We start from the raw sequence: 115,343 nt of genomic DNA on the forward strand, positions 1-115,343 counted from the left end.
ATAGTTTTATTATGAAAAATAAAACAGTATTTTACTGAAAATGCTTTTATTGTCAAATTTTTAATATAAAATAAAACATTGTTTGATTAAAATTTTTCTAATAGCTTTATATTTAGTAGTATAGAAATTGATAAATGAGCAATTTTTAATATAACATTGTTTTATTGCACACTTTTTATGCAGTAATTTTTGAATATGTTTAAGTCTAAAACTCTGTTTTATTTGTATAAGTATATGAAAAATAATATTTTCTTTGAAAAGTTTGAAAATTATCTCATTTTTGCTTAAAATGTAAATAATGGAAGAGATTATAACATTTGAAGTAAATGAAGAATACATAGGATTAAGGTTAGACCAGTTTTTAGCGAAAGTCTATCCAGAGTATTCTCGGTCTTACTATCAAGACTTGATAGAAAAAGGCTTTATTTTAAAGGAAGATAAACCAGTTAAAAAACCTTCTTTAAAGGTTAAAGCTGGGGAAATTTATAATGTCGTTATACCACCACCACAACCTTTAGAAATAAACCCAGAGAATATACCGTTAGACGTATACTATGAAGATGAAGATCTTGCGGTTGTTTATAAACCTCCAGGAATGGTAGTTCACCCTTCAGTAGGGCACACAAGTGGAACCCTTGTAAATGCACTTTTGTATCATTTTAAGAATGTATCTATGTATCAGGGAAAAGAAAGGGCAGGAATAGTCCACAGACTTGACAAAGATACAGCAGGTTTAATAGTGGTTGCAAAGTCAGAGTTTGCCCACAAAGAGCTCCAAAAAATGTTTCAAAACAGAGAAATAGATAAAAAATATAAAGCAATCGTGGTAGGCATTGTAAAGAAAGACCACGGTATAATAGATTTACCTATCGGAAGGTCAATATACGACAGACAAAAGATGGGAATAGTAGCAACAAATCTAAGAGATGCCCTTACGGAGTACTGGGTTGAAAAAAGATGGGAGGAACATAACCTTACAATGGTTGACATAAAACTTCATACAGGAAGAACACATCAAATAAGAGTTCATTTTTCAGCTATAGGACATCCACTTTTAAACGATGAAGTTTACGGATTTAAAAAAAGTAAATTAGGTTCAAAGTTAGCGGTAGAGCTGTCAGATATTCTTAACTATCACGCACTTGTCGCCTACAGTCTGGCATTTAAACATCCACGAACTAATAAAGATTTACACATAAAGTTAGAGAAACTCCCACACCCAATTCCATACATCATTGAGAAGTTAGATGGTTAAAAAAATCCTTTTATCAATACTTTTCACAGTATTTTTTTCTTATGCAGATTATGACCAGATTTTAGACCTGTATAAATCAGACTTTGAAAAGATTGACTTAGATAAAGCATACTCAGTTATTAATGATAGCAAAAATTTTGCTCTAAGTAGTTATGTAGCTCTTAAAGTAGCTTCCTTTTTGTATTACAGTGGAAACTTAGAAAAGGCAGAAAAGTTTATAGACCAAGCAGATAAAAAAGCCTTTCTAAAAGAAGACTATCCGTTTTACCTTTACATCTACTCAAAAGTAAAAAAAGATAAGCAAGCTTTAATAAACCTTGCAACTGAATTTACTTACACATATTACGGCTATAAGGCATACTTAGAATTATACCCTCAGCTGTCAGAAGAAGATAAGGAAAAAGCTGTAGAAAGCTGTATAAAAAATAGACATTACGAAAAAGTTAAATATTTAATTTATACATTAGAAGACCAAAACGCTATTAACTACTACCTTTTAAGATTAACGAAAGATGTATCCTACTTTTTAAGTATAAGCCAAGATAGTCCATATTATGAAAAGGCTTTAAAATTGGTTTCAAGCTTTAACAAAGAGTATGAAAACAGTTATATTAACTACCTTATTGAAAAAAATCAGCTGGATAAACTCAAAGAGTTTTTAACTCAAAGGGCAAAGGGAGAGTTTTACAGACAAAATTATGACTTATTTTTAATGTATGTAGAACTTTTAAAAAGCTACTTTCAAACTCTATCCCCAGACTTGACTTGGCTGATGTTTTTATACAATTACACTCAAGGAGAAAAAGACCTTGCAAGTTATTACTTAGACCAGTATAAAAAATACTCAAAAGACCCTTATAAGATACTTTACTGGGAATCTTTGTTAAATGAAAATCAGCTAACTGTCCCTAAAACTCAGTTAAAAGTAGAAGATATTACACCCTATCTTGCACTTATTTACTATAAAAACAAAATCAAACCAGATATTCTTAAAAACAGAAGATGCTCTTTAGACACAGACAGTATAGCTTTAGTAATAGAACAGTTAAGAGAAAATGAGTATAAACTTGCCTACATAGAAGGAAACGATTACATTAAAACAAACCCTTGTGAGAGGCTTTACAGCATAATGCCAGAGATTACTGTAAAGTGTTTTGGTCAAAATTCACTGTGTAGTTATGTAAAACCATTTTTAAAAGTAGAAGATAAAAAGTTGGAAAATATAGCTTACGCTGTTATAAAACAGGAGAGCTTTTTTGACCCTTACGCTATCTCTTGGTCTAACGCTGTAGGACTTACTCAATTTATCCCTAAAACAGCCAAGTGGACAGCTGAAAATCTAAAGGTTGATAACTTTGACATTACCGACCTTTTTAATCCTGATTTAAGTATAAAGTTTTCCCTGTGGTATTTAAACAGGCTTATCAGTATGTTTGATGGAGAACTTATTTACGTATTTGCATCTTACAATTCTGGAGAAAATGCTGTAAAAAAATTTATAGAAAATAAAAAGCCAAGAGATTTAGCAGAGTTTATAGAGATGTACCCTTATGATGAAACAAGGGATTATGTTAAAAAAGTACTAAGAAACTATGTTATATACGAAGCTCTGGAGGAGTAAAATATGTTTACAGGGTTGATTGAAGAAGTAGGAAAGATAAAAAGTATTAAAAAAAACTCTGATGGAATAAGGTTGGTTGTGAGCTGTAGAAAAGTGTTAGATGGAACTGTTTTAGGAGATAGTATAGCGGTAAATGGTGTTTGTTTAACAGTTGTAGAGATGGATAAAGAAAGCGTAAGTTTTGACGTGTCTCAAGAGACTATAAAAAGAAGTAATCTTTCCTTTTTAAAAACTGGAGATTATGTAAACCTTGAAAGGTCTTTGACCCCACAATCTAGACTAGGAGGACACATAGTTCAAGGACATGTTGATACCACAGGAAGTATAGTATCTATAACCCCACTTGGAAGCCACACAAACTTTAAAATATCTTTTCCACCTGAGTATGAAAATCTTGTAATAGAAAAAGGGTCTATCGCAATAGACGGAATAAGCCTAACTATAAATTATCTAAACAAAAATGTTATAGACTTAAACATAATTCCCCATACCCTTGAAAACACAAACCTTAAATATAGAAAAGTGGGAGATGTTGTAAATATAGAGTTTGACATTCTTGGAAAGTATGTTGCCAAGATGATTGGAAGGTGGTATGATAAAGAAGAAAAGTTAAAAAATCTACTTGAAAACTGGTAAAAAAATGAAAAATAAAAAAATTCCACACTATGGAAAAGTAAAACCTATCAATTACAGATACATCTACGAAGAACAATTTTATGATGTTTTGGGAAAACTCAAACTCCCTTTAATGATAGTTATATTTACAACTATGGTTGGTGTCCTCATATTTATGATAGCAAATAATAAATCCGATGGACAAAGTGTTGTAAATTTCTTTTTCCATACGGTGATATCTATTTCAACTATAGGATATACAGAAGGATACAGTGAAAATGTTATAATGAACAGACTCCTCTCTGCAGTCTTTATTATAATTGCTTTTCCTTTAGGATACATGTATGGACTTGTTAAAACAATACAAGTTCTGACTACAAGCAACCTTGATAAAATATACAGATACTGGAGGATGTATAAAGATATGGAAAAGATAAACGACCACTTTATAATTACTCCCTTTAATGAGATAACAAAAGAGATAATGAAAGACTTTAAAAAGAGAAAAATACCATTTATACTGATTGAACCTGATAGAAGTAAAGAACAAGAGATACAGGCGTTTAATCCAAATTATTACGTTTTTGATGAACCACACAAAAGGGCTGTTTTACTCGGATGTTTTATAGAAAGGGCAAAGGGTTTGATAACAGCTTTTGAAGAGAATACTCAGGATTTGGCGGTAATAGTAACAGCAAGGCTAATAAGACCTGATAAAGATAATTTCTACATCTTTGCTACTGCAACTACAGAAGGGTCTGCAGAAAAGATGAAGCTCCTTGGAGCTAATGAGGTTATCGTTCCACAGCAAACAATAGGCAAAAGAATAGTATCGCTAGTATTACATCCACCTTCTCCTATAGTTTCCAACTTTTTAAACAAAATAGCTTTTGGCGAGAGAACAGATATAGATATTGCAGAAGTTTACGTAGATGAAAACTCTTGGATAGTGGGAAAAGCTTTAAAGGACATACATTTAAGGAAAAATACTAATACTACTATTGTCGCTATAGTTAAACCTGACGGAAAAATGGATATCGCTCCAAGTGGTGATACAATTATAAAAGCAGGAGAAACTCTATTACTACTTGGCAAACCTGTTAACGTTGAAAAAGCGAAAATTTACATAAATAAACCACAGGAGGTTGAGTCTTGATAAACTGGGGAAAAGTTTGGTCAGACTTTTTTATATTCTTGGCTTTGACTTCAAATATTGGGTTTATCTTTAGTCATGACCCTTATCAGCTAATTATTGCTATCGGTGTAAATCTTATAGCAACTGTTTTAAAGTTTGGAGCTAAAAAAATTCTATCTGCAGAGCTTTTAGCAACAGCGTTAGTTGCAGACCTTCATTTAATTCCTGCAGCTATACTTTACTTTTCTGAAACTCACGTAGACTTAGCAATAGGACTTGCTGTAGGAGCTGCTGTTGCAAACGCCATATCTATAATCTTACTTTTTATTGAAATGGTCATGGAGTATAGAAAACAAGAAGATAACTATTAAACTAAAACAAAGTCTTCTCCCAAGAAGACTTTTCTTACTTCTTCGTTTTCTACTATTTCTTTAGGAGTTCCTTCAGCTATCACTTTGCCGTGGGCTATTATATAAGCTCTATCTGTTATTTTAAGTGTTTCTCTTACGTTGTGGTCTGTGATTATAACGCCTATCTCCTTTTCTACTAAAGACTTTATAAGAGAGTTTATCTCTTTTACTGATACAGGGTCTACTCCTGCAAACGGTTCATCTAATAGTAAAAAAGAAGGGTTTATTATAAGACTTCTGGCTATTTCTAACCTTCTTCTTTCTCCTCCTGATAAGGTTGATGCTTTCTGGTCTTTTAAGTGTAAAATGTGAAACTCTTCTAAAAGGTCTTTTGCTTTTCTCTCTCTTTCAACTGGAGAGATGTCTTGAAACTCTAAAAACATCATCAGGTTTTCCCAAACTGTTAAATCTCTAAATATAGATGATTCCTGAGGTAAGAAGCTGATACCTTTTTTAGCTCTTTCGTATACAGGCTGATTGGTAATATCTTCACCGTTTAGTATTACATTTCCCCTGTCTGGTTTTAAAAATCCTAAAAGACATTTGAAGGTTGTGGTTTTTCCAGCTCCGTTTGGTCCAAGAAGTCCTACTATCTCTCCTTCTTCTGCGTATAAAGATACTCCTGCAACAACGGTTCTACCTTTAAAACTTTTTTCAATGTTTTGAAGCTGAAGTTTTGCTTTTTCCATCAAAATTATTTTATCAGATTTTTAATAACAAACTCTGTTAACTTTTCTACAGGGTCTTGGAAGAAAACTTTTTGTTGTATTTCTAAAGTGTAAAGACCTTTTATTAATCTTTCAAGGTCTTCATCTTTTAACATTTTCAGTATGTTTAAGATGTTTGCTTTCTGTATAGGAGCTGTTATTCCAACTTTTTTAAATGCTTCTTCTTGGTCTATACCTTTTTCAATTAAAGATTTAAAGTAAAGGGTCTTTTCAAGCTGATATAAAATTAGACTTTGAATCTCAAAAGGATGAGAGCCGTTTTCAATCAGGTTTAATAGTATTTTTAAAGCAGTTTTATCTTTTTTGAAAAACTGAGATAGAAAGATAAATACATTATCTTCAAACTTTGGCGTGATTACTGCGTCTATATCCTCTTTTGTTATAGTATCTTTATCAGCTGTGTATAAAAGTAGTTTTTCAATCTCGTTTTTAGCCAGTGTAAGGTCGTTGTTAAGCAGAGATACAAGGTATTTTAAGTCTTCTTCTGATATTTTTTTACCTTCTCTGCTTAGTTTGTTTTTTATAGATGTGTAAAATCCTGATGGTGTAAGCTTACTTGATACTAAGATATCTGATAAAGATACTATCGTTTTGTAAGGTTCAGAGGAAGGTATTTTATCAAAAGAGCAAGCCATTATAAATCTTGTAGGCAGGCTTACTTTTTTTAGTGTTTCTAAAAATAGCTTTATTTCATCTTTTTTTAAATTGTTGACAAACTCATCAAAATTTCTGACTATTATTGTTCTTTCTGTTTGAAATAATGACTTTGTCCCAAGCTCGTTTAGAAGTGTTTTAAAGTCGAGACTGTCTCCCCAAAAAACTGTTGAAGGAGTTGAAGATTTTACTTTTTCTAAAAACAGTCCTTTTGTTAACTCTTCGTTGCCGTATATGAGTATTAACGGCTTTAAGTTTGATAAGTTAAACTCTTTTAAAAGTTGTTGTATTTTTATCTCGTTCATAGCTCTGACAGTATTGAAAGTACCCTTATTTTAATTAATTTTCCAAGTTCTTCAAATGCGTATCTTTTTTCAAAGTCAGACCTTAAACCTGTTCCTACGTAATGGGTTTTTTCTCTAAAAGTTTTATCTGTCAAAATGTTGCCTTTTAAGTCTTCTAACTTTATATTTAAATTTACTTCAACTGCATAAACGTTGGCTCTTTGAGAAGGTGAATAACCTATACTGTAAAAGTTTATACTGTTTAACGCTACATAAAGATTATAATTTGTCTTTTCTCCACATTCAAGTTTGTTTCCTGACTGTAGAACTCCGTCGCTTATGTTTCTGTAAAGAATGTCTTTTAAAGTAGGCTCTGGAGAGTTTATAACTAAATCTTTAAAGCATACTACTTTTTTTTCTTCTGGTTTATATACGTGGTAATCTTTAACTGTGCAACCAGTTAAAATAAAGGCTAATAAAATAGTTAAGACTTTTCCCATAGTGCTTTTACCTTTTCTTCTAACATGCTTTTTACAAATGGGGTAACCATACTGCTTACATCACCCCCGTGTATTGCTACATCTTTTACTATGGTAGAGCTTATATGGATAAGTTCCTGCTGTGGCATCATAAAAAATGTCTCTACTTTATCTAACTTGTAATTTGTCATAGCTATCTGAAGTTCATACTCAAAATCTGTAAACAGTCTAACACCTCTTATTATAATCTTTGTATCATACTTTTTCATAAAATCAACAAGTAAACCTGAAAAACCTTCTACTATAACTCTTCCTTTATACTTACTTACAGCGTCTTGAAACATTTTTATTCTTTCTTCAAGGGAAAAAAATGGTTTTTTCTTTGGGTTTTCTGCTATTGCCACAACAACCGTTTCAAATATGTTAAGTGCTCTCTCTACTATGTCAAGATGACCAAAATGCACAGGATCAAAGGTTCCAGGATACACACATACCTTCGTTGTCATTCCTTTCTCCAGAAAGATATTACCGTGTCTCCGTACTTTCTACTTTCTAAAAAGTCATCTGGTAGTATATTACTTAAATCGTTGTTTGACCTATGTTCTACTATCAAAATGCCGCCTTCCTTCAAAGTATCAAAAGACAACTTTATAAGTTTATCATAAAATTTATAATCGTAAGGAGGGTCTGCAAAGATTACGTCAAAGGGTTGGGCTGTTTTCAGAAACTTTAAGGCATCAGAGACTATAAAGTTAGTATTTGCATAATTTTTTGCTTTTTTCTTTATATCTTCAATCCTTTTTTTCTCTATATCAACAAATACTACAGACTTTGCCCCTTTTTCCAGAGCTTTTATTCCTACCTGTCCTGTTCCAGCAAAAAGGTCTAAAAAATCTTTACCTTTAACAGAGTAAAGGATATTAAAAATTGCCTGTAATACTAAGTTAGAAGTAGGTCTTAAATCTCTCATAGAAGATATAATAACATAAAAAGAGGGGCATACAAACCCCTTTAAATGGAGGTGTGGTTCAAAAGAGAAAACACAACTACCAAGTGGCAGCGTAAAATAAAATAAGGTTATAACCTATATGGAAAGTTTCACAAAGGATATAAATAAACAGTAAAAATCTAAAGAAAATCCTTAAATCTCCTTCATATTCTATTGATAATCTAAAAAGAATGTAACCAATAAAAACCTGTAAAATACCTGAGAAAATAAGGGGCAAAAAGCCCCAATACTTTTCTGTCATTTTAGTTCTGTTATCCACTTGGCAATTTTTTCAGCTTCGTCTTTTGGAACGTTGGTCATGGGAGTCATTGGAGGGTATCCTGGCCAGTTGGAAGGTTGTGGTTGGTATATGAGCTGAACTATTTTGTCAGGTGTGTATCCTCTCTTTGCAACTTCTTTAAATGCTGGACCTACAATCTTTTGGTCTACGGAGTGGCAGGCAGTACAGCCATTTTTGGCTATTAACTTTTCACCTTCAGACAAATGTGAAGCTTCTGCAACGGATATTCCAGTAGGCTTACTTTTTGCTTCTTTGTAATCTTTTTCTACTTGGGCTAAATATTCTTGAGTGTTTTTCTGCATTTGAGCTATAGCTAGTTCTAAAAGAGATATTCTCATACCGTGCCTTGTAAGTCCCATAAATACAAGAGTGATTGCTAAAAATCCAGCTGCGGCATAAACAGCTTTTGTAGGTATGTTATCGTTAAGAAAGTGTTTTAGCATTATAGCAAGAGCTACAAGTATTGATATTACTGCTATGATTATAAATAATTCAAAACCTTTTGAATAGAAGCTTTCAATTCCGTAGTTAGGAAATTGGAAGAATGCAAGTGTTCCTACAAACAAGTTAATTACAGTTGGAACTACAAACCATGCCTTTCCTTGTCTAATAAGTATGTTTGCTGCTTCTAAATCTTGACCTTTATTCCTTTTATAAATACCATAAAGTAGCATAAACATACCGTTTACTGCAAAAGCTCCAAGGTAAAAATGTGCTAATCTGAAAATAACATCTGGTCTTGTAACAACATCCCAAAAGTGAGTATTAGGAGTCCATGTAGAAGGGGTAAGGTACAGCTGAACGGTAGACATAAACACAGGTGGAAGTGATAAAAAGAGTATAGCAGCAATAGCTCCTATTGTTATATGAAGAGCTTTGTGGTTTTCAAGTTTATGCCAGCTAAACTTATACAAGTAGGATATTAAGAATGCCACTACGTTTCCCCAGATTATGTGAAGCCATTGTGGAGAGTTCATAACAGATGCAGAGTAGAAAAAGGCTGTGTACATAACAGATACAATTAGAAGTGGTGCCACACCCCAAAGAGCTCCCATATTCTCACTTATTGTGACAGGTGTAGTTAGTAAATAGGCCACTCTGTCGTAATTTTTATCTCCTCTTAAATGCCCAATCCAGTTATTTATTACAGAAAGTACTGAAGATCCTAAAAGTACGTTAATAAATACAATGTGTACTAAAAACGATACTACCAAAAGAATATGGAATACAGGAACTAATATTACATCCATACCACCTGTAGGTAGTGGTAATGGAATGTCGTGGGGTAGATAGTTAAATACTGGATTATTTGGATTATTCATTGTTAAGCCCTCCTGTATTGTTTTTTGCTGTTATAGTTTCTTTTTGATTAACTAAAGTTGAAAGGTAAGCTGCTAAAGCTTTTCTTTCTTCGTCCGTTCCTACAAACGGTGGCATAAAAGGTGTAGCTGGTGAGTTTAAAGTTCCTATTCTGTAATAGATAGCAGTTTCACCAAGACCTTTAACTTTTTTAGTTATTGCGTTTACACCGTTAACAGAATGACAAACTCTACACTCAAGTTTAAATAAATACTCTCCTACTTTTACTTTGTTTTCTTCAGTTATAGTCCTGTACTGAGGAGGAACAAAAGATGCATACTTTAACACTCCAACTTGGTTTAAATGTGCAACATCAAAGTTTCTTATTCCATGAGCGTACATATAACCATATATTATGTAAGGTTTTCTAACAAACTCTCTTATCCTTTCAAACTCTGCAACTAAAAAAACGTAAGATACCATCATTAAAGAAGCTAAAGCAAATGGGACTGCTTTTGGCTTTATATAAAATGCAAATACTGCAACTAATATTAAAACAAAGGCACCAAGCAATGCTATTATGAGCATCTCTTTATGTCCTATGTACTTTGTTGTAAGACCTGCTACAAACATTAGAGATTTAGCTTCTGGAGGAATTTGAGCATAGTACCAAAGACCAAATACTGCTGTTATTGGTATTGTTGCCAGTACAATTCTACCAAACCATCTTTCCGCTTTCTCTCTCAAATCTAAATCATTCCTTGTAAACCACCAAGTCCAATACATCGATATTGCAGCAGCAAATCCTATTGCAAAGAAAGTCCTAAACATCAAAGATGGTATCCAGCTTGGATTAAACAGTGATGCTAAATAATCTGGTTGTGCAGGGAAATCTGATTTTAACCAGTTTCCAGGAGTAAGCATAAATCCAAGTATTGCTGTAATTATTACCATTGTTAGCCATGATGCTACCGCGTAAACTACTCCAAACTTTAAGTTTGCGTGCCTTTTTTCCCATCCGTAGCTTTTCCAAGTTAAGAACCATAAAAGTAGAAAAATTAACTCAACGTTAAACACAATCCACTCTGTAAACCACTTCCAGAAGAAAACTCTAAGAAGCGATCCTATAGCCGGAGGGTCTATTATGTTTGCATGAATCCATATACCAATACCTGTCAAAGCACCTATAGCTGTAGCTGCTACAAAAAGTACAAACAAAATTTTGTAAGTAAGGTCGTAGAGCTTTTGATCGTTGGTTTTAATAGCGTACCATTGGGTTAAAGCTAGTACTATACTACCTCCTACCGCTGCACCGTGGGAAATTAAAACGTGCAAAATAGCATCAATAGCAAAGATGAGCCTATGCCCTAAAACGGGCATCTCAAAAATCGGGTAATCAAACATGGCGCACCTCCTATAATTTAAAGTTAAATTTTATGGTAATTTAACTATAAAATAAAATATGATTTTTGTCAAGTTTTTTGATAAAGGAAATTCTCCAATTTGTGTTATCATATGAGTTATGAAAAAGTTTGTTGTCTGTATAACTGGAGCAAGTGGTTTTGTATACGGTAAAAGGTTAGTTGAGGAGCTCTCTAAAAATCACTTTGTCCATCTTGTTGTATCAAACGCAGCTTACGTTGTAATGGAAAAAGAAGAAGGTATAAACAAAACAGGTTTTTTAAAAAGTTTAAACAAAAATGTAGAGGTTATATCAAACCAAAATATAGGAGCTTCCATATCAAGCGGTTCATACTTGACAAAAACAGAAGGTGTGATAGTAGCTCCCTGTTCTATGGATACACTATCAGCTGTAGCAAATGGAATAAGTTCTAACCTTATCCAGAGAGTCTGTGATGTTGCGCTAAAAGAAAGGAAAAAACTTCTACTTCTTGTAAGAGAGATGCCTTTTTCCCTTGTCCATGTTGAAAATATGAGAAAAGTGATGCTTGCAGGTGGTATAGTAGCGTCTGCATCTCCTGCCTTTTACCACAAACCAAAAACAGTAGATGATATGATAAACTTTGTTATAGGAAAAGTTTTAGACATTTTCGAAGTAGAACACAATCTCTATAAAAGGTGGGAAGGTTAGAGGTGAAGTTTTCTGAATGCTGTGAACTTTTTCTGTCTTACATAGCGGATAAATCTCCAAACACAATAAAAAATTACAGTGTAGATTTAAAACAATTTATAAAAATAGTTGGAGATAAAGAAGTAGAACTTGTTTCAAAGTCTGACGTTGCAAAATTTCGTATGGTTTTACAATCTCAAAGGAAAAAATCTTCTACAATAGCAAGAAAACTTGCTACTTTAAACTCATTTTACCAGTACCTTATAGATTTAGAGTTAGTAAAAGTATCACCTATCACAAAATCCCACAGACCTAAAATATCTCAAAGAATACCTTCTTCTCTTTCAAACGAAGAAATAAAAACACTTTTAAAAAATATAGACAACCTTCAAGACAAAGCTATTGTAGTACTTCTTCTAACAACAGGACTTAGGTCTTCAGAGCTCCTAAACATAAAAAAATCAAATATTTTAATAGAAAGACAAGGACAGACATTCTCTGTTGACAAAGCAGTAGAAGAAGGATTAAAAGAAGATGACATAGCCTACATAAGAGTTGTAGGCAAAGGAGACAAAGAAAGAGAAGTCCCAATTACAGGCAGACCTTTACAGATACTTTTAGAATACCTAAAAGAAGTAACCCCTTACATTGACAGTAAAACACCAATATTTCCTATTTCTTATCACACACTTTGGAGAAAGATAAAAGACATTGGTAAAAAAATTGCCATTTCTTTACACCCTCACAAGTTAAGACACACAGCTGCGACAGTAGCCTTGGCATCGGGAGCAGAGCTAAGAGTAATTCAAGAACTTTTAGGACACGCTTCTCCTATTACAACGGCAAGGTACGCAAAAGTAGGTCAAAAACAACTTTTAAAAGCAACAAAAGCACTATCAGAAAATATTGATTTATGAGGTAAAAAAATGGATGTTTTAAACATTATTTTAAAAGTTGAAGAAAAAAATCCGTTAGACATCTCAAACCTAAAACAGTGCGACCCATACTCTTCATTTGGTGTTTTTTGTAATGCAGACTCTTTTATTGAAGGTATCGTTATTATAGTAGGAGTAGCCTTGATGTTTGGAGCAAGTATGTGGTTTGTAAAGAAAAATCAAGAAAGTGTCCAGAGAGAAAAAGAAGATAAACAAAACGATGCATAATAAAAGTGTAGAAGAAGTTTTAAAAGAACTAAAGTCTTCAATAAATGGGTTATCTACTGAAGAAGCAGAAAAGAGATTAAAGATTTACGGTAAAAACAGAATAGAGTTAGAAGAAGAAAGTTTATTAAAAATTTTTATTAGGCAGTTTACAAATCCTTTAATTCTCATACTAATAGTGGCATCGTTTATAGCCCTTTATATGGGAGATTTGAAAGATTTTTACTTTATTGTTGGTATCGTTTTTATCAATGGGATGATAGGTTTTTATCAAGAGTATAAAGCAAAATCAAAGATAAAAGACCTTTTACAACTGTCAGTTCCAAAAGTAGAAGTTTTAAGAGATGGAAAGACTGTTGAACTATCTTCTGAAGACATAACTGTAGGTGATATTGTTATTCTTAGAGAAGGTGATGTTATTCCTGCAGATGTTAGATTTATAGAAACAAATAACATTTTAGTAGATGAATCTCTACTGACAGGAGAATCTATACCTGTAGAAAAACATGCGGAGAAAATCTTACCTTTAGATACACCAATATACGAAAGAGAAAATATAGGATTTGGTGGAACATACGTCGTCAAAGGTATTGGTAAAGCTGTTGTTTTTGCTGTTGGACTAAACACAGAGATGGGCAGAATATACAGTAAGTTAAAGGTTAAAGAAAGAGAAACACCTTTAACAAGGGCTATAGGGAATTTTTCTAAGAAGTTAATAATCACACTTATAATTATTCTATCCTTTATTCTTGTTATAGGACTACTTCAAGGAAAAGATTTAAAAAATCTTATTATGCTTGTAATAGCACAACTTGTTTCTTCAGTCCCTGAAGGTCTTCCTATAGTAATTACGATAGCTTTAGTAATCGGTGCAATAACACTGTATAAAAAGAAAGTTCTTATAAGACAGCTTCCAGCTGTTGAATCTTTAGGTAGTGCAACCTTTATCTGTACAGACAAAACAGGAACTATAACAGAAAATAAGTTAAAGGTTGAAGAAATATACTCTCTTGATAAGGATATAGTGCCGTTAATCTTTACTCTGTGTAATGATTCAGAGATAGAAAGAGGAGACCCAATAGAAATAGCTATGTTAAGATGGCTTGAGGATAATGGTTATGATTACATAGATATAAGAGAAAAACACCCAAGGATATGGCTTTATCCCTTTGATACAAAACTCAAGCTTATGGCCTCTATCCATAAAGTAGAGAATAAAAACATCCTTTTTATAAAAGGTGCTTTTGAGTCTTTAGAAAAGTTAGCAATAAATAAAGAAGATGTAGAAAAGTTAAAATCAAAATACGACCAAATGGCAGAAAGTGGATTAAGAGTTTTAGCTTTTGGTTATCAAATTTTAGATCATTCTATAGATGATATTAATAAAGCAAGAATTAATTTGATAGGTTTAATAGGATTTTTAGACCCACCAAAACAAACTGCAGTAGATGCTGTAAAAGCAGCTAAACAGGCAGGAATAAAAGTTATTATGATAACAGGGGACAGTTTAAAGACAGCCATATCTGTTGCTAAAATGGTGGGCATACACGAAGAAGGAAAATTAACATTAGAAGGTAAAGATTTAGAAAAGTACACAGATGAAGAATTAAAGAATTTGCTTTACAACATTTCAGTAGTTGCAAGATCTACACCTGAGGATAAGTACAGAATCGTTAGAATACTACAATCATCTGGTGAACAGGTTGTAATGATGGGAGATGGGGTTAACGATATGCCTGCAGTAAAAGCTGCTGATTTAGGAGTAGCTATGAATGAAGGTTCACAAGCAACAAAATCCGTGGCAAAAATGATTCTTTTAGAAAGAGATTTATCGGTTACAGTAGATGCTATAAAAATTGGTAGAAGAATATCTCATAACCTTAGAAAAACAATCCATTATCTGCTTTCGACAAATATAGGTGAAATACTTATACTATTTTTTGCGTTTATTTTAGCACTTCCACAACCTCTGTATGCGACCCAGATTCTTTGGATAAACTTGGTAACAGATGGAATTCAAGATAAACCATTAGTTTTAACAAAAGAAGAGGTTTGGATATTTAAACTAAATCCTAAAACTTTTTCTATATGGTTTATTGATAAAATTCAAATCTTTAGAGTTTTGTATTTTTCTACGCTAATGGGGTTAATAATAATAGGAATATTTTATTATCTTCTAAAAACTACCTTTTTAGATGTGGCTATAACATTAACATTTCTAAATTCAATATTTTTTCAATGGGCAAACGGTTTACAGTCTGTAAGAGAATTACCTTTTTTCTACAATGTTTTAGAAAATTTTAAGGCGAACCCTTACATATTTATAGTAACAACTTTCATAGGGCTACCTATTCAGGTTGCCATAATATACTTCTTCCCAGATTTTCTTCATTGTGTCCCAATATCTTTTAAAGATTGGATGTATCCATTTTTGGTATTTGTTATAGCGTTCTTTCTTATAGAAATTAGGAAGTGGTTTGAGTTTTTACTCTTTAAAAAAGTGTATAATATTTAAAAAACTTTTAAGGAGGTTAATTTTGGTTAAAGTTGCGTGGAGTACTACCCATCAAGAGTTTATAATATCAGACCATTACTACTTTTCAAAACTTCAAAGATATGCAAAAGAAAATGATATATTGGTAGATGAAGTTGATGAGTTTGAAAAGTTTGCTAACTACGACGTTATTATCTTTAACTATCCAGAAATTCCTTTTAAAAAAGAAGAAGTTGACTTTATAGAAGACCTTGTTAAAAAAGGAAAAAAAGTAGGTATATTTGCATACTACAAAAACGAAGATAGAATAGCAGACACTTGCAACACAATGGCAGAAAGGTTTGGAATAAAGTTTAACGGGGACATCATTACTGACGATGTTAATAACTACGATAACGACAATCTACTTATAACTACTACAAAAACAAGCCAAAAGATGAAAGAAAAAGGTATAAATAAAGTTGTACTTGCTTGTACAGATAGCCTCTCAATTATAGGCAACAATGTTATGCCTATTATTTACGCAGAAGACACTGCAAAATCTCTACTTGGTAAAGATAAAATACTATTTGCAAGATACCAAGACTCTTCTGGAGGATGTTTTATAGCAGGAGGAACTTGTGTATTTTGGGATAACTACTCAATAGACCTATACAACAACAAAGAGTTATCAATACAGCTTCTATCTCATAAGAAATGATAAAAGAAGGCGATACAGTCCATCTAAAAGGTAAAAAAGACTCATTTTTTGTTATAGTAGAAAAAGATAAAGAATTTTCTACCCATAAAGGAACTATAAAATTTAACGATATTATAGGAAAAAATTTCGGAGATACAGTCCTAACCCACAAAGGTGAGGAGTTTCTCATTTTAAGACCCACCCTTTATGAACTTATAATGTACGGCATAAAAAGGTACACTCAAATTATATATCCAAAAGACTCTGCTTATATCACCTTAAAACTTGGGCTTACATCTGGAATGAAGGTTTTAGAATCTGGAATAGGAAGCGGAGCTCTTACAATGGTGATGGCTAACGCACTAAATCCAGATGGAAAAATATACGTTTATGAAAAAGAAGAAAAATTTTTAAAAAATGCACTAAATAACCTAAAACTTGCAAAGTTAGACCATATTGTTATTCCTCATCTTCAAGACCTATCTCAGCCGATACAAGAGAAAGATTTTGATGCTGCATTTATAGACGTTAAAGAGCCTTGGCTGTATATTGAAAATGTTAAATCTGTATTAAAAGAAGGAGCTGTAATAGGTTTTTTAGTCCCAACTACCAACCAAGTTGTTGAAATTTTAAAAGAGTTAAAAAGGTTAGACTTTTTAGATTTAGAGGTAGAAGAGATTTTACTTAGAAGTTATAAACCAGTTCCAGACAGACTTCGTCCAGATGACAGAATGGTAGCCCATACAGGATATCTTATCTTTGCAAAAAATGGATAAACCTATGGAAAAAAGTAAATTAATAGAAAAAGCAAAAAGGATAGTTATTAAGATAGGTTCTCAAATACTTGAGAAAGATAATGATATAGATACAGACTTTATAAAAGACCTTGCAAACCAGATAAAAAACTATCCAGATAAAGAGTTTATTATCGTTTCTTCAGGAGCTGTCTTAGCTGGTGTAAAAAAGTTAAAACTGCCATCTAAACCCAAAACAATTACAGAAAAACAAGCAGTAGCAAGTGTTGGACAAGCATACCTTATGCAAATTTACGACAAAATTTTTTCAGAAAAAGATTTAATAATAGGTCAGATGCTACTTACTATAGAAGGACTACAAGAGAGAAAGAGATATTTATACGCAAAAGAAACGTTAAATAAACTACTTGAATATAAAGTTATTCCTATAATCAACGAAAACGACGCAATAGCTGTAGAAGAAATAGTTTTTGGAGATAATGACTACCTTTCTTCCCACGTTTCTGTTTTGGCAGATGCAGATTTACTTATAATAATTTCAACTGCAGGGGGACTTTACACAGACGACCCATCAAGTCCTAACGCACAGCTTATAAAAGAAGTCTTTGACGTAGACTATGCACTAAACTATGCAAAATCATCAAAATCAACATTTGGAACGGGCGGAATGAGAAGTAAGTTAGAAGCTGCAAAGATAGCAACATCACACTCTATTCCAGTGATGATTGTACCGAAAAAAAGCGGTATTATAGACATGGTTTTAAATGGTCAGGAAGTAGGGACTTTTATATATCCTTCCAAGAAAAAGAAAATGTCAGGAAAAAAAAGCTGGCTTGCCCTTCTATCCCATCCTAAAGGTAGAATAGTTGTAGATAAAGGAGCTGAAAAAGCACTTAAAGAAGGAAAAAGTTTACTTCCCAGCGGTGTTAAAGAAGTAGAAGGAATTTTTAATCCAAAAGACACTGTAGCTATCGTAAACGAAGAAAATATAGTTATAGGAAAAGGAATAATTAACTTAAGTTATAAAGATTTAAAAAAGATAAAAGGTTTAAAAACAAAAGAAGCTTCCCAAATACTTGGAAAGGACGTTGAAGAAGTTATACACAGAGATAATTTAGTTATTTATTGATAGTGGAGGAAGTTATGTTAAAGAAATTTTTAATAGGTTTAGTAGGAGTATTTATTGCCTTTTATATCATATCCTCTATAAGAGAAGCATCTAAACCAAAGGTTGCTCTTATTAGAGTTAACGATACTATTATGGATCATATGGAAACAGTTTCTAACATATCCCAAGCAGAAAAAGAAGATTCTATAAAAGCTGTAGTTATTGCAGTTGACAGTCCGGGTGGAGCTGTAGGGGCTTCTCAAGAAATCTACAGAGCTATAGAAAAATTAAGAGAGAAAAAACCAGTAGTCGTTTCTATGGGAAATGTTGCAGCTTCTGGAGGATACTACATATCTGCACCAGCTAACGTAATATATGCAAACCCAGGGACGATAACCGGAAGTATAGGCGTTATCATCCAACAAGTAGATTTAAGCGAGATTCTAAACAAGATAGGTGTAAAGGTAAATACAGTTAAAAGTGGAGAAAACAAAGACATACTATACCCTACAAAACCACTTACACCAGAACAAAGACAGATTTTAGAAAAAACTGTTATGGATGTGTATGACCAATTTTTAGACGCAATAGTAAAGTATAGACCAATAAAGAAAGAAGTTTTAAAAACTTACGCAGATGGCAGAGTATTTAGTGGAAGAGAAGCTCAAAAAATTGGCTTGGTTGATAAACTTGGAAACATTCAAGATGCTGTAAGAGAGGCAAGAAAATTAGGAAAACTTCCAGAAGATGCTCCAGTTGTTGAAATAAAACCACCAAAACCACTTTTAGAAGAACTTCTAAAATCAAAATTTGGAATTTTCATAGAAAAACCTAAAACGGGAATATACTATTTAATGAGTTTCTGACAGATATCATAACTAAATAAAATTAGATAGGATAACTTATTAGAAAATTTATTTAGGAGGTTGTTGTGATGCAAACACAAACAGTGAACTTTATCGTTACAGAAACGGCTGCTAAAGAAATCAAAAGAATAGCAGACGAGAACCAAATAGAAAACCCTATTTTAAGGGTTAGAGTTGTTCCTGGTGGATGTTCTGGTTTCCAATACGCTATGGGATTTGACGATGAAATCTCTGAAAACGACAAAGTCGTTGAAGCAGAACACGGAGTAAAAATAGCTATAGATGAATTTAGCGCACCTTACATAAATGGTGCTGTTTTAGACTACGTAATGGACTTTATGGGCGGTGGATTTACTATTAAGAATCCTAACGCTGCAGGTTCTTGTGGTTGTGGAAACTCTTTCTCTTGTGGTTAATATAGAAAATGGGGCTTCAAAGCCCCTGTAAAATTTAAATTCTATATTTTTTGATTATTTTTCTTCAACTTTAAACTTATCAAAATCAAAAACTCCAGCGGTGATTATAACACCACTGAAGTTTTCAATCAAAGATAATAATTAAAACTTAACAGCCTTATTAAATCTTTCGTTTACAACATCCCAGTTTAAGTTTTTGAAAAACGCATCTATGTAGGGTGGTCTTTTGTTTTTCTGGTCTACGTAGTATGCATGCTCGTAAACATCAAGCACTACAAGTGGAACAGAGTAAACAAATCCATATTGATTGTGGGCATCAAAACCGTTTACAACCAAAATTTTGTTGTACAGGTCATAGGATAAAGTAGCCCAACCTCTGCAGGCTATTCCTGTTGCTTTTATCTCATTGATACAGTTGTCAACAGAACCAAAATACTCTTCTATCATTTTCTTAAGCTCGGGAGAAGGCTCGCCTTTTCCACCTGCTATAAGGTTTTCAAAATAAAGCTCGTGAAGAACGACTCCCATATAGTTAAAACTTTCCTCTACCTTTAAAGCTCTGTACTCTGAATAGTTTTGATTTGCTTTAGACCTGTCTGCAAAATTTGAAGCAAGCTTTTCCTGTATCTCATTATACTTAGCAACATACCCTTTGTAATGAGCTTCAAAATGAACTTCAATCTGATCGTCTGATATTCCTACCAGACCTTTTGGTTTTAAATGATCCTTTGGCTGAAGTTTTACTGCTTTCATCTTTTTACCTCCTGATTTAGATTTAATTGATTTTTTTTCTTCTCTTTCTAAAATCTCCATAGCAAACAAGTTATCTGTTAAAATTAAAGAAGCTGACAAGCCTGATAATTTAAGGAAATTTCTTCTATCCATACTCTACCTCCGATTTTTAGTAAGTTTAAGTTGCTAAAATGCCTTTATCTATGATAACGGTCATTATATGCAAGTGATTAACGTCATTATTCAAAGTATAAAGTGTAAGATAAAATATATTATGATAAAAAATCAAATTAAACAGGAGGTATAAAAATGCCAAAAGTTAATAGTTACGTAGACATTTCACAAATCGACAAAGAAGCGAAGAGAGACTTCATTGACAGACACTCACCATTTGTTTATGTAGAAGGAGAAGCTGTAAAAGGTCAAAAGTTAAAAGTTAAAGTAAGAGTTGGAAATGAGTATGTACACCCAGACGACTTTGATCACTACATAGCTTACGTTCAGCTTTGGGATGGAGATACCTTACTTGGACAAGCAACTTTTACACCAGGTTCTCTTGGAAACAAACCAAACCAAGCAGAAGTAGACTTTTACATTGTTCCAACTAAAGACAAATTAAGATTAAATGCTATGAGCTACTGTACAAAACACGGTTTATGGCAAAGCGAAACTGTTGAAGTAGAAGTTTTAGAAGGACAACCAGCTACTGCATAACATCTAATCCCCCTTAAAGGGGGATTTATTTTTTTTCTTTAAATTCATTGAAAATCTTTTTAAAAATCTTTATAATATCTCAAAAATTCATCTTAGAGGTGTAATCTATGAAAATAGATGTAGTTTCAAAGAAGTTAGAGTCTGTAAAAACAGATGCATTAGTATTTCCTTTATTTGAAGAAGAAAAAAAGTTTTCTGGCAATCTTGAAAAAATTGATAACATTTTAGAGGGAGCTGTATCACATTTATTTAAATCTCAAAAGTTTAAAGCTGGAGAAAATAACTTTTTAGTAGTCCCTACTTTGGGAAAGATAAAAGCGGACTATGTTGTTTTGGCAGGACTTGGTTCTAAAAAGAAATTTGAGTTAGATGCTTTAAGAAAACTTTCTGCTAATACTGTTAGAAAGTTAAAATCAATAAAAGCATCTGACTGTGTTATTGATTTAGATTTAAACTTAGAAGATGTAGATTTGAAAGAAGCTGTTCAGTCTATTACAGAAGGTGCTATTTTAGGAAATTACAGTTTTGATAAATATTTTACAAAGAAAGAAGACTTCAAAGTAAACTCAATTCAAATAAACGTTTCTAAAAAAGCTGATAAAGATGTATTAAAAAAATATGTAGAAATAGGAAAAGTTTTAGCAGAAGCCCAAAACTTTACAAGAGACCTTGTAAATGAACCAGCCAACGTTATAAATACAGTTCAATTTGCAGAAATCGCGGAAAACTTAGCAAAGCAGTATGGTTTTGAAATAAAAATTTACGATGAAGAAGAAATAGAAAAGATGGGAATGGGAGCTTACCTTGCAGTTGCAAAAGGTAGTGAAAATCCACCAAGATTTATACATCTAACTTACAAACCTAAAAAATCAGAAGGTGAAATTGCGATAGTTGGAAAAGGATTGATGTTTGATAGTGGTGGTCTTAACATAAAAACTGGAGACTTTATGAGATGGATGAAAACAGATAAATCTGGAGCTTGTGCAGTCCTTGGAATATTTAAGGCTATTGGTGAGTTAAAACCAAATATAACAGTCCACGGTATAGTTGCGGCTGCTGAGAATATGCCAAGTGGAAAATCTTACAGACCAGATGATATATTAAGGGCAAAAAACGGAGTAACGATAGAAGTTGGAAACACTGATGCAGAGGGAAGATTAACTCTTGCAGACGCTTTATCTTATGCATCAGAGTTAAAACCAGATGCAATTATTGATATGGCTACTTTAACTGGTGCGTGTGTAGTAGCTCTTGGAGAGTTTACAGCTGGAGTTATGGGCAACAATCAAAAATTTATAAACGAAGTTTTAAAGATTTCAGAAAAAACTGGAGAATGGATGTGGCAGCTTCCTTTTAACGATAAACTTAGAGAGCAGATAAAAGCACCTCATGCAGATGTATACAACGTAGGAACCACAAGATATGGAGGAGCAATAACAGCTGGACTATTTTTAGAAAAGTTTGTAGACCCTAAAATACCTTGGGTACACATAGATATAGCAGGACCTTCCCACCATACTTCAGGTTGGTATTATCATCCAAAAGGAGCTACAGGAATTCCAGTAAGAACAATAACAACACTGTTGTTGAAAAGGGCAAAATACATATAATAAAAGCTGTTGCTGAAGACGTTAATATGGGTATAACTTTGGAAGAGAGACTTGAGCAAGAAATGAAAAAATACGAAATAAAGACTTTTGCTGATATAGTTAAAGCATTAATAGACCATCCTGACTGGCTTGAAGAAAAGAATAATTTCTATAAAGGAAGGCAGATGCCTTCCTGATTTATATTACTTAGCATCTGGTACATCGTGAACAACAACGTTTTTGCCAGCCCATAATGCCTGTATATTGCACGCCACTTGAACACCACTTCCAGCTGCACAAGCGTACATAGTACTAACACCTGCTATCAACCCTGCTGCGTAGAGACCTTCTCTAATTTTGTTATCTTCATCAACTTTTAGCTGGATTTTACCCGGTCTTGGAGACCTTTTGTTTTCTATAACTTCTACACCTTCACACTCTATGTTAAACTCGTGGAATCCTGTTGCAAACACAACTATATCAGCTAAATACTCTTTACCATCTTCTGTAATTACTTTAAAGTTTTTGTACTCACCTTCTACTTTAACTACTCTTCCATTAACAATGTCAACATTTCCGTAGCTTTGAGCTTGTTTTTTTAAGTTTTCCAGACTTTCTTTTCCAAGTATTCCTTGTGGAAGTCCGGGTACGTTATAAAGCTGAGCTTTTAGCAAGTCAGATGAATCATTATCAATCACTAAGTATTTTCTGTTTTCTCCCCATTCAAAGTGTCCCTTTGCAGATGCAAGGGTTAAAGCACAGGAAAGTCCTGCAGGTCCTCCGCCAACTATTACTACGTCATATTTTCCCATTTTTCACCTCCTATCAGGTTTGTTTTTAAAACTTAGATACAGATTGTAAGCTGAAACGTAAACTATTACAGCTCCAGCTATTACTGGAAACAAAGAAATTAAGATTCTTCCAAATGCTAAAGTAGGGTCAGAAAAATCTACTTTAAAGATATAGGGCAAGTTATTGAAAATAGCATACAAACCTATAATTATGCCCAGAAAGTAAAGAGCTTTAACTATCATTTTCTACTACTTCAAATTTTGGTAGTTTTATAACTTTCATTATACTGTCAGCTTCAAAGTTAAATTTATTTTCTCCAGCAGATGTTCTTTTTCCTATTGGTATTATAGATGGGTCTATTTTAATTTTTAGTAATTTTCCGTGTTTTGTTTGAATTAAAACCTCTTCACCTATATCTATTGGAATCATAGAGACTACATAGTCATCTTTATTATCAAGTTTTATAGCCATTAAACCTTTTTGTCCTCTTTTCTTTATAGGGAACTCAGACTTTTCAACTAATTTCATATAACCTTTTGAAGTTGCAACTAAAATGTAGTTATGCCCATCTATCAAAAATGATCCTGCAACTTCATCAGAAGGGTCTAAATCTATTCCTTCTACACCTTTTGCTTTATCTCCCGTTACTCTAACTTCATTTCTTTCAAAAAGTAATAAGTCAGCATTTTTTGTGTATATTCCTATATAAGAAGGATTTTGGTCTGCTATAGCAACTGCTAACTCATCTCCTTCATTTAAAGGCATTACAGTATGGTTATGGGATTTGTAGAAAATATCTTCATCAAACATTCTTTTTATAATACCTTTTTTAGTTATTAAGAATACTCTGTTTTCTTCTCCTTCTCCTTGATAAATTGTTCCTACAATCTCTGAATCAACTTTTAACTTACCTTCTCCTTTTGGAAGGTCTATAACAAGGCTCCAATCTGCTTTTCCTTCTTTTGTAAAGAATGCAACAGGTTTAGAACTTTCTACTTCTTGGATAGAAATTATCTTTTCCCCTTCTACAGAATTTAAGGAAATGCTATTTACTATCTTTTGTAAGATTTCATTTTTATCGATATTTTCATCTACTTTCTGATTGTAGACTTTTCCTGAGGACATTACAGCAAACATAAAGTACTCTTTAAAGGTTAGCTCTTTTTCCACGGATATGGTAGTTTTTCTTTCATCAGAGTATTTGGAAAGCATTTCATCCATCTCTTTAATAAAGACTTTTATCTTTTCTTCTTCGCTTGAAAGGATTTTTTTATAGTTTTCTATTTGACTTTCAAGATCTTTTTTCTCTTCTTTTAACTTACTAGTTTCTAAAGCTGTAAACCTTGCAAGTCTCATATCAAGAATTGCGTTTGCTTGAGTTTCTGTAAGGTTATATCTTGTTGTTAAAAGTTCCCTTGCCTGTGATGTATCTTTTGAAGACCTCACTATATCTATTACTTTATCAGCATTTTCTAAGGCTACAATTAAACCTTCTACTATGTGGAGTCTGTTTTCTGCTTTTTCAAGGTCAAACAGCGTTCTTCTTGTTATAACTTCAAGTCTGTGTTTTATAAACTCTTGGAGTATCTCTTTTAGGCTTAAAACTTTTGGTTGTTTATCTACTAAGACTGTAAGGTTAACAGGGAAGTTTTTTTCAAGAGGAGTACTTTTGTATAGTTTTTTTAATACTTTTTCTGGGTTTGCATCTCTTTTAAGTTCTATAACTATTCTTATACCCGTTCTATCTGATTCATCTCTTAAATCTGATATACCTTTTTCTTTTCCTGTTCTAACAAGTTCTGCTATCTTTTTTATAAGTTCTACTTTGTTAACTTGATAAGGTATCTCGTAAATGACTATTCTTTGTCTGTTTCCGGGCAGTTTTTCAATCCTTGCTTTACCTTTTATTGTTATGGAACCTCTTGCTGTTTTGTATATATCTATTATTTCTTCGTGAGAGTTTGTTATTATTCCACCAGTTGGAAAATCTGGACCTTTTATGAACTGACAGAGCTCCTCAACTGTTGCGTCTGGAAATTGAGCAAGGTATTTTAGAGCTTCTGCAACTTCTGTAAAGTTGTGAGGAGGAATACTTGTAGCAAGTCCAACTGCAATTCCAGATGTTCCGTTGCATATAAGGTTTGGAAACTTTGAAGGTAAAACAGTCGGTTCTTCTAACGATGAGTCGAAGTTTGGTATCATATCAACGGTATTTTTATCTATGTCCTCAAGCATTTCAACGGCAAGTTTTGTAAGTCTTGCTTCTGTATAACGCATTGCAGCTTGAGGGTCTCCATCTATTGAACCGAAGTTTCCTTGACCATCTATAAGTGGGTATCTCATAGTAAAGTCTTGAGCCATTCTAACAAGTGCATCGTAAACGGAAGTATCTCCGTGAGGATGGAATTTACCTAAAGTCTCACCTACTACTCTCGCAGATTTTTTATAAGGTTTGTTTGGTAGTAGTCCAAGTTCGTACATTGCATACAAAATTCTTCTTTGGACGGGTTTAAGACCGTCTCTAACGTCTGGAATAGCCCTTCCAGCTATAACAGACATTGCATAGTCTATGTATGCACTTTTTATTTCTTCCTCTATAGGAATTTTTTTAATGTCTTCCATAAATACCCCTTATTAAAGTTTAATAATTAACTATTATAACATTTTCAATAGGTATCAGATGATTTCAAATTGAAATAGGCTTATTTAATTTTTAAATAGTTTAATTTTTTTAAATTATCAGAGAGTTAGTGTTTATTAACTCTTTAAGTTTATAAAAAATTAATAATATTAAGATTCTTTAATAATTGGCATTAAAATTGCATATCTCCTTTTTTAAAGGAATAAGTTTTATAACTACGTTTTAATTTAGGTTAGTGTTTGACAACTTGAAAATATTAGGTCATATTAATATTCAAATCTTTTAATAGGAGGTTTTAGAATGAAGAAAGTTTTCACACTCGCAGCAGCAGGACTCTTAACAGTAGCAGCAACTTCAAAAGCTGCAGATTTACTCATCTCTGTAGACCAAGCAAAAGACTTGGTTGGAAAAGCAGTATTTGTGTGTGGTGATGACCCAAAAACTTTCCAAGCAGGACATATTCCAGGAGCTCAAAATGCTTACGCTCACGACATTCACTTCCTCTCTGACATTAAAAAGTGTGGCGGACTTCCTATGTGTGAATCTACTGCACAAAAGTTCATATCTGAGCTTGGAATTAGCAACAACTCTCACGTAATAGCTTATGACGATGGTAAAGGACCTAACGCATCTGGTGTATGGTTCTTCCTTTACTTATACGGAGTTGACAACGTTCAAATGTTAGACGGTGGTTTTGCTACTTGGAAAGCAAAAGGATTACCTGTAGAAACAGGACCTGCTAAAAAACCAGCTCCTGGTAAGTTTACTGTAAAAGTAAGAAAAGATATATTAGCTACAAAAGATGAAGTATTAAAGGTTTCAAAAGAACCTAACTATGTGATACTTGATGCAAGAAGATTTGAAGAATACACAGGTAAAACTCTATTGGAAGCATTGGAAGCTCCTGGAAAACACAAGCAAGTTGAAAGAGGTGGACACATTCCTGGGGCTAAATTCTTTGAATGGAAAAAACTTGCAGCTAACCCTAACGGTGAACCTGACAAACCTATATTTAAACCTGTAGATCAAATCAAAAAACAACTTGAAAGAGCTGGAATTACTCCTGATAAAACAGTTATCTCTTACTGTCACGTAGGACTTGGAAGAGGTTCTTTCGTATTTGCGGCTTTAAAACTAGCAGGATATCCTAAAGCAAAAGTTTATGTTGGTTCTTGGGACGAATGGGGTAATGATAAATCTTTACCTTTAGAACAGTAATCAATCAAGGCTGGCTTTTGCCAGCCTTCTTATTTAATTTCAGGAGGTTAGTATCATGGAACATACAAATCATCTTATAATGGGTCTCATAACAGGTGCTTTATTTGGTTTCGTCCTCTTTAAAGTTGGAGCTGTAAGGTATTCTCGCGTTGAAGGTATGCTTCTTTTAAGGGACTTAAAAATTATGAAGTTTGCATTTACTGGCATAGCTACAGCTTCAATAATCTATGGACTTGCTGATATTCTTGGATTTGCTGAGTCTACAAACCTTATTCCAAGGATAATGCCGTATATGGGTGTGGCACACCTTATAGGTGGTGTGATGTTTGGAATTGCTATGGCTTCTGCCGGTTTTTGTCCAGGAACTTGTGTTGCAAGGGTAGGAGCTGGTAAATTTATATCAGCTGCAGGGGTTGTTGGTTTAGTTTTAGGTGTTATTATTTACAACGCTATTCAACCTTCTCTAATAGAAGCAGGTATTTTAGGTAATAGACAAGATTTAACACTTTATGGTGTTTTAGGAGTTCCTTACGGTCCATTAGCTGTTGCATGGGGTATTTTATTCTTAATTTTTGCTTTAATCGCAGACTGGTTAGACCCAGCTAAAAAACTTTATCAAGAGAAAACAAGTTTTAATCTTATAAAAAATGAATGGCACTGGGCTATAGGTGGTGTGGCTGCGGGTTCAATAATTGCATGGGCTACAGCTCAAGGAGAGTATTTAGGTTTTTCAGGAGCATTACTTGCTTTAATAGGTTGGATTTCCCATTTAATAGGACATCCTATATCAAATGTTGTTCCTCAGGTTAATGAAGGGATAATATGGCATTCAGGATTAATATTAGGTGTTTTACCGGGAGCATTCTTAGCTGCCATAATATCAGGTAGATTTAAGTTTGACCCTGTTCCTCCTGCTTTTGCAAAGGTTACTCCAATTCCATACGTAAGGATGATTCTGGTTTTCTTTGCGGGATTGTTCTTAGCATTAGGAGCTTTAATAGGTGGTGGTTGTACAACAGGAGCGTTTTTAGCTGCATATCCTACACTTTCTATTGGTAGTATGGCAATGTCTGCTACTTACTTTGTAGTAGGGGTCTTAACTGCAAACCTAATCTACTTTGGTAGGTGGTCAAGATTTGTAGAAGCTAAAAAAGAATCTGAAGAAGTTTATGACTAACGAGGTGAGTAAGATGAGTATGACAGAAAGATTACTTTTTTGGATTGCTATAGTGGTTTTGCTTGTTTCAGTGTTTGGTGTTAAAAAGCATGTATCCGAGCTTGACGCTAAAGTGTCTCAAGTTCAAACTCAAACTGGAGGTCAACAATGAGTCCAAAAATTGAAAGAGGTATTTATGTAGCAATAATATTGGTTCTTGCGATTGTTTTAATATCCTTTGGTAAGAAAGAAGTTGAACTTAAAAAACAGATACCTATAACAGCAGAAGAATTATACAAAAAATTATCTAATCCTAAGATAAAAGTACAAATTATAGATGTTAGAGAGTTAACTTTAAGTGATGAAGTAGGTGGGTATGAGGACTCAAGGATACCCGGAGCTCTACCTTATCCTAACTGTGATGATTCAAAGATGAACCAAGGATATTTAGTAGAAGCTAAGAAAAGGATAAATCCTTACATGTATACAGTTATTATCTCAGCAGATGGAAATCCAGAGATTTTTAAAAAGTGTGCTGAAAAGTTTACAAACGCTCAAAACTTGGCTGGTGGAATGAAAGCATGGCAAGAAGCCGGATTACCTGATGAGTCTGGAGAGTACACTCCACCTAAAGCAGGTGGTGGTGGTGGATGTTTATAAAAAAATAATACCGGAGGTAAAGTAATGGCTTTATCAAGAAGGGACTTTTTAAAAAGTATGTCAGTAGCAAGTACAGCTTTAGGACTTGGTTCAACTGAGGCTTTTGCGAAATCAAAGGCTATGATTATAGAGGATCCAAGGGCTTCATATCCTAACTCATCTTTTGTAGAAAATATGTACAGAAAAGAGTTTGCATACACTTATGGAAAGAAAGAAGAACACGGAACAGCTTACCACTGTGTAAACTGTCAAGGTAACTGTGCGTGGGACGTATGGGTACAAAACGGTATAGTAACAAGGGAAAACCAAGCAGCTAATTATCCTCTTTTAAATCCTAAAATACCAGATGCAAATCCAAGAGGATGTAATAAAGGTGTTCAACACTCTCAAGTTATGTATGAAAAAGACAGAATCCTCTATCCTATGAAAAGAGTTGGAGAGAGAGGAGAAGGTAAGTGGAAGAGAATATCTTGGGATGAAGCTATCACAGAAGTTGCTACGAAAATATACGAAACTATGTTAACTGTTGGTCCTCAAGGAAACTACATACACGTTGGTGCAGGTATGCTTACAGAAGCAAGAGCAGCATCAGGTAAAAGACTTGGAACTCTGCTTGGAGCTGTAAGACCTTACATAGCTTCTTACGTTGGTGATATGTTCCCGGGAGTGTCTTTAGTATATGGTGAAGGTAATATTGGGTTCTCTTACGATTTTGTTTATACTGCAAACGTTCAAATTTGGTGGGGGCAAGACCCTAACAAAACAAGAATTCCAGATGCTCACTGGGTTTGGGAAGGTAAATACAACGGTGGAAAGGTTATAGTTATTACTCCAGATTACAACGCAACAGCAAAGGGAGCTGACCTATGGGTACCTGTAAGAGCAGGATATGATGGATTTTTAGCGATGTCAATAATAAACGAAATAATCCAGCAAAAACTTTATAAACCTAACTTTATAAAAGTATTTACAGATTTACCTTTCTTAGTAAGACTTGATAACAAAAAACTCTTAAGACTATCAGACATAGATAAAAATGACCCTATGTTTGATAAAGAGATATTCCACAATATGGAAGAAAAAGCTCATGGAAAAGAATTTGAAGAGCATGAAGTGTTCTTATCTTACAACCTTAAAAACGGTAAGTTTACGATAATGCCCGGTTCTGAAGGAAACCCAATTAAGACATTAAGATTAAAAGACCTTGGATGGGATATAGACCCTGCTTTAGAAGGTGTTTACGAGGTAAAACTAAAAGATGGTTCAAAAGTTAAAGTTACACCTGCTTTTGAATTATTAAAAGCAGAAGCTGCAAAATTCCCAGCTGAAAAAACATTTAAGCTAACAAACGTTCATCCAAAAATAGTTCAGCAACTTGCAAGAGATATAGCACTTCCAAAAGTTGCGTTTATATCTATGGGATTTACAATTGGTAAATACTTTAACGGTATGCTAGCTCAAAGAGCTATAGCGTCTATTACACCACTTTGTGGAAGACTTGGACCTTACGGTGGATTTAACTCTGAGAATGAGTGGTCAATATCTGGATTGGCAAAAATATCTGGATTTGCTGGTAAATATAAGGAAAGATTTGCCTCAGGATTCGTAAGTGAGTTTGTCCTTGGTAATATGATGCAAGACTTTGACAAACTCTACGAAGAAGATACGTTTAAACAAGCAATGGGAATGTCAAAAGATGAGTATAAGAAGAAAGTTGAAGAGATGCTTTCAAAATCCGAAGGTGATAAAGGAATAGGACACGGAAAGTCTTACTGGAACGATGTTCAGACATTCTTACTATTTGCAGACGCAAGATTTAGAAGAAATAAGGGTTCTTCTTATAAAAAAGCATTTTTAGAAAAAGCTAAATTTATAGCTTATGTAGATTTTAGAATGTCAGATTTTGCAAACTATGCAGATATCCTTTTACCAGCGAAATCTCACTACGAAGTTTGGGATTTAAGGACAAACCCAGGATACCATAGATTTGCAAACTTAGCACATCCACCTGCAAATCTAAAACCTGTTGGAGAGGCTAAATCTGAGTGGGAAATCTGCACTATGATTGTTGAAAAAATCCAAGAAATTGCGATGAAGAAATACAAAGAAACAGGAGATCAAAAATACATCAAAATACCAGACCCAAAACTTTCAAAAACTGGATACAGAGACCTTGATACATTAGTTGACGAGTATACGATAAATGGGCAACTTAGAGACGATAGAGATGCTGTAGAGCTTGCTCTTGAAAACACAGACCAGTTTAAACCTAACACAATAGAATCTATGTTCAAAAGAGGTGGTTATTTAGTGTTAAACGAAAAAGCTGGAAAATCCTCACCTCTATATCCAGATAAACCATATAACGTATTTGAAAACAACCTCTACCTTTATGAAAGATTTGAAACTCTATCTGGAAGAATAACTTACTACGTAGATGATGACTTATGGATACAGGAAGGTGCAAATGTCCCAACAGCAAAAGAACCTATTAGACCAAGAAAGTTTCCATTTGTACTTATGACACCACACGCAAGATGGTCAATCCACTCTACATATAAGACATCAACTATTCTCCTTAGACTTCAAAGAGGAAAACCTTACGTAATGATAAACCCTGAAATCGCAAAGAAAAAAGGCATTAAAGACGGTGATGAAATAAGAATTTACAACTCTATAGGTGAATTTTACGCAATGGCTAAGGTATACCCTTCTTGTCCGAAAGATGCAATAATTCTTGAACACGGTTGGGAACCATTCTTCTACAAAGGAAGAAAAGGACACAACGAAGTTGTAGCATCACCTTTAAACCTGTTAGAGCTTTCAGATGGTTGGGGACATCTTAAGTTTGGTGGAAACTGGGATGGTAACCAGCATGCTTACGAAACTTCCGTTGATATAGAAAAAGTTTAAGGAGGTATTTAGATGTCAAAAAGACAACTTGCAATGGTAATGGATTTAAATAAATGTATAGGTTGCCAAACTTGTACAGTTGCATGTAAAACACAATGGACTAACAGAAACGGAAGAGAATATATGTATTGGAATAACGTTGAAACACATCCTGGAGCTGGATATCCAAGAAACTGGATGGAAGCTGGTGGTGGTTTTGACCAAGACGGTAATTTAAGAGATGGTATTATTCCAGATATGGTATTAGACTATGGAGTACCGTGGGATTATAACCACGATGAACTTTTCAACGGTTCACTTTTACAAACTAAATCCAATTTAGAATGGGGACCAAACTGGGATGAAGATGTAGGAGGAGGAGAGTATCCAAACTCTTACTTCTTCTACATCCCAAGAATATGCAACCACTGTTCTAACCCTGGTTGTCTTGCTGCATGTCCAAGGGAAGCTATATTTAAAAGAGAACAAGACGGTATAGTTTTAGTTGACCTTGAAAGATGTCAAGGTTATAGATACTGTATAGCAGGATGCCCTTACAAGAAAATATACTTTAACCCTAAAATATCTAAATCTGAAAAATGTATATTCTGTTTCCCAAGGGTAGAAAAAGGTTTACCTCCAGCTTGTGCTCACCAGTGTGTAGGTAGAATAAGATTTGTAGGATTTTTAGATGACGAAGAAGGACAAGTTTATAAATTAGTTCATAAATACAAAGTTGCCTTACCACTTAGACCAGACTTTGGAACTCAACCAAACGTTTACTATGTTCCACCATTATTTGAACCACCAAAATTTGATGATAATATGGCTCCTATAGAAGATTCAAAAAGAATTCCTATGGAGTATTTAGAGCTCTTATTTGGAAAAGAAGTTCACCAAGCACTTGAAACTTTAAGAAAAGAAATGGAAAAAAGATCAAGAGGAGAAGAGTCTGAGCTAATGGATATTCTTATCGCATACTCCCACAGAGACATGTTCAGACTTGACAATAACTATTATCAACAAGAAGCTGCTAAAAAAGGTCTTAAAGGTTCAGAGTTTTTCAAAGTAATAGACCAAAGATACTTACAAGGGTCAAACACTCAAAGAGTAGAGATCAAAGACTACACATTCCATGAAAAGATTTTACCGCTTCCACAAAAAGAAAAACATGAAGGTCATTAAAAACTCAGGGCAGGAAAATCCTGCCCGTTATTTTAACTAATCAAAACAAGGAGGTAAATAATGAAAAAAGCTTTATCTTTACTCGCTTTATCAACTTTAATAATATCTTCTAACGCTGGTACAGATAAGTTTGAAGATGATGTTATAGAAGCTAAACAAATTGCAAATATAACAGAAGAAAGCCTCTTATCATCTCCTACAAAAAAAATAACTTTATACCAACAATATTCAGTCGCTTTAAATGATGCAAACGCTAAAAAAATAATAGAAGAACAAAAACCAATAGAAGCAGAAGTTTCCATAGGTTATAACCAAAAGGAAATAGGTATATTAATAAAGTGGAAAGATGAAACAAAGTCAGTCCAGCCTGCTATGGCTACAAATAAGTATGGAGATGGTGTATCTGTCCAGTTTCCGATAAAGTATGGTAAAGGAACAACCTTTGCTTACATAGGAATGGGAGATACAAAGCATCCTGTTATGACTTACTTAAAGAAAGCTGTAGAAGGAAGAGATTATCAAAAAGCATTTATAGCTGAAGGTTTTGGAAGTTTAACAGAAATTCAAGAAAAAGGTTATACCTTTACAATGAAGTACGACGATGCAAACAAACAATGGATAGCATATATTAAAAAACTTATAAAAACAGCTGATTTAAACCTTGCTTCTGGAATGGTTCCAGTATCTTTTGCAATATGGGACGGTGATTCTTTAAACAGAGATGGAAATAAAGTTATATCTAACTGGAAGTTTATAAAAATGGGTAATGCAAAAGTAGACCCTAACTACTTAAAATACATTTCTTGGGGATACGGTGAGATAGGTAATCCAGAAAGAGGAAAAGAGCTTATGATTCAAAACGGATGTAATGGTTGTCATAGATTTGCAGACCAAACTACAGCTCCCGAAGGTTTAGCTCCTAACCTTTCAAAAATAGGAGGATACTCCAACCCTGCATACTTAAGAGAATCTATAGTAAATCCAAACGATGTTGTAATTAGAAACCTTAACATAAACAGACACTATAACAAATCCGCTGAGAAAGATAAAAACGGAGCTTATCCAAATAATGATATGTACACTTGGTATATAAAAGATGAGAAGGGCAATCTAACTTCTAAGATGCCACCTTACGCTCACTTATCTGAACAGGATTTAAAAGATATTGTAGCGTACTTGAAAACTTTAAAATAACTTGGTTAGTGTTTGACAACTTAATATTAAAAACTTAGTATGGTTACTAAAATTGAATGTTAACTTAATAAGGAGGTTAGTATCGTGAAAAAGTTATTTTTAGCTATAGGACTAACTCTTAGTTTATCAGTGCTCTCCTTTGCTGAAGATGTAGGAGAAGATGTTGAACTATCAAGTGCTGTTATAACAGCAAAGTCCTGTGCAGAAAAAGCAAAAGAAACAGGAAGCTTTGAACTTTTGTCAAGCTGTCCGCCTGTTGAAGCAGAAAAAAGTGGTTATGTAATATATGACGTTACAGAAAACACTTTTTATGCAATAGAGCCTAAAAATGTATATTACTTTGAGCTTGATGAAGGATTTGGCGGAAGTATAGACGCAAAAGGAAAAATTGTCAAAAAAGAAGGTGATTTACCTGTATTAGAAGTTCAAGAATACAAAATATCTCCAAAACCAAAAGCAGGATTTTTCAAAGGGTGTTTATAAAAAATTTAAATAGGTGTATTGAAAAATTTAATTTGCCTATTAATTGGGAATATGTTAATAATTAAGTTTATAATACCTTGAGTGAGAAATTCATTTTTTCAATTTTATTTCTAATAAAAAGCCAAAAGTAGCTCGGGTTATAATATACCCAAACTACTTTTGGGAGGTCAAAAATGCAACTGGAAAAGTTTTATAACATACTTCTCAAAAATTTTCAATCATTTAAAGTTTCTTTTTATAAAAATACAGCTAAATCTAATGCTGGTAGAAAACCAAAAATTACCGATGAAGAAATAGCAGCAGCTTTCATCTTATCATACATGACTGGAATGCCTGTTTTGAAAATAGCAAGACAATTTATTGATGACTCTATAAAGTCTTATCACATATTTAGAAAGTCAAGAATTAAAAGAATATACGAACTGCTTAGAATATATCTACAAATGAGAATACTGTCTGTAATTATAGAAGTTTTGGTATCTAATAAAAAACCAAGACTTATAGTAGATGGTACAATACTTCCAGTAGCTAATTTAAACAGAGCAAGAACCCAGAGAATAAAGAGATTTAATGGAAAGATGTTTTGGGTAAGAAGAAAAAGAAATCTATACAGTCAACACTACAAAAAAAGAGTAAAATTTGAAGAGATATACTATGGAGTGCTTGTTATGGTAATTTGTGATACAAAGGGAAGAGTTTATGATATTTGGTTTCATCCAGCAAGTTATCATGAAGTTAAATCTTTTAGATTAAGAGCAAAAACCAGTATTTGGTTTAAAAGACTTATAAGCTTTTTTGAAGTAATAGGGGACAAAGGGTATAGAGGATGTGAGAATGTTATCGTATGTGAGACAAAAGAGGATAAAGCTCAGAGGCAGATTATTGAAAGCATATTTTCAAGGTTAAAACAATTTAACGCTCTTAGTAGATGGAGAAAAGGTATAACGCTTCTTTCCTATTTGTATGCTTATGCAATAGGTTATAGCTTTTTCAGGTACTGTGAGGTTTAATTATGGCATTAATTTCTCACTCAACGTATATGTTAATAATTAAGTTTATAATTATAGAACGGAGGGTTAAATAATGAAACTTGGATTCTTGGTGGATTTAAGTAGATGTATGGGGTGTATGGCTTGTGCTGTATCATGTAAAGCCGAAAATGATGTTCCTTTACATAGTTGGAGATTAAGAGTTAAATATATAGACCAAGGAGAATTTCCAGAGGTAAAAAGACATTTTGTTCCTCTTAGATGTAATCACTGTGAAAATGCTCCTTGTGAAAGAATTTGTCCTGTAAGTGCATTACATTACCTTCCTAACGGTATTGTAAACGTAGACCATAACAGATGTATTGGGTGTGCATCTTGTATGATGGCTTGTCCCTACAATGCAATTTACATAGACCCAATAACAAACTCTGCGGATAAGTGTACTTATTGTGCTCATAGAATAGAAGTTGGAATGATGCCAGCTTGTGTAGTTGCATGTCCAACTCATGCAAACATATTTGGCGATTTAGATGACCCTGAAAGTGAAATTTCTAAATATTTAAAAGAACATAAAGATATAATGGTTAGAAAACCAGAGTTAAACACAAAGCCAAAACACTTCTACGTAAGAGGTTCTACAGTTGATCTTGACCCACTATCTTCAGAAAGACCAGAAGGTTATACACTCTTTACAGAAGTTAAGTTTTTAGACCATATAGGAGGGCATTAATCATGTTGGGATCTGAAGTAACTTTTGACGTTGCATTACCAAAGGTTGTTTGGGGATGGCTTGTTTCAACAAATATGTGGGCTAAAAGTATCGCAACAGGAAGCTTTCTTCTTGGTTTGTACTTTATAAAGAAGTATCCAGAAAAAGATGCATTTTTTAGAAAATGGGTTCCAATACTTGGATTAATTTTTATAGGTATTACACTTTTAGTAACGGTTTTAGATCTTCACCATATGTTTAGATTTTGGAAGATATTTGTATTTGCACATTTTACCTCTGCAGTTACACTTGGAGCTTGGGTTGTTTCTGGTTTTGTTGTTGTACTCTTAATATCTTTCTGGTCGTGGATAACTGGTAATAAAAAACTTTTTGATAAAGTTATGATTCCTGGATTTTTATTGGCATTCTTTTCAACTATTTATACAGCAGGTATAATGGGTGAAGCAACAGCAAGAGAGTTGTGGGTTTTTCCTGCTGAAATGATTCAAATGCTTCTATCTGCTACCCTAGCAGGTTCTGCGGTTTACCTTTTAATAATGACTATTTATAAAGTTGAGATGGAAGAAGTAAAAAGAGAACTTGGCTATATACTTATAGGTTCTGCGTTTTTATCAGGAATGATGTACCTTGGAGAGATTTTATTTGCAAGAATGCACTCAGAATTTTCCCATAGAGCTGTGGAAATTTTAACATTTGGCAGCCTTGCACCTATGTTCTGGCTTGGAGTATTCTTAACTTTTATTATTCCAACAATCTTGGTAGGAATAGCAAATGAAAAGAAAAAGTATGAGTATGCTTTACTTGGCTCAATATCTGCTTTAATTGGTCTTTGGTTTGTAAAACATTCATGGCTTTTAGCTCCTCAAATGTTACCACTTAGTTAATAAGGAGGGTTGATATGATAAAGACAACAAGAAGAAACTTTTTAAAGGGAGCTGCAGCTTCTATTGGAGCGGTTGCATTAGCAAAAGGAGTTTTTGAAAAAGTAGAAGCCGATAATAAAGTTGCAAACAATCAAGAGTTAACATTTGAGCCTAAACATTTGGACTACTATCCACCGTTTGAAAAGTGGAACGACTGGAAAGAGCCTGCAGGAAACTACTGGAAAATACACGGTGGAGCTCTAAGGGATGGTGTAAAACTTATTAACTATATGATTGTTCCAACTGTTTGTAATAACTGTGAAGCTGCATGTGGTTTAACAGCTTGGATAGATAAAGATACTTTAACTGTTAAAAAGTTTATGGGTAATCCTTTCCACTCTGGGTCAAGAGGAAGAAACTGTGCAAAAGGCTACGCAACACTTGCTCAAATGTACGACCCTGACAGAATACCATTTCCTCTAAAGAGAGCTCCTGGAAGCAAAAGAGGAGAAAATAAATGGGTTAGAACTACTTGGGAAGAAGCTTTAGAAACAATCGGAAAAAGAATGAGAGAAGTTCTCCTTAAAGGAGATGAAATATCAAGAAAACAGATTATTTATCAAGTTGGAAGACCTAACGAAAATGGTTTTCACGTAAAAAGAGTTGTTTGGTCTTGGGGTGTAGATGGTAGAAATTCACACACTAATATATGCTCTTCAAATGGAAGATTTGGAAATATAGTCACTGTAGGAGATGACAGAACTTCTCCAGACTTTGCAAACAGCAGGTTAATACTCCTTGTATCTTCTCACGCTGCAGATGCTGGACACTACTACCAACAACACGCAGGATATATAGCAGATGCAAGGGCAAAAGGTGCAAAACTTGTAGTTATAGACCCAAGAATGTCAAATTCTGCTGGAATGGCAGACCTTTGGATTCCTGCATGGCCTGGAACAGAAGCTGCAATAAACCTTGCAATGATAAGCAGGCTTGTAAAAGAAGAAAAATTCAATAAAGATTTTGTAAAGAGATGGTTTAACTGGAAACAGTTTATAGAAGACAAAGAATACTTAAACTTCTTAAAAGAAAAAGGATTTTTAACAGAAGTACCTTCTGGAAATTCTTTTGAAGATTTTGTAGCAGTTTTAAAGGATATTTATAAAGACTATACGTTTGAATGGGCTGCTCAAGAAGCAAAAATTCCAGTATCTATGTTAGAAAAACTCTATGAGATGATACTTTGGGCTGGAGATAGAATAACTCAGTACCACTGGAGAGCTGTTGCTGCTGGAAACAGAGGTGGATGGATGGGTGCAGGTAGGACAGGAACAATACTTATGGCATTTATGGGTGCTATAGGAAATGTAGGAGGTGTAGGCTGGTACAAATGGCACACCATATCTATAGGAGATAGAGGTGGTAGCGCATGTATGGCTGATACGCCTGAATCAGTTAAAGCTTGGAATGAACTTGAGTGGCCTCCAGAGTGGCCTATGTCTGCTTATGAGCTTAGCTATCTCTTACCTCACTTATTGATGGATGATGAGTGGAGAAATAAATGGAAAGAAAAAGGTCTTAAAATACCTGATAAAGTAGAAGTTTGGTTTTCTAGAATATATAACCCAGTTTGGATTAACCCTGACGGTTTTAGATGGGTTGAAGCGTTAAAAGATGAGAACAAGTTTGGTTTAACCATTTACATGTCTCCTATATGGGCTGAAACTGCCTTTTATTGTGATTACATCTTACCTATGGGACTTGCAGGAGAAAGACATGATCAACACTCAGAACCTACTAAACCAGAAAAATGGACAGGATTTAGACAACCTGTTTTAAGAGTTGCATTACAAAAGATGGGCTGGAAACCAAACGACCCTGCAAAAGCTACATTAGAAGCTCACAAAAAAGTAGGTTTTGGTGAAATATGGGAAGAAGGCGAGTTTTTCGTTAACCTTGCATTTTCAATTGACCCAGATGGATCGTTAGGTATTAGAAAATACTGGGAATCAAAACAAAACCCAGGTAAACCTGTTACAATGGAAGAATATTACAACGCTGTATTTTCAACCCTACCAAAACTCAGTGAAGTGTGTAAACAACTTGGTATTACTCCTTACGAGTATATGAGAGACAGAGGAGCTTGGACAGAAGCGACAGATGTTTACAACGTACACGAAAAACCATTACCATACGACCCTGATAAAAAAGCTTATCAATACGATGGAAAGTGGATACCAGAGAGTGAGATAAAGATAGAAAACGATATAGCTTACCATGTAGAAGAAGGCGGTAAAAAACATAAAATAGGTATAGTTAAAGATGGAAAAATAATAAATGGATTTAAAACCCCTTCTGGACAGATAGAATTCTACTCTCTAACTTTAAAAGAGTGGAAATGGCCAGAGTATGCAATACCAATATATCCAAGAAACGCTGAAGAAAGAAAGCAGATGATTCACATCGTATCCCAAGTTCATCATGATTATATGAAAGAAGAAAACGCATTTGTATTAAACCCAATCTTCAGACTACCGTATCTAATCCATACAAGGTCAGTAAATGCAAAATGGCTTATGGAAATAGGACAAAACCACAATCCTGTATGGATATACGAAAAAGATGCTAAAAGATTAGGTATCAAAAGAGGAGACGCTATAAAAGTAAGAGTAGTAGATACACTTACAGGTATAGAGACAGGATACTTTGTTGCAATGGCTATGCCTACACAAGCAACAAGACCTGGCGTGGTAGCTTGCTCTCACCATAACGGTAGATGGAGGCTTGTAAACGAGGTAAAAATAGATGGATTTAAACACGAGCTTGGTGTAATGAGATTAGGTTCTGTATTGGTTGATATTCAGCAAAAAGGCAGCCAGATTTTCATGAGAACTAAAGAAGGAGTAAAACCGTTTAAATCATGGCAGTTCCCTGAATTTAACAAAGATACAGAGCAAATATGGTGGAAAGGAACAACTGGCGTCTTCCAAAACGCAGTATTCCCAGCAAACCCAGACCCATTATCAGGTATGCAATGCTGGCACAAGAAGGTTTTAATTGAGAAAGCAGGTCCTGAAGACAAGATAGGAGACGTGTTTGTAGATATAAACAAAACTTGGGAAGTTTACAAAGCTTGGAGAGACCAACTTACAAGACCTAACTACCAACCAGGTGGTTTGAGAAGACCTAAGTGGATGCCAAGACCTTGGTTCCCAATTGACGACGAGTACTGGAAATTCCCATCAGCATAAATCTATTAAGCGGGTTGAAAAAAACCCGCTTTCTTTTTATATTAAAAATATCTCTTTTACTTTAGGAGAAACAAATGGATGAAAAAATAGCAGAAAACCAAGCAAGGATAAACATGTACGCTTTTTTATCAAGACTTTTAGTTGAAGAAATAGATGAGGAGCTTCTAGATAAAATAAAATACACTCCAGAGTTGCTAGAACTTTTTCCAAACACAAAAGAGTGGGAAACCTTTAAAACAAAAACAACTAAACAGCTTATAGACGAAGACCTAAATGTAGACTATACTACTGTTTTTATACTTAATGCATACCCTTATCAATCTGTTTTTATGAACGATGAAGGGCATATAAACCCTACTCCTACAAATCCTACCTTACAGTTTTATTTAGAAAACGGTTATGAGATAGACCTAAATAAAACAAGAGTCTTATCTCCAGACCACATAGCCATAGAACTTGAATTTATGATAACACTTATAAAAGAGCAACTTACCGCCTATTCAATTAATAACCCAGAAGAAGAAAAAAAATATTTACAACTTCAAAAAAGATTTATGGAAGAACATCTATTACAGTGGGCTCCTATATACTTACTGGCGGCAAGGGATATGGCAGAAACGCCTTTTTACTACGACGTTTGCCAGACAACCTTAGAGTTTATAATGTCAGACTATGAATACATACTACAGCAGTTAGAGGAATTTGAAAATGTCAGTTAGATTATCCTTTGATATATACTCCTGCGTAAGAGTTTACTACAGGTATGCAGACTGTAGAAAGTGTGTTGACGTATGTCCTGTAGAAAACACTATAACTTTAGAAAACGACAAAATAAAAGTAAACTATGAAAACTGTATAAACTGTGGTGCCTGTGTAGGAAACTGTCCTACAGAAAGCTATAAAATTCAAGGTTTTGATTTACCAGAATTTTACTCTAAATTTATCCAAGAAGAAAACAACTTAATAAGCTGTAAGTTAAACGTTCCTTGTCTTTCCGCCTTAGATGAAAATTATCTAACAACTTTTTGTATAGAAAAAGAGAGGGATATTGTCTTAGATATAAAATACTGTCAAACCTGTAGTATAGGAAAACAGTTAGACTTAATTAATAAAAATGTAGAAAAAGCAAATTATATACTTGAAGCTGTAGGCGTAGACTATAAGGTCAAAACAGAAGAAGTAGGCTACCAAAAGCCTGAAAGTAAAGAAAACAAAAGAAGGTCTTTTTTAAAGATGTTTGTAAAACAGACAGCTTCTTTAGCCTTTTGGGCAGTTGCTGAAAAACTTCCACCTATTGATGAGTCTCAAACAGGAGACAGAGAGTTTAAAAACATAGTAAGTGAAAAAGTTTATCCTATTAAAAGAGAGATTTTAATCAATGCCTTATCAAAGTTAGATACAGAAGGTAAGTACTTTGAAGTAGATAAAATCGAGTTTTCTTCTGATAAATGGATAGACAACAACTGTACCAACTGCTCTATTTGTTATAATGTCTGTCCTACAGGAGCTCTAACATCAAGTGATAGTAAATTAAAAGTTCTATTTAGCCCTTCTTTATGTATTAAATGTAGAATATGCCACGACGTTTGCCCAGAAAAATGTATCCACTTGGAAGAAAAACTTTATGTGTCAGACTTTGTTTCTAAAAAGTATAAAGTTTTAGCTGAGCATGTTATGATACCTTGTAGCGAGTGTTTAGTGCCATTTTCTTACAAAGGAGATACGACGGTCTGTCCAAGATGTAGACAGCTTGAAGATGAACTAAGAGAGCTTCTTAAGATTGGAGATTGACTGCTTTTATAAAAACTACATTAAAGTTTAACAATAAAGGTTTTTTATACTCTGAAAACTTTTTGTAAATCTTCCTTTTTTCTCCTATTGTACTTCCTGCTTTTCCTACTGAAGAACCTGTAAAATGAAGATGTAAAAGTAAATCTAATCCAGATTTAAACTCTAAGTTGTATTCTTTTGTTTCTAAATGCTGTATATTATAGTTTTTTGATAAAAGTTTAGTTAAATTTTCTACAGAGATAAAGTCAAAGTTTTTTTCTCCTAAAATCTTTTCAACCACTTTAAAGCTGTTTTCTACTGGCATACAGAATAAAAATTTTCCATCTTTCTTTAAAACTCTGCTAATTTCATTAAAACTTTTTTCTAAATTAGTCCAATGTAAAGCAAAGTTAGACACAGCATAATCAAAAGTGTTTGATTTAAAAGGTAGATTTTCTATATCTCCAACAATAATTTTTGGATTTTTATCTTTATAACTTTTTGCCATACTAAAAGATATGTCTAAACCTATAATATTTTTATTTAAAAAACTGGTTAATATTCCCGTTCCACAGCCTAAATCTATACCTAATCCATATAAATCTTTTGAAAGGTTTGCCAGTTTAATGGCAGTCTGTTTCTGAACGTAAATTTGAGTTTCATAACTTTTAATAGCTTTCGTGAAAGATATCTTTATTCTACTTTTACTGACAGACAACTTCCAACAAGTCCCTTTCTAAAAATGGTGCATGATGAGAGTCAAACAGATAAAGTTGACTGTTTTTTATTTTTTGACTGGTAAAAAATGCAGCTTCTTTGTTTACTATTGTGTCTTTTATACCGTGTATTATGTGAGTTTCACATTCTATGCTTGGTAAAATATCTCTAAGGTCTAAGTTTATAAAGTCGTTAAGCAGTGCAATACTGCCATCTTTTTCTGGAACAAGGCATCCAGGGTCTTTTTCTACAGCTGATATTCTAAAATTTTTAACTGTTTTTTCAAAATCTTTTTTAAGGTTTATCATAAACGCTTTTATACTTGCCTTTGGACTTCCAAGTTTTTCATCTTCAAATTTAGGACTAAAACCTATAAGTACTAATTTTTTAATATTTTTATTTTTTAAAGCAGTTAAAACGCTTACGGAAGCTCCTAAAGACCATCCTATTAAAGTTGTAGGCTGGTTAATACTATTTGATATGTAATTTGAAAAAGATTCTATAGATATAAATGTATAATCTTTATTTCCACCGTGAAAAGGAAGGTCTAAAAACTCTGCATTATCTAAGTAAAAGTAATCACTCCATACATTCTTAGAAAAACCCCATCCGTGAATGAAAATTCTTCTCACTGTAAATCCCCTAAATTTTTTATCAAAAATGCTTTTTTTTCTAAGTATTCATAAAGATCTTCTATATTTACTGTATCCTTTACAAAGTATATTCTACCACCTTTTTCGTTTGATTTTTGTTTTAATGGGTTTATTCTGTAGTAGGTTGTTTTGGTTGCAACATATCCAATTGTATAATCTGGGTCATCTGATATACAGTATTCTGCTACTATACTTACATGGTTTAGATTTTTTGTAGCCAAGGCTATTGCATCTACTGTTCTTTCTGTGTATCCTTTTTCTTTTAAAAGTTGTGTAATACTCTCTCTGTCTTCAAAATCTACGTTAACTGTTCTTACGCCTCTTATTTTATCCTTTTCTAATCTTTCTCCTGATAGACTTACTATCATTGCACCTCTCATATTTTCTCCATCTGCAGCTCCCTGATGAATCAGATCTATATACTTTTCTGCTACTTTTTTATCTACTCCTTGGTTTTGCAAAATTTCAACCGCTACTTTATTGCCTTCTATCCAATCTTTAACATTAAATGTTTTTATGTTTAGGCTTTTTTCTATGTAGTGTAAATCATTTATCTTTTCGACCTTTATGTTTAAAAAGTCAAAATCTTTAGGTCTTTGGGAGAGCTGGCTTATAACAATAGGTAAGTCCTCTTTTAAAACTATTCTCTCAGCTCCTGAAATGTGTTTTCCTTGTAAGCTTGCTCTCATTTTTACAGAGAAGTACTCTTTCATTCCAGTACGTGTTTATCTAAAACGTAGCATTTAAACAATCCTTCAAAAAACTGCTGATTAGAATCTTCTATGTGTCCTACTACTTTAACTGTAATTTTCTTTCCTTCTTGAGATATTACTTCACTTTGAAAAATTGCATTTTGACCTAACTTCAGTGGTTTTAAAAACTTTACTTCTGCACCGCCTAAAACTACATTAGGGTGGTTCACTGTTAACATAGCACAGTAGTCTGCAGCTGAGAAGATGAATCCTCCGTGTATAAGTCCTTTTTCGTCTGCTACCATTCTCTCGTCTGTAATTAGTTTCACTGTGGCGGTTTTGCATTCTTCTATGGATACAGGGTATCCACTTAGAGAGTTGTCTATCTTATGGTGAGTTTTTATCTGCATTTTACAACCTCTTACTTCCTTCTCTGATTACTTTTATTTTACCGTTTTCTACTTTTACTATGGTTGATGGAACATTTTTTTCAACCTTTCCACTGTCAACATAAAGGTCTATACTGTCTTTAAAGTATTCTATCGCTTTTTCTATGTCTTCAGCGGGTGTTAAGTCTGATGGGTTTGCACTTGGAGCTACAACTGGTCTTCCTAACTCTTTTAAAAAAGATAGAAAAACAGAGTCATCTGGAATCCTAAAGCCTAATGAGTTTTTGCCTCTATGTAGATACTGAAACTCTCCTTTATGGTCTTCTACATCAAATATTACGGTAATACCTTTTTTATTTAAAATCTTTTCTCCTTGAGGATTAGGTTTTATGTTAAATTTTTTTAAATCTTCCGAAGATGGTATTAGTATGATAAAAGGTTTGTCTTCTGGTCTTCCTTTGAGTTTGTATATTTTTTCAACGGCTTGTTTGTTTAATGCGTCTGCAAGTATGCCGTAAATTGTGTCTGTTTTTGCAATAACTAATTTTCCTTGTTTTATGTAAGGGATTGCATCAAAAAGGTTATTTGATACTTTAATATGAGTATTCATCTGTTGGAAATTTTCCATCTTTTACCTCTTGATTGTAGGAAGATAGAGCCTGTTTTATTAGTTTGCCTGCTTCAAGGTATCTTTTTACAAACTTAGGTGTTTTTTCAAATATTCCTATCAGGTCGTGGAAAACAAGTACTTGTCCATCTGTATCTTTTCCAGCTCCTATGCCTATGGTAGGTATTTTTAAGCTATCTGTTATTGTTTTTGCTAAATCTGACGGGACAGCTTCTAACACTATAGAAAAAGCTCCAGATTCTTCTAATGCTTGTGCATCTTCTAATATTCTTTTTCTACTGTCTATGGTTTTACCTTGGACTTTGTAGCCTCCAAAGAGGTTTATAAATTGCGGCGTTAATCCTAAATGTCCCATTACTGGTATTCCTATGGATACTAATTTTTTTGTGATTTCTAAAACTATTCCAGCTCCTTCTAACTTAACTGCGTTTGATCCTGATTCTTTTATTACTCTACCTGCATTTTTAACAGCTTCTTCTACTGAGGTGTGATAACTCATAAATGGCATATCTACAACTATAAAAGTGTTTGGAGCTCCTTTTCTAACAGCTTTAGCGTGATAAATCATTTCATCTAATGATACTGGCAGAGTTGAGTTGTTGCCTTGAATTACCATCCCAAGAGAATCTCCAACAAGAATGGCATCTATTCCAGATTCTTCACAGAGTTTTGCAGACCAGTAGTCATAGGTAGATATCATAGTTATTTTTTGCCCTAACTCTTTTGCTTTAAAAAACTGTGTAATGTCTTTCAAAATGTTTTTACTCCGAAAGTTAGCTTTGAAAATATTATATATGCTAATAGTGAGTTTTTCCAGAATGTAAGTCAGAAAAAAAGAAAGGTGGAGGATGTTTAGAAGAATGAGCTAAAATTCCTTCATAGTCGGGAGAAAACCGAGATTTTTGAAGGCGGAGGATTTAGCGTTGTTGACTTCAATTCCCTCATAGTCGGGAAAATCTAAAAAAATTTTAATTTCTATAAATATACTCAATAATCTTCTCTGTTGCAGAGAGGATAGAGTGTTTCTTTATTTCTTGGTGTAGTTTTAACAAATCGTTGTTTAAAGACTGCTTTATCTTTTCCTTTAATGTGTCCTGCGTTAAATCTTTCTCCTCAATTATCTCACACAAACCTAAATCATAAAGCCATTTAACGTTATAAAACTGATGGTTAGAAGCTGCGTAAGGATAAGGTATAAATATAGCGTACTTTCCAAAGGCTAAAATCTCGTTTACAGTTCCAGACCCGCTTCGTGATACGATTAAGTCCGCCTTTTTATACAGCTCCTGCATGTTTTCGTAGTAATCGTAAACAGTTAGATTATTAAGTTTTGGCAACTCAACTTCCCACTTGCCTTTTATCAAGATAAATTCAATTTCTGGTAGAGTTTTTGCAAGGTTTACAGTTATTTCAGATAGCTTTTTAGACCCTTGACTTCCTCCTACAACTAAAACAGTTTTTTTATCTGTAGGTGTGTAGATATAATTTTTAGCTTCTTCTATTATGGCTTTTCTAAGGGGCATTCCTGTTAAAAATGTTTTTTTAGGATTAAAAAATTTCTTTGTGTAATGGAAAGTTATAAATATTTTTTTCGCAAAGAAAGACAGTAAACGATTTGTGTAAGATGGGATAGAGTTTTGCTCGTGAATGTATAAAGGAGTTTTCGTTAAAAAAGATGCAAATCCAAGAGGAAAAGAAGTATATCCTCCAAAACATATTGAAAAATCAGGTTTTTCTTTTTTTATTAACTTTTTTACTTTAAAGGTTGTTTTTAAAAGAGAGTAAATCCCTTTAACTTTTCCAAAAAGTCCTCTTCCTCTTACAGCTTCCATTCTAAGTAGTATAACTTCGTCTGCGTAGGCAAAACCTTTTTTAGCTTCTATCCCTTTGTCTGTCCCTACGTATATTACTTTATAACCTTTTTCTTTTAAAGCCTGTGCGACAGATAAGGCAGGATAGTAATGTCCTCCTGTTCCACCACCAGATATAAAAACAGTTTTCATCATTTCCTCTTTACAAAACTTACTTTTACAGGTTCTTTAGATATTCTTAAAAGTATGCCAATATAAACAAAAGACATTAAAAGAGAAGACCCTCCATAACTTATAAAAGGCAGTGTAAACCCAGTAGAAGGAAAAAGGTTAAGATTTACAAACATGTGAAACACTGCATTTAAAGTGATAATGTAAGTTATTCCTAAACCTAAAACCTGTGTAAAAAGGTCTTCTTTTTCTAAAGAGATTTTAACACCTCTGTATAAGATAATAAAAAATAGAAATATAACCAAAGAAGTTCCTATCAATCCTGTTTCTTCTCCTAAAAGGGAAAATATGTAGTCTGTATGAATCTCTGGAAGGTAGTTTAACTTTTGAGTTCCCATTCCTATTCCTTCTCCAAAAGGTCCTCCTTTTGCAAAGGATAACATAGCCTGATATGGCTGATATCCTTCTTTTGAAGATGGGTCAGGGTTAAGCCAGCCTTTTAGTCTGTTGAAAGCATAATTACTTTTTAATATAAAAAACATCACAAAAACAGGAATAATAAAAAATACAGGTGTTAAAACGTATCTAACCTTTAAAGGAGATGAAAAAAGAATCAAACCTGTAAGAATAAATAGAAAAAGCGCAGCTCCCTTGTGTGGCTCAACTGCCACAAGTAGCCCTATCAATCCAACAATAAAGTATATAACAACAACAGGTTCAAAACTGTCTAACTTATCTTCTTTCCGTGATAAATACTTGGCTATAAACAAGACAGTGGCAAACTTTACAAACTCTGAAGGTTGAAACTTAAACAAGCCTAAGTTTATCCATCTTTTTGTTCCTGTTCCGTCAGATGGTAAAATCAAAACAACTATCAAAAGGATAATAGAAATTATAAATATAAGGTAAGCATTTTTTTTCCAAAAATCTATAGGAATAGAAAAAGCAACGATTAAACCAATTGTTGCAATTATCAAAGAGAGAATGTGTCTTTTAAGATAGTAAAACGGGTCAGAAGTAGCGGTATAAGTAGCACTGTAGATGGCAACTAAACCTATTATAACAAGTAAAGCAAAAGATATAAATAAAGCCCAATCTATATAAAAACTTCTAACCATTTTTACTTTCCAAACTTTTTACGATACTTATATACTGATTTCCTCTGTCAGCATAACTTTTAAACATATCAAAACTTGCACACCCTGGAGATAGTATTACAGTATCTCCTTTTTCGGCATTATTGTAGCTTTTTATTACAGCATCTTCTAAACTGTCTGCAAGTTCTACCTGAGTGTAATTTTCTATCATACTTTTTATCTGTTCTTTGTCTCTTCCTATGATTATGGCTTTTTTTACTTTTTGTTTTAACTTGTCTGATAAAGCAGAAAAGTCTCCTCCTTTGTTTATACCGCCTAAAATCAGTATTACGTTTTTATCAAAGCTGTCTATTGCCTTTTCAACTGCTTGGACTGTGGTAGCTTTTGAGTCGTTATAAAAAGAAATACCGTTTATACTACTTACAAACTCTATCCTGTGGGGAAGAGGTTTAAACTCTTGAATAACTTTTAATACACTATCTAAATCCAGTCCATACAGATAAGATACAAGTAAAGATGCCATTACGTTTTGAAGGTTGTGAAGTCCTACCAGTAAAGTTTTAACTTTAAACTCTATTTTTTCTTTTTCTTGAAGTACAAGTCTGTATTCTCTTGACCCTTCAATACCTTTTAGGTAAATCCCTTTTTTGTCCTCTGGAAGCTGATTTAATGAAAAGTAGTAAATCTGACTTTTTGCTTTTACTTGTCTTAGACAGTTGTCATCGTAGTTTAAAACAAGATAATCTTCCTCTTGTTGATTTTTAAAAATTTTAAACTTTGAAAGAATGTAATGTTTCATCTTTTTATGCCAATCAAGGTGGTCTTTTGATATGTTTAGTATAACCGCTATTTTAGGTTTAAATCTTTTGGTAGAGTAAAGTTGAAAAGAAGACAGTTCCAATACTGCAATTTCGGTTTTATTATCCGCTTCTATAAAAGGTACTCCGTAATTTCCCCCTACAAAAACACTTTTTCCAGATAGATTTTTAAAAATCTCATACACTAGCGACGTAGTGGTAGTTTTACCATCTGTTCCTGTTATTCCGATAATGTCTCCTTTAAAGAAGCTACAAGCATACTCTACATCTGAGATTATCGGGATTTTATTTTTTCTTGCAAATTTATAAATCCTGTGATAAAAGGGAATGCCAGGAGAAACTATTATAAGCTGTGGATTTAAGTTTGTTAGACTATCTTGGTCATCTATTATTACATTTTCTATCTTTTTTTCGTCTAAAAACTTTTTTACCGCTAAGCCAGTTTTCCCTTTTCCGTAAATTAGTATCATTTATAGTTAAACTCCTATAAGTTTCGCAAATTCAAATTATAATTATATATCATAGCAAGCATAAAAAGGCTGTAAAAAGAACTTTTTAAATTTATTCATCTATTTTTAATAAACTTGACAATAACACACTAAACCTTATATTATAGTTATATAACAAAGTTTTAACAAGAGGTACTGATAAGTATGGCAGAGAAAAAAGATTATTATGAAATTTTAGGCGTTAGCAGGAATGCAACTCAAGATGAGATAAAAAAAGCGTACAGAAAACTTGCAAGACAGTACCATCCAGACTTAAACCCTAACAACAAAAAAGAAGCTGAAGAGAAGTTTAAAGAAATAACAGAAGCTTATCAAGTTTTATCTGACCCTGAAAAAAGGAAAATTTACGACCAGTTTGGCCATGCAGGATTAAGTGGTAGCTATCAAGACTTTTCAAAACAGTATCGTTATCAAGATATAGGTGGAATAAATATTGAAGATTTATTTGAAGATTTAGACGATATATTTGGTTTTGGATTTGGAAAAAGAAAAAGCTCAAGACAACAAAGAAGACAGACTTACTATCAACCAGAAAACGGTGCGGATATATACCAAACTGTTACAATATCCCTTGAAGATGCATACAACGGTACAACCTTAGAGTTAGAAGTTCCAAGATACGTAATATGTGAAGCCTGCGGTGGAACTGGAGAAAAAGCAGGGTCAGAAGCAAAAGTTTGCCCAACTTGTGGTGGAACAGGAGAAGTATATCAAAATTTAGGTGGATTTTTAAGACTGTCTCAAACCTGTCCAACCTGTGGAGGAAAAGGTGTAATCCAAGAGCCTTGTGAAGTTTGCAACGGTAGAGGCCTTGTTATAAAGAAAGAAATAGTAAAAGTCAGAGTTCCACCAGGAGTTGACAATGGCTCTAAATTAAGAGTTCCCGGTAAAGGACACAGTGGAAGATTTGGCGGTGTACCAGGAGATTTATGGATTGTAATAAATGTTAAACCTCACTATCTCTTTGAAAGAAAAGGAGATAACATTTACTTAAAGGTAAATCTTTCTGTAGCAGAAGCGATAGAAGGCACAAGTTTAGAAGTACCTCTAATAAATGGAAAAACAGAAAAAGTTGAAATAAAACCCGGAACACAACCCGGCGATAAGATAAGACTTTACGGTAAAGGTATGCCAAGACTAAAACAGTCTGGATACGGAGATTTAGTTGTAGAAGTAAACGTTGTAATTCTTTCAATAAAAGAACTATCAAAAGATGCTAAAAAATGTGTAAACAAACTTAAAGAAGAACAAAAAATAACAAATAGATTTTATAAATCCAAGTTAGAGGTTTAGGGCTATGAAGGACAGAAGAAAAGAACCTTTATATATGATAGGAACAGTTGCAAAGATGTACAACATCCATCCTCAAACCCTAAGACTTTACGAAAAAGAAGGGCTCATCGTTCCTTCACGGACAAAAGGTAAAACAAGAATGTACTCAGAAGAAGACTTAGATAGACTTGAGTTTATACTGTTTTTAACAAGAGAGATGGGTGTTAACCTTGCCGGAGTAGATGCAATTCTTAGAATGAAACAACAGATAGAAGAACTTCAAAACCAGATACAGCTTCTTTTAACAAAAATTCAAGAAGAGATTAGAGAAAAGTACATAAACGACCAAACCCAGCAACAAAACGCTTTAGTTCAGCTTCCAAAAGTAGAAATAATGAAGATAGAAGAGTATATTTATAAAAAGTATAAAAAGAAAAAGGGTGATAAATGAAAAAGTATATATGTGAGATAGCTTCGGAATTATTTGAAATATTCTTAGTAGAACTAAATGGATACGGTGTTGAAATTTTAAACAAAGATGAAAATTTAACACTTTTTGCAATTTATGATTATGATAAAGAAACTATACTCAATATTTTTGAAGATTTAGGCAGTGGAAAAATAGTTTTAGAAGAAGAGATAAAAGAAGAAGACTGGGAAGAAAAGTGGAAAGAAAACTTTAAAACTATAGAAATTCCACCTTTTATAGTAATTCCTGAGTGGGAAGTCTATCAAGGAAATGATTTAATTCCTATAAAATTAAAAATAGCTATGGCTTTTGGAACAGGACTACACCCTTCTACTCAGATTATGCTATCTTTAATCCCAAAGTATGTGTCCCAAGGAGATAAAGTTATTGATGTTGGATGTGGAACAGGAATTTTGTCTATAGCTTCAGCAAAACTTGGAGCAGAAGTAGATGCAATAGATATAGAGAAGGAAGCTGTAGAAGAGTGTAAGATAAACAGCTGGGAGAATGAGGTAAAAGTAAACTGCTGGCAAGCAAGTATAGAAGATATTAAAAACAGCTATGATATTGTATTGTCAAATCTTCAAATGGAGATTTTTGATAAGTACTTTGATAGACTAAAAAATCTGTTTAAAAAATACTGGTTAATCTCTGGAATATTTAAGGACGAAAAAGATAAAATATTAAAGATGGCTGAAGATAATGGGTTAGAGGTTGTTGAGATAAAATCAAAACCAGAAGAAGGAAAGCCCGATGACCTATGGCACGGATTTGTTATCAAACATAAATAAGTACATAGACCATTCAGTATTAAAACCATACATAACCTATCAAGAAGTTGAAGATCACTGTATCAAAGCTTTGGAATACCAATTTGCATCAATTTGTATAAACCCTTTTCATGTTAAAATCTGTAGTCAAATACTAAAAAACTCTACAGTATCTGTCTGTAGTGTTGTAGGGTTTCCTCTGGGGCTAAACACAATAGATATAAAAATTAAAGAAGCTCTACAGTCTATAGAAGACGGCTCAAGAGAGCTTGATATAGTCTGGAACATATCAGCCTTTAAAAGCAAAGATTATAAATATGTAGAACAAGAGTTAAAAGAAATAATAAAAAATACGCCAAACATTATCCATAAAGTGATTGTTGAAACAGCTTACTTGAGCCAAGAAGAAAAGAAAATAGCTTTAGATATAGTAATAAATGCCGGAGCTGAATACATTAAAACAAGTACAGGTTTTGCTGATAAAGGAGCTGATTTGCAAGATGTTTTAATGTGGAAAGAGTTAGCTGGCAAAAAGATAAAAATAAAAGCATCAGGTGGAATAAAAGATTTAAAAACAGCTTTAGAGTTTATAAAAGCAGGATGTGATAGAATAGGAACAAGTAGTGGTATAGAGATAGTTAAGGAGGTCAGGGATGTACTCAGAGGAGACTCAGAAAAAACTTATTGAGAAAACAAGAGAGTTTTTAAGCCTTGATATAAAATCAATAGATAGAAAAAAAGCAGAAAGTATTGTAGAAGATTTAAGAGAAGTTATAAGGTTTCATGACTGGAGGTATTACGTTTTAGCACAGCCTGTAATATCTGATTATGAGTATGATAAACTTTTTAAACTTTTAAAGGACATAGAAAGTAAGTATTCTGATTTAATAACTCCAGACTCTCCTACGCAAAGAGTTCCATCTGAAATAACAAAAGTATTCCCACAGGTAAGACACCTTACACCAATGTTATCTTTAGATAACTCATACAATGAAGCTGACTTAAGAGATTTTGACAGGAGAGTAAGGGAGCTTACAGGACTTGAAAAAGTTGAGTACGCAGTTGAACCAAAGTTTGATGGAGCTGGAATATCTCTTATCTACGAAAAAGACCTTTTTAAAAGGGGAGCTACACGAGGAGACGGAGAAGTAGGAGAAGACATAACAAACAACCTAAAAGTAATTAAATCTATTCCTTTATCGGCAAAGTTTTCAACCTACGGTATAGATAAAGTTGAAATAAGAGGAGAAGTTTTAATAAGAAAAGACATCTTTAAGAAGATAAATGAAGAAAGACTCGAAGAAGGTTTACCCCTTTTTGCCAATCCCAGAAACGCAGCTGCTGGTTCAATTAGATTACAAGACCCTAAAGAAGTAGCAACAAGAGGACTTGAAGCTTTTGTTTATCAAATAACCTATGCTGAAAAAGACGGTAAAAACTTACTTGGAAGTGTTTTAAAAAAACATTCTGAAAATATAAAGATGCTACATTTATTTGGATTTAAAACACCTTACGAGGTTTTAAAAGTATGCGCTGGTATTGATGAAGTAATAGACTACTGTAAAGAGTGGGAAAGAAAAAGGGATACCTACCCTTATGAAATTGATGGAATGGTTATTAAAGTAAATGATATTAGCCTTTATGAAAAATTAGGATTTACTTCACACCATCCAAGATGGGCTATAGCTTTTAAATTTAAAGCAAGACAAGCCACAACAAAAATATTAGACGTAGTGTTTCAAGTAGGAAGAACAGGAGCTATAACACCAGTTGCAAAATTACAACCAGTAGAGATAGGTGGCGTAATCGTTTCATCTGTATCACTTTTTAACGAAGATTTTATAAGAGAAAAAGATATAAGAATAGGAGATACAGTTTTAGTAGAAAGGGCTGGAGATGTAATACCTTATATAGTTATGGTTATAAAAGAAGCAAGAACAGGAAATGAAAAACCTATAGAGTTTCCAAAAAACTGTCCTTCCTGCAGTTCACCACTTGTTAAACCAATAGGAGAGGCTGTTTGGAGATGTGTTAATATAAATTGTCCTACACAAGTAATTGAAAGAATCATTCATTTTACTTCAAAAGATGCAATGGATATAAAAGGACTTTCAGAAGCTACAGTTAAAAAGTTTTATAAAATTAAACTTTTAAAAAGTATTCCAGATATTTACAGGCTTGATTTTAAAATTATAAAAAATCTTCAAGGATTTGGAGAAAAGTCAGCAAACAATTTAAAACAGGCAATAGAAGAATCAAAAAATAGACCTTTATACAGACTTATATACGGCCTTGGTATAAGGTATGTAGGAGAAGTTACTGCAAAAACCTTAGCATCTGCTGTAAACTGTTTAGAAGACCTTAAAAATTTCACAATAACAGATTTAATGAAGCTTCCTGATATTGGTGATAAAATCGCAGCTGAAATTTATAACTTTTTCCATAACCAGCAAAACTTAAAAATGATACAAGAGCTAAAAGAGTTAGGCGTTAACGTATGTAATCCTAAAGAAGAAAAGAAAGGTAAGTTGGCAAGTTTAAACTTTGTGTTTACAGGGACATTAAAATGTTGTAGTAGAGAAAAGGCAAAAGAAATTGTAGAAAGTTTAGGAGGAAATGTCCTTGACACAGTATCTAAGAAAGTCCATTACTTGGTAGTAGGAGAAGACCCAGGAAGTAAGCTACAAAAAGCACAAAAAATAGGAACTATAAAGATTATTAACGAAGAAGAGTTTTTAAAAATGATTGGTCAACAATGAGAATATTTAAAGATAGAGAAGAAGCAGGAAAGCTTTTGGGAGAGTTTTTAAAAAGTATCAACTTTGATAAAGAAAACACTATAATTTTAGCTATTCCAAGAGGTGGAGTCCCAGTTGCCTACCAAGTAGCAAAAACTTTAAACATACCATTTTTATTGGTAATAGTAAAGAAGTTAGCACCTTTATCTGACCCTGAGGCTGCATTTGGAGCTATAGCACCCGATGGTACAGTTTATGTAGATGAATATCTAATGAGATATATGGGAGTAAAAGAAGAAGAGTTAGAAATTGTTAAGGAAAAAGCACTCTCAGAAATAAATAGGAGAATTAAAGATTATTTAAAAAACAAAGAACCTGATGTAAAAGGTAAAGATGTCATCATTATAGATGACGGGATAGCAACTGGCTATACAGCAATGGTCGCTGGAATGTACGCAAAGAAAAAGGGGGCAAAAAGAGTATATTTAGCAGTTCCTGTTTGTCCTACAGACGCTATAAACAGGGTTAGAAACGTTTTTGACGATGTATTTTGTTTACACCAAGTAGAAGCTATATTTTTTGCAGTAGGGTCTTATTACCAAGATTTTCATCAATTAACAGATGAAGAGATGTTAAGATATATACAAGCTTAAAAATTTTTAAAAGTTTTTCGATACTGTAATGAAAGGGGAAAGATATGTTAGAATTTACAGGAGAAAGATATATTCCAGATTTGAAAGAAGCACAGATAAGCTATGAGCACTGGCACAGATACCTTTATGCATCTTACTTTGCCAAAGACAAAGTCGTATTAGATATAGCTTGTGGTGAAGGTTATGGTTCTGATTTTCTATCTAACTATGCAAATAAAGTTATAGGTGTTGATATTGATAAAAATAGTATAAATCATGCAAAGAGTAAGTATAAAAAAGAAAATTTAGAGTTTATGACTGGTAGTGTATCAAATATTCCAATAGAAGGAAGTAAAATATTTGATGTTATAGTCTCTTTTGAAACAATAGAGCATGTAGATGAAGAAACCCAAAGTATGTTTATACAGGAAGTTAAAAGATTGTTAAAAGAAGACGGTATTTTTATTGTTTCTACGCCTAATAAAGAAGTCTATACAGATAAAACTGGTTTTAAAAATCCTTTCCATATAAAAGAATTTTATATAGATGAGTTCAAAGAATTTTTAAAAACATACTTTAAAAATGTTAAACTTTTGGGTCAAAAAGTATATCCAGTATCTTATATATGGGATATGGAAGAAAAAAACAACACTTTAAAAGAATACAAAATAGAATTAAACGAAAATGGCTTTCGCCCTACTAATAAACCTAAGGAAGTTTTACTTGTAATTGCTATTTGTTCTGACCAAGAAATCTTAGAAAATCACAACTCTATTTTAGTAGATTTAAACGAAACTTTAACAACCAAACTAATTAAAGAGTATCTTGATTTGTTACACAGATTAGATTTAGAAAGAAAAGTCATAAATAAACTAAACGAAAAAATAGCTTTCTTGGAAAATAAAATAAACAGACTTGCAGAAAAAATAAGGCAAAAAAAGAAAGATGATAGAGAGTAAAATCTGAGTTATAAATATGGAGCTTCCAAGATGAAAAACATACCTAAAGTATCCGTGTTAATACCTACCTATAATAGACCTTACTTCTTAGAGCAAGCTTTAGAGAGTGTTATAAATCAGACTTTAAAACCTTATGAGTGTATCGTTGCAGATGATAGCTCAAATCCTACAGAAAGTCAAAAGAATTATGAAGTTGTTAAAAAGTTTTCAGAAAAGTATCCTTTCGTAATTTATCACAAAAATGAGAAAAATTTGGGACCTGCAGGAAATTACAAAAACCTTTTTAACCTTGCGTCAGGAGATTTTATCCACTTTCTTGGAGATGATGATATTTTAAGTCCTATTACTTTAGAGCTTTTAGTCAAACCTTTAATAGAAGACCCAGAGGTTAAAGTATCAGCAGGAAAAACTTTATTTGTAGATGAAGATTTAAATATTGTTAATTCAAATATGTTTATAAATCATTATAAAATGCAGCGAAAATACTTTAAGAATAAAAAAGTAAATGGTAAAGAGTTTATAGAGGACAGTTTGAAACATTTAATCAACTCGTTAGGGTCTTTTTCTGGTTTTATGTTTAGAAAGAAAGACGTAAGTTTTGAGCTTTTTAAACATGAAGATTTTGAGTTTGTAGCAAATGCAGATTGGTTTCTATGGATGAGTTTGGCAAAAGATGGATACCTATATTTGTATAACTTTTTTACAAACATGTTTAGAGTTCATCCAAGTCAAGATAATTTACAAATAAGTACTCAAGAAAAAGGACGAAGGGAAATCTTATATTTTTTATCTTTAAAGTTTTTAGATTACCTGAAAGTAGATAAAGATAAAGTAAATAGAAAAGCTAACGTAGAAGAAGTTATATTTGGAACTTATTTTTATTATAAACCTATTCTTGAAAGAGTCTTAGACTTTTACAAACAAAACTTTCTTAAAGATGTACAAGATTTAAGTTTAACAAGAGCTGGATTTAGTATAATCATTATAACCTACAACTCAAGTCAGACTATACTAAACTGTTTAGAATCTATAAAAAGTAGCCTTTTAACTGCTCAAGACGAGATAATAATTTTTGATAATAACTCAAAAGATAACACTGTAGAATTAGTAGAAAACTTTAAAGAAGCAAATAAACAGATTAATATTAAACTGATTAAAAACCCAGAAAATATAGGATACTCAAGAGCTATAAACAGAGCTGTAGATTTATCTCAAAATCAATACCTTGTTTTTCTAAACCCTGACACAGAAGTTATATCTAAAGACTGGTTAAATCAGTTTTACAAAGTTTTAAAAAATAAAAATGTTGGTATGGTAGGAGCTGTATCTGACGTTGCATTTTACAAAAATAAAGTATCTACATACACAAACCTTTTAGGAATATTAGATGACCAAACACTTGAAAAACATTTAAAGCTGTTTTATTCTGGTAAAAAAATAAAAACTGATTCACTATCAGGATTTTGTATAGGAATAAGAAAAGATACTTTTTATAATCTTGGAAAGTTTGATGAAGACCTAATTTTAGGTTTTGATGATTTTGATTTTTCTTTAAAAATGCAAAATTCTGATTTAAAACAGATAGTTTTACCCTCTGTTTATATAAAGCATTACGATCATAAATCCTTTGAAACAGATAAAGAAAATGCAGAGAATTTAAATAAAATCAGTTTATACAACTTTATAAAAAAACTCATAAAAACGTATGGATACGGCAACGTTCCAACACCTTTTGATTTATTTTTAAAAAAAGATAAGGTAAAAAATGCACCTTTTTACCCATTTCCTTTATCAGAAGGAAGATACAGGTTTGTTTTTGACTTCTTTAATGAAGGTAAAGATAAAAACTTTTTTAAAGAAAAAGCAAAAATAATCAAAAGAAAACCTTACATAACAATCATAACGGTAAATTACTTCTCTTCTGATTATTTAGAAAAGCTCTCAAAATCTATAGTAGAAAATCCTTATCCAAATATAAATTTTGTAGTGGTTGACAACTCAGAAAATGAGGAAGAGTATGAAAAGTTAAAGCTAATTCTTGAAACTACTTTTAAATTTAAAGATGAAAATACTAAAAAGTATTTCCTAATAAAAAACAAAAATACAGGTTATGCAGGTGGTAATAACCTTGGAGTAGATTTTGTAAAACAAAATCTTCCTGAAACAGAGTATATTTGGATATTAAACCCTGATACTATTTTATCCCAAAATGCACCTTTAGAGCTTTTAAGGACTGTCGAATACACAAATGCTGACGTTGCTACTTGTAAGATTTTAATGTATGAGAATGACAATGTCCAATATGACGGAGTAAGAGTTTACATTAATGGTCTTGAAAATCATAAAGATTATGGTCTTTTTAGACCTTTTGCTTTAAGCGGTTCAAATATTTTTATAAAAAATCAGGCATTAGAAAAACTTCCAAGACCTTTATTTAATGAAGAATACTTTTTATACTTTGAAGATAATGAGTTGTTTATAGAAATGCAGAAAAGAGCTGTAAAAGTTATATACACCCCATTTACATTCATAAGACATAAAGTAGGAGCTTCTACACAAGGGTATTACTATAATCCTGTAAGCTACTATTATATATGCAGAAATCAGTTATACATTTACGATAAGTATGAAAAAGATAAAATTGTCAATTATCGGAGAGTAATGGACTATCTTATTGAAACAGCTAAAAATTCAATAGTTTTAGAGGATAATTACTCACTTAGCTTTTTAAAGGCTGTTTATGACTACTATAAAAGTATAAAAGGTAAGCAAGTAACTATTTTTTTAGACAAAAATGCTGTAAAAGAAAAATTAAAACAATTAGAAGAGTCTTCTTTGAAAGAAATAAATTTAGATGCTAAAATAGAATACCTATTTTTAAAAGCATATTTAAAACCTAAAAATCTCAAAGCTATGTTAAAATTTGTAGAGGAAGTTTTAAAAAAGAAATATCTAAAGTTTATATAAAGGGGGCTTTAATATGAAAATTACGCTTGGAATTTTAAACACTATCAAAGGAGAAAATCCTGTTAGGGAAGAAGTTTTAGAAAGTATTCAGGACAATTTAGATTATTTTGACCAAATTATTTTCACAGGTAATGAGAGTTTCTTTGAAGACTCAGAAATAGAAGCTGAGTGTCTAAACTTAGACACTGACAATAAAGCAGTAATGAGAAACGCTATTTTAGAAAATGCAAAAAATGAGTATATCTTCTGGATGTCTGATACAACTGTTTTAGAGTTTGATATGATTCCAGAGATGATGGAAAATTTTGAAAACTATGAAGATGTAGACATAGTATATCCCAATATGTCTATAGTGGATAATAGTGGATTAGAAACTCCTGTTATACTTCAAGACCTTTATAACAAAGAAACTGACTTGCTTATGAGTTTAAAGATTGAAAAATACTTTCCTGAGTATGGAATAATCACAAAAAAAGATTTATTCAACAAAACTGGAAAATTTGATGAAGAGTTTGAAGATTATGAATTTTATAACTTTTTGTATCAGAATATAGACAACATCAGGTTAAAACTTGCAGAGTTTAACTACGTGGTTATTCATCATTCTGAATCTTTTATAGATACTTCTTTTAGAAGCTATGGGCTAAGAAAGGCTATAAAAAAATATCCTTTATCAAAATTTTTCCCTAAATTAAACTGGGAAAACGAAAATTTAGCGTTAGCTACAGCTTATACATCTATAGGAGATGTTTTATCTGATTACTTAGACTACTATAACGCATCTCAACATTACAGACAAGCAGCTTTAAGCTTTCATAACAAAGTATCTCTGTTTAAGCTTGTAAATACATACTACAAGATGGGACTGTTTGATGAAGCTAAAAAGCTTTCTACTCAAGACCAAGGTTTTTCTGAAGATGAAATAAAAAATTTGATTTATCAGATAGATAAAACACAAGAGTTAATAACAGCCATAGAAAAAGCGATAGAAGAAGGAAAACTTCAAGAGGTAATAGCCTCAATTAACGATGTAGCATCATTCTATTCAGGAGCTCCAATATACAACATCTTAGGAATTATAGAGTTTTACAGTGGTAATAAAGAAAATGCTTACAAATACTTTTACAAAGCTGCAACTATGAACCCTTTAGACGAAAACATTATCCATAACCTTACAGATATGGCTAACATGTTAGGTAAACAAGAAAAAGTTAAAGGACTGTTTAAAAGATTACTTGGAGAAGTTTAAATCTTAATATGGATATAAAAGTTTCTGCTTGTATAATAGCTAAAAACGAAGAAAAAAACCTACCAAGACTGTTAGAAAGTATAAAAGGAAAGTTTGACGAGATAGTGCTTGTAGATACAGGCTCAACTGATAAAACAGTAGAAGTAGCAAAGTCTTATGGTGCTAAGGTTTACCATAGAGAGTGGAATGGATTTGCAGATGCAAGACAGTATGCTGTTGATGTGGCTACTGGTGATTGGATATGGTTTTTTGATGCTGATACAGAGTTAGAAGAAGAAGAATATGAAAGATTTAAAAGAATACTGCTATTTATAAAAGACCATCAAGAATACGAAGGGATAGGGACTGTTTACAAAAACTTAGGATTAGATGGAAATGTAAAAAGTCTTTCTTCTACAGTTCACATTCATAAAAAACATCCCGACTTAGTCTGGGAAGGAAAAATTCACGAGAGGGTAGTAAATAAAAAAGCAGGTACTATTTTAATACCGCCTATGAAGGTTCACGTTTTACATTATGGATATGCTGAATTTAACACTCAGATAGAAAAGGCAAAAAGAAACCTAAGACTACTGTTTGATGAGTTAAAAAAGTATAAAGACACAAAAAAAGAGTACTACGTTAACATTTTTTACATTATCCAATCTTATAGTGTACTGGCTTCTACTATAGACTTGAAAAAATACTCAAAAAAAAGTATAAGGTACATAAAAAAATTTTTAAACTATAAAGATAATATTCCAAATATCAGCACTTTTAAAAAACATTTTTACGTCTATGCAATTAGAGTTTACATCTCTTTAGAAGATTATCAAGAAGCTAAAAAACTTTTAGATGAAGCTTTAAAGATAGATGAGTTTTATCCTGATTACCATTATCTATTTTACACAGTTTACGAAGCTCAAAAAGATACTAAAAAAGCGGTAGAAAGTCTTATTAACTTTATTTTAAGTATAGACAAATCCTCAAAGATGTACGGCATTATTTCTGATTATATAACTTACAAGGAGAAAGTAATTTCTGATTTAGAAAGTAAAATACTTTCCAGTGAAGATAAAGATTATTTCAAAAACATTTTAAAAGACCATTGGAATAAAACAAAAGGTGAAAACATAGGAAGAGTTTTTTTTAGAATTATTAAAGAAGAAAATCCGAAGGAAGCTCTGAAAGTTATTAAAAAAGTGGCAACTATCCATCAAAGTAGTGAAGCTTACTCAGACCTTGGAGAGTATTATTACAAAAATAAAGAAATGGAAGATTCCCTTAAGAACTTTTTAAAAGCTTATGAGTTAAATCTATTTAACATAAAAGCTAACAAGTATCTATCTTATTTATACCTTTCTTATAAAGATTACGAAAAAGCATTTTATCACGGCTTAAAGTATCTAAACCTAAGCCGTGATTTTGATTTTATCAACAATTTAGAAATTATAGCTAAACTATCTCAAAATCCTAATTTAAAGGAAAGTTTCGAAAATTTAAAACAAAAAATTTCACAGGTAGTCTCTTAAAACTTTTGGTATTTCAAAGGTGCCATCAGGTTTTTGGTAGTTTTCCATAATTGCAAGTAGGGTTCTACCTACTGCCAGTCCTGAACCGTTTAGCGTATGTACAAAGTGATTTTTACCTTCTTTGTCTTTGTATCTAATCATCGCCCTTCTTGCTTGAAAGTCTTCTGTGTTAGAGCAGGAAGATATCTCTCTGTATCTGTTTTGGGAAGGTATCCAAACTTCTATGTCGTATGTTTTTGCTGCAGAAAATCCCATATCACCACTGCACAGTAAAACAACCCTGTAAGGAAGCTCCAAGAGTTGAAGGATTTTTTCTGCTTCGTTTACTAACTTTTCAAGTTCATTGTAGGACTCTTCAGGTTTGACTATTTTCACAAGCTCTACTTTGTCAAACTGATGCTGTCTTAAAATACCTCTTACATCTTTTCCGTGGGAGCCTGCCTCTTTTCTGAAACAAGGCGTGTAAGCTGTATAGTATTTAGGGAGCTGGTCTTCTGGAATAATCTCGTCTGCATACAGGTTTGTTAGCGTCACTTCTGCAGTTGGTATTAAGTATAAATCTTCATCTTCTATTTTGTATAAATCTTCTTTGAATTTAGGAAGTTGTCCTGTTCCTTGTAATGTTTTAGATTTCACAAGTAAAGGTGTCCAAACTTCTGTATATCCGTGCTGTTTTGTGTGTACGTCAAGCATAAAGTTTATTAAGGCTCTTTCTAACCTTGCAGCTTCTTTAAACATTACGGTAAATCTTGAACCAGAGAGTTTAGTCCCCCTTTCAAAATCAAGGATACCAAGTCTCTCTCCTATCTCAAAGTGTGGCAAAGGTTCAAAGTCAAACTTTCTTGGCTCTCCCCATCTTCTGACTTCTACGTTGTCATTTTCATCCTTTCCAATAGGAACGTCTAACGCTGGAAGATTTGGAATGTAAAGCATTAGATTGTTAAACTTTTCTTCTATAGTGGTTAACCTTTCTTCTAAGTACTTAATTCTTTCTCCTATTTCTTTTACTCTTTCTTGTATCTGGGTTGTGTCTTTACCTTCTTTTTTGTATATAGGGAAAAGTTTAGATTTTTCGTTTCTTTCAGCTCTTAAATCATCTATCTCTTTTTTTATCTTTCTTCTTTCTTCATCTATTTCAAGGAGTTTATCAATCATTTGAGCATAAGAAGTGTCTCTTGTAGATAGTCTTTCTTTTACAAAATCTGGTTTTTCTCTAATTAGCTTTATGTCCAGCATTTTCTCTCCCTACTTTGTGTATATATCCGTAATAAATTTTAACACTTTATCTTTTAAAGGTAAAACTTTCATAAATTTTTTCTTAAGTTTTTCAAACTGTTCTTTGTACTCTTGATACTCTGGTTCTTTTACTAAAAGTTCAAGCTGGTCTATTATGTCGTTTGCTTCTTTAAAGTTTTTCTTTTCAATAAGTTCTTCTACAGCTTCTATAAGTACAGGTACGTATTTAGGTTCTATTTTTAGGTTGTAATCTATCTGAAGTCCTTTTATAAAGTTTTCAGCTGCTTGAACTTTTTTACCTTCGTTTAACTGTTTTTTTGCAAGTTCAAAGTAGTACTTTGCTATATCTATAAAATACTGTATTTCTTCTGGAACAAGTATTACTGCTTTTTTAAGGTTTTCTATTGCATCTTCGTAAAGTCCAAGATGGGCTAAAGAGTGGGCTTTATAAACGTAAGCATCTACAAAGTACTTATTTTTTTCTATAACTTTGTTAAACTGTTCTATGGCTTGTTGATACTTTCTTGCGTTATATAGTATTTTTCCCAGTGAGTAGTAGTATCTGTCATCTCCTTCTTGACCTGATACTTTATTAAGGTATTCCATAGCTTTTTGGTCGTTTCCATGCATAAGCTCTATTTGAGCTAAAAGTGAGTATGCTTCTTTTATTTTGGGGTCTATTTTTATTGCTTCTTCAAGGTCTTTTTTTGCTTCTTCAAACTCTCCTTTTTGTATGTAAACTTTTCCTCTTTCAAAGTAAGCCTCTGCATAGTTAGGTTTTAATCTGATTGCCTCTGAAAGATGAACTATTGCCACTTCAAGACTTTCTTGGTTAAGGTCGTGGGTCGCAACTTTTCCCCTCCAAAAATGTACTTCTGGAATATCTGGATTTAGAAGGAGAGCTTCATCTAAAAGTGTGATAGCCATCTCAAAGTTTTCGTTTTCATAGTGGTAGATGGCTTTGTTAAGAAGATGGTAAGCTTCACCTGCTGATGTCATGGTTAGTGCCTCCTTACTTTGTGTTTTATATAAGATAACACATTTTTATGTTAAAATTTTATTTAAATGAAAAAATTCTTAAAGAAAAAAGTTTTAGAAAATAAAGCTATTAAGTTTATACTTAAAATATTAACAGAAGCTTTTTTTATAGTTTTTCTAATTATTTTACTCTTTTTAGCTGTTTTTTACGTTATTTCAAGTTATCAAGAGATATTGAAAAAATTTGGTGTTTACGTTGAAGATGATTGTAATTTAAAAAATAGTAAACTAATCTGTAGTTTTATACATATCACAGATAAAAAAGAGTACGATGTAAAACTTGAAAAAGTTGAAGGAGAGTTTAACTTTTACAACCTTTTAAAGTTTAAGACTTTTGCAAATCTAAAAGTAAATAAACTTAGTGGAAAATACATAAACGACTTAACAGCTCCCCCTTCTGAAAGTTTTAAGTTTATATTTCCTACATATCTTTTCACATCTTACGTAAATATTGATTTAAAAGATGGAAGCTTTTTTGTAGAAAATGTAGAAAAAGGTATAAACTTAGATATAAAAAACATCTCTGCCTATAACAACCAAAATTTTGTTTACCTTAAATCTCAGCCGATTTTGACGTTTATTAAAGATAAGAACAGCTACGACCTGACTCTTACACCAACAGGAAGTTATCAAGTAAAACTCTTTCCTAAAAAAATGATAGTTGAAAATATAAAACTCTTTTACAACTCTGTATATGCAAATATAAAAAATATTTCTCTTTTTGAAAATAAGACTATTGACCTATCAGCAAGTTTAAACGCTCTAAGTTATTCTTACAAAGATATTAACCTGTCAGGATTAAAAGCGGATTTAAACCTTAAAGTCAAAAAAGATACAGACTTAAAATTTGATGGATTTTTAACTCAGCTGAGTTATCAAAACACAAGACTTTTAAACAGTAAATTCAAAGGAGAAGTTAACTTTAAAGAAGGAAAGTTAGACGGTAAAACAGAACTTAACATTAGCTCTTTACTGTCAGAAGGCATACAACTTAAAGACTTGTTTTTATACTCTGATATAAAAGATAAAGATGGTCTTGTTGTAAAAGGAAAGTATGACTTAAAGTTAGCTACTGGAGATTTTGAATACATTGATAAACTTAAAAAATTAAAGTTAGAAGCTGACATACCTTCAGTTAAAAAAGTTTTATCTGCTTTACCGATAAAAAGAAATCAAATTTTAGATTCATTAGATGGTAAACTAAAGTTATCAGCTGATTACTTTGTAGATAAAGAATTTTCAGATATAACGGTTAACTCTAAAGACTTTACAATTTTAGGACTAAATTACGATTCTTTATCTGGAAAAATAAATCTATCATTAAAAGAGAAATTTATTAACGCAGATTTAAAAGGCTTAAGTAAAAATCAAACTTTAAGTTTAAAAGGACTTTTAAAAAACTTTCACGACTTAAAAAATCTATCTTACGATTTTGACATTAATGCTACAAACTTTATTCTTGAAAATCTTTCATATTTAAAAAATATCCCAATAAAAGCTAACTTAAACGCAAATGGGAAAATTTATGGAGATGTAAACAATTTCCACATAAAACTTAGTGGTAATGCTCCAACTTTCTCTTACGAAGATATAAACCTTAAAAACTTGATTTATGATTTCTCTTTTGAAAACGACTTAATTAAAGTTAACGCAAACAGTGGAGAAGCTTTAAAATCTAACCTTACATACGACTTAAAAAATGAAAAATTAAACCTAACTTTAAACGTAAACAGGCAGTTTGACCTTACGCCAATACATCCGTTTTTATTAAAACACTCTAAGGAAGTTTTTGAAAAAGTATTGCCAAAAACAGCAGAAGGAAGTATTTACATAACGTCAGTCAAAAAAGATTGGAATGTAGATTTAAATCTAAACTACTACCAAGTATACTTAAAAGATATTGAAAATACAATTGAAGGTAGTCTATCAGGAAAGTTAAATCAAAATGATATAAATTTAGCCTTAAGCTTTAACAAAGATAACTTAACTTTTAAAAACTACACATTGAAAAAGATTTTAGGAAATGTAAGCCTTTTAAATAAAAATCTAAAATTCTCTGTAAAAGCAGAAGGATTAGAAAGATACAAAAACTTTGGTCTTTCAGCTTCTGGAAGCTACAACTTAGATAAAGAGATTTTTAATCTATCTGTATCGTCAAACTTAGAAAATGAAAATTTACAGCTTAAAGCAGATTTAAGTGCAGAAGGAACTCTTAACGATTACAAAGGCAAACTATCTACAACTATCAAAAATCAAAAGCAGGTAAATCTAATATTTGATTTTAAAGGAAATAAAGATAGACTGCTGGCTTATGGTAAAGATGCTAAAATCTCACATAAAGACTTAAGTTTTAACTTAGGAGAATCTGTAATTACAGTAAATTTTAACAGACAAGACCTTCAAAAAAGCTATGGGGTAGCTATTTTTAAAAACGTTGTCGTAAAAGAAAAAGATATAACTTTAGTTAGTTTTTCAGATTTAAAGATAAATTACACAGATAAGAAAATTTTTGCAGATAGACAGCTGTTTACAGGAACATTTAAAGGAATGGCAGAAAGGTTTTTATATGATTTAGAAAATAACCTGTTAGACGTTGCAGTAAGTGGAGATATGGATAAAAATTATGTAGCTCAAATCATTCAGTATGTGAACTTAGATGGAAAAGTAAAGTTTGCAATGGCTTATAAAGGTAAGCCTGAAGATGTACTTGAAAAAGCATCTTTTAAACTTTATGGAGATAACATCCGTATTAGAACGCCTTACACTTTAAACGTTATATCCTTTGACAAGTTTGATATAACATTAAAAGACAATCTTTTGATAGATATAAAAGGTAGAACAAGGTCATCTTACGGAGACAGTAGTATAGCTATAACAGGTAAATATAACTTAAGGAAAAGAGAAGGCAGTGTATCTGTAATATCTGAACTTCTTCCTATAAAGTATGAAAATATTTATAACGGTGTTGTTTCTACAAATACAGATATAAAGCTTATCCAAGACAAAATTTATATAAACTCTAACACACTTACAACAGGAAAAGCAAGAGTAGAGCCTGAATACTTTAGTAAAGAATCTGGAAGTAAACCTGAAATTTTAAAAAACGTTTATCTTAATATAAAAGTCTCTACCCTCTCACCTATCTTTATAGAGGGAAGCTGGGGAAGAGCTTACGGAGAAGGAAAGTTTGATGTTAAAGGGACAGCTGAAAAACCTATAGTCAACGGTAATTTTAGAATATCTTACGGTAAGATAGACTTTCTAAAAAATAGGTACAACATTGACTTTATAGATGTAAAGCTAACAGACAGTAAAACTTACGTAAACGGAAAACTATCAACAAACGTATCTGGAACTTACATATACGTTAACGTATCTGGAGAAGCTGATAATCTAAAGTACGACTTTTTCTCTACTCCGCCTAAGTCAAAAGATGAGATATTAACATTACTGCTTATCAAAAAAACGCCAGAACAACTTGCATCATCAGGGCTATTTTCGGTAGTTGGAAGTGTGGTAAAGCTACTTGTGCCGTTTAAAAGTACGGGAGAAGAAGAGGAAGGACTTTTTGGAACAGGATTTAATGTAAATGTTTTGCCTACTTATAACCCTGTACAGGGCATTACTTTTAGTGTTTATGTACAAAAGTATTTAACAAGAAAGATATATTTAGGATTTTCAAAGCCTGTTTCTACTACAACTATTATAAACCAGTATGGATTTTATGAAGCAGGATACAGACTTACAGAAAGAAGCTCATTTGTCTTAAGGCTTTATGATAATAAAGCAAAATCTGCTGACTTAACATTTACCCTTCCTTTTGATTTTTAAAACCTGTTTTTTAACATAGTTTTTTAGATTAACAAAATTGTAAAATCTTTTAAAACCTGTTAAGGAGTTTAGATTGAAACTTGTAGAAACTGATTTAGTGTTTTACTTTGAATACGAAAATAAAAAGTCTAAAGATTTTGGATATGTTTTTAATGTAGGACTGCCAAAAGGAGAGTCTGAATACTTTTTGGCAACCGAAGAGATAATAAAAAATAAGCCAGATTATTTAAAACATCTAAAAAATGTAAAATGGGCTATTTATGATAAAAACTTTGAAAGAAAGACAGATTATCACTGTTGGATACATACAGCTGGACTGATAAAAGGGCAATCTATCTACTATAAGGTTGAAGAAAATGGTAAAGAAGCTCTTTTTACCTTAAATGGTCAAAAAACAGAATTTTTTGAAAAGATAAGAGATAGAGGAGCTCTAACTGGAGAAAGTAATTACTTTTGGGGAAAGAAAAACGGAAAGTTTGCCATTTACGATGTAAACACGGGAGAAAAACTTACAGAAGACTTCAAGTCATCTGTTTTAGCAGGAGTTATTTTAGGGAAAGGGACATTTTTTGTAGGGAGCTACGGAGAAGAGATTTTTTACATATTTGATTTAAAAACAGGGGAAAGATTGACAAAAGCCTTTGATGAGCATAAACTTATTGAGATTTTAAAACACGGAGATTTAGAAAGAGCGGTAGATGAGATTGGAAGGTAAAAAGTTGAAGGTGGCTTTTGCAACCCTTGGCTGTCGTATGAACCAGTTTGAGACGTCAGCATTAGAAGACCAGTTTAGTTTAAAAGGTTATGACATTACAGACTTTGAGTCTGTAGCGGACATTTATATAGTAAACACTTGCACCGTTACAAATGACGCGGACAGAACTTCAAGAAAAACATTAAGACAGGCAAAAAGGAGAAATCCTAACGCTATCGTCGTTGCAACAGGTTGCTATGCCCAAGTATCTCCACAAGAGCTTGCAAAAATACCAGAGATAGATTTAGTAATAGGAAACTCTCACAAAACAGCAGTTTTAGAGATAGTAGAAAACTACATAAACGAAAAGTTTGAAAACAAAGTTTTTATAGATAACATCTTTAGGGAAAACGATTTTAAAACATTTTTTATATCAACCTTCTACGAAGGGTCAAGACCAATACTTAAAGTCCAAGAAGGTTGCAACAGTTTTTGCTCTTTTTGTATAATTCCTTTTGCAAGAGGAAAAGTAAGAAGTGCAAAGATACAAGATGTTGTAAACCAAGTAAAATTCCTTGTGGATATAGGTTATAAAGAGATAGTTTTAACAGGAACTCAACTATCCCAGTTTGGATATGACCATAAAGAAGGCTACCTTTTAGACCTTTTAAAACAGCTGATAAAGATAGAAGGACTTTACAGAGTAAGACTTTCATCTATGGGAATAAACGAGCTTGACGACAATTTAATAGACTTTTTAACAACTCAAGAGAAGATAGCCCCACACTTCCACCTGTCTATCCAGTCAGCTGACGATAAGGTTTTAAAAGATATGAAAAGAAACTATACTGTAAAAGAGTACATAGAAAAAGTTGAAAAAATATTGAAAAAAAGACCTGATACCGCTATTGGAACAGATATAATAACAGGATTTCCAACAGAAGATGAAACAGCTTTTAAAAACACTGTAAGGAATGTAGAAGAAATACCTTTTGCATACATTCATGTATTTACCTACTCTATGAGAGACAACACTTCTGCAGTAAAGTTAGGAGACAAAGTCCCGCCACAAGTTAAAAAAGAAAGAACAAAATTGCTTAGAGAGATAGGAGGAAGGAAAAGTATAGAGTTTAGAAAAAGATTTTTAGACAAGGAACTTGAATTTTTAATAATATCAGAAAAAGAAGACTACAAAGTAGGTTTAACAGGAAATTATATCCACGCAAAGATAAGAACAGAAGAACCTTTAAACTCAGTTATAAAAGCTAAACTTACAAAAGTAGGCTATGAAAGGGAAGACAATTTAGCTATTATAGGAGATAGCTATGCCGATACTAACTAAAGATGAAGAAATTAAAGAAGTTTTACAAAACAGCAGAACTGTGGCGGTTATAGGGATATCAAACGACCCTTCAAAACCTAGCTACTTTGTTAGTGAGGTAGTTAAATCTTACGGTTTTAAGATGTACTTTGTAAATCCAAAGTACGAAGGGCAAGAAATATTAGGAGAAAAAGTTTACAAATCAATACTAGACATTCCAGATGAGATAGACATTGTAGATGTTTTTAGAAGACCTGCAGATGTTGTATTTACAGCTGAAGAAGCTTTAAAAAAAGGTTTTAAAACTTTTTGGTTTCAGCCTGGAACTTACAATCCAGAGGTTGCAGAAAAGTTATCAAATCTGGGTTATAACGTTATCTACGACAGATGTATGAAGGTAGAATGTCAAAGATTACTTAAAAAGTAGGAGAGTAAAGATGGCTATTGATAAAAACAAGATTGAGCAAGCAATTAGGTTATTTTTAGAAGGAATAGGAGAAGACCCAAATAGAGAAGGTCTTAGAGATACACCAAAAAGAGTTGCAAAGATGTGGGAAGAGTTTGAAAACCACAGAGAGTTTAACATGACTATCTTTGAAGATGTTGGAAGTTATGATGAGATGGTCGTTATTAGAGATATACAGTTTTTCTCTTTATGTGAACACCACTTACTACCATTTTTTGGTAAAGCCCACGTTGCCTACATACCTGATAAAAAAGTGTGTGGATTGTCTAAAATTGTTAGAGTTGTAAATAAATTCTCATACAGACCACAAGTTCAAGAAAGATTAACTGCAGAAATTGCAGAATTTTTAGAAAAAGAGCTTCAACCTAAAGGTGTTGCGGTAGTAATGGAAGCAGTTCATCTTTGCTATTCTTCAGATACAGAAATACTGACTGATAAAGGGTGGAAATATTTTAAAGATTTAGATATAGAGGATATGGTAGCTCAAGTCAATCCTAATACATTAGAAATTTCATTTGTAAAACCAGTATACTACATTAAATATCCATTTAAAGGCATGATGATTAATTTTAGGAGTAAGTCTGTAGATTTATTAGTATCTCCAGACCATAAAATGCTTTATTCTACAGAATGGATATTTTACAAATCTAAAAATAAAAGATGGATTTCTAAGAAAGCCTATGAAATCAAAGACATCCCTAAAATTATAATCCCTCAAGCAGGAAGAATGCAAGGAAAAGAATTAGAATACATAGAAATTGAAGAAGACTATGATAAGGTTTATTTTGGAAATATAGCAACGAAAACTAGAAAGAAAGTAAAAATAAAAGCTGATACTTTTATTAAGTTTTTAGGTATTTATCTTTCTGAAGGCTCATATCACATAAAGAGTAAAAAAGAATATAAAGTAAGAATAGTTCAAAAGATGAACACCTCTTCCGCTAACGAAATAGAAAAAGTTTTAAAGGAATTACCTTTTAATTACAAAGTCTATCAAAGAAAGAATGGAACAGTAGAATATGTAATAAATTCAAAAGCTTTAACTAAATATGTGGAAAAATTTGGAAAATCTGCGGACAAGTACATACCAGAATTTATTTACTCACTATCAGAAAGACAGAAAAAATTGTTCTTAGATTATTTTATATTGGGAGATGGACATCTAAAGTCTGATGGAAAAACTTTTCATTTTGTAAGCAAATCAAAAAAACTCATTGATGGTATTCAAGCAATTTATGCAACATTAGGAGTAGCAACAACTGTTTACGAACATAGATATAAAAATGGAAAAGTTTACTACAGGTTAGAAACAAGGAAAGATAAAAGAGGAAGGGACAAGTACTACTCTATGGTTAGAGAAGTAGAAGATGTTCCTTATAACGACTATATATATTCTGTAACTGTTCCAGAAGGTTATATATTAGTTAGAAGAAATGGCAAAATAGCAATATCTGGAAATTGTATGGCTATGAGGGGAGTTAGAAATCCAGATTCAGTTACGGTAACGAGTAAGTTAACAGGAAGATTCCTTGAATGTCAAAAAACAAGGGAAGAGTTTTTAAACTTGATAAACTCCCATAAAAAGTTATAATAGTTTAATTAAAAAACTAAAGAGGTTATTAAAATGCTAAATGATAAAGATTTGATGAAAAATCCTTTTATGACAAACGAAAAATTTGCCCAGCAGTTTGACTTTTTAAAGGAAGAAGGAGAGTTTGATAGAATATTAAAAATACTCACAGTCCCAGCAAGAAGTGGTATATACCTATCAAGGTTTGATATTAAGGATATAGGTTTAGCTTTGGGAATTAGCGTCCCAGTTAGAGAAAGAAAAGAGATGTTAAAAGACCTTTTTTACTACTCAAAACAGATAGATAAAATGAAAGAGTTTTTAGATTTACTTATTCAGTACACAAATGCAAAAATTAGCCAGTATAGAGAGCTCCAAGAAGCTTTTCCAAAAACAAGTCAAATAATACAAGGATGGATTGACAAAGCGGAAAAGTTAATCTCATTCATAGAAAACCTTAAAAAAGAAATTGATATATACAAGGCAGTTTAATGCTTGGTATAGATAGACTTCTACAAAAGATTTTCAACAAAAAGAAAGATGAAGAGTTAGACTTACAGATTAAAGAAAACTACATACACGGCCTTATATTTTATAACTCTTACTTTGATATTTTAGTAAAAGCCCTTCCACGAGGTTCGTTTTGCTTTATAGTTGGAGGATGGGTAAGAGACAGACTTATCAACAGACCACTGGGAAAAAATATAGATATAGACTTTATCGTTACAGCTCCTCCCATGGAAGTGGCAAAAAATTTAAAAAAATACATAAACGGCTCTATCTTTCAGTTTGAAAAAGAAAAAACAGTTGCAACATTTATCTTTCAAGAAAACGAATACAACTACAGATTTGATTTTTCATATCTTGATATATCAGATATTTTAACATCTGATTTAAGTTATGAAGAAAAAGAAGAAAAAATATTAGATAGACTTATACAAGACTTACTTAGTAGAGACTTTACTATAAATGCAATAGCTGTTAACTTTGATGATACTTCTGGACTTAGTGCTTCCCACACTACACTTATAGACCCTTCAAACGGTTTTAAAGATATTCAGGAAGGTATTGTAAAACCTATATCCTTTGAAAATATAATCAAAGACCCAGTTAGAATACTTAGAGGATACAGACTTGCATTAGAGTTAGAGTTTAAGTTAGATAAAGAGTTTGAAAAATTTGTAAAAAACAATACAGACCTTTTAGAAAAAAGCCCTAAAGAGCGTATCAGAGATGAGTTATTAAAAATATTGTCAAATGAAAACTCCTACTCTACATTAGAAAAACTTAAAGAAAATAAAGTTTTATCAAAAGTAATTTCTCAAGGCTTAGAAGAACTATCAACTTATAAAAACACAGAAGAAATATTAAAAAAAAATTTGATTTTATAGATGAAAGACTTAAAGAAGATTTTGGAAAGATTTACTTTTATCAAAGTTTTACAGATATAACTTTTTTAAAGTTGACAGCCCTCTTATTTAACCTTGATGAGACTGAGTTTGAAAAAGTGTGTAAAGAAAAACTTCTCTTACCTGAAAAAGTGTATAGATTTATGAAGCAGACAAGGAAGGCATCTGTAGAGATTTTAAAAGGTCAGTATAGAGACTTTTTTCAAATGAACCTCTTTTGGTATAATTATAAAGATGTAGCAATTTACAGTTTTATAATAGTTTTAAGTGTTAAAGCTCAGATAAAGGACTTTATAATCAATATTCAAAAACATTACTTTCAAAACTACTTAGGTAAAATAGTAGACAAACCACTTTTATCTGGAAGTGAAATAATGAGAATTTTAAATTTAAAGCCTTCTAAAGAAGTGGGAATTATAAAAGAAAAGTTAATTTTAGCTCAGCTTAAAGGAGAAGTAAAAACGAAGGAAGAAGCAATAAAATATTTACTAAACTTGGAGGTAGAATCGTGAAGAAATTTTCAGCTGTTTTATTAGCAGGATTGTTGTTTAGCTGTGGAGAGGTGCAAAAAGTAGAAATTCCGAAAGACAAGGAAGAAAAGATTGTGCAGGTAGGAGACAGTGCGTCAATGAAACTTCTAAAAAGTTTAAAAAGTGAGCTTATGAGTGCTATGCAAAAAGGTGGTTTAGACGAAGCTGTAACTGTTTGCAACAAAAAAGCTATGGAAATTACATCTCAGATAGAAAAAGAAACAGGGTACTCAATGAAAAGAACTACTTTTAAGTATAGAAATCCAGCTAATGCACCTGATAAGTATGAGGCAGAAGCTCTAAAATACTTTGAAGAAAACATAAAACAGGGTAAAATGCCTTCTTACTACATTCAAGCATTAAATGATAACGGAAAAGTTGTGTATAGATATTACAAACCTTTAAAAGTTGAAGGAGTTTGTTTAACTTGCCACGGAGACCCTAATCTTATGGATAAAAAGTTAGTTGAAAGAATCAAAACTCTTTATCCTAATGACAAAGCTGTAGGATACAAAGAAGGTGATTTTAGAGGATTAGTTAGAGTATCTATTCCTGCTGATAAGATATAATCTATTATATAGGGGGCATTAAAGCCCCCCTTTTTATTTAAAGAATTTACTCTTCTACTACTTCAGTAACTAAAGCACCAGATGGGCACTCTTCAGTTACTTCAAGAACTCTTTGTGCTAACTCTCCTTCTATGATAGCGCCATCTCCACCTACTTCTGCTTTAACTTGAGCTGTACCATCTCCAGAGTCTTCGTATACTTCTGGAACTTCATCGTAGCAAAGAGCGCATGCTGTGCAGAGATCTTTGTCAACTTGAACTTTTACCTTCATAACAAACCTCCTGTAATAAAATTTATTAGGCTCAAATAGTATAACCCAATATATGTCAATTTTCAATTATAACAATGTTTGAATATTTGAATAGTATCTGTCTAAAAACTCTTTCTTAAATATTGAAAAACTACTATTCTTTATAGCTTGTCTTACATCTTCCATTAATTTTAAGTAAAATCTTAAATTGTGTATAGTTCCTAAGATGTAAGCGGTTATTTCTTCAGCATTATACAGATGTCTTAAGTATCCTTTTGAAAAGTTTTTACAGGTATAACAATCACACAAAGGGTCTACAGGAGTGTCGTCAAGTTTGTACTTTGCCGATTTTATATTTATCTTTCCAAAGTGGGTAAAGAGGGTTCCATTTCTACCGTTTCTGGTTGGTATTACACAGTCAAACATATCAATGCCTCTGTCTATAGCTTCAAGAAGGTCCTCTGGCGTTCCAACTCCCATTAAATATCTGGGTTTATTCTCAGGAAGTAAAGATGCTACAACCTCTGTCATAGAGTACATAAACTCTTTGGGCTCTCCTACGGATAAGCCTCCTATAGAGTATCCATCCATATCAAGGTCTATAGTTTTTAGCGTGCTTTCTTTTCTTAAATCTTCATATACTGAACCTTGAATTATTCCAAACAGAGCTTGGTTAGGATTTTTCTTGGCTTGTTTAGACCTTTTTAGCCACCTAACTGTCCTTTCTAAACTTTCTTTTGCATACTGATGGCTACAAGGGTAAGGAGGGCATTCGTCAAGAGGCATCATTATATCACTGCCTATAATCTCTTGAATTTCTACTACAAACTCAGGGGTAAAAAAGTGCCAAGACCCATCTAAATGAGACTTAAACTTAACTCCTTCCTCTGTTATTATAACTTGCGCTTTTTGCTTTCCTTCCTTTTCTTTTCCTGCAGATAGAGAAAATACTTGATATCCACCACTGTCAGTTAAGATAGGTTTTTTCCAAGAAGAAAAGTTGTGAAGTCCATTAAACTTTTTTAAAACTTCTAATCCTGGTCTTAAGTAAAGGTGGTAAGTGTTTCCTAATATAATCTGGGCTTTAATATCTTCTTCAAGATGTTTAATTGTAGTAGCTTTTACAGTTCCTTGAGTTCCTACTGGCATAAAAATAGGTGTTTCTATCTCGCCGTGAGGTGTGTATATTTTACCAAGTCTTGCATTACCGTCTTTTTTTATAAGCTGAAATTTAAACATTCTTTATATTCTGTCCTTTAGAGCTTCTACAACATCTTCAGGAGTGTAAAATATCTCTTGGTTTCCTGTTTTCATCTCTTTAAGCTCGTACTTGTCTGATACAAAAACTACAAAATCAGATTTTAATTTATCTGCAGTTTTAAGCATAGATTTTAAACTTCCTTCTTTTAAGAGTGTTTCTGTCTTTAACCCGTTATTTCTTAGAGATTCTGCAAAAGAGAGAGCTTGGATGTTGTAATCTGGTGTGATAGGTAGGACAGTTATTAGTGGTTTTTCGGCAGGTAAGTCTTTCACAAGTAAAATAAGTCTCTCTATTCCAGCTGCAAAGCCTAAGGCAGGTGTAGGAGGTCCTCCAAGTTGCTCTACAAGGTTGTCGTATCTACCTCCAGCTGCTACTGTCCCTTGGGCTCCTATCTGGTCTGTTATAAACTCAAAAACAGTATCTGTGTAATAGTCAAGACCTCTTACTAATCTTGGATTTTCTGTAAATTCCACATTTAACGCTTTTAGGTACTCTTTTAATTGTGTAAATCTTTTTTCTGATTCTTCTGTTAGAAAGTCTGTTATTTTTGGTGCATCTTTTGTTATTTGTTTACAGCTTTCTACTTTACAGTCTAAAACTCTTAATGGGTTTGTGTTTATTCTGTTTTTACACGTTTCACATAGATTGTTTTCATACTGTTTTAAGTAATTTACAAGCTCTTGGGTGTAATTCTTCCTTGATTGAAAATCTCCAAGAGAGTTTATCTCAAGTCTAAAATCTATTTTTAATTTTTTTAATATTTTATAAACCATACTTATTAATTCTGCGTCTGCTGTAGCAGAAGATGTTCCAAAGATTTCAGCTCCTATCTGGTGAAACTGTCTATATCTTCCTGCTTGAGGTCTTTCGTATCTAAACATAGCTCCTTCGTAAAAGAGTTTGTGGTATCCTCCTTCCGCGTACATCTTTTCTTCTATGTAAGCCCTTACACAGCTTGCAGTTCCTTCAGGACGTAGTGCAACTTCTCTACCACCCTTGTCTAAAAATACGTACATCTCTTTTTGGACTATATCTGTAGCTTCTCCTACTGACCTTTTAAAAAGTGATATATCTTCTACAAAAGGAAGTATTATCTCTTTAAAGTTGTATTTTTCAAAAGTTTCTCTAAATGTGTTAACTATGTATCTGTACTTTTTTGCGTTTTCTCCGTAGATATCTTGAAATCCTCTGACTTTCTGTATCTTATTCAAATTAACCTCCACCTACAAAATGAACTATCTCTACTTTATCTCCTTCTTTTAGTTTGTAGGTATCAAACTGGTCTTTTGGTATTACATCAAAACCTACTGCTACAGCGATGGCAGAAGATTTTATTCCTAAAATTTTTATCAGCTGTGATATAGTTAACTCATCTTTATCAAACTCTTTTTCTACACCATTTACTATCAGCTTCATTTTAAACCCTCACATTCCTATAATGTTATAACCTGCATCTACGTATAATATTTCTCCTGTTATTCCTGATGCAAGGTCTGAACATAGAAATAGTGCGGCGTTTCCTACCTCTTCTATACTTACAGCTTTTCTTAAAGGAGACCTTTCTATAGCCACTTTTTGTATATCTCCAAAGTCAGATATTCCCATTGCAGCTAACGTTTTAATAGGACCTGCAGATATACAGTTTACTCTAACTTTTTTTAACACCCCTAAATCTCTTGCCAAGTACTTGACAGAAGCTTCTAAGGCTGCTTTTGCAACCCCCATAACGTTATAGTTGTAAATTACTTTTTCAGCTCCGTAGTAGGATAAAGTAAGGAAGCTTCCACCTTCATTTATAATAGGAAGAAATTCCCTTGCTATTGCTGTAAAAGAGTAAACACTTATATCCATTGCCTGTAAAAACGATTCTCTATCTACTTTGTAGTAGTAATCTTTTAAATACTCTTTATTGGCGTAAGCAATAGAGTGAACGATTATGTCAATGCTTCCCCACTTTTCTTTAACAGTGTTTACTAAGTTTGTAATTTCTTCATCTTTTGACACATCACACTTTACAACTAAATCTGCGTTAAACTCTTGGGCTATAGGTCTTACTCTTTTTTCTATTCTTTCATCTAAGTAGTTAAATCCTAAAGTAGCTCCATTTTCGTAAAATACTTTTGCTATACCGTAGGCTATACTTTTGTCGTTAGCTACTCCAAGGATTAATGCTTTTTTGTTCTCTAAAATCTTCAACTTTATCCTCCTGTAAACCAAAATCTATAATTGACGAAGCTATGAGATACATAAGTCCTATTGCTACGGCGGTTGATAAACTTGTTCCACCTGACCTGGCTATTTCTACTGTTTTTTGTCTTTCGTCTTGAATACTTTCCTTTATATGTTTTATCTTAGATTTTGCATACTGGTAATAAAGATAATTTCCAAACATTCCTATAAACACAGATATTAGAATATTGGTTATTCCTATAACCAAAGGGTGTGTCTTCATGACTACCTGTACATATTGAAGTATTAGGCTAAATACGATGAAACCAAAAGCATGGGGATACATTTTTCTGTATCCAAACCATAAAAGTCCAAAGAAAAATGCCGACCAGTTCCAGCTTATCTTATTTTCTTCTCCAAGCTCTTCCCATTTTGCTATGTAGTAATCTGCGTTTTTACCTACAAACAGCCGTAGCTCTTCCCTTTCCTCTATCGTCATTTAACTTCCCATAGTTGCTTTTTCGTTTTCGTTGTATATTGCTTCCCAGCCTACAGGTGTTTTGAAAACTCTTATACATTTTATTTTTCTATTTTCATCAAGTTCAAACCAATGTCTTGCTCCTGCTGGTACAACTATTAACTCTCCAGCTTCTACATGGATATCTACTATATCATCTTCTATTTTTACAGGGAATATTCCACTGCCATCAACTACAAACCTTACTTCATCATCTATATGGTGATGCTCTCTTTTAAACTTTTCCATAAGTGCATCTAAATTAGGTGTTTTGTCTGATAAAACTACTATATCCTCTGTGATGTATCCCATCTTTTGTTTTAACTCATCTAACTCTGGTTTGTACGCTTCAATTATTATCCTTTGATTTTCTTCATCTATGTCGTAATTTTTTCTAACTTCTTCATCAAGTCTGTCTATTCCCCATCTATCGTAGATAACACCGTACTTTTCTAAAAAAGACTTTATTTCTTCTGGATTTTCTATAACTCTACCACTTTTTCTAAAAACTAACTTTGCCATGTTTATGTCCTCCTTACCATATGTCTTTAGTGGATTTAAATAATATAAGATTTTTCATAAGCTCGAATATAAACTCAAATGCTTCAACGTGCCTTTTTGCCTCAAACTCGTTTCTTCCCCAGCAGTATATACCGTGGGTTTTTATTAAAACCGCTGGAACTTTTGGATTTATAACCTTTCCTGTTTCTTGGGCTAACTTATTTAAATCAAAGTAGTTTTCCACTATTGGAACTTCTATCTCTGCGTTTTCTTCCCATATGTCTAATGCTTTTATCATTTCTAAGTCTTTTATTTTTACTTTTGAATCTTGTGCATAGATGTAGGATATAAAGTTGTTGTTTGGGGTGTGTATGTGGATAACACACCCTGCATCTGTTTTTTGATAGATGTAAGAGTGTATCATAGTTTCTGCAGATGGTTTCATTCTTGTTTTTTCTATGGGCTTTCCATCTTTATCAACAAACATTACATCTTCATGGCTAACGGTACCTTTATCTTTTCCTGAGGTCGTAACTGCAAAGATAAGAGGATCATCGTGGAGTTTGTAAGAGAGATTTCCACTTGTTGCAGGAAACCAGCCTTTGTTGTAAAGTTTAATTTTTAAATCATTTAAAACGTTAACAGCTCTCTGCTTTTCTTCCTGATAAAGTCTCTCTGGCATAAAAGACCTCTAAGTGCGTTTGTAAAAATATATTTTATCATAATTCCTTAAATATAGAATAATAAGAAATTATTTGTTTAATAAAGATGTTAATGAGTTAACAAACTAAAGTTATTTACAATCTTTTTATATTTTGCTAAATCTGACACAATATCAGGAATATAGTTTCTTTTACCTAAGTCAAATGTTTCTTTTGTTAAAACAGAAATAATATCTGAAAGGTCTTCTCTTTTGTTCCAGTCAAATATTTCTAAGGCTATGATATTGTCATTTTCATCATAATCTATAACAAACCCTTCATTTTCAAAATGTTCACTATCTACTGGATTTTTGCCTAAAACTCTTATGGTAGCTATATCGGTTTCAGGATCGTAATGGAATTCTAACTGCATAGTCCTCTCCTTTTTAAACCTCTATCAAAAAATACTGTCATAACTATTAATATATTATCTTTTTTCTCAACAACAACCTTTAAACATCTCCCGTTTATCTTCTTTATTCTATTTTCCCTGTTGGCTATCTTGTCCTGAAAAATAAAGTCAGGATTTTGTATGGCATCCATTACAGTATCCAAAGTAATATCTAAAGGAGCTTCGGATTTTCTAATGTTAAATTGTTTCCAAAAGTGCTCTGTAAAAACTATTTCGTATTTTTCCATAAAGCTACCATTATATAAATTCCATATATTGCAAATGTTTATATTGGAAAAATTAGTATTTTATCATAATCTTGATTTGTAGCGGAAAAGGGTCTATTATAAAGTGCATAAATACATATTTTAACAACTTTTATCTACCATAAAGATTCATCAGGTCAAAAATCCTGAGGTTATACTGGTAAAGTATAGAGGTGTAAGATAGTTGAGTGTTTAGGTAGTTTGATTGGGACTCTAAGACTTCTAACGTGTTTGCGATGTTTGCTTTAAATCTCTCAGTAGATAGTCTCATAGACTCTTTTGCAACTTTTAAGTTTTCTTCTTCTGCTTTTAGTTGATTTTCGAGAGCTTGAAGGTCTATCTTTGCCTTTTTTATCTCTGTTTCTACTTGTTTTATTTTATCTTGGAGCTGTATTTCATACTTTGACTTGTCTGTTTTTGCCTGTAAAACTCTGCTGTCTTTTGCCATACCATCAAAGATGTTCCAGTTTAAAGAAAGGCCCAAGTTATAACCTTTTTTCCATACTTCTGTAGTTGAAGGGAATTTAACCTGATTGTTAGTCTGGTAATTTGCAAATAATGATAAGTTAGGATAGTTAGCTGATTTTTGGTACTCTACCTGTTTTTCAGCCGTTTGTATTTGAGATAGTAAAACTTTTATTTCTGTATTGTTTTTAATGTCTTGGTTTTCCTGCGGAATTTCTAACTTTTGAAGACTACCTTCTGGTGGCGTAATATCGTCTAACATTAGAAATCTTTTTAGGTCTTCTATAGATTTTTCATAGTTTGCTTTTGCAAGTTGGTAGTCTGATACTGCAGTTTGGAGCTGAGAAGAAGCTCTCATGTAGTCATACTTTGCAAGTAATCCTGCTTTATACTTTCCTTCAACATATTTAAAGTTTTCTTCCCAGTATTTTAAGTTTTCCTGTTTTATCTCCATAACTTGTTTGTAATAAAGACTTGTTAAAAATAATCTTCTTGCTGTGTCTTTTACTTTTTGAATTACGTCTTGTTTTATTGTTTTTTGAAGTTCTAAACTTTGTTTTGAAAGTTGTAAAAGATTTAACACTTGGTAATCAAATATTTTTTGTGTTAATCCTATCTTTGCCGAGTATTGATTTTTAGGTGTAAAACCAGAAATGTAGTTAGGATCCCATCTTGTGTAAGTTCCAGTTAAGGCTACTTGTGGATATATATTACTGTAAGCTTCTTTTATTTGATACTTTACTTTTTCTATGTCTTTGTCTGAAAGTTTTATGTTTGTGGCGTTTTTTTCTGCAATAGATAAAACTTCATCGTAAGTAATAGCAAAGGAACTGGAAAAGGATATTAAAAATGTAAATAGTATTCTTTTCATTTTACTCCCTCTGGTTGTTGTACTACTTTAACTGGCATTCCATCTCTTACATTCATAAGATTAGACACTATAACTTTATCGTAAGGTTTTAAATCTCCAGACAGATAGACATAACCATATTCCTGTCTTAAAACGTTAACTAAAACTTTTTGAGCTTTTGAATCTACAACTTTGTAAACAAAATTTTCATTACCTGCAAGTTGGACTGAATCTTCTGGTAGTTTATAACCTTCTACTTTGTCAACTAAGATTTTAGCCTTTCCATACATGTTTTCTTTCAGTAAGCCATCTTTATTGTCAAGTAAAACTTTCACAACAACTAAATTATTTTCATCTAATGAAGATGATATATAGTCTACTTTACCTTTCACAGTGCCTATTCCGTCTACATCTATCTCAACCTCTTTGCCTAAAGAAAGATTTTTTACATACTGTTGAGGAAGTTCAAAAACTGCCCATATAGGATTTAGCTTTAGTGTGTAAAACATTTCCTTTTGACTGTCAACGTAATCTCCTATACTAACATACCTTTTATCTAAGTATCCATCAAATGGAGCTCTTATAATAGTTTCATTTTTCTGTCTTTTATACTCTTTTAAGGTTGCTTTTGCAGAGTTTAATTGATTTAAAGCTACTTCCATATCTGTTTTTGCATTGTCTAACTCTTCTTTTGCTATCAGCTCTTTTTCATAAAGCTGTTTTCTTCTTTCGTATATTGCTTTTTTGTTTAGGTAATTTGCTTCAAGCTGGTTTATAACTGCAAGTTGAGATTCTACTTGATAATCTTCTTTTTCAGGTTGGACAACTGCTAATGGCTGTCCTGCCTTTACAAAGCTTCCTTCTTCTACAAATATCTTTTCAACTCTTCCACTTACTTGCGGTTTTAGTTTTGCAGAGGTTTTTGCTTGTAAAATTGCATTTGCAGTGTAGTATATAGGCACTTCTTGTTTTTCTGGAGTGATAACTTTGACAACAGGAGCTGGTTTTTGAGGTTTTTGATCTGTTTGACTTTTTGATTTTTTCTCTATAGATTTAATTATAAGTAAAGCTACTGCAATGATAGCTACAACCGAGATAGCAGTAATAATAACTTTTTTGTTCATAACTTCCTCTCTTGACTGATTTGTCAGTCATATTATAAAATAAAGAGACAAAACAGTCAAGGAGTTTATAGATGTATAGATTTTTTATCAGAAGACCGATAACAACTTGGATGTTCATCTTGTCCTTTATAATAGCTGGGCTTTATGCTTTAAAGTATATACCAGTAGATAGAAACCCAGACGTTGACTTCCCAGTAGTATCAATAAGCACAACCTACGCAGGAGCAAACCCATACGTAATAGATACTAACATAACAAGGAAGATAGAAGATGAACTTGCAACTATAAGTGGTATAGAAGCTATAAATTCTTCAAGCTATACAGGAGTATCAAGGATAACTGTAACATTTGACCTTGATAAAGATATAGACATTGCAGCCCAAGAAGTTAGGGATGCAGTTAACAGGGCTCAAAGACAGTTTCCTCCTAACACAGACCCTCCAGTGGTAAGAAAGGTAGATACATCTTTAGCTCCTATTATGGCTATTCTCCTTCATGGATATGCAGATTACGGTACTTTATCTTACCTTTCAGATAAAGTTTTAAAAAGAGAGTTTGAAAGGGTTCAAGGTGTTGGTGAAGTTGATTTAGGAGGATTTAGAGACTATGTAATGTGGGTTAGAATAGACCCTTTAAAGCTGGCAGGGTTTAAACTGACTCCTAAAGACGTGATAAATGCATTAACATCTAACAACGTGGAGATTCCGTCAGGAAGAATTGATAGTAAAGACAGAGAGTACGTTTTAAGAGTTTACGGTAAGGGAAGGTCTCCTCAAGAGATAGAAAACATAATAATAAAAAATAATGTAAGGATAAAAGATGTAGGCAGAGCAGAGTTTACGTTCGATGAAAAAAGAGGATTGGTAAGGTTTAAGGCGTTAGATTCAAAAGAGGCAGAACCTGGTATAGCTATAATCATATACAAACAGTCAAAAGAAAACACTGTGGCGGTAGCCAAAAGAGTTATAGAAAAGATGAACGAGCTTAACAAACAGCTCCCACAAGGTTTAAGACTTGATATAAACTATGACGCTTCTACCTTTATAGAAAGAAGTGTAAACGATGCTCTTCACGAAATTGTACTTGGATCTATACTTACTGCCTTTATGGTCTTTTTATTCTTAGGAAGCTTTAAGATGACATTTATACCTTCTATGGCTATTCCTGTATCAATCTTAGGAGCAATAACAGCCTTATTTTTCCTTGGACAGTCTTTAAATACTTTTACACTACTTGGCTTAGCTGTTGCGGTTGGACTTGTTATTGACGATGCTATAGTCGTAATGGAAAGTATATACAGAAGAAATGAAGAAGGTTTAAAATCAGTAGAAGCTGCAGAAAAAGGAACAAGGGTTGTTATATTTGCTTTACTTGCATCTACAGCTTCTCTAATTGCTATTTTTGTGCCAGTATTATTTTTAAAGAGTGTTATAGGAAAGTTTTTCTTTGGTTTTGCTTTAACATTGATAGTTGCAATTGCTATATCTTACATAGTTTCTTTAAGCTTTACTCCTATGATTTCAGCAAGACTGGTTGAAGTAGGAGAAAAGAATATCTTCCAGAGAGCTTACGATAAGTTTGAAAACTGGTTTGATAAAGCCTTAAGATGGTCTTTAAATAACAAAGTTATAGTTTTAGCAATCTCTTTGGCAACGGTAATAATCGGTTTTAAGCTGGTATCTATCACTCCAAAAGAGTTTACGCCTACTGTTGACGAAGGAAGGTTTTTAGTAAGGTTTGAAACACCTACTGGGTCTTCTTTTGATTTTGTTGATAAAAAGGCCAGAGAGCTTGAAAAAATAGTATCAAGCAATCCCTATGTACTGCGTTATGGAGTTGCTTTTGGTGAAGGTATTGCAGGAAGACCTACGGTTAACGGTGGAATATTCTTCATAACCCTTAAAGATAGGTCAACAGGCAGACCACATCAAAAAGTTATTATGGATCAATTTAGAAAAGCCTTTGCAAAAGTAAGTGATGTTAGAGCTATAATAGATATCCCTTCTGCAGTAGGACCAAGAAGTGGTAGGTCAGCTGATATTATGTACGTAATAAAAGGAACAGATTTAAATGAGCTTGCAAAAGTATCTTCTCAACTTGAAAGTAAACTCAGACAAACTCCTGGTTATACAGACATAGACACCGACTTAAGAATAAATCAGCCTGAAGTAAGAATTGAAATAGATAGAGATAAAGCTTTAAATTTAGGAGTGTCAGTAGAAGATATAGCAAACACTCTTAACTTTTTATTTGGTAAATACAAGATAGGAACTTATGAAAAAGGGTCTGAAAGTTATAACTTCTATATGAAAGCTGATGAATCCTTTTTAACAAGCTTTGATAATCTATCTAAGATTTATGTAAGGGCAAAAGATGGGTCTTTAGTACCATTGTCATCTCTTATTACTTACCAGCTTGCACCTGGGTATAACGTTATAAACAGGTATAACAGACAGTATGCAGTTACACTTTATGCAAACGTGACTGGTGGTAAATCTGTAGGAGAGGGTGTTGTAGAAGTTGAAAATATGATAAAACAAGTCCTACCAGCAGGCTATACTTATGAAATAGGTGGTCAAACGAAAGAGTTTAAAAGGACGTTTGACTATTTAGGGATAGCTTTATTAGTGGCTATAATAGCTGTTTATATGGTCTTAGCTTCTTTATTTGAAAGTCTTATTCATCCTTTTACTGTTTTATTAACACTTCCTTTTGCTGTATCAGGTGTTTTTGGTTTAATCCTACTTACAGGACAGACCTTAAACGTAACTTCTTACATAGGAATAATACTTTTAATAGGACTTGTAACGAGAGATAGTGTTTTATTTATAGAAAGAATAATTCAGCTGAAAAAAGAAGGCTTAGACACTTTAAGTGCAATCCTACAAGCAAGGAAAGAAAGACTAAGACCAATCCTTATGACAACCTTAACCATATTTGCATCTTTGATACCTGTATCCTTAGGGCTAACAGAAGGGTCAGAGATGAGACAACCACTTGCAATAGCGGTTATAGGTGGACTGATAACAGCATTACCACTTAGTCTTTTCGTAATACCTATAATGTACATAATCATTGACAAAATTAGATTTTTAGTAAAAAAGGTGGATAAAAACAGTTGACAAAAACAATAAAATCATATAAAAAACTATACAAAACTATAAAGAGCTAAAGATGATAACCCTACACTGCAAACTAACTTTCGAAAATGATAAAGACAGACAAACATTAGAAGACCTAATGAGAAAATTTTCATCTTGCTATAGATACGCATTTAATAGACTACTTGAAGGACACACAAGAAAAGACCTTAAAAAACATCTACAAAAACTATTTAACCTAAACTCAAGATACTGCGACGATGCAATATTCAAAGCACAAAGCCTCATAAACCTATGTAAAGAAACAGGACAAAACCCACAAAAAGTTATATTCGGCGGTAAAAGACTATTTCAGCTCCTTAAAAACAAACACCTAAACGGAAAAGACAGAGAAAAAATAAAACAAAAATGGCAAGAAAGAAGAAAAGCATGTCTACACTCAAGAGGAGACAAAACAAAAAAAGGCAATCTCAACACAAGAATAGAGTTTGAAAAAGACAGTCTAATACTTAGGATAAATGTAGGAGAAAAAAACTGGATAAAAGCAAAAATAAAAAGGACAGTAAACAGACCAAGCGATAAATGGACAAACTTTATAGCAGATTTACTACAAGCAGAAAAAACAAAAGAATACTTCCCATACTCAGTAGAGATAAGAAAGATAAACGATAACTTCTATGCATTCATAAGCTACGAAGAAGAATTACAAAAAGAACCGATTATAACAAAAGAAAACGGAGTAATAGGAATAGACGTAAATGCAAGCCCATTTCACATAGCAATAGCAACAGTGAAAACAGATGGCAACCTACAAGCAGTAGAAAGAATATCACTACATAAGTTAATAAACAAGACAAAAAATCAAAGAGAATACCTATCTTGGCAGATAGCACATCAGATTGTAGAGTTAGCCATAATACAAGACAAAGCAATAGCGATAGAGAGATTAAAAGAGATAAAAAAAGGAAACAAAGGAGATGGAAATAAAAAGCTGAGAAAAAGATTACAACAATGGATATACAAAGGGATACTTGAGAAGATAAAAGCACTTGCTAAAAGAAAACAAATAGAGGTAATAGAAGTAAACCCAGCATATACATCAGTAATAGGGTCATTAAAGTATGCACCGCAGTATAACTTAGACAAAGACACAGCAGGATCATTTGTAATAGGAAGAAAAGCATTAGGATATAAAGAAAGTTTGCCAAAGAATTACGAAAAACTAATAACAGACAAAGAATATTTAAACTTTGCGATAGAGAGACTACAAGAAGAAAAACAAAAAACACAAGAAAGATTAAAAGAAGAGAAAAACCAATACAAGAAAAAACCACTCAAAAGCAAGATAGATGAATTGAATAAGCAATTAAAAATAATACAAAGCCTTTACAGTGAGCCACAGACCCAAGAATTTGTCAACCTGAGGAAGGAACAGATGAGGGGCTTGTATTGGGCAAGCTACAAACTGTGGCAAGTTGTAAAGGTAGCCCTTGCTATCCCTATTCTTGGTAAGTCTCTTAACAGAGATTTATCACCCTTAAAGCCAATACTGGTAAATGGGGAGTGGGATAGGGTAGCGAGTAAATCGTGTTTCAAAACCAATTTAGCATAAGACGATTTGAAACACGATTTAGGGTTAGCTCCTGTTTCTTGGGACAGGGGCTATGGTGGGAGCAAAATACCGCCAGCTGGGGAGAGCTCCCATCTGAAGAAGGCGGAATACAAATACCCCAGCCCAGAGTGTTAGTTTTATACACTTTGGATAACCAGGTATAAACCATGCACGATTTTGAATTTCACAACCCAACTAAGATAATATTTGGAAGAGGAAAAGAAAACCTTATAGGTAAAGTGTTAAAGGAAGATGGTATTAAAAAAGTATTGTTTGTTTACGGACAGTCTTCCATAAAAAAAACTGGCTTATACGATAGAGTTGTAAACAGTCTTAAGGAGAACGCAGTAGATTTTGTAGAACACGGTGGAGTAAAACCTAACCCTGTTTTATCCCACACAGGGGAAGGAATAGAGAAGGCAAAGAGGGAAAAAGTAGATGCAATTCTATCTGTAGGTGGCGGGTCGGTTTTAGACGAGGGTAAAGCTATAGCAGTAGGAGCTGTAGCAGATAAAGATGTATGGGCGTTTTTTAAAGGAGAGCCTATAACAAACGCTTTACCAAACTATACTATCCTTACGTTAGCAGCAACTGGAAGTGAGATGAACGGTTATGCAGTTATAACAAACGAAGAAACACAGGAAAAGTTGTCTATATCTTCAATTTTGATATATCCAAAAGTATCAATTCTTAATCCAGAATTAACCTTTACAGTATCTCCACAGTATCAAGCTTATGCAGCTGTAGATGCGATAGCACACACTATAGAGTGGTACTTTACCTGCACTGTTTGTCCTAACTTACAAAATAGACTTGTTGAAAGTATAGTTAAAACTGTGATGGAAACTACAGAAAAAATACTTGAAAACCCACAAGACTACAATGCCAGAGCTGAGTTTATGTGGGCTGCCACTCTTGCACTTAACGGCACAACGAGGACAGGTTATGCAGGAGGTGTTTACGTAAACCACATGATTGCTCACTCTCTTGGAGCTCTTTACGACTTACCTCACGGGGCTTGTTTATCTATTGTAATTCCTGCTTGGATGTGGTGGTACAAAGATAAAAATCCAAGTCAGTTTGAAAGATTTGCAAAAGAAATCTTTGGATTAAACAACAAAGAAGAAGGAATTAAAGCATTAAAAAGATGGTTTAAAAAGATAGGATCTCCAGTAGCTCTTCAAGATGCAAACATACCTTCATCTGATATAGATAAGATAGCAAACCACGTTTACCACACAACAGCAGTTCTTTGGGGATTAGATAAAGTCTACACAGTAGATAAGATAAAAGAGATTTTATACCTTGCATTAAGGAGTAATGTAGAGTGAAAGTAGAAACAAGAGAAAAACTCTTAGAGTCAGCAAAAGAACTTTTTTCAAAAAAAGGCTACTACGAGACAAAAATATCAGACATAGTAGAAAAGTCAGGCGTAGCTCAAGGGACTTTTTACATCTACTTTAAAAGTAAAGAGGAGATATTTTTAGAGCTTGTAAAATCACTTCACGAAGACCTTATAAAAAAACTTGAAAAATATATAACCTTAGAAAAAGAATGTGAAGTTTTAATAAAAGATTTTGTAAAAGAGTTTTTAACAGAAGTTTACACAAACAAAGAAATAGCAGATATATTCTTTTCTCAGCTCCTTGGACTAAACCAAGAGTTTAAAAAACTTTACATAAAAAAGATATCAGACATACAAAACCTTATTTTTAAAGTATTAAACAGATTTTTCCCAGAAGAAGAAAGTCAGATTTTATCAACGCTAATACTTGGGTTTATCAGGCAGATATTTTTTAACTGCTTAACAAACAAAAATTTAAGTTTAGACAAGATGCTATCAAAAGCAGAAAAAGGAATTGATATAATTTTTCAAGGAGTATACTCGGAGGGACGAAAAAGTTGAAAAAGTTAATATTTTCTTTAATATTTATCTCATCTGCAAACGCCATAACACTGCAGGAAGCTGTAAATAAAGCATTAGATAACAATAAAGAGCTTCTTTCTTACAAACAGCAGATACAAACTGCAAAATTACAGCTAAAAGTAGATGAAACCCTTTACCTTCCTACCATTTACACCCAAGTATCCCAGAGCTTCTACAACCAAACACCTATGACAAAAATACCAAACTTCCCAGTATCATTTAAACAGTCAAACAGAGAGTTTTTAAAGTTTGATGTAGGTTTTTCCCAGTATCTTTATACTGGAGGCTTGACCCAGTCTAAAATCCGAGCTTCAAAATATAACTTAAAAGCTACAGAAGCTCTCTACAAGGAGAAAGAAAACCAGTTAAAAGCAGAGGTTATAAAAGCCTACATAGATGTTTTTATATCAAAATCTTTGATAGATATTTATAAAAAAGAGCTTGAAGCTGTAGAATCTATATACAAACAACAGGAAGGTTTTTTTCAGCAAGGAATTATAACAAAAGTAGACCTGCTTCAATCTAAAGTAAGACTATCAGAGGTAAAAAGAGACCTTCAACAAGCAGAAGGTAATTATAAAATAGCCTTATCAAGACTTTCCCAGCTTATAGGGGAAGATGTAAAAGATGAAAACTTTGAGCCTGTAAATATAGAGGTAAAGGATATTCCAAATTTAGACACACTAACAGAAACAGCTTATCAGAAAAGAAAAATACTTGATTTTTACAAAGAAAACATCAATCAAGCAGAAAAATTGATAGACATAGAAAAGTCAGCATTTTTACCAAAAATATTTTTACAAGGAGATTACATATACACAAACCAAAGCCCTTACTTAGACCCAAAAGGAAACTTCCTTTTAACTATAGGAGCTTCTATAGAATTTCAGACAACACAACCTTACTACAAAATGCTCCAAGCAAAATCCAACGCCAAAAAGTTAAGGTTTGACCTTCAAGACACAAAAGAGAAAATTAAGTTAGAGTTAAAAACAGCCTACGAAAACTACATCACAGCTAAAGAAAACTACAAGGTTGCATTAGAAAGTCTTGAATATGCAAAAGAGTACTTTGAACTTGTAAAAGAGCAGTACGCTAACCAGCTTGCAACAAACACAGACCTTTTAAACGCAGAGAGCTCCCTAACAAGAGCCTTAGAAAGTAAAGAAATAAACTACTACAACCTTCTAAAATCTTACATAGACATTAAAAAAGCTGTAGGGGAAGATTTATAATGAATGGAAAAGGAAAGAAGATAGGACTTATTATAGTAGTAGTTTTAATACTGGTTTTTCTTATTTACGCAGTTAGATGGATAAACCACAGAATGAAGTATGCAATATCCGACGCTGTTTTTGTAGAGTCTGAATATCTTTCAAACATTGGCTTTTACAGAGTTTCAGGAAAGATAATTCAGCTTTACAAAAAAGAGTCTGACCAAGTAAAAGCAGGAGAAGTGATAGCAAAGATAGACGATACAGACTACAAGCTACAAGTTCAAGCGTTAGAAAAAGAGATAGAATCTTTAACGTATCAGAAAAAACAACTTGAAAACCAGCTTGAAAGAGTGGCAAAAGAAACAGATATAAACGAAAGTATAACAGCTTTAACAGTTCAAGAGCTAAATAAGAAATTAGAAAGTTTAAAAGCTCAAAAAGACCAGATAGAAGCCCAGCTTAAATTAGCTCAAAAAGACGAAGAAAGGTACAGAAACCTTTTAGAAAAAGGACTTGTTTCTAAAAGAAAGTATGAAGAAGTAAAAACAAATCTTGAAGTTTTAGAAAAACAAAAGTTAGCAGTAGAAAAAAATATAGCTGAGCTTAAAATTTCCATAGAAAAATCTAAAAAAGCTGTAGAGTATGCCCAAACACAGAAAAGTATAACCCAAGAGATACAAGACCAAATAAACTCAGCAAATAGTCAGATAGAATCTTTAATTAAAAAGAAACAAGACCTTGAAAATCAGTTAAAGTACACAGAGTTAACAGCTCCATTTAATGGTGTTGTTGCTAAAAAGTTTGTTTCTATAGGTGATGTAGTTAAAGCAGGACAACCTGTTTACGCTATATTAAAATCAGACAGTTTCTACGTAAAAGTACTACTTGAAGAGACTAAATTAGAAGGTGTAAAAGTTGGTAATAAAGCTTACATAAAGTTAGACGCTTACCCTGACAAAACCTTTGAAGGTGTTGTTGAAAGTATAGACGTTGCTTCAGCTGCAAAGTTTGCATTAGTTCCAAGGGATATATCAGCAGGAGAGTTTACAAAGTTAGCTCAAAGAATACCTGTAAAAATAAAGATAATCAAAGGAGATATGTCTTTACTTAGAGTTGGATTAGGTGGTAAAGTAGAGATAGAAAAAATCAGGTGAACAAATGGAAGATACAAGACCGATTTATGAAAGGATAACAAACTTAGAGAGAGCTTTAATAACTTTTATAGTTATGAGTGGAGCCTTTATGGCTATCCTAGATACTACAATAGTTGACGTTGTCGTTCCTAAGATGATGGGACCTCTTCAAACAGACCTTTACGGTATTCAATGGGTTATAACCGCTTATATGATTGCTTCAGCTGTAATGCTAATACTTTCAGAGTGGCTTGATAAGGTAATTGGTCTTAGAAAGGTCTTTATAGCTGGGATAGTTCTTTTTACAGTTTCTTCTTTTATGTGTGGTCAAGCTCAAAACTTAGACTGGATGATTACTTCAAGGGTTTTTCAAGGTATAGGAGAAGCTCTGATAATGGCTACAGCTCAAACAATACTTTTTTCTGTATACCCACTGGAAAAGAAAGGTATGGCTATGGGAATATTTGGACTTGGTGTAAGCTTTGCTCCTGCTTTAGGACCTACATTAGGAGGATACATTACAGAGTATTTAGATTGGAGATGGGTATTTTTTATAAACATTCCATTTGGTATTTTAACAACTATCTTAGCTATATTTTACCTGCCTGAAACGAGTATGATAAGAGAAAAGGCAAAACTAAACTTTGTATCTTACTTTTTCTTATCTGTTTTTACAATATCACTTTTGATTTTTCTATCTAAAGGACAACAGCTTGGCTGGTTTATGTCAGATACAATTGTTTACCTTTTTATAGTATCTATACTGTCTTTACTTTTATACATTTTATCTGAAATCCTCTCAAAAGAGCCATTGATAGATTTTAGAATATTTCTTATAAAAGAGTACTTTGTAGGATTTTCTGTTTTCTTTTTACTACTTGGATTTTCAATGTATCAGGTTTTTTACTTGCTACCTCTTTACTACGAGAACCTGAAAGGACTATCAACCTTTGACGCTGGATTACATATACTTGCTTTTGCAATGTTTATAGCTATTTTTTCACCTGTTGCAGGAATACTTTCAGACAAATGGAACGAAAGGTATGTTTTATACATAGCAACTGTTATATATCTTGTTTCTTCTATTTTTATCCTTCCAAATCTTGACTATTACACCCCTAAAATTAGAGCTGCAGTTATGACCATACCCCTTGGAATATCAATGGGAATGTTTTTTGCTCCTGTGACTACGTTAGCACTTAGGAAGCTTGGAGAGAAAACATCTTTAGGAACTGGACTTATGCACTATGGAAGGTTCGTAGGAGGGTCTTTTGGAACTGCAATAGCTACAAACGACCTATACAGACACCAGTGGGAACATTTTGAAGGTATTAACGCAATGCAAAACAATACCTATGTTCAAAGTTTTATAGATAAAGTAAAAGAGAGTTTAGTATCTTTACCAGACCAGATAGCAGAAGCAAAGGCAAAAGCACTACTTTACAGTGTTGAATATCTACAAAGTTTAAACTTTTCATTTCAAGATACTTTTTTCATAGCTGGACTGTTTGGTTTGTTTGGCTCACTACCTGTTATATATATGTTTATAACGGATATGATTCATAAAAATTCAAACTCTAATAAATTTATGAATGTAGAACAACGAGAGAAAAGCTACAAAAGTACCTAATAAAAATGGAGCATTACTTGAAAAATAATCCCATAAATATCCACTTACAAATGAAGATATGAAGCTACTTACACCAATAACAAAGTGATAAACTCCAAAAACAAATCCTTTTCTAAATTTAACCCTTTTACCAACGGTAGCCCATACACCTATTTCTAAAAAAGCCTCTCCAACAGCAAGAGTTATAAGCCCTAGGGGAGGAAAGATAATTAAAAGAAGATTAGAAAGTATAAATATTACGACTGTAATGTAAAGAAAATTTTTCAAATTTAAACTATCATATACTCTACCTGCAAAATATGTAGAAACCAGCAATACAAAACCAAATATTAAATACATTCCTAAGGCAAAAGATTCACTCTTAAGAAAATCGTAAACTTTCAAAATAAAAAAAGAATATCCAAAGTTTACAAAAGAAAACAGAAAGAAAAAAATTAATATTGAAGGTTCAAATATTTTCCAAGATATTTTTTTCTTCTCTACCTTTTTATCCAACTTTATAGATGTAAAGAAAACTAAAAAGAAAGTAAAAACAACAAATGTTCCCAGTATCAAGAAATACACGTACCTGTATCCAAACTTATTCAATAAAATCAAAGAAATCAAAAAGGCTAAAAATATACCGATTAACTCTCCTAAGTTTTCAAAGATTTTATTTAAACTAAAAATCTTTCCCATTTCTTTTTTATACACAGTAGACAGAATTTTATCTTTAACAGGAATAAAAATTCCTTCTCCAATACTTTTAAACAACACTGATATTAGAGCATCAGCCCATTTTGTAGAAAAAGCCATATAAACGTACGAAAACAGTAAGGACGATAAACCAAAAGAAAGAAGCTTTTTCTTATCTTTTATATCTGATAAGTATCCACCAAAAATTTTTATGAGATTGGAAAATGCTTCACCTAATCCATCTATAAGTCCAACAATAACCATCGATGCGGAAAAATACTTAACCAAAATAAAAGGTAGTAAAGTTTCGTAAACTTCTGTTGAAACTGTTATAAAAAATGTAGCTAAGTTTATGTATATGATAGTTTTTTTACTTAACTTCACCTTCTTCCCCTGTGCTATAATGAAAGAATAATTATACTACTTCACAAAGAGGCTAAAAATATGGAAAAAATAGGCATCTGTGTAGGAACTACAAGCCCAAACAGAGTAATGTTTATATCTCAAAACCCCATAAAGTTAGGTCAGTTTGTAAATTTAAGATACACAGAAAACGGTAAAGAAAATAAATTACTTGGAATGGTTATAAACGTTCAAAGGAAAAACACATACATTCCAGAAGACCTACCAAGTATAAACAACTACGAAAGACTGTTTCAAGAAAGTGCAAAAGATACAAAAGTAATAGGAGAAATTCAAATATTGGGAGAAATTATAGAGACCCAAGACCAAGTCTTTTTACAGCTCCAGAGAGTCCCACCACTTCCAGCGTCAGAAGTTTTAAAACCTGACCTTAAAGTGTTAGAAAAACTCTTTGGTGCAAAAAGTAAAAGCCACATAAGAATAGGAAAACTACTGGCAGAAGATGAAGAAATCCCTGTTTACATAGACGTAAATCAGATAGTTTTAAGACATCTGGCTATTTTAGCAATTACAGGAGCTGGAAAGTCAAACACAGTATCAGTTTTACTTGAAAACATAGTTAACTTAAAAGGAACAGTTGTAGTATTTGACTTTCACGGAGAATATACAAAATCAGAATTTAAAAGAGATGGTAAAAATGTTGTAAATGTAATAAAACCAGTAGTTGACCCAACTACCCTTGATATAAGAGATTTTGCAAAACTTATAGGAATAAAGTACAATGCAACAGTTCAATTTAGATACTTTAAAATTGCCGTTGATAGAGTAATACAGAGAATCCAAGATGAAAAAGGAAACGACTGGAAAAGATGGATAAATACAGATGAGTTTTTCTACAGATTAGAACAAGAGCTTGAAAGCTGGTTAGATGACGATAACGATGACGTACCTATTAAAGGAAAAATAAGAGAAGACTCATTATACGAGGTTATAAACAAATTAAACGACACTCAAAATGAGCTTAGCCACATAATAAAAATAGGTGCAAAAGATTTAATAGAAAACATTCAGGCAGGAAAGATAAACGTATTTGACCTGTCAGAAGTAGATGAAGATGTAGCAGATGCAATAGTGTCAAACATACTAAAACACGCTTTAGAAGAAAGGAAAAAAGCGGTAAGAGGAAAAGATTCTAAACTTGAAAAGCCTATACTTGTAGTAGTAGAAGAAGCTCACATTCTTGCAGGAGATAAAATAGATACAGACTCAAAATACTATATGATGAGAATAGCAAGGGAAGGAAGAAAGTTTGGACTGGGACTGTGTATAGTAACCCAAAGACCAAAAGGATTAGACAAAGAGATACTGTCTCAGATGAATAATATGATTATCTTAAAGTTAGTTGAACCAGAAGACCAAAAACACGTCCAAAGTGCAAGTGAAGCTCTATCTTCGGAGTTGATGAGCTACCTTCCATCTTTAAACCCTGGAGAAGCCATAATAATAGGAAATATGACAAAACTACCTTTACTGGTAAAAATTGACAAAGCAAAAGGAAAACTACAAGGAAACGATATTCCAGTTGTAGACCTATGGACTATTACAGAAGAAAAAAGAGGAGACCTTCAAGCTTTAGATGAGTTTTAAAATCATTGATTTAGGTATTGTAGATTACTTAGAAGGCTATGAAGAGATGAAAACTATTCATTCTAAGGCTGTAGAATCAGGAGAAAACTATCTTATACTCTGTCAACATTATGATGTTTACACAGTAGGAGAGAATGAAAAGGAAGAGAACTTCCCCGTTCCTGTAATAAAAACAGACAGAGGAGGCTCTATAACTTTCCATGGAATTGGACAGCCTATTTTTTACTTTGTTTTTAGGGTAAACAGTCCAAAGGTATTTTACAGAAAAGTAATAAAATCTTTTGATGAAGTCTTTAAAGCTTTGTCGGACAAAATCTATCACGATTTTAAAAATCCTGGTTTTTACATAGAAAATAGGAAGTTAGCTTCGCTAGGGTTTAGATACTCAAAAGGCTATTCTCTTCACGGTGTTGCAGTAAATCACAGTGTAGACCTTGAAAAATTCAATATTATAAAACCTTGCAATTTAGAAGGCTACAGTGCTACTTCATTAATAGCAGAAGGAATAAACATAGATATAGATACTTTAAAAAGTGAAGTAGTTAAGAAGCTGTATCAAAATTTTCGGTAATTTTATCTTTAGGTTCACTTATGTAATAACCCTGAGAGTAGTCTATACCTAACTCTTTTACTTTTTCAAAAACTTCTTTACAGTGGACAAATTCTGCAATTGTTTTTATACCTAATTTTTTTGCAAGGTTTACTATGTTTTCTACTATTATTTGAGAGTTTTTATCTTGGTGTATGTTTTTTATTAATGACGCATCTATCTTTATATAATCTACGTCAAGCTTTAATATGTAAGCAAAGTTTGAATATCCAGAACCAAAATCATCTATAGCCACTTTAGCTCCAAATTTTTTTACATTTTTTATAAATCCAGATACATTTTCGTAGTTTTCAATACCTTCTGACTCTAATATCTCAAAGGTTATTTTTAAATCTTTTTCCCTTAAAGTTTTTATAATTTCAGTTGATATTTCCTCGTTTAGTATGTCTAAAACAGATAAGTTTATAGAAATCTCATAATCTGTTGCATACTTTACAGCTTCTTTGAACACTTTTTTTGTTATAGCAGTATAAAGTTTAGATTTTTTAGCAATATCTAAAAAGTAATAAGGACTATAAATCATATCATCTATTTTTACTCTTATAAGGCTTTCATATTTTCCTAACTTATTTGTTTGATTGTTTAAGATAGGCTGATAATAAACTAAAAATCCATCTTCATCTATAGCTTTTTTTAGATTTCTTACCCATGATATGTTGTTTTGATAAACCTCTTGAATTTTTAAAGTTTCATCGTAACAAACAAAATTTTTCTTATTTTGTTTTGCATACTTTAAGGCCATATCAGCTTTTTCTAAAGCTTTTGTTTCGTCTTTACTTCCTTCTGCAGCTCCTATAGTAATGTCTAAGTTTATAGATAATCCTTCAACTTCGAAAGGTTTTGATTGAACTTGGTGAAGAATCTCATTTACTAAAGATTCAAGGAAAGTTTTTGGATAAAATCTGTCTATTAGTATTAAAAATTCATCACCAGATAATTTATAAACGTTGAAGTTATGTTTTTCTGCAATCTCTTTTAATCTTTTTCCTAAAGCATTTAAGAGTTTATCACCTATATCCACTCCATAAACATCATTTATCTCTTTAAATGAATCTATGTTTATAACAAGGATTCTATAATCTGTTAGATTTTTTAAATCTTCCATAAGCTTAATCCTGTTTGGAAGATTAGTTAATTTGTCTAAATAAATCAACTGTTTTTCTAAAGATTTATCTTTTTTTATTCCAATAATATTTGATATTTCACCATTTTCGTCATATAGAGCAAATGCAAAAAGCTCTACATCTTTATATTCACCAGATTTTGTTTTGATTCTAATTTCTCCTAAATAAGAACCTTTGGATTTAACTTCTTGAAATATTTTTTCTAAGTCTTCTTTTTTTAAATGAATAGAAGGAGTTTTTCCAATAAGTTCTTCGATAGAGTACCCTATTAAATTTTCATGGGCTTTGTTTTGTTCCAGATAATAACCATTTTTATCTAAAATAGCAACTGCATCACTAATATTCAAGAAAATACTGTATATAAGTTCATACCTTTTTTCTAAATATGTTTTGAGTCTCTGAAGTTGCTTGTTTATATTATCTAAATGAGTTAAGTCTCTTGCATTTACTATAAGATACTCTATATCTCCCTTTTCATTGTAAAGGGCATTTACGTTTTTAACTACATGAACCAGTGTTCCGTCTTTCCTTCTAAAAACAGTCTCTTGGTCTAAACATTTTCCAGTTGATTTCACAGATATCATACAAGCGTTATAAATACTTTCTTCTGTTGCAATTTCTCGTATATGTCTTCCTATAACCTCTTCTTTACTGTAGCCTAAAATTTCTGTAAAAGATTCATTTACATAAAGGATTTTACCGTTTAAATCTATCGTAAAAATAATATCTGGAGAGTTATCTATTATTTTACATAAAAGCTCAAAGTTTTGTGCTGTATCTTTTAAAAACATATAACCTCACAATTTAAAATTCATTCATTATATTATCGTCGTTTTTTTGAAAAAATTTAATCTTAAATTTGTCGATAAAGGTTCTTTAGAAAAATTTTTCAGATTTAGTGTAAATTTTTCCCTTTTAATTAATTGTATTACCATTTTTTGTTATAATTTTATAAAATCCTTACAAGAGGTGAAAATGCTGAGTAAATTTTATATAACAACACCTATCTACTACGTCAACGACGTACCACATTTAGGACATGCCTATACAACTATTGCCTGTGATGTTATGGCAAGGTATTACAGACAAAAAGGAATAGATACATTCTTTCTAACAGGGACTGATGAACACGGGCAAAAAATCCAAAAAGTAGCTGAAGAAAAAGGTATCCATCCAAAAGATTTAGCTGACAAGACCCATCTATCTTTTAAAAATCTTTGGGAAAAGTTAAATATATCTTACGATAGATTTATAAGGACAACAGACCCAGACCACATAAAGGCAGTTCAACATATTTTCCAAAAATGTTATGAAAATGGAGATATATACTTAGCAGAGTATGAAAGCTACTACTGTGTAGGTTGTGAAGAGTTTAAAACAGAGACAGAGATAAAAGATTACGACTATAAATGTCCTATCCATTTAAAACCATGTGAAAAAGTTAAAGAGGAAAGTTATTTCTTTAGATTGTCTAAGTATACTGATAAATTACTTGAGTTTTATGAAAAAAATCCAGATTTTATCCAGCCAGAGTTTAGAAAAAACGAAGTTGTATCATTTGTAAAGCAAGGATTAAAAGATTTATCTGTTTCAAGGAAAAGAGAGAGAGTTTGGTGGGGCATCCCAGTTCCTTTTGATGAAAGCCACACGATATACGTCTGGTTTGATGCTTTAACAAACTACCTTACAGCTGTAGGTTATCCTGATAACTTAAACAAGTTCTGGCCAGCTGACGTTCACGTAGTTGGTAAAGATATACTAAGATTCCACGCAGTTTACTGGCCTGCGTTTTTAATGAGTGCAGGCATTGAAATACCTAAAAAAGTTTTTGCTCACGGCTGGTGGACTGTAGAAGGACATAAGATGTCTAAGTCGTTAGGAAATGTAGTAGACCCATTTAAAGCTGCAGATGATTACGGAGTTGACCAACTGAGATATTTTTTACTAAGAGAAGTGCCTTTTGGACTTGATGGAGATTTTTCAAATCAAGCAGTTGTAAACAGGATAAACTCTGACCTTGCCAACGACCTTGGAAACTTAATATCAAGAAGCTTAACGATGGTTCAAAAATTTCAAGAAGGAAATGTCCTACCTTACACACAATTAACAGGTTTAGAAAGCGAGTATAAAAATATTTACGAAAAAACATTAAAAAACTTTGATAGCTATCTATCAAATTTAGAGTTTAGTAGAGCCTTAGAAGAAGTATGGCAATTTATAGATTGGCTAAACAAGTACATAGTAAAAGTAGAACCTTGGAAGTTAAACAAAGAAAATAAAGAATATTTAAAAACTGTTTTATACGTTTTGGCTGATGGAATATACGCTATTTTATGGATGTTAAAACCGTTTATGCCTACAAAGACTCAAGAAGCTCTAAATATGCTTGGATACACTGAAATTAAAAACAGTGTACAACCTTTTTCACTGCAAGCTAACATAAAAATTCAAGAAGTAAAACCACTATTTCCAAGAATAGAAATTAAGCAAGAGGAGAAGAAAATGGAAGAAAAACAAGAAGTAAAACAAGAAGAATACATAACCATTGATGATTTTGCAAAGATAAAGATGAAAGTAGGAAAAGTTTTAGAAGCTGAGAAAGTTGAAAAATCAGACAAACTACTAAAATTAAAAGTAAGTCTTGGAGACGAAGAAAGAACTATAGTATCTGGTATAGCACAGTACTACAAACCGCAGGAGCTGATTGGTAAGTACGTAATAGTCCTTGCTAACTTAAAACCAAGGAAGATTTTTGGAATAGAGTCCCACGGAATGCTACTTGCAGCAAAAGACGGAGAAAGATTAACTATTTTAACAGTAGATAAAGAGGTTGATGTAGGTAGTCCAGTATCATAGATTTATAAGTATCATCTTTAAGAGGTAAACTCTATGGCTACTGTAGAAGAGAGAGTAGATAGACTTGAACATCTTGTAGAAGATTTAGCAAAAGTTTTAGAAGCAAACTTTGAAAGAGTTTACGACATACTGCTTAAAAATGAGCTTCTAACCAAAGAAAGATTTAGAGAATGGGAAAAACGTTTTGAAAGAGAACGATTAGAGTGGAACGAAAGATTTGAAAGAGAAAGAAAACAACGGGAAGAGGAAAGAAAGAAAGACAGAGAAGAATGGCTGAAAAAACTTGAAGAGGAAAGAAAACAAAGAGAAGAAGAAAGAAGAAAAGACAGGGAAGAATGGCTGAAAAAACTGGAAGAAGAAAGAAAACAAGGAGAAGAAGAAAGAAAGAAAGACAGGGAAGAGTGGCTGAAAAAACTGGAAGAAGAAAGAAAACAAAGAGAAGAAGAGAGGAAAAAAGACTGGGAAGAATGGAACAGGAAGCTGGAAGAGGACTTTAAAAAGTGGAATGAAAAACTGGAAAAAGAGAGACAAGAATGGCTGAAAAAATTAGAAGAAGAAAAAAGAGCGTGGGAAGAAAAATTTGAAAAAGAAAAAGAGATTGCAAACAAGAGATGGGCTGAGATTAGTGATAGACTTGGAACTTTAGTAGAAGATATAGTAGCACCAAACATAAGAACTATCGCTCAGAAATATTTTAGCTGTGTTGATGTTGAGTTTGAAGGTATAAGAGTCAAAAAGCAAAATACTATAGATAAAAGTAAAAGAAGAGAGTTTGACTTTATAGTAGTCTGTGAAGAAGTTGTAGTGTTAAATGAGACAAAATCAAAACCAAGAGCTGAAGATGTAATAAAATTTGCAGAATTTATCAGTAGTAAAAAATTTTTTGAATACTTCCCAGAGTATAAAAATAAAAAACTTATCCCAGTATTTTCTTCAATATACTTAAGTGAAGATATAGTAAACCTTTTGACAAAAAATGGTATATACGCCCTTGCTTTTAAAGGGTCTGAAATGGATTTACTAAACTACAGTGAGGTAAAAAAAGGCTTTGAGAAAAATTAGAGTAGCACTTGGACAGATAAACCCAATTGTTGGTGATTTTGACTATAACCTGCAGAAAATTTTAGACTACATAAAAAAAGCTAAAGATTTACAGGTAGATATTATAGCATTCCCAGAACTTGCTTTAACAGGATATCCACCAGAAGACCTTATTTTAAAGCCTTCCTTTATTGAGAAAAATCTACATTACATAAAAAAAATAGCAGAAAATGTTGAAGATATAATAGCTATAGTTGGCTTTATTGATAAAAAAGAAGACATATACAATGCAGCTGCAATTATACATAATAAAAATATAATCGCCACATACCACAAACAGTTTTTACCTAACTATGGAGTTTTTGACGAAAACAGATACTTCCAAAAAGGAAATGGGTTAACAGTATTTGAGATAGAAGGTTATAAGTTTGGAGTATCTATATGTGAAGATATTTGGTATCCAGAAAATCCTATAAATACTTATGCAGTGGAAGGTTGTGAAGTTGTTTTCAACATTAACGCATCACCTTACAGTGAGGGAAAAGTTAAGAAAAGAGAAGAGCTTTTAAAAGTTAGGTCAAGGGATAACCTTGTATCAATTGCTTACGTAAATCTTGTCGGTGGACAGGATGAGCTTGTTTTTGATGGAAACAGCTTTTTTGTAAATCCAAACGGAGAAATCCTTGCTAAAGGAAAGTCTTTTGAAGAAGACTTAATAGTTGCAGATATAGATTTAGATGAGATATTTAGATATCAGTTAAGAGATAACAGACTAAAAAATTTAAGGTCTGAATATAAAAGGTCAGAAAATGTAAAATTTATAAAACTTGATTATCAGATAAAAGAAAAAATAGTCAACATAGAACAAAAAATAATCCTTGATACATCGGAAGTAGAAAACACGTATAACGCCCTTGTTTTAGGACTTAGGGACTATATAACAAAAAACGGATTTAAAAAAGTCGTAATAGGTCTTAGTGGAGGAGTAGACAGCTCCTTAGTTGCAACTATTGCAGTAGATGCCCTTGGTAGTGAAAACGTAAAAGGTGTGCTTATGCCTTCTCCTTATACATCAAAAGAGTCTATTGAAGATGCCCTTGAGCTTGCTAAAAATTTAAATATAGAAACTTTTACCATTCCTATAACAAACATTTTTCAGACTTACTTAAACGAATTTAAAGAGATTTTTAAAGGATTAAATCCAGATACAACAGAAGAAAACCTTCAGGCAAGAATAAGAGGAAATATCCTTATGGCTCTTTCTAACAAGTTTGGCTGGATAGTCCTTGCAACAGGAAACAAAAGTGAGATGAGTGTAGGATATTCAACACTTTACGGTGATATGGTAGGAGGCTTTGCGGTTATAAAAGACGTTTTAAAAACAAAAGTTTATCAGCTTTGTGAATATAGAAACAGCATATCAAAGGTTATTCCTGACAGAGTTTTAACAAAACCACCTTCAGCAGAGCTTAGACCTAACCAAACAGACGAAGCAGAGCTTGCACCTTACCATATCTTAGATGAGATAATAAAAATGTACGTAGAACAAGATTACTCTGTAGAAGAGATTATAAAAGCTGGATTTGACGAAAAAACAGTTAAAAAGATTGTAAAACTGATAGATGCAAACGAGTATAAAAGAAGACAGTCTCCAATAGGTATAAAAATAACAGAGAGAGCTTTTGGAAAAGATAGAAGAATGCCAATAACTAACAGATTTAGAGAAATATAATGGATTTACATTATCTGTTTTTATCATTAGCAGTAATAATATTTGTAGGAAGGGTTTTAGGAGATTTATTTAATAAGTTTGGTATTCCGTCAGTTTTAGGTGAGATTTTAGCAGGAATCATACTTGGAACAAGTGTTTTAGGTATTATTCAAATAAACGATGCAATAAAAGTCTTAGCAGAGATAGGTATAATCCTTCTTTTGTTTAAAGTAGGTCTTGAAGCTGATATTCACCAACTTAAAAAAGTCGGAATTTCTGCATTTGTAGTTGCAACGGTAGGAGCTACTCTTCCAATGGTATTTGGAAGTCTGATAAGTTATTACCTTTTTAACCTTCCCCTTGCAACATCACTGTTTATAGGAGGAACGTTAACTGCAACAAGTATAGGTATCACAGTAAAAGTCTTAACAGACCTTGGTAAGATGAATCAAAGATTTGCTCAGATAGTTTTAGCCGCAGCTGTGTTAGACGATATTTTTGGAGTGATAGTTTTAGCAGTACTTTACGAGTTTGCAAAAAAAGGAACTGTTGATTTAGCAGGAATTTTTACAATGGTTTTTTACATTGCCACATTCTTCATACTTGCACCTATAATAGCTAAAATTCTTGCTAAGTTAATTAATATCTTTGCCATAAAGTTAAAAAGTGAAGAGTTTATTCCAGTTGCTGTAATGTCTTTAATTTTCTTTTTTGCGTTTTTATCTCACGAAGTTGGATCACCTGAGATATTAGGGGCATTTACAGTAGGCCTTGCCCTTTCGCGAAGATTTGTAATACCTTTTGCAATGTTTTTAAAAATAGAAGAAAAAGAAAAGATGGCACAAAAAGTAGAACATTCAATAGACCCTCTTGTAGCAATACTTACACCTATATTTTTTGTTTCAATAGGACTTAGTTTAAACTTAAAAGCAATTGACTTTACATCTTTAGAATTTTGGAAGCTCTCTACTGTTTTACTTGTGGTTGCAATACTTGGAAAGGTTTTATCAGGATTTTTTGTAAGAGGAAGTAAAAAAGAAAGACTACTTATAGGTTTTTCAATGCTTCCACGGGGAGAAGTAGGTTTAATATTTGCAGAGCTTGGAAAACAATCAAAACTGTTCGATGACCTACTTTACGCTGTTATAATATTTGTAGTAGCTTTTACAACTTTAATAGCACCTATAATACTAAAACAGATTGCTAAGGATTAAAAAATGGAAAACTACTATTTACTCAAAACAGAGCCTACAGAGTATTCATATGACGATTTAGAAAGAGAAGGTAAAACAGTCTGGAACGGTGTCAAAAACCCGCTTGCCCAAAAGTTTATAAAAAGTATGAAAAAATCAGACAAGGTTTTTATATACCATACAGGAAACGAAAAAGCTATTGTAGGACTTGGAGAAGTTATGTCAGATCCTTACTTAGATGAAAATAATCTTTATGTTGTAGATATCAAACCTTTAAAAAGATTAAAACCTTTAACTTTAAAAGAGATAAAATCTATGCCAGAATTTAAAGATTTTTACTTAGTAAAAATGCCAAGGTTAAGTGTAATGCCTGTGCCAGAGAATCTGGTAAAATTAATATTAGAAAAAACAACCTGAGGTTAAGGTATGTCATTTTTAGTTGAGTTTTCAATGTTTCCTACAGATAAAGGAGAAAGTGTAAGCCAGTATGTAAGCAGAATAATAAATATGATAGACAGCTCAGGCGTACCTTACAAACTAACACCTATGGGAACAGTTTTTGAGACAAACACAATGGAAGAAGCTCTCAACATAATAAACCAAGCGTATAAACAACTTGAACCAGACTGCAACAGAGTTTATACAGTTATAAAGATGGACATAAGAAAAAATACAGAAAACAGAATAGAAGGAAAAGTAAAATCAGTAGAAGAAAAGTTAGGTAAAGAAGTGAGAAAATGATACTTACAAGACTTACTTTAAAAAACTTTTTAGCTCACGAAAACACACAGATAGAGTTTTCCCAATCTGGTATTACGGCTATAATAGGAGAAAATGGCTCTGGTAAAACATCTATTTTGGAAGGAATTATGTTTGCCCTTTTTGGAAGGTCATCTAAAGGAAATCAAGCAGATTTAATCAAATGGGGAAGAAGTAAAGCAGTAGTAGAACTTGAATTTATAAAAAACGGCATTACCTACAAAATAGTTAGAGAGTTAGATAAAAAAGGTAAAAATGTATCCTCAACCTCACTACTTTACAAAGTAGAAAATGGTAGAACAATATTGGAAAGACAAAAAAACCTAAAACAAGAGCTTCCTAAAATAACTGGTATATCAGAAAAAACATTTTTAAACTCAGTCTTAATAAGACAAGGAGAGATAGAAGGCTTTATAAAACAAAAACCATCAGACAGAGAAAAAACAATTGAAGAAATCTTAGACCTTCACCTTTACGCTAAACTATTAGAAAAGTACGCAGATAAAAGAAAAAATTATGAAAAACAGTTAGATATACTAAAATCAGAAAAAATAGACAAACAAGCAATAACAGACCAGATACAAGTAATAACAGACCAGATAAACCAGTTAGAGACTATCTTAAACCAACTAAACCATCAAAAACAAAATTTAGACCAAGAGTTAAAACAGATAGAAGATAAAATAATCCTATATAACCAGTTAGAAAATGAAAAAAAACTAATACAAGCAAACCTTAACAATATAAACCAAAAAATACAAGAGATAAACAAAAAACTTGTAGAAATACAGAACATAAAACAACAGCTTCCAGAATTACAGAAAAAAGTTATACAACTCCAAGACCTTGAAGAACTTTATAATAAGCTACAAAAATTAGAAAATCTTTACATTAGATTATCCCAGATAGAGAAAGATTTAGAAGAAATTCAGCAAAAGATAGACTTTAAACAAAAATTCCAGCCTATTTATCAGCAGATTATAGAAAAACAACAAAACCTTATACAACTATCCCAAGAAATTATCAAGTTGGAAAACATTAAGGGAGAGATTGGACAGATTGAGAAACTTATAACAGAAAAACAAAAAGACCTTCAAATAAAAAAACAAAAGTACGATCAAATTGTAAAACAGTTATTACAGTATTATTCAAAATTTCAGCAACTGTTCTTAAATCCACACATGGTAAACGAGCATATAAACCAAAACAAATTCAAGATAGAATACCTTACAAATGAGCTTGATATAATTAAGCAAGAGAAAACAAGTATAGAAGCCGAAGGCAAACAGCTGAAAGAAAGATTATCAAATCTGTCCTCAATTCAAGGCGATTGTCCAACCTGTGGAAGACCCCTAGAAGAACATCAAAAACAAGAACTTATAAACGAAATAAACAAAGTATTAGAAGAAAAAAGAGTTAAACATAAACAGCTCTCCCAGAAACAAAAAGAGATAGAAGAAGAGTTAAAAAAACAAAAAGAGATAGAACAGCTCCTTAACCAGCTAAAACCCATATACGACAGTATTAAAGAAGTAGAAAACGAAATATCAACTTACACAGCAAAACTAAAAGCAAAACAACACCAAATAAAGGACTTAGACCAGTTAAAACTCCAAAAGGATGAGATAGAAAAGTTTATATCAGCTCACACACAAGACTTTGGATACTACCAAAAAATACTACAAGAAAACCTTAAAGAAATTAAAACAAATCTAATAGAAGAAAAAAACACAATCTTAAAAGATATAGAAAACATAGGTTTAAAAGTTGAACCAGTACAGATAAAGCAAGAAATTTCTCAAATTAGCCAACAAATTCAGCAGTTAAAACCTTACAAAGATAGATATAATCAGCTTCTGCCTAAAATAAACGAAGAAGACATTTTAAAAAATCAACTACAAGAGAGCGAGAATACTAAAAACCAATTAGAAAAACAGCTACAGGAAACAAAAAATAAATTACAAAATTTAGACATTAAAACCATTCAAGAGGAAAGAGAAAAGATAAAAACTCAAATAGAAGAAAAAAATAAAGAAATATCAGAAAAAAATCAGCAATTTGGACACCTGCAAGGTCAAAAAAGTATATTAGAAGACACATTAAAAAAAGCTCAAGAACAAGAAGAAAAAATAACCCAGATATCAGAAAAAGTTAAAAAGTACTACAAAGTAGAAAATGCTATTGATCAGATACAAAAACTCTTAAAAGAAAACGCTATATACAACCTTCCCAAAATTACAGAAGAGATATTCAACAGATTTGGATTTAATCAGTTTATTAACCTTAAGTTTTCAGAAAAGTACGATATTGTTTTAACAGCAAACGCAGTCTCATCTTCTAACGTAGAAGTAAACATAGATGCTTTAAGTGGTGGACAGAGAGTGGCACTTTCAATTGCTTTAAGACTTGCCATAGCAAAACTACTCAATGAAAAAGCAGACTTTTTAATATTAGATGAACCTACAATATTTTTAGATGATGAAAGGAAGAAAGAGCTTGTTGACCTCTTTGGAGAGCTAAAAGAAAATAACTTTATAAAACAACTTATAATAACAACCCACGACGAAGAGTTAGAAGGCTGGGCTAACGTAATATATAAAGTAAAAGACGGCTCTGTAGAGCTAATAAGCTAAATTACTTAAAAAAGTCCAATAAAGATAGTTGTCTGTTTTGGTTGAATACAGATATAAGTGCTTGGTATGCAACCTGTGCCTTTTGTAAGTTAGTAATAGCCTCTGCTGATTCTGTATCTTCAAGTTTTGAGATAAGGTCGTTGTTAAACACTTTATTTTGGTCATTTATTGTTTTTAAATCTTGTATAGTTTTTATTTGAGTTCCTATTACAGACCTATACTGCATAACTGTATTTAAGCCAATATCAAAAGCCTCTAAAAGTTTTACATTTTGACCATTTACACTAATGGTAGCAGTGTTTAAATCTCCAAGACTTCCAACCCCGCTTATAGCGTTGTCTATTATATTGACTATCTTGTCTATGGTTTCTGTTAATATCATTTTGTTAGTATCGTTGTTTACTCCTAAGTAAACCTTTCCGTTAAATGTAGTGTTGAGCTCTACACCTGGAGCTACAGGTACTTTTGTTTCTGTAGTTTCACCTTGGTAAGTTCCATCTGGTGCAAATGGGTCAGTTTGAGTTTTAACACCTCCAAATATAGCTGTGTCTCCTATTTTAAAGTTTGCCTGTTTTATAATGTAATCTTTCATATTTACAAAGTAATCTCTTAACACTTTTGCGTCTTCTTTATCTAATACACCTGTGTTTAGCAGTCTTACAATCTCTACTCTTAACTCTTGTCCTGCTTCTACTATGGAGTTAAGCTGTGTTTCTGCAGAATCTAATACATTAAGGACAAAATCCATATTTCTGCCGTATCTTTCTATATCCTGATTTATAGTTTTTAAACGAAGTGCGCTAACAGTTGCTACAGTGTCATCGGAAGGAGAAAGTAGTTTTTTACCTGTAGATATTTGTTTACTATACTTTTCTATCTCATTTTGTCTTATTTGGTCGTTTTTTATGTAGTTGTCATATTTTAATAAATCAGTAATTCTCATATCATACCTCTTTTAAAAGGTTTATTCTTTATTTTATTATCGTGTAAATTTTAAAAATTTTTAACTATTTTACAAGGTTTAATACAGTTTGCATAAGCTCATCTGTAACTGTTATTACTCTTGCAGAAGCCTGATAAGACCTTTGGAGTTTTGTTAAGTTAATAAGCTCTTCATCCATGTTTACGCCAGTTATACTTTTCATCTTTTCTGTAATTGCATCGTATAGATACTTGTTATTTTGTTGCTGTTGTTTTACATAGGAAGATGTTGAAGATAAGTCTGCAACCAACTTCGTGTTGTAAAACTCTGCCAATGTATGGTCTCTTATATAGGTATAATTGTTAGAATCGTTAAGAGAAGACTGTAAAGCAGATTCTTCCGCAGGTGTTAAAACTGGCTGAGATGGGTTTGTATACAATACTCTTATGTTATTTTTTAAACCCAACAGGTCTTTACCGTTTGTGTTATCTGAGTTGAGATATGTATTATCTTGTGCAAGTGCTATCTGTTTTGGGTCTGTAATGTTTAAGTATATGTTTGAAGCATCTATTTTAGTGGAAGATTTTGATGGGTCTATTGTAAAAAAGTCTAAACCTGTACTTCCATCAAGTCCATAGCCTTTTCTGTGGACTTTGTTAAAAACTGTTGCAAAAACTGTTGTAAAGTCATTGAGTTTATTTAATTGGTCGTTTATTGACCTAATTCCTTTTAGATTTCCTCCTAATTGACCGTTTTGAATCTCGTTTGTTATATCAGCTACACCATTCCATTTTACTATTGGATTACCATTTGTATCTGTTTCAAAAGATAAAGGTGTGTTTTGTATGCCTACTACAAGTCCGTATCCTTTTGCTGTAAATACGTTTACAGTGTTATCTTCGTTAAACACAACTTTAGTATCTATTAAATCACTTAGCTGTTTTATAAGTTTGTCCCTTTCGTTTAAATACTCGTTATTTGCTTCAATATCTAACGTTTTTGTTTTTATTGTCTGGTTTAGTTTTGCAAGTTGGTCTGTTATTTGATTTATCTGTGTTATCTGGTCTCTTACTTTTAAAGTAATATCTTGTTTTTGATTGTCTAAGCTATCGTTTATACTTCTTATTTTTCCTATTAAAGTCTGTGCGTTTGCCAAAAACTGAGACCTTGCTGCTATATCGTCAGGTTTTATAAGCATGTCGTTTATTGAATTGAAAAAGTTATTTAAATCTGTTGAAAAACCACTTTCTAAAGCATCGTTAAACAGATTTTCTACTGTAGATAAAATTTCAGAGTAAGAGTTATTAGAGTTTAGTTGTTGGTTTAGCTCAATAGACCTATTAAAAAGAGACTGGTCAAAAACTCGGATTATCTTATTCATAAAAACGCCACTTCTTGGAAGGTCTTGGAAAACAGGAATCTCTCTGTTATAACCTTCTGTTGTAACGTTAGATATATTTTTATTTGTTGAGTTTATACCTCTTTGAAATGTTAGTAAGCTCTGTCCTGCTGTTGATAAAATTCCGAGTAAAGACATAATCTTGCCTCCTGATAGTCTTATAATATTATTATCGCATTTTTTTGAAATATTTTTAAAAGGATTGAAAAATGGAGAGATTTTTAGGTATAGACATTGGTGGGACATTTTTAAAGGTTGCTTTTAAAGAAAATGGTGAAATCAAAACAGAAAAGATAGCAGTTAAGGAAATTCAAAAAAAAGAGTCTTTTTTAGAAAATTTAAGAGAAGTTGTTAAAAAGTATAATCCTAATAAGATTGGAATTGCTATAGCAGGGCTTGTTGATAAAAAAACTGGTCTTTTAACAAACTCTCCAAATCTTAAATTTTTAGAAGGGTTAAATCTTAAAGAGTTTATAGAAAAAGAGTTTAACATTGAAGTTTTTATAGAAAATGATGCAAACGTTGCAGCTTTTGGAGAGTACGTTTACGGTAATGGTAAAGGTAGTAAAGTCTTGGTTTGTCTAACATTGGGAACTGGTCTTGGTGGTGGATTGGTAATAGACGGAAAGATATTTTCTGGCGTGTCAGGAAGTGCTATGGAGATAGGTCATATAACTGTTGAAAAAGATGGATTTTTGTGCCACTGTGGAAGAAAAGGCTGTTTAGAGAGTTATGTATCTTCTTATGGGCTTGAAAGACTCTACTGTCTAATCTCTGAAGAGAAAAGGAGCTCCTTTGAGATTATAAACCTTGCAAAACAAAACGATGATAAGGCTATCCAAACTTTTGAAATTTTCACAGATTACCTTGCAATAGGTATAATGAACATCGCTCACATTTTTAATCCAGATACAGTTTTACTTTCTGGTGGAATTATTGAAAACTATTCAGACGTTTTAACTCTTACTAAAAGTAAAGTTGAGAAACTGGTATTCCCTCTTCCACTTAGAGATTTACATATTAACTCTGCTAAACTTGGAAGCTGGAGTGGTGCTTACGGAGCTCTTGCACTGGCTGAAGTTTACTCTTCGTAGTACTCAGCTCCTCCTTCTTCTGTTTCCCACACTACAACTTTAACAAGTGTTGGATACTTTTTCTTAACTTGGTCGTAAATGTACTTTGCTACATTTTCAGCACTCGGAGAAAAGTCATATATATCGTTCATACATTTGTAATCAGGAAGTATTTCCTTAAGTAAATCTTGTATTTCTAAAAAGTCGTAGCCCATTCCTCCGTTGTCTAATGTATCTGCTTTTATGTAAAGTTCTACCATCCAAGTATGACCGTGCAATGGTTCAGGTTTTCCGTGATAGTTGGTTAGAAAGTGAGCTGCGTTAAATTTCTGTCTTACTCTTACAATGTATGGCATAATTTTTTACCTCTTTATTTTGTATTTATGACTTTTTACATATAAATTAACTTGAAACATTTATAACATAGTTATATATTTATTTGCAACAAGTACCGCGGGGGTGGTTATCCGTTTTATGGATAGCCTGAGAGTATACCCCTTGAACCTGACGCAGGTAATCCTGCCGTAGGGAAGCGGGCGTGGAAAAACCTCCAAGCCACCTTCCTTAAAGCAGGCATTTAAAAACTACACTTGGAGGTTTTATTATGAGGTTATATGTATCAAAACGTATAGGTCAAAAAAACGTCACACAAATGCACTATGCACGTCAGGGTATAATCACAGAAGAAATGGAATACGTTGCAAAGAGAGAAGACCTTCCAGTTGAGCTTGTTAGAGAAGAAGTGGCAACGGGAAGAATGGTTATACCTGCTAACATCAACCATATAAACCTTGAACCTATGGCAATAGGTATCGCTGCAAAGTGTAAAGTGAATGCAAACATCGGAAATTCTGCCATCACTTCTGATATAGAAACAGAGCTTGAAAAGTTAAGAGTAGCTCTAAAGTATGGTGCGGACACAGTTATGGATTTATCAACAGGTGGTAATCTAAACGAGATAAGAAAGGCTATAATAGAAAACTCTCCTGTACCTGTTGGAACAGTTCCTATATACCAAGCACTTCAAGAAGTAAGAAGTATAGAAAAACTAACAGAACAAGACATCCTTGATATTATAGAGCTTCAAGCTCAACAAGGTGTTGATTACATGACTATTCACGCTGGACTGTTAAGAGAGTTTTTACCACTTGTAAACCACAGACTTATGGGTATCGTATCAAGAGGTGGATCTATCATAGCCCAGTGGATGACAATACACGGAAAACAAAATCCTCTATACACAAACTTTGACAAAATCTGTGAAATATTTAAAAAGTATGACGTTACATTCTCCCTTGGAGATGGATTAAGACCAGGTTGTATTAATGACGCATCAGATGAAGCTCAGTTTGCAGAGTTAAAAGTTTTAGGAGAACTAACTAAGAAAGCTTGGGAACATGACGTTCAAGTTATGGTAGAAGGACCAGGACACGTACCTATGGATCAAATAGAGATGAACATCAAAAAACAGATGGAGTTATGTCATGAAGCTCCTTTCTACGTACTTGGACCGTTAGTAACAGATATAGCTCCTGGTTATGACCATATAGCTTCAGCTATTGGAGCAGCAATGGCAGGATGGTACGGAGCTGCTATGCTTTGCTACGTAACACCAAAAGAGCATTTAGGATTACCAAATCCTGAAGATGTAAAACAAGGATTGATTGCATACAAAATAGCAGCTCACGCAGCTGACCTTGCAAGACACAGAAAAGGTTCTAAAGAATGGGATGATGAAATGTCAAGAGCAAGGTATAACTTTGACTGGGAAAGACAGTTTGAGCTTGCAATAGACCCAGAAACGGCAAGAAAATACCACGACGAAACATTGCCTCAAGAAGGATTTAAATCTGCTAAGTTCTGTTCTATGTGCGGACCTTCTTTCTGTGCTTACAAAATCTCTCAAAATGTTCAAGAAGCTGTAAAAGAAAACGAAGTAGAATTTCTTCCAATAATAAAATAATCTATATCCCCCTTTATGGGGGGTTAAATAATTTACACTTTCATAATTCTGTAAAACTTCAACTTTACAAACTCAACAACCACTATGTAAACAAAAACAATAAGTAGAATCAACGCTATAATATTTAAAGGCAGTGACTTTATTTCTAAAATCTCTCCAAGTGGTGTGTAAGGAATAATAAACGTAAAAGAAATTATAGCAATTATAGAAAAAGTTAAGTATTTACTTGACTTGGATTTGTAAAATCTACTTTTTGTCCTTAAAATTATCATAACTAAAAGTTGAGTAAGCATTGCTTCAACAAACCATCCACTTCTAAAATACTCAGGAGAAAGATGAAATATAAAAAGTAAGACTCCAAAAGTTATATAATCAAAAATTGAGCTAATTAAACCAAATATAACCATAAAACTTTTTATAAAGTTAAAATCCCACTTTTTTGGAGTGTTTATCCAGTCTTCATCTACATTATCGTTTGGTATTGTTATAATGGCAAAGTCTGTCAAAAAGTTAGACGCTAAAACCTGCTTTGGTAAAAGTGGTAAGAATGGTATAATAAAGGAAGCTCCAGCCATACTGAAAATATTTCCAAAGTTTGAACTCGTTTGCATAAATATGTATTTTAAAGTGTTTATAAACGCTTTTCTTCCTTCTAACACACCATCTAAAAGAACTTTTAAACTTTTTTCCAGCAAGACTATGTCGGCTGACTCTTTTGCTATGTCAACTGCGTTGTCTACAGAGATTGACACGTCAGCTGATTTCATAGGTGGAACGTCGTTAACACCATCTCCGATATAACCTACAACGTTTCCTCCTTTTCTTAAAGCTTGTATTATATCCTCTTTCTGAGAAGGAGTAAGCTCTGCAAATATATCATACTTTTCTACAACCTTAACCAGAGCATCTGGATGAATGTTATGTAAATCTTCTGAAGTTAAAACGTTATTTAAGTTTAACCTCTCTCCTATGTGTTTTGCAACAAATCTGTTATCACCTGTTAAAATTTTCAGCTTTATACCTTTCTCTTTCAGCATATTTATAGTATATAAAACATCTTCTTTAAGTGGGTCTTCAAATATTAAAAATCCTAAAAATATCATTTTTGACTCATCTGAAAAATCTATTAAATCTTTATCAATAAACTTATAAGCTACTGCTAAAACTCTATAACCTTCTTTAGAAAAATCTTCTAAACTGTTTAAAATTTTTTCTTTATATTCATCTGTTAATGGGCTTACTTTGTCATTTATTTCAACAAACTCACAAACCTGTAGAATGTTTTTAACAGCTCCCTTTGTTATTAAAAGGTTTTTACTATCAGGAGTCTTTACAAATATTGAAAGTCTTTTCCTGTTAAAGTCGT

The 115,343-nt window shown here is 32.6% G+C and carries 108 protein-coding genes, 1 pseudogene and 1 riboswitch (1 of these 110 running past the window's edge); of the genes and pseudogenes, 69 read left to right on the forward strand and 40 right to left on the reverse strand.

Going from position 1 to position 115,343, the window contains the following annotated elements:
* The first annotated feature begins 298 nt into the window (after positions 1–298).
* The 5 genes from Q385_RS0104395 to Q385_RS0104415 are packed head-to-tail and all read left to right on the forward strand — an operon-like array spanning position 299 to position 4,997.
* The gene (locus Q385_RS0104395) at positions 299–1,255 is read left to right on the forward strand and encodes an RluA family pseudouridine synthase (RefSeq protein WP_028950502.1); all 957 of its coding nucleotides are present in this window, start codon (positions 299–301) and stop codon (positions 1,253–1,255) included.
* Positions 1,248–2,876, forward strand: coding sequence for a lytic transglycosylase domain-containing protein (locus Q385_RS08870; RefSeq protein ID WP_037919627.1), 1,629 nt, complete (start codon positions 1,248–1,250; stop codon positions 2,874–2,876). The genes Q385_RS0104395 and Q385_RS08870 overlap by 8 nt, the downstream gene beginning before the upstream one ends.
* 3 nt (positions 2,877–2,879) lie before the next feature.
* Positions 2,880–3,512, forward strand: coding sequence for a riboflavin synthase (locus Q385_RS0104405; RefSeq protein WP_028950503.1), 633 nt, complete (start codon positions 2,880–2,882; stop codon positions 3,510–3,512).
* Between the two features lie 4 nt (positions 3,513–3,516).
* A complete protein-coding gene (locus Q385_RS0104410) occupies positions 3,517–4,647 on the forward strand; it encodes a potassium channel family protein (RefSeq protein ID WP_037919653.1) in 1,131 nt (376 codons plus the stop codon).
* A complete protein-coding gene (locus Q385_RS0104415) occupies positions 4,644–4,997 on the forward strand; it encodes a DUF6394 family protein (RefSeq protein WP_028950505.1) in 354 nt (117 codons plus the stop codon). The genes Q385_RS0104410 and Q385_RS0104415 overlap by 4 nt, the downstream gene beginning before the upstream one ends.
* Here Q385_RS0104415 and lptB read toward each other — a convergent pair.
* From lptB to Q385_RS0104455, 7 genes are all read right to left on the reverse strand, one after another.
* The gene (lptB, locus tag Q385_RS0104420) at positions 4,994–5,725 is read right to left on the reverse strand and encodes an LPS export ABC transporter ATP-binding protein (protein WP_028950506.1); all 732 of its coding nucleotides are present in this window, start codon (positions 5,723–5,725) and stop codon (positions 4,994–4,996) included. The genes Q385_RS0104415 and lptB overlap by 4 nt on opposite strands.
* Positions 5,726–5,730: 5 nt before the next feature.
* Positions 5,731–6,723, reverse strand: a complete 993-nt coding sequence (holA, locus tag Q385_RS0104425; RefSeq protein WP_028950507.1) for a DNA polymerase III subunit delta — start codon at positions 6,721–6,723, stop codon at positions 5,731–5,733.
* Positions 6,720–7,202, reverse strand: coding sequence for a hypothetical protein (locus tag Q385_RS0104430; protein WP_028950508.1), 483 nt, complete (start codon positions 7,200–7,202; stop codon positions 6,720–6,722). The genes holA and Q385_RS0104430 overlap by 4 nt, the downstream gene beginning before the upstream one ends.
* Complete coding sequence (coaD, locus tag Q385_RS0104435; protein ID WP_028950509.1) at positions 7,187–7,687, reverse strand: pantetheine-phosphate adenylyltransferase; 501 nt, start codon at positions 7,685–7,687, stop codon at positions 7,187–7,189. The genes Q385_RS0104430 and coaD overlap by 16 nt, the downstream gene beginning before the upstream one ends.
* Complete coding sequence (locus Q385_RS0104440) at positions 7,684–8,151, reverse strand: RsmD family RNA methyltransferase (protein ID WP_028950510.1); 468 nt, start codon at positions 8,149–8,151, stop codon at positions 7,684–7,686. Before Q385_RS0104440 ends, coaD begins: the two co-directional genes overlap by 4 nt.
* Before the next feature lie 276 nt (positions 8,152–8,427).
* Complete coding sequence (locus Q385_RS0104450) at positions 8,428–9,792, reverse strand: c-type cytochrome (protein ID WP_028950512.1); 1,365 nt, start codon at positions 9,790–9,792, stop codon at positions 8,428–8,430.
* Positions 9,785–11,173, reverse strand: coding sequence for a c-type cytochrome (locus Q385_RS0104455; RefSeq protein WP_028950513.1), 1,389 nt, complete (start codon positions 11,171–11,173; stop codon positions 9,785–9,787). Before Q385_RS0104455 ends, Q385_RS0104450 begins: the two co-directional genes overlap by 8 nt.
* Positions 11,174–11,291: 118 nt before the next feature.
* Between Q385_RS0104455 and Q385_RS0104460 the strand changes: the two genes are divergently transcribed.
* From Q385_RS0104460 to Q385_RS0104500, 9 genes are all read left to right on the forward strand, one after another.
* Positions 11,292–11,861 carry a UbiX family flavin prenyltransferase gene (locus Q385_RS0104460; protein WP_028950514.1) on the forward strand — a complete coding sequence of 190 codons (570 nt, stop codon included), beginning with the start codon at positions 11,292–11,294 and terminating at the stop codon, positions 11,859–11,861.
* 2 nt (positions 11,862–11,863) lie between these two features.
* Positions 11,864–12,757, forward strand: coding sequence for a tyrosine-type recombinase/integrase (locus Q385_RS0104465; RefSeq protein ID WP_028950515.1), 894 nt, complete (start codon positions 11,864–11,866; stop codon positions 12,755–12,757).
* Between the two features lie 9 nt (positions 12,758–12,766).
* A complete protein-coding gene (locus Q385_RS0104470; RefSeq protein WP_028950516.1) occupies positions 12,767–13,003 on the forward strand; it encodes a hypothetical protein in 237 nt (78 codons plus the stop codon).
* Entirely contained in the window at positions 12,996–15,515 is a 2,520-nt protein-coding gene (locus Q385_RS0104475; protein WP_028950517.1) for a cation-translocating P-type ATPase, read from the forward strand. The genes Q385_RS0104470 and Q385_RS0104475 overlap by 8 nt, the downstream gene beginning before the upstream one ends.
* Positions 15,516–15,537: 22 nt before the next feature.
* Positions 15,538–16,194 carry a hypothetical protein gene (locus Q385_RS0104480; protein WP_028950518.1) on the forward strand — a complete coding sequence of 219 codons (657 nt, stop codon included), beginning with the start codon at positions 15,538–15,540 and terminating at the stop codon, positions 16,192–16,194.
* Entirely contained in the window at positions 16,191–16,949 is a 759-nt protein-coding gene (locus tag Q385_RS0104485; RefSeq protein ID WP_028950519.1) for a tRNA (adenine-N1)-methyltransferase, read from the forward strand. The genes Q385_RS0104480 and Q385_RS0104485 overlap by 4 nt, the downstream gene beginning before the upstream one ends.
* 4 nt (positions 16,950–16,953) lie before the next feature.
* On the forward strand, positions 16,954–18,057 hold the full coding sequence (proB, locus tag Q385_RS0104490; protein WP_028950520.1) for a glutamate 5-kinase: 1,104 nt from the start codon (positions 16,954–16,956) through the stop codon (positions 18,055–18,057).
* Between the two features lie 14 nt (positions 18,058–18,071).
* On the forward strand, positions 18,072–18,902 hold the full coding sequence (gene sppA, locus Q385_RS0104495; protein WP_028950521.1) for a signal peptide peptidase SppA: 831 nt from the start codon (positions 18,072–18,074) through the stop codon (positions 18,900–18,902).
* A gap of 68 nt (positions 18,903–18,970) precedes the next feature.
* Entirely contained in the window at positions 18,971–19,318 is a 348-nt protein-coding gene (locus Q385_RS0104500; protein WP_028950522.1) for a HesB/IscA family protein, read from the forward strand.
* A 141-nt stretch (positions 19,319–19,459) separates the two neighbouring features.
* On the opposite strand, the gene Q385_RS0104505 is transcribed toward Q385_RS0104500, so the two are convergent.
* Entirely contained in the window at positions 19,460–20,071 is a 612-nt protein-coding gene (locus Q385_RS0104505; RefSeq protein ID WP_028950523.1) for a superoxide dismutase, read from the reverse strand.
* 288 nt (positions 20,072–20,359) lie between these two features.
* Between Q385_RS0104505 and Q385_RS0104510 the strand changes: the two genes are divergently transcribed.
* The 3 genes from Q385_RS0104510 (at position 20,360) to Q385_RS09305 (ending at position 22,550) form a co-directional block, all read left to right on the forward strand.
* Complete coding sequence (locus Q385_RS0104510; protein WP_028950524.1) at positions 20,360–20,764, forward strand: desulfoferrodoxin family protein; 405 nt, start codon at positions 20,360–20,362, stop codon at positions 20,762–20,764.
* A 107-nt stretch (positions 20,765–20,871) separates the two neighbouring features.
* Positions 20,872–22,374 (forward strand): leucyl aminopeptidase, encoded by a 1,503-nt coding sequence (locus Q385_RS0104515; RefSeq protein WP_028950525.1) that lies wholly within the window; start codon positions 20,872–20,874, stop codon positions 22,372–22,374.
* Between the two features lie 26 nt (positions 22,375–22,400).
* Entirely contained in the window at positions 22,401–22,550 is a 150-nt protein-coding gene (locus tag Q385_RS09305; protein ID WP_156925198.1) for a hypothetical protein, read from the forward strand.
* A gap of 6 nt (positions 22,551–22,556) precedes the next feature.
* Here the strand turns inward: Q385_RS09305 and Q385_RS0104525 are convergent, their stop codons facing one another.
* Genes Q385_RS0104525 through Q385_RS0104535 form a run of 3 tightly spaced genes read right to left on the reverse strand, consistent with a single transcriptional unit; the run spans position 22,557 to position 25,767 of the window.
* Positions 22,557–23,165, reverse strand: coding sequence for an NAD(P)/FAD-dependent oxidoreductase (locus tag Q385_RS0104525; protein ID WP_028950526.1), 609 nt, complete (start codon positions 23,163–23,165; stop codon positions 22,557–22,559).
* Between the two features lie 3 nt (positions 23,166–23,168).
* Positions 23,169–23,387: a hypothetical protein gene (locus Q385_RS0104530; protein WP_037919631.1), complete on the reverse strand. Its 219-nt coding sequence runs from the start codon at positions 23,385–23,387 to the stop codon at positions 23,169–23,171.
* Positions 23,377–25,767 (reverse strand): DNA gyrase/topoisomerase IV subunit A, encoded by a 2,391-nt coding sequence (locus tag Q385_RS0104535; protein ID WP_028950528.1) that lies wholly within the window; start codon positions 25,765–25,767, stop codon positions 23,377–23,379. Before Q385_RS0104535 ends, Q385_RS0104530 begins: the two co-directional genes overlap by 11 nt.
* A 319-nt stretch (positions 25,768–26,086) precedes the next feature.
* Between Q385_RS0104535 and Q385_RS0104540 the strand changes: the two genes are divergently transcribed.
* The 14 genes from Q385_RS0104540 to Q385_RS0104605 all read left to right on the forward strand — a co-directional run bounded on the left by Q385_RS0104540 (position 26,087) and on the right by Q385_RS0104605 (position 42,198).
* Complete coding sequence (locus Q385_RS0104540; RefSeq protein WP_028950529.1) at positions 26,087–27,004, forward strand: sulfurtransferase; 918 nt, start codon at positions 26,087–26,089, stop codon at positions 27,002–27,004.
* A gap of 55 nt (positions 27,005–27,059) precedes the next feature.
* Positions 27,060–28,181, forward strand: coding sequence for a YeeE/YedE thiosulfate transporter family protein (locus tag Q385_RS0104545; RefSeq protein WP_028950530.1), 1,122 nt, complete (start codon positions 27,060–27,062; stop codon positions 28,179–28,181).
* A 13-nt stretch (positions 28,182–28,194) separates the two neighbouring features.
* Positions 28,195–28,332 carry a hypothetical protein gene (locus Q385_RS09395; RefSeq protein WP_169733168.1) on the forward strand — a complete coding sequence of 46 codons (138 nt, stop codon included), beginning with the start codon at positions 28,195–28,197 and terminating at the stop codon, positions 28,330–28,332.
* Positions 28,329–28,820, forward strand: a complete 492-nt coding sequence (locus Q385_RS0104555) for a rhodanese-like domain-containing protein (RefSeq protein WP_028950531.1) — start codon at positions 28,329–28,331, stop codon at positions 28,818–28,820. The genes Q385_RS09395 and Q385_RS0104555 overlap by 4 nt, the downstream gene beginning before the upstream one ends.
* A 24-nt stretch (positions 28,821–28,844) precedes the next feature.
* The gene (locus tag Q385_RS0104560) at positions 28,845–31,733 is read left to right on the forward strand and encodes a molybdopterin-dependent oxidoreductase (protein ID WP_028950532.1); all 2,889 of its coding nucleotides are present in this window, start codon (positions 28,845–28,847) and stop codon (positions 31,731–31,733) included.
* Between the two features lie 12 nt (positions 31,734–31,745).
* Positions 31,746–32,897, forward strand: coding sequence for a DMSO reductase family iron-sulfur subunit (locus Q385_RS0104565; protein ID WP_028950533.1), 1,152 nt, complete (start codon positions 31,746–31,748; stop codon positions 32,895–32,897).
* Between the two features lie 60 nt (positions 32,898–32,957).
* Positions 32,958–34,091: a c-type cytochrome gene (locus Q385_RS0104570; RefSeq protein WP_028950534.1), complete on the forward strand. Its 1,134-nt coding sequence runs from the start codon at positions 32,958–32,960 to the stop codon at positions 34,089–34,091.
* An 84-nt stretch (positions 34,092–34,175) separates the two neighbouring features.
* A complete protein-coding gene (locus Q385_RS0104575; protein WP_028950535.1) occupies positions 34,176–34,574 on the forward strand; it encodes a hypothetical protein in 399 nt (132 codons plus the stop codon).
* A 173-nt stretch (positions 34,575–34,747) separates the two neighbouring features.
* Positions 34,748–35,584 carry a hypothetical protein gene (locus Q385_RS0104580; RefSeq protein WP_028950274.1) on the forward strand — a complete coding sequence of 279 codons (837 nt, stop codon included), beginning with the start codon at positions 34,748–34,750 and terminating at the stop codon, positions 35,582–35,584.
* 73 nt (positions 35,585–35,657) lie between these two features.
* Positions 35,658–36,293, forward strand: a complete 636-nt coding sequence (locus tag Q385_RS0104585; protein ID WP_028950536.1) for a 4Fe-4S dicluster domain-containing protein — start codon at positions 35,658–35,660, stop codon at positions 36,291–36,293.
* 2 nt (positions 36,294–36,295) lie between these two features.
* A complete protein-coding gene (gene nrfD, locus Q385_RS0104590; RefSeq protein ID WP_028950537.1) occupies positions 36,296–37,177 on the forward strand; it encodes an NrfD/PsrC family molybdoenzyme membrane anchor subunit in 882 nt (293 codons plus the stop codon).
* Positions 37,178–37,191: 14 nt separating this feature from the next.
* On the forward strand, positions 37,192–40,407 hold the full coding sequence (locus tag Q385_RS0104595; RefSeq protein ID WP_028950538.1) for a molybdopterin-dependent oxidoreductase: 3,216 nt from the start codon (positions 37,192–37,194) through the stop codon (positions 40,405–40,407).
* Between the two features lie 74 nt (positions 40,408–40,481).
* Positions 40,482–41,126, forward strand: coding sequence for a TorD/DmsD family molecular chaperone (locus Q385_RS0104600; protein WP_028950539.1), 645 nt, complete (start codon positions 40,482–40,484; stop codon positions 41,124–41,126).
* A complete protein-coding gene (locus Q385_RS0104605; RefSeq protein WP_028950540.1) occupies positions 41,116–42,198 on the forward strand; it encodes a 4Fe-4S binding protein in 1,083 nt (360 codons plus the stop codon). The genes Q385_RS0104600 and Q385_RS0104605 overlap by 11 nt, the downstream gene beginning before the upstream one ends.
* On the opposite strand, the gene Q385_RS0104610 is transcribed toward Q385_RS0104605, so the two are convergent.
* From Q385_RS0104610 to murD, 9 genes are all read right to left on the reverse strand, one after another.
* Entirely contained in the window at positions 42,182–42,895 is a 714-nt protein-coding gene (locus Q385_RS0104610; RefSeq protein WP_028950541.1) for a methyltransferase domain-containing protein, read from the reverse strand. The genes Q385_RS0104605 and Q385_RS0104610 overlap by 17 nt on opposite strands.
* A complete protein-coding gene (locus tag Q385_RS0104615) occupies positions 42,882–43,526 on the reverse strand; it encodes an alpha/beta fold hydrolase (protein WP_028950542.1) in 645 nt (214 codons plus the stop codon). The genes Q385_RS0104610 and Q385_RS0104615 overlap by 14 nt, the downstream gene beginning before the upstream one ends.
* Positions 43,523–44,260 carry a 6-carboxyhexanoate--CoA ligase gene (locus tag Q385_RS0104620; protein ID WP_028950543.1) on the reverse strand — a complete coding sequence of 246 codons (738 nt, stop codon included), beginning with the start codon at positions 44,258–44,260 and terminating at the stop codon, positions 43,523–43,525. Before Q385_RS0104620 ends, Q385_RS0104615 begins: the two co-directional genes overlap by 4 nt.
* Positions 44,257–44,649, reverse strand: a complete 393-nt coding sequence (locus Q385_RS0104625; RefSeq protein ID WP_028950544.1) for a PaaI family thioesterase — start codon at positions 44,647–44,649, stop codon at positions 44,257–44,259. The genes Q385_RS0104620 and Q385_RS0104625 overlap by 4 nt, the downstream gene beginning before the upstream one ends.
* A gap of 1 nt (position 44,650) precedes the next feature.
* The gene (locus Q385_RS0104630; RefSeq protein ID WP_028950545.1) at positions 44,651–45,256 is read right to left on the reverse strand and encodes an L-threonylcarbamoyladenylate synthase; all 606 of its coding nucleotides are present in this window, start codon (positions 45,254–45,256) and stop codon (positions 44,651–44,653) included.
* Entirely contained in the window at positions 45,222–46,010 is a 789-nt protein-coding gene (panB, locus tag Q385_RS0104635) for a 3-methyl-2-oxobutanoate hydroxymethyltransferase (RefSeq protein WP_028950546.1), read from the reverse strand. Before panB ends, Q385_RS0104630 begins: the two co-directional genes overlap by 35 nt.
* Positions 46,011–46,224: 214 nt before the next feature.
* On the reverse strand, positions 46,225–47,259 hold the full coding sequence (gene murG, locus Q385_RS0104645) for an undecaprenyldiphospho-muramoylpentapeptide beta-N-acetylglucosaminyltransferase (RefSeq protein ID WP_028950547.1): 1,035 nt from the start codon (positions 47,257–47,259) through the stop codon (positions 46,225–46,227).
* On the reverse strand, positions 47,259–48,356 hold the full coding sequence (gene ftsW, locus Q385_RS0104650; protein WP_028950548.1) for a putative lipid II flippase FtsW: 1,098 nt from the start codon (positions 48,354–48,356) through the stop codon (positions 47,259–47,261). The genes murG and ftsW overlap by 1 nt, the downstream gene beginning before the upstream one ends.
* Positions 48,349–49,623 (reverse strand): UDP-N-acetylmuramoyl-L-alanine--D-glutamate ligase, encoded by a 1,275-nt coding sequence (murD, locus tag Q385_RS0104655; protein WP_028950549.1) that lies wholly within the window; start codon positions 49,621–49,623, stop codon positions 48,349–48,351. The genes ftsW and murD overlap by 8 nt, the downstream gene beginning before the upstream one ends.
* Before the next feature lie 183 nt (positions 49,624–49,806).
* On the opposite strand from murD, the gene dnaJ reads away from it, so the two are divergent.
* From dnaJ to Q385_RS0104705, 10 genes are read left to right on the forward strand one after another with little or no spacing between them, the layout of a single operon-like run.
* Positions 49,807–50,955 (forward strand): molecular chaperone DnaJ, encoded by a 1,149-nt coding sequence (dnaJ, locus tag Q385_RS0104660; RefSeq protein ID WP_028950550.1) that lies wholly within the window; start codon positions 49,807–49,809, stop codon positions 50,953–50,955.
* Positions 50,956–50,959: 4 nt separating this feature from the next.
* On the forward strand, positions 50,960–51,385 hold the full coding sequence (locus tag Q385_RS0104665; RefSeq protein ID WP_028950551.1) for a heat shock protein transcriptional repressor HspR: 426 nt from the start codon (positions 50,960–50,962) through the stop codon (positions 51,383–51,385).
* Positions 51,382–52,194, forward strand: a complete 813-nt coding sequence (locus tag Q385_RS0104670; protein ID WP_028950552.1) for a 50S ribosomal protein L11 methyltransferase — start codon at positions 51,382–51,384, stop codon at positions 52,192–52,194. The genes Q385_RS0104665 and Q385_RS0104670 overlap by 4 nt, the downstream gene beginning before the upstream one ends.
* The gene (gene deoC / locus Q385_RS0104675; protein ID WP_028950553.1) at positions 52,157–52,861 is read left to right on the forward strand and encodes a deoxyribose-phosphate aldolase; all 705 of its coding nucleotides are present in this window, start codon (positions 52,157–52,159) and stop codon (positions 52,859–52,861) included. Before Q385_RS0104670 ends, deoC begins: the two co-directional genes overlap by 38 nt.
* Positions 52,827–54,932, forward strand: coding sequence for an NAD-dependent DNA ligase LigA (gene ligA, locus Q385_RS0104680; RefSeq protein WP_028950554.1), 2,106 nt, complete (start codon positions 52,827–52,829; stop codon positions 54,930–54,932). The genes deoC and ligA overlap by 35 nt, the downstream gene beginning before the upstream one ends.
* A complete protein-coding gene (locus tag Q385_RS0104685) occupies positions 54,929–55,564 on the forward strand; it encodes a phosphoribosyltransferase (protein WP_211245384.1) in 636 nt (211 codons plus the stop codon). The genes ligA and Q385_RS0104685 overlap by 4 nt, the downstream gene beginning before the upstream one ends.
* Before the next feature lie 44 nt (positions 55,565–55,608).
* Positions 55,609–56,502, forward strand: coding sequence for a class I SAM-dependent methyltransferase (locus Q385_RS0104690; RefSeq protein WP_028950556.1), 894 nt, complete (start codon positions 55,609–55,611; stop codon positions 56,500–56,502).
* Between the two features lie 30 nt (positions 56,503–56,532).
* The gene (locus Q385_RS0104695; RefSeq protein ID WP_028950557.1) at positions 56,533–59,469 is read left to right on the forward strand and encodes a glycosyltransferase family 2 protein; all 2,937 of its coding nucleotides are present in this window, start codon (positions 56,533–56,535) and stop codon (positions 59,467–59,469) included.
* A 13-nt stretch (positions 59,470–59,482) separates the two neighbouring features.
* Entirely contained in the window at positions 59,483–60,718 is a 1,236-nt protein-coding gene (locus Q385_RS0104700) for a glycosyltransferase family 2 protein (RefSeq protein WP_028950558.1), read from the forward strand.
* Between the two features lie 8 nt (positions 60,719–60,726).
* The gene (locus Q385_RS0104705) at positions 60,727–62,229 is read left to right on the forward strand and encodes a tetratricopeptide repeat-containing glycosyltransferase family 2 protein (protein ID WP_028950559.1); all 1,503 of its coding nucleotides are present in this window, start codon (positions 60,727–60,729) and stop codon (positions 62,227–62,229) included.
* Here the strand turns inward: Q385_RS0104705 and serS are convergent.
* Both serS and Q385_RS0104715 read right to left on the reverse strand, forming a co-directional pair.
* The gene (serS, locus tag Q385_RS0104710) at positions 62,212–63,465 is read right to left on the reverse strand and encodes a serine--tRNA ligase (RefSeq protein ID WP_028950560.1); all 1,254 of its coding nucleotides are present in this window, start codon (positions 63,463–63,465) and stop codon (positions 62,212–62,214) included. The two genes, Q385_RS0104705 and serS, sit on opposite strands and share 18 nt — an antisense overlap.
* A 9-nt stretch (positions 63,466–63,474) precedes the next feature.
* Positions 63,475–64,464 carry a tetratricopeptide repeat protein gene (locus Q385_RS0104715; RefSeq protein ID WP_028950561.1) on the reverse strand — a complete coding sequence of 330 codons (990 nt, stop codon included), beginning with the start codon at positions 64,462–64,464 and terminating at the stop codon, positions 63,475–63,477.
* 66 nt (positions 64,465–64,530) lie between these two features.
* On the opposite strand from Q385_RS0104715, the gene Q385_RS0104720 reads away from it, so the two are divergent.
* The 10 genes and pseudogenes from Q385_RS0104720 (at position 64,531) to Q385_RS0104760 (ending at position 74,893) form a co-directional block, all read left to right on the forward strand.
* Positions 64,531–68,334, forward strand: a complete 3,804-nt coding sequence (locus Q385_RS0104720; protein ID WP_028950562.1) for a translocation/assembly module TamB domain-containing protein — start codon at positions 64,531–64,533, stop codon at positions 68,332–68,334.
* Between the two features lie 73 nt (positions 68,335–68,407).
* Positions 68,408–69,049 carry a hypothetical protein gene (locus Q385_RS0104725; protein ID WP_028950563.1) on the forward strand — a complete coding sequence of 214 codons (642 nt, stop codon included), beginning with the start codon at positions 68,408–68,410 and terminating at the stop codon, positions 69,047–69,049.
* A complete protein-coding gene (gene mtaB, locus Q385_RS0104730) occupies positions 69,033–70,370 on the forward strand; it encodes a tRNA (N(6)-L-threonylcarbamoyladenosine(37)-C(2))-methylthiotransferase MtaB (RefSeq protein WP_028950564.1) in 1,338 nt (445 codons plus the stop codon). The genes Q385_RS0104725 and mtaB overlap by 17 nt, the downstream gene beginning before the upstream one ends.
* Complete coding sequence (locus Q385_RS0104735; protein WP_028950565.1) at positions 70,354–70,776, forward strand: CoA-binding protein; 423 nt, start codon at positions 70,354–70,356, stop codon at positions 70,774–70,776. The genes mtaB and Q385_RS0104735 overlap by 17 nt, the downstream gene beginning before the upstream one ends.
* 10 nt (positions 70,777–70,786) lie before the next feature.
* Positions 70,787–71,227: pseudogene (gene folE, locus Q385_RS09310) on the forward strand (GTP cyclohydrolase I FolE); the annotation flags it as partial.
* A gap of 315 nt (positions 71,228–71,542) precedes the next feature.
* Complete coding sequence (locus tag Q385_RS09490; protein WP_425427195.1) at positions 71,543–72,406, forward strand: LAGLIDADG family homing endonuclease; 864 nt, start codon at positions 71,543–71,545, stop codon at positions 72,404–72,406.
* Positions 72,407–72,439: 33 nt separating this feature from the next.
* Positions 72,440–72,877, forward strand: a complete 438-nt coding sequence (locus tag Q385_RS0104745; RefSeq protein WP_028950566.1) for a hypothetical protein — start codon at positions 72,440–72,442, stop codon at positions 72,875–72,877.
* Positions 72,877–73,776 (forward strand): tRNA nucleotidyltransferase/poly(A) polymerase-related protein, encoded by a 900-nt coding sequence (locus tag Q385_RS0104750; RefSeq protein WP_028950567.1) that lies wholly within the window; start codon positions 72,877–72,879, stop codon positions 73,774–73,776. Before Q385_RS0104745 ends, Q385_RS0104750 begins: the two co-directional genes overlap by 1 nt.
* A 71-nt stretch (positions 73,777–73,847) precedes the next feature.
* Positions 73,848–74,306: a hypothetical protein gene (locus Q385_RS0104755; protein ID WP_156925199.1), complete on the forward strand. Its 459-nt coding sequence runs from the start codon at positions 73,848–73,850 to the stop codon at positions 74,304–74,306.
* Positions 74,303–74,893, forward strand: coding sequence for a Tll0287-like domain-containing protein (locus Q385_RS0104760; protein ID WP_028950569.1), 591 nt, complete (start codon positions 74,303–74,305; stop codon positions 74,891–74,893). Before Q385_RS0104755 ends, Q385_RS0104760 begins: the two co-directional genes overlap by 4 nt.
* A 46-nt stretch (positions 74,894–74,939) precedes the next feature.
* On the opposite strand, the gene Q385_RS0104765 is transcribed toward Q385_RS0104760, so the two are convergent.
* The 12 genes from Q385_RS0104765 to Q385_RS0104820 all read right to left on the reverse strand — a co-directional run bounded on the left by Q385_RS0104765 (position 74,940) and on the right by Q385_RS0104820 (position 83,388).
* Complete coding sequence (locus Q385_RS0104765) at positions 74,940–75,164, reverse strand: ferredoxin (RefSeq protein WP_028950570.1); 225 nt, start codon at positions 75,162–75,164, stop codon at positions 74,940–74,942.
* A 66-nt stretch (positions 75,165–75,230) separates the two neighbouring features.
* On the reverse strand, positions 75,231–76,382 hold the full coding sequence (gene tgt, locus Q385_RS0104770) for a tRNA guanosine(34) transglycosylase Tgt (protein WP_028950571.1): 1,152 nt from the start codon (positions 76,380–76,382) through the stop codon (positions 75,231–75,233).
* A gap of 3 nt (positions 76,383–76,385) precedes the next feature.
* Positions 76,386–77,615 (reverse strand): histidine--tRNA ligase, encoded by a 1,230-nt coding sequence (gene hisS, locus Q385_RS0104775; RefSeq protein WP_028950572.1) that lies wholly within the window; start codon positions 77,613–77,615, stop codon positions 76,386–76,388.
* A 1-nt stretch (position 77,616) separates the two neighbouring features.
* Positions 77,617–77,820 carry a sulfur carrier protein ThiS gene (thiS, locus tag Q385_RS0104780; protein WP_028950573.1) on the reverse strand — a complete coding sequence of 68 codons (204 nt, stop codon included), beginning with the start codon at positions 77,818–77,820 and terminating at the stop codon, positions 77,617–77,619.
* 9 nt (positions 77,821–77,829) lie between these two features.
* A complete protein-coding gene (locus Q385_RS0104785) occupies positions 77,830–78,600 on the reverse strand; it encodes an enoyl-ACP reductase FabI (RefSeq protein WP_028950574.1) in 771 nt (256 codons plus the stop codon).
* Positions 78,554–79,072, reverse strand: a complete 519-nt coding sequence (locus tag Q385_RS0104790) for a DUF2628 domain-containing protein (RefSeq protein WP_028950575.1) — start codon at positions 79,070–79,072, stop codon at positions 78,554–78,556. The genes Q385_RS0104785 and Q385_RS0104790 overlap by 47 nt, the downstream gene beginning before the upstream one ends.
* On the reverse strand, positions 79,073–79,612 hold the full coding sequence (locus tag Q385_RS0104795; RefSeq protein WP_028950576.1) for a 1,2-dihydroxy-3-keto-5-methylthiopentene dioxygenase: 540 nt from the start codon (positions 79,610–79,612) through the stop codon (positions 79,073–79,075).
* A 13-nt stretch (positions 79,613–79,625) separates the two neighbouring features.
* A complete protein-coding gene (locus tag Q385_RS0104800) occupies positions 79,626–80,273 on the reverse strand; it encodes a methylthioribulose 1-phosphate dehydratase (protein WP_028950577.1) in 648 nt (215 codons plus the stop codon).
* Positions 80,274–80,362: 89 nt separating this feature from the next.
* The gene (locus Q385_RS08880; protein ID WP_037919637.1) at positions 80,363–80,665 is read right to left on the reverse strand and encodes a DUF2283 domain-containing protein; all 303 of its coding nucleotides are present in this window, start codon (positions 80,663–80,665) and stop codon (positions 80,363–80,365) included.
* The gene (locus Q385_RS0104810; RefSeq protein WP_028950578.1) at positions 80,656–80,931 is read right to left on the reverse strand and encodes a DUF4258 domain-containing protein; all 276 of its coding nucleotides are present in this window, start codon (positions 80,929–80,931) and stop codon (positions 80,656–80,658) included. The genes Q385_RS08880 and Q385_RS0104810 overlap by 10 nt, the downstream gene beginning before the upstream one ends.
* Positions 80,932–81,061: 130 nt before the next feature.
* Complete coding sequence (locus tag Q385_RS0104815) at positions 81,062–82,285, reverse strand: TolC family protein (RefSeq protein WP_028950579.1); 1,224 nt, start codon at positions 82,283–82,285, stop codon at positions 81,062–81,064.
* Positions 82,282–83,388 carry an efflux RND transporter periplasmic adaptor subunit gene (locus Q385_RS0104820; protein WP_028950580.1) on the reverse strand — a complete coding sequence of 369 codons (1,107 nt, stop codon included), beginning with the start codon at positions 83,386–83,388 and terminating at the stop codon, positions 82,282–82,284. Before Q385_RS0104820 ends, Q385_RS0104815 begins: the two co-directional genes overlap by 4 nt.
* 71 nt (positions 83,389–83,459) lie before the next feature.
* On the opposite strand from Q385_RS0104820, the gene Q385_RS0104825 reads away from it, so the two are divergent.
* The 7 genes from Q385_RS0104825 to Q385_RS08890 all read left to right on the forward strand — a co-directional run bounded on the left by Q385_RS0104825 (position 83,460) and on the right by Q385_RS08890 (position 94,008).
* A complete protein-coding gene (locus tag Q385_RS0104825) occupies positions 83,460–86,510 on the forward strand; it encodes an efflux RND transporter permease subunit (protein ID WP_028950581.1) in 3,051 nt (1,016 codons plus the stop codon).
* Between the two features lie 52 nt (positions 86,511–86,562).
* On the forward strand, positions 86,563–88,101 hold the full coding sequence (locus Q385_RS08885; RefSeq protein ID WP_245596364.1) for an IS200/IS605 family accessory protein TnpB-related protein: 1,539 nt from the start codon (positions 86,563–86,565) through the stop codon (positions 88,099–88,101).
* Positions 88,102–88,268: 167 nt separating this feature from the next.
* Entirely contained in the window at positions 88,269–89,432 is a 1,164-nt protein-coding gene (locus Q385_RS0104835; RefSeq protein WP_028950582.1) for an iron-containing alcohol dehydrogenase, read from the forward strand.
* Positions 89,429–90,007 carry a TetR/AcrR family transcriptional regulator gene (locus Q385_RS0104840; protein ID WP_028950583.1) on the forward strand — a complete coding sequence of 193 codons (579 nt, stop codon included), beginning with the start codon at positions 89,429–89,431 and terminating at the stop codon, positions 90,005–90,007. The genes Q385_RS0104835 and Q385_RS0104840 overlap by 4 nt, the downstream gene beginning before the upstream one ends.
* Positions 90,004–91,263, forward strand: a complete 1,260-nt coding sequence (locus tag Q385_RS0104845) for a TolC family protein (protein ID WP_028950584.1) — start codon at positions 90,004–90,006, stop codon at positions 91,261–91,263. The genes Q385_RS0104840 and Q385_RS0104845 overlap by 4 nt, the downstream gene beginning before the upstream one ends.
* A complete protein-coding gene (locus Q385_RS0104850) occupies positions 91,263–92,399 on the forward strand; it encodes an HlyD family secretion protein (RefSeq protein ID WP_028950585.1) in 1,137 nt (378 codons plus the stop codon). The genes Q385_RS0104845 and Q385_RS0104850 overlap by 1 nt, the downstream gene beginning before the upstream one ends.
* 4 nt (positions 92,400–92,403) lie before the next feature.
* Complete coding sequence (locus Q385_RS08890; RefSeq protein WP_051524398.1) at positions 92,404–94,008, forward strand: DHA2 family efflux MFS transporter permease subunit; 1,605 nt, start codon at positions 92,404–92,406, stop codon at positions 94,006–94,008.
* Here the strand turns inward: Q385_RS08890 and Q385_RS0104860 are convergent.
* Positions 93,949–95,067: an MFS transporter gene (locus Q385_RS0104860; protein WP_028950586.1), complete on the reverse strand. Its 1,119-nt coding sequence runs from the start codon at positions 95,065–95,067 to the stop codon at positions 93,949–93,951. The two genes, Q385_RS08890 and Q385_RS0104860, sit on opposite strands and share 60 nt — an antisense overlap.
* A 60-nt stretch (positions 95,068–95,127) precedes the next feature.
* On the opposite strand from Q385_RS0104860, the gene Q385_RS0104865 reads away from it, so the two are divergent.
* Both Q385_RS0104865 and lipB read left to right on the forward strand, forming a co-directional pair.
* Positions 95,128–96,693, forward strand: a complete 1,566-nt coding sequence (locus tag Q385_RS0104865; protein WP_028950587.1) for a helicase HerA domain-containing protein — start codon at positions 95,128–95,130, stop codon at positions 96,691–96,693.
* Positions 96,683–97,264, forward strand: a complete 582-nt coding sequence (gene lipB / locus Q385_RS0104870) for a lipoyl(octanoyl) transferase LipB (protein ID WP_028950588.1) — start codon at positions 96,683–96,685, stop codon at positions 97,262–97,264. Before Q385_RS0104865 ends, lipB begins: the two co-directional genes overlap by 11 nt.
* Here lipB and Q385_RS08895 read toward each other — a convergent pair.
* Positions 97,236–99,218, reverse strand: coding sequence for an EAL domain-containing protein (locus tag Q385_RS08895; RefSeq protein WP_051524399.1), 1,983 nt, complete (start codon positions 99,216–99,218; stop codon positions 97,236–97,238). The genes lipB and Q385_RS08895 overlap by 29 nt on opposite strands.
* A gap of 160 nt (positions 99,219–99,378) precedes the next feature.
* Between Q385_RS08895 and metG the strand changes: the two genes are divergently transcribed.
* Genes metG through Q385_RS0104910 form a run of 7 tightly spaced genes read left to right on the forward strand, consistent with a single transcriptional unit; the run spans position 99,379 to position 108,620 of the window.
* Positions 99,379–101,283 (forward strand): methionine--tRNA ligase, encoded by a 1,905-nt coding sequence (gene metG, locus Q385_RS0104880; RefSeq protein WP_281169359.1) that lies wholly within the window; start codon positions 99,379–99,381, stop codon positions 101,281–101,283.
* Positions 101,284–101,316: 33 nt separating this feature from the next.
* A complete protein-coding gene (locus Q385_RS09325; protein ID WP_051524400.1) occupies positions 101,317–102,345 on the forward strand; it encodes a hypothetical protein in 1,029 nt (342 codons plus the stop codon).
* Positions 102,332–104,056, forward strand: a complete 1,725-nt coding sequence (locus Q385_RS0104890; protein WP_028950590.1) for an NAD+ synthase — start codon at positions 102,332–102,334, stop codon at positions 104,054–104,056. Before Q385_RS09325 ends, Q385_RS0104890 begins: the two co-directional genes overlap by 14 nt.
* Positions 104,056–105,249, forward strand: coding sequence for a cation:proton antiporter (locus Q385_RS0104895; protein ID WP_028950591.1), 1,194 nt, complete (start codon positions 104,056–104,058; stop codon positions 105,247–105,249). Before Q385_RS0104890 ends, Q385_RS0104895 begins: the two co-directional genes overlap by 1 nt.
* Positions 105,250–105,252: 3 nt before the next feature.
* Positions 105,253–105,645, forward strand: coding sequence for an EVE domain-containing protein (locus Q385_RS0104900; protein WP_028950592.1), 393 nt, complete (start codon positions 105,253–105,255; stop codon positions 105,643–105,645).
* Between the two features lie 9 nt (positions 105,646–105,654).
* Entirely contained in the window at positions 105,655–105,969 is a 315-nt protein-coding gene (locus tag Q385_RS0104905) for an MTH1187 family thiamine-binding protein (RefSeq protein ID WP_028950593.1), read from the forward strand.
* Positions 105,966–108,620 (forward strand): AAA family ATPase, encoded by a 2,655-nt coding sequence (locus Q385_RS0104910; RefSeq protein WP_028950594.1) that lies wholly within the window; start codon positions 105,966–105,968, stop codon positions 108,618–108,620. The genes Q385_RS0104905 and Q385_RS0104910 overlap by 4 nt, the downstream gene beginning before the upstream one ends.
* Before the next feature lies 1 nt (position 108,621).
* Here the strand turns inward: Q385_RS0104910 and Q385_RS0104915 are convergent, their stop codons facing one another.
* Both Q385_RS0104915 and flgK read right to left on the reverse strand, forming a co-directional pair.
* Complete coding sequence (locus Q385_RS0104915) at positions 108,622–109,563, reverse strand: flagellin N-terminal helical domain-containing protein (RefSeq protein WP_028950595.1); 942 nt, start codon at positions 109,561–109,563, stop codon at positions 108,622–108,624.
* 64 nt (positions 109,564–109,627) lie between these two features.
* Positions 109,628–111,079 (reverse strand): flagellar hook-associated protein FlgK, encoded by a 1,452-nt coding sequence (gene flgK / locus Q385_RS0104920; RefSeq protein ID WP_028950596.1) that lies wholly within the window; start codon positions 111,077–111,079, stop codon positions 109,628–109,630.
* A gap of 71 nt (positions 111,080–111,150) precedes the next feature.
* Between flgK and Q385_RS0104925 the strand changes: the two genes are divergently transcribed.
* Positions 111,151–112,035 (forward strand): ROK family protein, encoded by an 885-nt coding sequence (locus tag Q385_RS0104925; protein ID WP_028950597.1) that lies wholly within the window; start codon positions 111,151–111,153, stop codon positions 112,033–112,035.
* Here Q385_RS0104925 and Q385_RS0104930 read toward each other — a convergent pair.
* The gene (locus Q385_RS0104930) at positions 112,023–112,370 is read right to left on the reverse strand and encodes a 6-pyruvoyl trahydropterin synthase family protein (protein ID WP_028950598.1); all 348 of its coding nucleotides are present in this window, start codon (positions 112,368–112,370) and stop codon (positions 112,023–112,025) included. The genes Q385_RS0104925 and Q385_RS0104930 overlap by 13 nt on opposite strands.
* Positions 112,371–112,459: 89 nt before the next feature.
* Positions 112,460–112,563: riboswitch (TPP riboswitch) on the forward strand.
* Between the two features lie 55 nt (positions 112,564–112,618).
* On the opposite strand from Q385_RS0104930, the gene thiC reads away from it, so the two are divergent.
* Complete coding sequence (gene thiC / locus Q385_RS0104935; protein WP_028950599.1) at positions 112,619–113,977, forward strand: phosphomethylpyrimidine synthase ThiC; 1,359 nt, start codon at positions 112,619–112,621, stop codon at positions 113,975–113,977.
* Positions 113,978–114,009: 32 nt separating this feature from the next.
* Here the strand turns inward: thiC and mgtA are convergent, their stop codons facing one another.
* Positions 114,010–115,343 carry the 3' portion of a magnesium-translocating P-type ATPase gene (gene mgtA, locus Q385_RS0104940; protein WP_051524401.1) on the reverse strand. The gene runs 1,120 nt beyond the window's last position, so the window shows 1,334 of its 2,454 coding nt (coding positions 1,121–2,454); its start codon lies off the right edge, out of view; the stop codon is at positions 114,010–114,012.

Origin of the sequence: Sulfurihydrogenibium subterraneum DSM 15120, assembly GCF_000619805.1 — a bacterium.
GTDB lineage: Bacteria > Aquificota > Aquificia > Aquificales > Hydrogenothermaceae > Sulfurihydrogenibium > Sulfurihydrogenibium subterraneum.

What these genes read in the sequence shown, in the direction of transcription:
- Q385_RS0104395 (WP_028950502.1), top strand. Translation starts at nt 299, where the DNA reads ATGGAAGAGATTATAACATTTGAAGTAAATGAAGAATACATAGGATTA.
- Q385_RS08870 (WP_037919627.1), top strand. Translation starts at nt 1,248, where the DNA reads ATGGTTAAAAAAATCCTTTTATCAATACTTTTCACAGTATTTTTTTCT.
- Q385_RS0104405 (WP_028950503.1), top strand. Translation starts at nt 2,880, where the DNA reads ATGTTTACAGGGTTGATTGAAGAAGTAGGAAAGATAAAAAGTATTAAA.
- Q385_RS0104410 (WP_037919653.1), top strand. Translation starts at nt 3,517, where the DNA reads ATGAAAAATAAAAAAATTCCACACTATGGAAAAGTAAAACCTATCAAT.
- lptB (WP_028950506.1), bottom strand. Translation starts at nt 5,725, where the DNA reads ATGGAAAAAGCAAAACTTCAGCTTCAAAACATTGAAAAAAGTTTTAAA.
- holA (WP_028950507.1), bottom strand. Translation starts at nt 6,723, where the DNA reads ATGAACGAGATAAAAATACAACAACTTTTAAAAGAGTTTAACTTATCA.
- Q385_RS0104430 (WP_028950508.1), bottom strand. Translation starts at nt 7,202, where the DNA reads ATGGGAAAAGTCTTAACTATTTTATTAGCCTTTATTTTAACTGGTTGC.
- coaD (WP_028950509.1), bottom strand. Translation starts at nt 7,687, where the DNA reads ATGACAACGAAGGTATGTGTGTATCCTGGAACCTTTGATCCTGTGCAT.
- Q385_RS0104440 (WP_028950510.1), bottom strand. Translation starts at nt 8,151, where the DNA reads ATGAGAGATTTAAGACCTACTTCTAACTTAGTATTACAGGCAATTTTT.
- Q385_RS0104450 (WP_028950512.1), bottom strand. Translation starts at nt 9,792, where the DNA reads ATGAATAATCCAAATAATCCAGTATTTAACTATCTACCCCACGACATT.
- Q385_RS0104455 (WP_028950513.1), bottom strand. Translation starts at nt 11,173, where the DNA reads ATGTTTGATTACCCGATTTTTGAGATGCCCGTTTTAGGGCATAGGCTC.
- Q385_RS0104460 (WP_028950514.1), top strand. Translation starts at nt 11,292, where the DNA reads ATGAAAAAGTTTGTTGTCTGTATAACTGGAGCAAGTGGTTTTGTATAC.
- Q385_RS0104470 (WP_028950516.1), top strand. Translation starts at nt 12,767, where the DNA reads ATGGATGTTTTAAACATTATTTTAAAAGTTGAAGAAAAAAATCCGTTA.
- Q385_RS0104475 (WP_028950517.1), top strand. Translation starts at nt 12,996, where the DNA reads ATGCATAATAAAAGTGTAGAAGAAGTTTTAAAAGAACTAAAGTCTTCA.
- Q385_RS0104485 (WP_028950519.1), top strand. Translation starts at nt 16,191, where the DNA reads ATGATAAAAGAAGGCGATACAGTCCATCTAAAAGGTAAAAAAGACTCA.
- proB (WP_028950520.1), top strand. Translation starts at nt 16,954, where the DNA reads ATGGAAAAAAGTAAATTAATAGAAAAAGCAAAAAGGATAGTTATTAAG.
- sppA (WP_028950521.1), top strand. Translation starts at nt 18,072, where the DNA reads ATGTTAAAGAAATTTTTAATAGGTTTAGTAGGAGTATTTATTGCCTTT.
- Q385_RS0104500 (WP_028950522.1), top strand. Translation starts at nt 18,971, where the DNA reads ATGCAAACACAAACAGTGAACTTTATCGTTACAGAAACGGCTGCTAAA.
- Q385_RS0104505 (WP_028950523.1), bottom strand. Translation starts at nt 20,071, where the DNA reads ATGAAAGCAGTAAAACTTCAGCCAAAGGATCATTTAAAACCAAAAGGT.
- Q385_RS0104510 (WP_028950524.1), top strand. Translation starts at nt 20,360, where the DNA reads ATGCCAAAAGTTAATAGTTACGTAGACATTTCACAAATCGACAAAGAA.
- Q385_RS0104515 (WP_028950525.1), top strand. Translation starts at nt 20,872, where the DNA reads ATGAAAATAGATGTAGTTTCAAAGAAGTTAGAGTCTGTAAAAACAGAT.
- Q385_RS09305 (WP_156925198.1), top strand. Translation starts at nt 22,401, where the DNA reads ATGGGTATAACTTTGGAAGAGAGACTTGAGCAAGAAATGAAAAAATAC.
- Q385_RS0104525 (WP_028950526.1), bottom strand. Translation starts at nt 23,165, where the DNA reads ATGGGAAAATATGACGTAGTAATAGTTGGCGGAGGACCTGCAGGACTT.
- Q385_RS0104530 (WP_037919631.1), bottom strand. Translation starts at nt 23,387, where the DNA reads ATGATAGTTAAAGCTCTTTACTTTCTGGGCATAATTATAGGTTTGTAT.
- Q385_RS0104535 (WP_028950528.1), bottom strand. Translation starts at nt 25,767, where the DNA reads ATGGAAGACATTAAAAAAATTCCTATAGAGGAAGAAATAAAAAGTGCA.
- Q385_RS0104540 (WP_028950529.1), top strand. Translation starts at nt 26,087, where the DNA reads ATGAAGAAAGTTTTCACACTCGCAGCAGCAGGACTCTTAACAGTAGCA.
- Q385_RS0104545 (WP_028950530.1), top strand. Translation starts at nt 27,060, where the DNA reads ATGGAACATACAAATCATCTTATAATGGGTCTCATAACAGGTGCTTTA.
- Q385_RS09395 (WP_169733168.1), top strand. Translation starts at nt 28,195, where the DNA reads ATGAGTATGACAGAAAGATTACTTTTTTGGATTGCTATAGTGGTTTTG.
- Q385_RS0104555 (WP_028950531.1), top strand. Translation starts at nt 28,329, where the DNA reads ATGAGTCCAAAAATTGAAAGAGGTATTTATGTAGCAATAATATTGGTT.
- Q385_RS0104560 (WP_028950532.1), top strand. Translation starts at nt 28,845, where the DNA reads ATGGCTTTATCAAGAAGGGACTTTTTAAAAAGTATGTCAGTAGCAAGT.
- Q385_RS0104565 (WP_028950533.1), top strand. Translation starts at nt 31,746, where the DNA reads ATGTCAAAAAGACAACTTGCAATGGTAATGGATTTAAATAAATGTATA.
- Q385_RS0104570 (WP_028950534.1), top strand. Translation starts at nt 32,958, where the DNA reads ATGAAAAAAGCTTTATCTTTACTCGCTTTATCAACTTTAATAATATCT.
- Q385_RS0104580 (WP_028950274.1), top strand. Translation starts at nt 34,748, where the DNA reads ATGCAACTGGAAAAGTTTTATAACATACTTCTCAAAAATTTTCAATCA.
- Q385_RS0104585 (WP_028950536.1), top strand. Translation starts at nt 35,658, where the DNA reads ATGAAACTTGGATTCTTGGTGGATTTAAGTAGATGTATGGGGTGTATG.
- nrfD (WP_028950537.1), top strand. Translation starts at nt 36,296, where the DNA reads ATGTTGGGATCTGAAGTAACTTTTGACGTTGCATTACCAAAGGTTGTT.
- Q385_RS0104595 (WP_028950538.1), top strand. Translation starts at nt 37,192, where the DNA reads ATGATAAAGACAACAAGAAGAAACTTTTTAAAGGGAGCTGCAGCTTCT.
- Q385_RS0104600 (WP_028950539.1), top strand. Translation starts at nt 40,482, where the DNA reads ATGGATGAAAAAATAGCAGAAAACCAAGCAAGGATAAACATGTACGCT.
- Q385_RS0104605 (WP_028950540.1), top strand. Translation starts at nt 41,116, where the DNA reads ATGTCAGTTAGATTATCCTTTGATATATACTCCTGCGTAAGAGTTTAC.
- Q385_RS0104620 (WP_028950543.1), bottom strand. Translation starts at nt 44,260, where the DNA reads ATGAAAGAGTACTTCTCTGTAAAAATGAGAGCAAGCTTACAAGGAAAA.
- Q385_RS0104625 (WP_028950544.1), bottom strand. Translation starts at nt 44,649, where the DNA reads ATGCAGATAAAAACTCACCATAAGATAGACAACTCTCTAAGTGGATAC.
- Q385_RS0104630 (WP_028950545.1), bottom strand. Translation starts at nt 45,256, where the DNA reads ATGGAAAATTTCCAACAGATGAATACTCATATTAAAGTATCAAATAAC.
- murG (WP_028950547.1), bottom strand. Translation starts at nt 47,259, where the DNA reads ATGAAAACTGTTTTTATATCTGGTGGTGGAACAGGAGGACATTACTAT.
- ftsW (WP_028950548.1), bottom strand. Translation starts at nt 48,356, where the DNA reads ATGGTTAGAAGTTTTTATATAGATTGGGCTTTATTTATATCTTTTGCT.
- murD (WP_028950549.1), bottom strand. Translation starts at nt 49,623, where the DNA reads ATGATACTAATTTACGGAAAAGGGAAAACTGGCTTAGCGGTAAAAAAG.
- dnaJ (WP_028950550.1), top strand. Translation starts at nt 49,807, where the DNA reads ATGGCAGAGAAAAAAGATTATTATGAAATTTTAGGCGTTAGCAGGAAT.
- Q385_RS0104665 (WP_028950551.1), top strand. Translation starts at nt 50,960, where the DNA reads ATGAAGGACAGAAGAAAAGAACCTTTATATATGATAGGAACAGTTGCA.
- Q385_RS0104670 (WP_028950552.1), top strand. Translation starts at nt 51,382, where the DNA reads ATGAAAAAGTATATATGTGAGATAGCTTCGGAATTATTTGAAATATTC.
- deoC (WP_028950553.1), top strand. Translation starts at nt 52,157, where the DNA reads ATGACCTATGGCACGGATTTGTTATCAAACATAAATAAGTACATAGAC.
- ligA (WP_028950554.1), top strand. Translation starts at nt 52,827, where the DNA reads ATGTACTCAGAGGAGACTCAGAAAAAACTTATTGAGAAAACAAGAGAG.
- Q385_RS0104685 (WP_211245384.1), top strand. Translation starts at nt 54,929, where the DNA reads ATGAGAATATTTAAAGATAGAGAAGAAGCAGGAAAGCTTTTGGGAGAG.
- Q385_RS0104690 (WP_028950556.1), top strand. Translation starts at nt 55,609, where the DNA reads ATGTTAGAATTTACAGGAGAAAGATATATTCCAGATTTGAAAGAAGCA.
- Q385_RS0104695 (WP_028950557.1), top strand. Translation starts at nt 56,533, where the DNA reads ATGAAAAACATACCTAAAGTATCCGTGTTAATACCTACCTATAATAGA.
- Q385_RS0104700 (WP_028950558.1), top strand. Translation starts at nt 59,483, where the DNA reads ATGAAAATTACGCTTGGAATTTTAAACACTATCAAAGGAGAAAATCCT.
- Q385_RS0104705 (WP_028950559.1), top strand. Translation starts at nt 60,727, where the DNA reads ATGGATATAAAAGTTTCTGCTTGTATAATAGCTAAAAACGAAGAAAAA.
- serS (WP_028950560.1), bottom strand. Translation starts at nt 63,465, where the DNA reads ATGCTGGACATAAAGCTAATTAGAGAAAAACCAGATTTTGTAAAAGAA.
- Q385_RS0104715 (WP_028950561.1), bottom strand. Translation starts at nt 64,464, where the DNA reads ATGACATCAGCAGGTGAAGCTTACCATCTTCTTAACAAAGCCATCTAC.
- Q385_RS0104720 (WP_028950562.1), top strand. Translation starts at nt 64,531, where the DNA reads ATGAAAAAATTCTTAAAGAAAAAAGTTTTAGAAAATAAAGCTATTAAG.
- mtaB (WP_028950564.1), top strand. Translation starts at nt 69,033, where the DNA reads ATGAGATTGGAAGGTAAAAAGTTGAAGGTGGCTTTTGCAACCCTTGGC.
- Q385_RS0104735 (WP_028950565.1), top strand. Translation starts at nt 70,354, where the DNA reads ATGCCGATACTAACTAAAGATGAAGAAATTAAAGAAGTTTTACAAAAC.
- Q385_RS09490 (WP_425427195.1), top strand. Translation starts at nt 71,543, where the DNA reads ATGCAAGGAAAAGAATTAGAATACATAGAAATTGAAGAAGACTATGAT.
- Q385_RS0104745 (WP_028950566.1), top strand. Translation starts at nt 72,440, where the DNA reads ATGCTAAATGATAAAGATTTGATGAAAAATCCTTTTATGACAAACGAA.
- Q385_RS0104750 (WP_028950567.1), top strand. Translation starts at nt 72,877, where the DNA reads ATGCTTGGTATAGATAGACTTCTACAAAAGATTTTCAACAAAAAGAAA.
- Q385_RS0104765 (WP_028950570.1), bottom strand. Translation starts at nt 75,164, where the DNA reads ATGAAGGTAAAAGTTCAAGTTGACAAAGATCTCTGCACAGCATGCGCT.
- tgt (WP_028950571.1), bottom strand. Translation starts at nt 76,382, where the DNA reads ATGTTTAAATTTCAGCTTATAAAAAAAGACGGTAATGCAAGACTTGGT.
- thiS (WP_028950573.1), bottom strand. Translation starts at nt 77,820, where the DNA reads ATGAAGCTGATAGTAAATGGTGTAGAAAAAGAGTTTGATAAAGATGAG.
- Q385_RS0104790 (WP_028950575.1), bottom strand. Translation starts at nt 79,072, where the DNA reads ATGACGATAGAGGAAAGGGAAGAGCTACGGCTGTTTGTAGGTAAAAAC.
- Q385_RS0104795 (WP_028950576.1), bottom strand. Translation starts at nt 79,612, where the DNA reads ATGGCAAAGTTAGTTTTTAGAAAAAGTGGTAGAGTTATAGAAAATCCA.
- Q385_RS0104800 (WP_028950577.1), bottom strand. Translation starts at nt 80,273, where the DNA reads ATGCCAGAGAGACTTTATCAGGAAGAAAAGCAGAGAGCTGTTAACGTT.
- Q385_RS08880 (WP_037919637.1), bottom strand. Translation starts at nt 80,665, where the DNA reads ATGCAGTTAGAATTCCATTACGATCCTGAAACCGATATAGCTACCATA.
- Q385_RS0104810 (WP_028950578.1), bottom strand. Translation starts at nt 80,931, where the DNA reads ATGGAAAAATACGAAATAGTTTTTACAGAGCACTTTTGGAAACAATTT.
- Q385_RS0104815 (WP_028950579.1), bottom strand. Translation starts at nt 82,285, where the DNA reads ATGAAAAGAATACTATTTACATTTTTAATATCCTTTTCCAGTTCCTTT.
- Q385_RS0104820 (WP_028950580.1), bottom strand. Translation starts at nt 83,388, where the DNA reads ATGAACAAAAAAGTTATTATTACTGCTATCTCGGTTGTAGCTATCATT.
- Q385_RS0104825 (WP_028950581.1), top strand. Translation starts at nt 83,460, where the DNA reads ATGTATAGATTTTTTATCAGAAGACCGATAACAACTTGGATGTTCATC.
- Q385_RS08885 (WP_245596364.1), top strand. Translation starts at nt 86,563, where the DNA reads ATGATAACCCTACACTGCAAACTAACTTTCGAAAATGATAAAGACAGA.
- Q385_RS0104835 (WP_028950582.1), top strand. Translation starts at nt 88,269, where the DNA reads ATGCACGATTTTGAATTTCACAACCCAACTAAGATAATATTTGGAAGA.
- Q385_RS0104850 (WP_028950585.1), top strand. Translation starts at nt 91,263, where the DNA reads ATGAATGGAAAAGGAAAGAAGATAGGACTTATTATAGTAGTAGTTTTA.
- Q385_RS08890 (WP_051524398.1), top strand. Translation starts at nt 92,404, where the DNA reads ATGGAAGATACAAGACCGATTTATGAAAGGATAACAAACTTAGAGAGA.
- Q385_RS0104865 (WP_028950587.1), top strand. Translation starts at nt 95,128, where the DNA reads ATGGAAAAAATAGGCATCTGTGTAGGAACTACAAGCCCAAACAGAGTA.
- lipB (WP_028950588.1), top strand. Translation starts at nt 96,683, where the DNA reads ATGAGTTTTAAAATCATTGATTTAGGTATTGTAGATTACTTAGAAGGC.
- Q385_RS08895 (WP_051524399.1), bottom strand. Translation starts at nt 99,218, where the DNA reads ATGTTTTTAAAAGATACAGCACAAAACTTTGAGCTTTTATGTAAAATA.
- Q385_RS09325 (WP_051524400.1), top strand. Translation starts at nt 101,317, where the DNA reads ATGGCTACTGTAGAAGAGAGAGTAGATAGACTTGAACATCTTGTAGAA.
- Q385_RS0104895 (WP_028950591.1), top strand. Translation starts at nt 104,056, where the DNA reads ATGGATTTACATTATCTGTTTTTATCATTAGCAGTAATAATATTTGTA.
- Q385_RS0104900 (WP_028950592.1), top strand. Translation starts at nt 105,253, where the DNA reads ATGGAAAACTACTATTTACTCAAAACAGAGCCTACAGAGTATTCATAT.
- Q385_RS0104905 (WP_028950593.1), top strand. Translation starts at nt 105,655, where the DNA reads ATGTCATTTTTAGTTGAGTTTTCAATGTTTCCTACAGATAAAGGAGAA.
- Q385_RS0104910 (WP_028950594.1), top strand. Translation starts at nt 105,966, where the DNA reads ATGATACTTACAAGACTTACTTTAAAAAACTTTTTAGCTCACGAAAAC.
- Q385_RS0104915 (WP_028950595.1), bottom strand. Translation starts at nt 109,563, where the DNA reads ATGAGAATTACTGATTTATTAAAATATGACAACTACATAAAAAACGAC.
- flgK (WP_028950596.1), bottom strand. Translation starts at nt 111,079, where the DNA reads ATGTCTTTACTCGGAATTTTATCAACAGCAGGACAGAGCTTACTAACA.
- Q385_RS0104925 (WP_028950597.1), top strand. Translation starts at nt 111,151, where the DNA reads ATGGAGAGATTTTTAGGTATAGACATTGGTGGGACATTTTTAAAGGTT.
- Q385_RS0104930 (WP_028950598.1), bottom strand. Translation starts at nt 112,370, where the DNA reads ATGCCATACATTGTAAGAGTAAGACAGAAATTTAACGCAGCTCACTTT.
- thiC (WP_028950599.1), top strand. Translation starts at nt 112,619, where the DNA reads ATGAGGTTATATGTATCAAAACGTATAGGTCAAAAAAACGTCACACAA.